The sequence below is a fragment of the Desulfosporosinus acidiphilus SJ4 genome, from assembly GCF_000255115.2.
Lineage (GTDB): Bacteria > Bacillota > Desulfitobacteriia > Desulfitobacteriales > Desulfitobacteriaceae > Desulfosporosinus > Desulfosporosinus acidiphilus.
This window is the reverse complement of record NC_018068.1, coordinates 3,859,422-3,974,764: the sequence shown is the minus strand read 5'-3', so window position 1 is coordinate 3,974,764 and position 115,343 is coordinate 3,859,422. Positions and strand designations below refer to the sequence as shown.

The 115,343-nt window shown below is 44.9% G+C and carries 111 protein-coding genes and 2 riboswitches (2 of these 113 cut by a window edge); of the genes, 104 read left to right on the top strand and 7 right to left on the bottom strand.

Going from position 1 to position 115,343, the window contains the following annotated elements; genetic code table 11:
- From flhB to DESACI_RS18120, 20 genes are all read left to right on the top strand, one after another.
- Nucleotides 1-750: the 3' portion of a flagellar biosynthesis protein FlhB gene (gene flhB / locus DESACI_RS18215; protein WP_014828681.1), read on the top strand. It extends 300 nt beyond the left edge of the window; only the last 750 of its 1,050 coding nucleotides appear in the window; the start codon falls outside the window, past its left edge; the stop codon is at nt 748-750.
- Nucleotides 751-799: 49 nt separating this feature from the next.
- Complete coding sequence (gene flhA, locus DESACI_RS18210) at nt 800-2,869, top strand: flagellar biosynthesis protein FlhA (protein WP_014828680.1); 2,070 nt, start codon at nt 800-802, stop codon at nt 2,867-2,869.
- Nucleotides 2,859-4,040: a flagellar biosynthesis GTPase FlhF gene (gene flhF, locus DESACI_RS18205; RefSeq protein ID WP_014828679.1), complete on the top strand. Its 1,182-nt coding sequence runs from the start codon at nt 2,859-2,861 to the stop codon at nt 4,038-4,040. Before flhA ends, flhF begins: the two co-directional genes overlap by 11 nt.
- A complete protein-coding gene (locus DESACI_RS18200; RefSeq protein ID WP_014828678.1) occupies nt 4,033-4,896 on the top strand; it encodes a MinD/ParA family protein in 864 nt (287 codons plus the stop codon). Before flhF ends, DESACI_RS18200 begins: the two co-directional genes overlap by 8 nt.
- A gap of 119 nt (nt 4,897-5,015) precedes the next feature.
- Nucleotides 5,016-5,660: a flagellar brake protein gene (locus tag DESACI_RS18195; RefSeq protein WP_014828677.1), complete on the top strand. Its 645-nt coding sequence runs from the start codon at nt 5,016-5,018 to the stop codon at nt 5,658-5,660.
- Nucleotides 5,661-5,664: 4 nt separating this feature from the next.
- The gene (locus tag DESACI_RS18190; RefSeq protein ID WP_014828676.1) at nt 5,665-6,261 is read left to right on the top strand and encodes a chemotaxis protein CheC; all 597 of its coding nucleotides are present in this window, start codon (nt 5,665-5,667) and stop codon (nt 6,259-6,261) included.
- Entirely contained in the window at nt 6,258-6,740 is a 483-nt protein-coding gene (locus tag DESACI_RS18185) for a chemotaxis protein CheD (protein WP_014828675.1), read from the top strand. The genes DESACI_RS18190 and DESACI_RS18185 overlap by 4 nt, the downstream gene beginning before the upstream one ends.
- Nucleotides 6,741-6,745: 5 nt before the next feature.
- Nucleotides 6,746-7,138 (top strand): hypothetical protein, encoded by a 393-nt coding sequence (locus tag DESACI_RS18180; protein ID WP_014828674.1) that lies wholly within the window; start codon nt 6,746-6,748, stop codon nt 7,136-7,138.
- The gene (locus DESACI_RS18175) at nt 7,135-7,887 is read left to right on the top strand and encodes a FliA/WhiG family RNA polymerase sigma factor (protein WP_014828673.1); all 753 of its coding nucleotides are present in this window, start codon (nt 7,135-7,137) and stop codon (nt 7,885-7,887) included. The genes DESACI_RS18180 and DESACI_RS18175 overlap by 4 nt, the downstream gene beginning before the upstream one ends.
- A gap of 71 nt (nt 7,888-7,958) precedes the next feature.
- Nucleotides 7,959-9,554, top strand: coding sequence for a flagellar hook-length control protein FliK (locus tag DESACI_RS18170; RefSeq protein ID WP_014828672.1), 1,596 nt, complete (start codon nt 7,959-7,961; stop codon nt 9,552-9,554).
- Between the two features lie 14 nt (nt 9,555-9,568).
- Nucleotides 9,569-10,027 (top strand): flagellar hook capping FlgD N-terminal domain-containing protein, encoded by a 459-nt coding sequence (locus DESACI_RS18165; protein ID WP_014828671.1) that lies wholly within the window; start codon nt 9,569-9,571, stop codon nt 10,025-10,027.
- 78 nt (nt 10,028-10,105) lie between these two features.
- Entirely contained in the window at nt 10,106-11,005 is a 900-nt protein-coding gene (locus DESACI_RS18160; protein WP_014828670.1) for a flagellar hook-basal body complex protein, read from the top strand.
- 74 nt (nt 11,006-11,079) lie between these two features.
- A complete protein-coding gene (locus DESACI_RS18155; RefSeq protein WP_014828669.1) occupies nt 11,080-11,865 on the top strand; it encodes a flagellar hook-basal body protein in 786 nt (261 codons plus the stop codon).
- A 5-nt stretch (nt 11,866-11,870) separates the two neighbouring features.
- Nucleotides 11,871-12,275, top strand: a complete 405-nt coding sequence (gene flgB, locus DESACI_RS18150) for a flagellar basal body rod protein FlgB (RefSeq protein ID WP_014828668.1) — start codon at nt 11,871-11,873, stop codon at nt 12,273-12,275.
- Nucleotides 12,276-12,345: 70 nt separating this feature from the next.
- On the top strand, nt 12,346-13,092 hold the full coding sequence (gene flgF / locus DESACI_RS18145; RefSeq protein WP_014828667.1) for a flagellar basal-body rod protein FlgF: 747 nt from the start codon (nt 12,346-12,348) through the stop codon (nt 13,090-13,092).
- 16 nt (nt 13,093-13,108) lie between these two features.
- Entirely contained in the window at nt 13,109-13,570 is a 462-nt protein-coding gene (locus tag DESACI_RS18140; RefSeq protein ID WP_014828666.1) for a chemotaxis protein CheW, read from the top strand.
- A gap of 38 nt (nt 13,571-13,608) precedes the next feature.
- Complete coding sequence (locus DESACI_RS18135; RefSeq protein ID WP_014828665.1) at nt 13,609-14,283, top strand: lytic transglycosylase domain-containing protein; 675 nt, start codon at nt 13,609-13,611, stop codon at nt 14,281-14,283.
- Nucleotides 14,284-14,307: 24 nt separating this feature from the next.
- Nucleotides 14,308-15,597, top strand: coding sequence for an Ig-like domain-containing protein (locus tag DESACI_RS18130; RefSeq protein ID WP_014828664.1), 1,290 nt, complete (start codon nt 14,308-14,310; stop codon nt 15,595-15,597).
- A gap of 390 nt (nt 15,598-15,987) precedes the next feature.
- Nucleotides 15,988-16,404, top strand: coding sequence for a hypothetical protein (locus DESACI_RS18125; RefSeq protein ID WP_242833082.1), 417 nt, complete (start codon nt 15,988-15,990; stop codon nt 16,402-16,404).
- 239 nt (nt 16,405-16,643) lie between these two features.
- Nucleotides 16,644-17,246, top strand: coding sequence for an adaptor protein MecA (locus DESACI_RS18120; RefSeq protein ID WP_014828662.1), 603 nt, complete (start codon nt 16,644-16,646; stop codon nt 17,244-17,246).
- A gap of 196 nt (nt 17,247-17,442) precedes the next feature.
- On the opposite strand, the gene DESACI_RS18115 is transcribed toward DESACI_RS18120, so the two are convergent.
- The gene (locus DESACI_RS18115; RefSeq protein WP_014828661.1) at nt 17,443-17,646 is read right to left on the bottom strand and encodes a hypothetical protein; all 204 of its coding nucleotides are present in this window, start codon (nt 17,644-17,646) and stop codon (nt 17,443-17,445) included.
- Nucleotides 17,647-17,778: 132 nt separating this feature from the next.
- Between DESACI_RS18115 and selA the strand changes: the two genes are divergently transcribed.
- From selA to mobB, 7 genes are all read left to right on the top strand, one after another.
- On the top strand, nt 17,779-19,215 hold the full coding sequence (selA, locus tag DESACI_RS18110; RefSeq protein WP_014828660.1) for an L-seryl-tRNA(Sec) selenium transferase: 1,437 nt from the start codon (nt 17,779-17,781) through the stop codon (nt 19,213-19,215).
- A gap of 213 nt (nt 19,216-19,428) precedes the next feature.
- The gene (gene selD, locus DESACI_RS18105) at nt 19,429-20,502 is read left to right on the top strand and encodes a selenide, water dikinase SelD (RefSeq protein ID WP_014828659.1); all 1,074 of its coding nucleotides are present in this window, start codon (nt 19,429-19,431) and stop codon (nt 20,500-20,502) included.
- A 44-nt stretch (nt 20,503-20,546) separates the two neighbouring features.
- The gene (gene bshC, locus DESACI_RS18100) at nt 20,547-22,124 is read left to right on the top strand and encodes a bacillithiol biosynthesis cysteine-adding enzyme BshC (RefSeq protein ID WP_014828658.1); all 1,578 of its coding nucleotides are present in this window, start codon (nt 20,547-20,549) and stop codon (nt 22,122-22,124) included.
- 126 nt (nt 22,125-22,250) lie between these two features.
- On the top strand, nt 22,251-23,387 hold the full coding sequence (locus DESACI_RS18095; RefSeq protein ID WP_014828657.1) for an LCP family protein: 1,137 nt from the start codon (nt 22,251-22,253) through the stop codon (nt 23,385-23,387).
- 153 nt (nt 23,388-23,540) lie between these two features.
- A complete protein-coding gene (locus tag DESACI_RS18090) occupies nt 23,541-25,490 on the top strand; it encodes a flagellar assembly protein A (RefSeq protein ID WP_014828656.1) in 1,950 nt (649 codons plus the stop codon).
- A gap of 192 nt (nt 25,491-25,682) precedes the next feature.
- Entirely contained in the window at nt 25,683-26,897 is a 1,215-nt protein-coding gene (locus tag DESACI_RS18085) for a molybdopterin molybdotransferase MoeA (RefSeq protein WP_014828655.1), read from the top strand.
- Nucleotide 26,898: 1 nt separating this feature from the next.
- Nucleotides 26,899-27,420 (top strand): molybdopterin-guanine dinucleotide biosynthesis protein B, encoded by a 522-nt coding sequence (mobB, locus tag DESACI_RS18080; protein WP_014828654.1) that lies wholly within the window; start codon nt 26,899-26,901, stop codon nt 27,418-27,420.
- A gap of 22 nt (nt 27,421-27,442) precedes the next feature.
- On the opposite strand, the gene DESACI_RS18075 is transcribed toward mobB, so the two are convergent.
- A complete protein-coding gene (locus tag DESACI_RS18075; RefSeq protein WP_242833081.1) occupies nt 27,443-28,402 on the bottom strand; it encodes a Na/Pi cotransporter family protein in 960 nt (319 codons plus the stop codon).
- Nucleotides 28,403-28,683: 281 nt separating this feature from the next.
- Here DESACI_RS18075 and DESACI_RS18070 point away from each other — a divergent pair, with 281 nt between their 5' ends.
- From DESACI_RS18070 to DESACI_RS25580, 34 genes are all read left to right on the top strand, one after another.
- A complete protein-coding gene (locus tag DESACI_RS18070) occupies nt 28,684-29,208 on the top strand; it encodes a GNAT family N-acetyltransferase (RefSeq protein WP_014828652.1) in 525 nt (174 codons plus the stop codon).
- Between the two features lie 278 nt (nt 29,209-29,486).
- Complete coding sequence (locus tag DESACI_RS18065; RefSeq protein ID WP_014828651.1) at nt 29,487-30,980, top strand: TldD/PmbA family protein; 1,494 nt, start codon at nt 29,487-29,489, stop codon at nt 30,978-30,980.
- Nucleotides 30,977-32,296 (top strand): metallopeptidase TldD-related protein, encoded by a 1,320-nt coding sequence (locus DESACI_RS18060; RefSeq protein ID WP_014828650.1) that lies wholly within the window; start codon nt 30,977-30,979, stop codon nt 32,294-32,296. Before DESACI_RS18065 ends, DESACI_RS18060 begins: the two co-directional genes overlap by 4 nt.
- Before the next feature lie 24 nt (nt 32,297-32,320).
- Complete coding sequence (locus DESACI_RS18055) at nt 32,321-33,082, top strand: histidinol-phosphatase (protein ID WP_014828649.1); 762 nt, start codon at nt 32,321-32,323, stop codon at nt 33,080-33,082.
- Nucleotides 33,083-33,094: 12 nt separating this feature from the next.
- Nucleotides 33,095-33,586 carry a hypothetical protein gene (locus DESACI_RS18050; protein ID WP_014828648.1) on the top strand — a complete coding sequence of 164 codons (492 nt, stop codon included), beginning with the start codon at nt 33,095-33,097 and terminating at the stop codon, nt 33,584-33,586.
- 79 nt (nt 33,587-33,665) lie between these two features.
- A complete protein-coding gene (locus DESACI_RS18045; protein WP_014828647.1) occupies nt 33,666-34,355 on the top strand; it encodes a hypothetical protein in 690 nt (229 codons plus the stop codon).
- An 88-nt stretch (nt 34,356-34,443) separates the two neighbouring features.
- Complete coding sequence (locus DESACI_RS18040) at nt 34,444-34,803, top strand: YlbF/YmcA family competence regulator (protein ID WP_014828646.1); 360 nt, start codon at nt 34,444-34,446, stop codon at nt 34,801-34,803.
- 53 nt (nt 34,804-34,856) lie between these two features.
- Entirely contained in the window at nt 34,857-35,996 is a 1,140-nt protein-coding gene (gene bshA / locus DESACI_RS18035) for an N-acetyl-alpha-D-glucosaminyl L-malate synthase BshA (protein ID WP_014828645.1), read from the top strand.
- A gap of 97 nt (nt 35,997-36,093) precedes the next feature.
- Entirely contained in the window at nt 36,094-36,996 is a 903-nt protein-coding gene (locus tag DESACI_RS18030; protein WP_014828644.1) for an AAA family ATPase, read from the top strand.
- Nucleotides 36,980-38,332 carry a vWA domain-containing protein gene (locus tag DESACI_RS18025; protein ID WP_014828643.1) on the top strand — a complete coding sequence of 451 codons (1,353 nt, stop codon included), beginning with the start codon at nt 36,980-36,982 and terminating at the stop codon, nt 38,330-38,332. The genes DESACI_RS18030 and DESACI_RS18025 overlap by 17 nt, the downstream gene beginning before the upstream one ends.
- 349 nt (nt 38,333-38,681) lie before the next feature.
- Nucleotides 38,682-38,852 (top strand): DUF362 domain-containing protein, encoded by a 171-nt coding sequence (locus tag DESACI_RS23810; RefSeq protein ID WP_014828641.1) that lies wholly within the window; start codon nt 38,682-38,684, stop codon nt 38,850-38,852.
- Nucleotides 38,853-38,980: 128 nt separating this feature from the next.
- Complete coding sequence (locus DESACI_RS18020; RefSeq protein ID WP_014828640.1) at nt 38,981-39,409, top strand: Fur family transcriptional regulator; 429 nt, start codon at nt 38,981-38,983, stop codon at nt 39,407-39,409.
- A gap of 150 nt (nt 39,410-39,559) precedes the next feature.
- A complete protein-coding gene (locus DESACI_RS18015) occupies nt 39,560-41,719 on the top strand; it encodes a glycoside hydrolase family 2 protein (protein ID WP_014828639.1) in 2,160 nt (719 codons plus the stop codon).
- A gap of 114 nt (nt 41,720-41,833) precedes the next feature.
- Nucleotides 41,834-42,895 (top strand): methionine synthase, encoded by a 1,062-nt coding sequence (locus DESACI_RS18010; protein ID WP_014828638.1) that lies wholly within the window; start codon nt 41,834-41,836, stop codon nt 42,893-42,895.
- A gap of 39 nt (nt 42,896-42,934) precedes the next feature.
- On the top strand, nt 42,935-43,129 hold the full coding sequence (locus DESACI_RS18005; protein WP_014828637.1) for a DUF1858 domain-containing protein: 195 nt from the start codon (nt 42,935-42,937) through the stop codon (nt 43,127-43,129).
- Between the two features lie 311 nt (nt 43,130-43,440).
- The gene (locus DESACI_RS18000; protein ID WP_014828636.1) at nt 43,441-43,983 is read left to right on the top strand and encodes a LysM peptidoglycan-binding domain-containing protein; all 543 of its coding nucleotides are present in this window, start codon (nt 43,441-43,443) and stop codon (nt 43,981-43,983) included.
- A 359-nt stretch (nt 43,984-44,342) separates the two neighbouring features.
- Nucleotides 44,343-45,725, top strand: a complete 1,383-nt coding sequence (lpdA, locus tag DESACI_RS17995; RefSeq protein ID WP_014828635.1) for a dihydrolipoyl dehydrogenase — start codon at nt 44,343-44,345, stop codon at nt 45,723-45,725.
- A gap of 343 nt (nt 45,726-46,068) precedes the next feature.
- Complete coding sequence (gene mraZ / locus DESACI_RS17990; protein ID WP_174270337.1) at nt 46,069-46,500, top strand: division/cell wall cluster transcriptional repressor MraZ; 432 nt, start codon at nt 46,069-46,071, stop codon at nt 46,498-46,500.
- Between the two features lie 16 nt (nt 46,501-46,516).
- Nucleotides 46,517-47,449, top strand: coding sequence for a 16S rRNA (cytosine(1402)-N(4))-methyltransferase RsmH (rsmH, locus tag DESACI_RS17985; protein WP_014828633.1), 933 nt, complete (start codon nt 46,517-46,519; stop codon nt 47,447-47,449).
- Between the two features lie 30 nt (nt 47,450-47,479).
- Nucleotides 47,480-47,986 carry a septum formation initiator gene (locus DESACI_RS17980; RefSeq protein ID WP_014828632.1) on the top strand — a complete coding sequence of 169 codons (507 nt, stop codon included), beginning with the start codon at nt 47,480-47,482 and terminating at the stop codon, nt 47,984-47,986.
- Between the two features lie 54 nt (nt 47,987-48,040).
- The gene (locus DESACI_RS17975) at nt 48,041-50,098 is read left to right on the top strand and encodes a penicillin-binding transpeptidase domain-containing protein (protein WP_014828631.1); all 2,058 of its coding nucleotides are present in this window, start codon (nt 48,041-48,043) and stop codon (nt 50,096-50,098) included.
- A gap of 70 nt (nt 50,099-50,168) precedes the next feature.
- A complete protein-coding gene (locus DESACI_RS17970; RefSeq protein WP_014828630.1) occupies nt 50,169-51,647 on the top strand; it encodes a UDP-N-acetylmuramoyl-L-alanyl-D-glutamate--2,6-diaminopimelate ligase in 1,479 nt (492 codons plus the stop codon).
- Complete coding sequence (locus DESACI_RS17965) at nt 51,640-53,073, top strand: UDP-N-acetylmuramoyl-tripeptide--D-alanyl-D-alanine ligase (protein WP_014828629.1); 1,434 nt, start codon at nt 51,640-51,642, stop codon at nt 53,071-53,073. Before DESACI_RS17970 ends, DESACI_RS17965 begins: the two co-directional genes overlap by 8 nt.
- Nucleotides 53,074-53,076: 3 nt before the next feature.
- Entirely contained in the window at nt 53,077-54,078 is a 1,002-nt protein-coding gene (gene mraY, locus DESACI_RS17960; protein WP_014828628.1) for a phospho-N-acetylmuramoyl-pentapeptide-transferase, read from the top strand.
- A 175-nt stretch (nt 54,079-54,253) separates the two neighbouring features.
- The gene (gene murD, locus DESACI_RS17955) at nt 54,254-55,615 is read left to right on the top strand and encodes a UDP-N-acetylmuramoyl-L-alanine--D-glutamate ligase (protein ID WP_014828627.1); all 1,362 of its coding nucleotides are present in this window, start codon (nt 54,254-54,256) and stop codon (nt 55,613-55,615) included.
- A 15-nt stretch (nt 55,616-55,630) separates the two neighbouring features.
- Nucleotides 55,631-56,725, top strand: coding sequence for a putative lipid II flippase FtsW (gene ftsW, locus DESACI_RS17950; protein ID WP_014828626.1), 1,095 nt, complete (start codon nt 55,631-55,633; stop codon nt 56,723-56,725).
- 16 nt (nt 56,726-56,741) lie between these two features.
- Entirely contained in the window at nt 56,742-57,851 is a 1,110-nt protein-coding gene (gene murG / locus DESACI_RS17945; protein WP_014828625.1) for an undecaprenyldiphospho-muramoylpentapeptide beta-N-acetylglucosaminyltransferase, read from the top strand.
- Between the two features lie 158 nt (nt 57,852-58,009).
- Complete coding sequence (locus DESACI_RS17940; protein ID WP_014828624.1) at nt 58,010-58,858, top strand: hypothetical protein; 849 nt, start codon at nt 58,010-58,012, stop codon at nt 58,856-58,858.
- Entirely contained in the window at nt 58,773-59,666 is an 894-nt protein-coding gene (gene murB, locus DESACI_RS17935; RefSeq protein ID WP_014828623.1) for a UDP-N-acetylmuramate dehydrogenase, read from the top strand. The genes DESACI_RS17940 and murB overlap by 86 nt, the downstream gene beginning before the upstream one ends.
- 27 nt (nt 59,667-59,693) lie before the next feature.
- Nucleotides 59,694-60,959, top strand: a complete 1,266-nt coding sequence (murA, locus tag DESACI_RS17930) for a UDP-N-acetylglucosamine 1-carboxyvinyltransferase (RefSeq protein ID WP_014828622.1) — start codon at nt 59,694-59,696, stop codon at nt 60,957-60,959.
- A 116-nt stretch (nt 60,960-61,075) separates the two neighbouring features.
- The gene (locus tag DESACI_RS17925) at nt 61,076-61,801 is read left to right on the top strand and encodes a cell division protein FtsQ/DivIB (RefSeq protein ID WP_014828621.1); all 726 of its coding nucleotides are present in this window, start codon (nt 61,076-61,078) and stop codon (nt 61,799-61,801) included.
- Between the two features lie 21 nt (nt 61,802-61,822).
- The gene (locus tag DESACI_RS17920) at nt 61,823-62,152 is read left to right on the top strand and encodes a small basic family protein (RefSeq protein WP_014828620.1); all 330 of its coding nucleotides are present in this window, start codon (nt 61,823-61,825) and stop codon (nt 62,150-62,152) included.
- A gap of 247 nt (nt 62,153-62,399) precedes the next feature.
- Entirely contained in the window at nt 62,400-63,464 is a 1,065-nt protein-coding gene (ftsZ, locus tag DESACI_RS17915; protein ID WP_014828619.1) for a cell division protein FtsZ, read from the top strand.
- A 381-nt stretch (nt 63,465-63,845) separates the two neighbouring features.
- The gene (locus DESACI_RS25580; RefSeq protein WP_041276608.1) at nt 63,846-65,219 is read left to right on the top strand and encodes a methyl-accepting chemotaxis protein; all 1,374 of its coding nucleotides are present in this window, start codon (nt 63,846-63,848) and stop codon (nt 65,217-65,219) included.
- A 160-nt stretch (nt 65,220-65,379) separates the two neighbouring features.
- Here DESACI_RS25580 and DESACI_RS24305 read toward each other — a convergent pair whose 3' ends face one another.
- The gene (locus DESACI_RS24305; protein ID WP_148271329.1) at nt 65,380-65,646 is read right to left on the bottom strand and encodes a hypothetical protein; all 267 of its coding nucleotides are present in this window, start codon (nt 65,644-65,646) and stop codon (nt 65,380-65,382) included.
- Between the two features lie 214 nt (nt 65,647-65,860).
- Here DESACI_RS24305 and DESACI_RS17905 point away from each other — a divergent pair, with 214 nt between their 5' ends.
- From DESACI_RS17905 to pduL, 22 genes are all read left to right on the top strand, one after another.
- Nucleotides 65,861-66,778, top strand: a complete 918-nt coding sequence (locus tag DESACI_RS17905; protein ID WP_014828617.1) for a sigma-E processing peptidase SpoIIGA — start codon at nt 65,861-65,863, stop codon at nt 66,776-66,778.
- Nucleotides 66,779-66,781: 3 nt separating this feature from the next.
- A complete protein-coding gene (sigE, locus tag DESACI_RS17900; RefSeq protein WP_014828616.1) occupies nt 66,782-67,504 on the top strand; it encodes an RNA polymerase sporulation sigma factor SigE in 723 nt (240 codons plus the stop codon).
- 56 nt (nt 67,505-67,560) lie between these two features.
- Entirely contained in the window at nt 67,561-68,334 is a 774-nt protein-coding gene (gene sigG, locus DESACI_RS17895) for an RNA polymerase sporulation sigma factor SigG (RefSeq protein ID WP_014828615.1), read from the top strand.
- Nucleotides 68,335-68,508: 174 nt separating this feature from the next.
- Entirely contained in the window at nt 68,509-68,787 is a 279-nt protein-coding gene (locus tag DESACI_RS17890; protein WP_014828614.1) for a YlmC/YmxH family sporulation protein, read from the top strand.
- A gap of 161 nt (nt 68,788-68,948) precedes the next feature.
- Nucleotides 68,949-69,758 (top strand): peptidoglycan editing factor PgeF, encoded by an 810-nt coding sequence (pgeF, locus tag DESACI_RS17885; protein ID WP_014828613.1) that lies wholly within the window; start codon nt 68,949-68,951, stop codon nt 69,756-69,758.
- A gap of 220 nt (nt 69,759-69,978) precedes the next feature.
- Nucleotides 69,979-70,665 (top strand): response regulator transcription factor, encoded by a 687-nt coding sequence (locus tag DESACI_RS17880; RefSeq protein ID WP_014828612.1) that lies wholly within the window; start codon nt 69,979-69,981, stop codon nt 70,663-70,665.
- A 4-nt stretch (nt 70,666-70,669) separates the two neighbouring features.
- Nucleotides 70,670-72,040, top strand: coding sequence for a HAMP domain-containing sensor histidine kinase (locus DESACI_RS17875; RefSeq protein ID WP_014828611.1), 1,371 nt, complete (start codon nt 70,670-70,672; stop codon nt 72,038-72,040).
- A gap of 234 nt (nt 72,041-72,274) precedes the next feature.
- Entirely contained in the window at nt 72,275-73,168 is an 894-nt protein-coding gene (locus DESACI_RS17870; protein ID WP_014828610.1) for an efflux RND transporter periplasmic adaptor subunit, read from the top strand.
- A gap of 78 nt (nt 73,169-73,246) precedes the next feature.
- Nucleotides 73,247-73,942 carry a YggS family pyridoxal phosphate-dependent enzyme gene (locus DESACI_RS17865; RefSeq protein WP_014828609.1) on the top strand — a complete coding sequence of 232 codons (696 nt, stop codon included), beginning with the start codon at nt 73,247-73,249 and terminating at the stop codon, nt 73,940-73,942.
- A 56-nt stretch (nt 73,943-73,998) separates the two neighbouring features.
- Nucleotides 73,999-74,436 (top strand): cell division protein SepF, encoded by a 438-nt coding sequence (locus tag DESACI_RS17860; RefSeq protein WP_014828608.1) that lies wholly within the window; start codon nt 73,999-74,001, stop codon nt 74,434-74,436.
- Between the two features lie 11 nt (nt 74,437-74,447).
- Complete coding sequence (locus DESACI_RS17855) at nt 74,448-74,711, top strand: YggT family protein (protein WP_014828607.1); 264 nt, start codon at nt 74,448-74,450, stop codon at nt 74,709-74,711.
- Nucleotides 74,712-74,736: 25 nt separating this feature from the next.
- The gene (locus DESACI_RS24015; protein WP_242833080.1) at nt 74,737-75,510 is read left to right on the top strand and encodes a YlmH/Sll1252 family protein; all 774 of its coding nucleotides are present in this window, start codon (nt 74,737-74,739) and stop codon (nt 75,508-75,510) included.
- 12 nt (nt 75,511-75,522) lie between these two features.
- On the top strand, nt 75,523-75,984 hold the full coding sequence (locus tag DESACI_RS24010) for a DivIVA domain-containing protein (RefSeq protein WP_014828605.1): 462 nt from the start codon (nt 75,523-75,525) through the stop codon (nt 75,982-75,984).
- Between the two features lie 89 nt (nt 75,985-76,073).
- The gene (locus DESACI_RS17840) at nt 76,074-76,550 is read left to right on the top strand and encodes a hypothetical protein (protein ID WP_014828604.1); all 477 of its coding nucleotides are present in this window, start codon (nt 76,074-76,076) and stop codon (nt 76,548-76,550) included.
- A 280-nt stretch (nt 76,551-76,830) separates the two neighbouring features.
- A riboswitch (glycine riboswitch) is annotated at nt 76,831-76,938 on the top strand.
- Between the two features lie 3 nt (nt 76,939-76,941).
- Nucleotides 76,942-77,018, top strand: a riboswitch (glycine riboswitch).
- A gap of 232 nt (nt 77,019-77,250) precedes the next feature.
- The gene (gene gcvT / locus DESACI_RS17835; protein ID WP_014828603.1) at nt 77,251-78,345 is read left to right on the top strand and encodes a glycine cleavage system aminomethyltransferase GcvT; all 1,095 of its coding nucleotides are present in this window, start codon (nt 77,251-77,253) and stop codon (nt 78,343-78,345) included.
- Nucleotides 78,346-78,420: 75 nt separating this feature from the next.
- A complete protein-coding gene (gene gcvH, locus DESACI_RS17830; RefSeq protein ID WP_014828602.1) occupies nt 78,421-78,807 on the top strand; it encodes a glycine cleavage system protein GcvH in 387 nt (128 codons plus the stop codon).
- Between the two features lies 1 nt (nt 78,808).
- Nucleotides 78,809-80,149, top strand: a complete 1,341-nt coding sequence (gcvPA, locus tag DESACI_RS17825; protein WP_014828601.1) for an aminomethyl-transferring glycine dehydrogenase subunit GcvPA — start codon at nt 78,809-78,811, stop codon at nt 80,147-80,149.
- Nucleotides 80,146-81,606, top strand: a complete 1,461-nt coding sequence (gene gcvPB, locus DESACI_RS17820) for an aminomethyl-transferring glycine dehydrogenase subunit GcvPB (RefSeq protein WP_014828600.1) — start codon at nt 80,146-80,148, stop codon at nt 81,604-81,606. The genes gcvPA and gcvPB overlap by 4 nt, the downstream gene beginning before the upstream one ends.
- A 535-nt stretch (nt 81,607-82,141) precedes the next feature.
- Nucleotides 82,142-83,023 (top strand): LipS1 family lipoyl synthase, encoded by an 882-nt coding sequence (gene lipS1 / locus DESACI_RS17810; protein ID WP_014828598.1) that lies wholly within the window; start codon nt 82,142-82,144, stop codon nt 83,021-83,023.
- On the top strand, nt 83,020-84,003 hold the full coding sequence (gene lipS2, locus DESACI_RS17805; RefSeq protein ID WP_014828597.1) for a LipS2 family lipoyl synthase: 984 nt from the start codon (nt 83,020-83,022) through the stop codon (nt 84,001-84,003). The genes lipS1 and lipS2 overlap by 4 nt, the downstream gene beginning before the upstream one ends.
- 42 nt (nt 84,004-84,045) lie before the next feature.
- Nucleotides 84,046-84,858 carry a lipoate--protein ligase family protein gene (locus DESACI_RS17800; protein WP_041276605.1) on the top strand — a complete coding sequence of 271 codons (813 nt, stop codon included), beginning with the start codon at nt 84,046-84,048 and terminating at the stop codon, nt 84,856-84,858.
- 168 nt (nt 84,859-85,026) lie between these two features.
- Nucleotides 85,027-85,605 (top strand): phosphate propanoyltransferase, encoded by a 579-nt coding sequence (gene pduL / locus DESACI_RS17795; RefSeq protein WP_014828595.1) that lies wholly within the window; start codon nt 85,027-85,029, stop codon nt 85,603-85,605.
- A 195-nt stretch (nt 85,606-85,800) separates the two neighbouring features.
- Here pduL and DESACI_RS17790 read toward each other — a convergent pair whose 3' ends face one another.
- Entirely contained in the window at nt 85,801-86,892 is a 1,092-nt protein-coding gene (locus tag DESACI_RS17790; protein ID WP_014828594.1) for a CgeB family protein, read from the bottom strand.
- Between the two features lie 271 nt (nt 86,893-87,163).
- Here DESACI_RS17790 and DESACI_RS17785 point away from each other — a divergent pair, with 271 nt between their 5' ends.
- Entirely contained in the window at nt 87,164-88,528 is a 1,365-nt protein-coding gene (locus DESACI_RS17785) for an ISNCY-like element ISDsac1 family transposase (RefSeq protein WP_014827402.1), read from the top strand.
- A gap of 97 nt (nt 88,529-88,625) precedes the next feature.
- On the opposite strand, the gene DESACI_RS17780 is transcribed toward DESACI_RS17785, so the two are convergent.
- Nucleotides 88,626-89,072 carry a hypothetical protein gene (locus DESACI_RS17780; RefSeq protein WP_207643901.1) on the bottom strand — a complete coding sequence of 149 codons (447 nt, stop codon included), beginning with the start codon at nt 89,070-89,072 and terminating at the stop codon, nt 88,626-88,628.
- Between the two features lie 325 nt (nt 89,073-89,397).
- Here DESACI_RS17780 and DESACI_RS17775 point away from each other — a divergent pair, with 325 nt between their 5' ends.
- The 15 genes from DESACI_RS17775 to DESACI_RS17705 all read left to right on the top strand — a co-directional run bounded on the left by DESACI_RS17775 (nt 89,398) and on the right by DESACI_RS17705 (nt 106,247).
- A complete protein-coding gene (locus DESACI_RS17775; RefSeq protein WP_041276603.1) occupies nt 89,398-90,072 on the top strand; it encodes a TraR/DksA C4-type zinc finger protein in 675 nt (224 codons plus the stop codon).
- Between the two features lie 86 nt (nt 90,073-90,158).
- Entirely contained in the window at nt 90,159-90,644 is a 486-nt protein-coding gene (gene lspA / locus DESACI_RS17770; RefSeq protein WP_014828591.1) for a signal peptidase II, read from the top strand.
- Between the two features lie 89 nt (nt 90,645-90,733).
- Complete coding sequence (locus DESACI_RS17765) at nt 90,734-91,735, top strand: RluA family pseudouridine synthase (RefSeq protein WP_427846734.1); 1,002 nt, start codon at nt 90,734-90,736, stop codon at nt 91,733-91,735.
- Nucleotides 91,736-91,917: 182 nt separating this feature from the next.
- Complete coding sequence (gene pyrR, locus DESACI_RS17760; RefSeq protein ID WP_014828589.1) at nt 91,918-92,475, top strand: bifunctional pyr operon transcriptional regulator/uracil phosphoribosyltransferase PyrR; 558 nt, start codon at nt 91,918-91,920, stop codon at nt 92,473-92,475.
- A gap of 205 nt (nt 92,476-92,680) precedes the next feature.
- Nucleotides 92,681-93,616 (top strand): aspartate carbamoyltransferase catalytic subunit, encoded by a 936-nt coding sequence (locus DESACI_RS17755; RefSeq protein ID WP_014828588.1) that lies wholly within the window; start codon nt 92,681-92,683, stop codon nt 93,614-93,616.
- Nucleotides 93,603-94,913 (top strand): dihydroorotase, encoded by a 1,311-nt coding sequence (locus tag DESACI_RS17750; protein WP_014828587.1) that lies wholly within the window; start codon nt 93,603-93,605, stop codon nt 94,911-94,913. The genes DESACI_RS17755 and DESACI_RS17750 overlap by 14 nt, the downstream gene beginning before the upstream one ends.
- 59 nt (nt 94,914-94,972) lie before the next feature.
- Nucleotides 94,973-96,118, top strand: coding sequence for a glutamine-hydrolyzing carbamoyl-phosphate synthase small subunit (gene carA / locus DESACI_RS17745; RefSeq protein WP_014828586.1), 1,146 nt, complete (start codon nt 94,973-94,975; stop codon nt 96,116-96,118).
- Nucleotides 96,119-99,292: a carbamoyl-phosphate synthase large subunit gene (carB, locus tag DESACI_RS17740; RefSeq protein WP_014828585.1), complete on the top strand. Its 3,174-nt coding sequence runs from the start codon at nt 96,119-96,121 to the stop codon at nt 99,290-99,292. It begins immediately after the preceding gene.
- A gap of 88 nt (nt 99,293-99,380) precedes the next feature.
- Nucleotides 99,381-100,229, top strand: a complete 849-nt coding sequence (locus DESACI_RS17735; RefSeq protein ID WP_014828584.1) for a dihydroorotate dehydrogenase electron transfer subunit — start codon at nt 99,381-99,383, stop codon at nt 100,227-100,229.
- A complete protein-coding gene (locus DESACI_RS17730; protein ID WP_014828583.1) occupies nt 100,216-101,136 on the top strand; it encodes a dihydroorotate dehydrogenase in 921 nt (306 codons plus the stop codon). Before DESACI_RS17735 ends, DESACI_RS17730 begins: the two co-directional genes overlap by 14 nt.
- A 122-nt stretch (nt 101,137-101,258) precedes the next feature.
- On the top strand, nt 101,259-101,942 hold the full coding sequence (pyrF, locus tag DESACI_RS17725; protein WP_085939253.1) for an orotidine-5'-phosphate decarboxylase: 684 nt from the start codon (nt 101,259-101,261) through the stop codon (nt 101,940-101,942).
- Between the two features lie 22 nt (nt 101,943-101,964).
- Entirely contained in the window at nt 101,965-102,573 is a 609-nt protein-coding gene (gene pyrE / locus DESACI_RS17720; RefSeq protein WP_014828581.1) for an orotate phosphoribosyltransferase, read from the top strand.
- Nucleotides 102,574-102,665: 92 nt separating this feature from the next.
- The gene (locus DESACI_RS17715; protein WP_014828580.1) at nt 102,666-103,523 is read left to right on the top strand and encodes a YihY/virulence factor BrkB family protein; all 858 of its coding nucleotides are present in this window, start codon (nt 102,666-102,668) and stop codon (nt 103,521-103,523) included.
- A gap of 321 nt (nt 103,524-103,844) precedes the next feature.
- Nucleotides 103,845-105,326 (top strand): alkaline phosphatase family protein, encoded by a 1,482-nt coding sequence (locus DESACI_RS17710; RefSeq protein ID WP_014828578.1) that lies wholly within the window; start codon nt 103,845-103,847, stop codon nt 105,324-105,326.
- 468 nt (nt 105,327-105,794) lie between these two features.
- Nucleotides 105,795-106,247 carry a peptidoglycan recognition protein family protein gene (locus tag DESACI_RS17705; RefSeq protein ID WP_014828577.1) on the top strand — a complete coding sequence of 151 codons (453 nt, stop codon included), beginning with the start codon at nt 105,795-105,797 and terminating at the stop codon, nt 106,245-106,247.
- An 11-nt stretch (nt 106,248-106,258) separates the two neighbouring features.
- Here the strand turns inward: DESACI_RS17705 and DESACI_RS17700 are convergent, their stop codons facing one another.
- On the bottom strand, nt 106,259-108,283 hold the full coding sequence (locus DESACI_RS17700; protein ID WP_014828576.1) for a penicillin-binding protein: 2,025 nt from the start codon (nt 108,281-108,283) through the stop codon (nt 106,259-106,261).
- Between the two features lie 611 nt (nt 108,284-108,894).
- Here DESACI_RS17700 and DESACI_RS17695 point away from each other — a divergent pair.
- The 4 genes from DESACI_RS17695 to mnmM are packed head-to-tail and all read left to right on the top strand — an operon-like array spanning nt 108,895 to nt 112,499.
- Nucleotides 108,895-109,578 (top strand): DUF2225 domain-containing protein, encoded by a 684-nt coding sequence (locus DESACI_RS17695; RefSeq protein ID WP_014828575.1) that lies wholly within the window; start codon nt 108,895-108,897, stop codon nt 109,576-109,578.
- Nucleotides 109,579-109,630: 52 nt separating this feature from the next.
- Nucleotides 109,631-110,842 carry an MDR family MFS transporter gene (locus DESACI_RS17690; protein WP_014828574.1) on the top strand — a complete coding sequence of 404 codons (1,212 nt, stop codon included), beginning with the start codon at nt 109,631-109,633 and terminating at the stop codon, nt 110,840-110,842.
- A 24-nt stretch (nt 110,843-110,866) separates the two neighbouring features.
- A complete protein-coding gene (locus DESACI_RS17685) occupies nt 110,867-111,895 on the top strand; it encodes an aldo/keto reductase (RefSeq protein WP_014828573.1) in 1,029 nt (342 codons plus the stop codon).
- A 28-nt stretch (nt 111,896-111,923) separates the two neighbouring features.
- Nucleotides 111,924-112,499, top strand: coding sequence for a tRNA 5-(aminomethyl)-2-thiouridylate-methyltransferase MnmM (gene mnmM, locus DESACI_RS17680; RefSeq protein ID WP_014828572.1), 576 nt, complete (start codon nt 111,924-111,926; stop codon nt 112,497-112,499).
- A 254-nt stretch (nt 112,500-112,753) separates the two neighbouring features.
- Here the strand turns inward: mnmM and DESACI_RS17675 are convergent, their stop codons facing one another.
- Nucleotides 112,754-114,619, bottom strand: coding sequence for an Rqc2 family fibronectin-binding protein (locus DESACI_RS17675; protein ID WP_014828571.1), 1,866 nt, complete (start codon nt 114,617-114,619; stop codon nt 112,754-112,756).
- Nucleotides 114,620-114,771: 152 nt separating this feature from the next.
- Between DESACI_RS17675 and DESACI_RS17670 the strand changes: the two genes are divergently transcribed.
- A protein-coding gene (locus DESACI_RS17670; protein WP_014828570.1) for a calcium-transporting P-type ATPase, PMR1-type crosses the window boundary here: on the top strand, nt 114,772-115,343 show its 5' end (the start). It continues 2,188 nt past the right edge of the window; only the first 572 of its 2,760 coding nucleotides appear in the window; the start codon lies at nt 114,772-114,774; its stop codon lies off the right edge, out of view.

Here is a 115,343-nt window from a genome sequence, read left to right as displayed (position 1 = left end):
AACTATATTCAAGTTGGAATTCTCTTCACCTTTGAACCATTGAAACCGCAAATTTCCCGTCTCAGTCCGTTCAGTGGTGCGAAACGGATGTTTGGTGTTAAAGCTTGGGTGGAATTGGCAAAATCCTTGACCAAAGTGATTCTTATTGGCTACTTTTTATACGCCAGTGTTCGCGACAGAATTAATATTTATCCTGCTTTACAGCAACTGGATGTGAAGCAGGGAGCGGTTTTTATCGGACAAGCTTTGATGGAACTGGGCTGGAAAATCTCAATATCGTTTTTCGGCTTGGCAATATTGGATTATTTTTACCAACGATGGGACCATGAGAAACAATTGCGGATGTCTCATGAAGAATTGAAACAAGAGTTTAAGCAGACCGAGGGTAATCCTGAAATTAAACGGGAAATAAAGAGGAAGCAACGCGCCCTTGCTTTGAGTCGCATGATGCAGGATATGAAAAAGGCAGACGTTGTCATTACCAACCCAACTCATTATGCTGTTGCTCTTTGTTACGATTTGAAAGTCAATAGTGCACCTTATGTTGTGGCTAAAGGACAAGATGAAATCGCCTTTCGTATGCGGGAAGTGGCGAAAGACTACGGTCTCGTGATTATGGAAAATAGGCCGCTGGCTCGGGCCCTTTACGCTCAAGTGGAGATTGGACAGGGTATTCCGGAGGAGTTATATAAAGCCGTCGCTGAGGTTTTGGCCTTCGTCTATCGTTTAAAGAAAAAGAAAAGAGCATGAGGACGGCAGGTGTCTGCTGACCACGTGGTCTTGAAAGGAGGAACCACTTATGGCCGTATCGATGAAACGCCGGTTGTTAAGCAATACGGATATTCTCGCCGCAATTGGGATGGTAGGCATCGTAGTCATGATGGTTATCCCCCTGCCGGCAAGTTTACTTGATATATTAATTACCTTAAATATTACGGGTTCAGTACTGACTCTGATGATCGCGTTTTTTTCCAAAGAACCCTTGGAGTTCTCGGCCTTGCCCTCCCTTTTATTGACTATGACCCTGTTTCGATTGTCCTTAAATATCTCGACAACACGGCTTGTACTTCTTGATGGTTACGCCGGGCAGGTCATTCAACAATTCGGACAATTTGTCATTCGTGGCAATCCTGTTGTTGGTTTTGTTGTTTTCTTCATTTTGGTCATCGTTCAATTCATCGTCATTACCAAAGGGGCAGAACGTGTTTCTGAAGTCGCGGCGCGTTTTACCTTAGATGCCATGCCTGGAAAACAAATGTCCATTGATGCCGACCTTAATGCCGGAATGATCAATGAACAGCAAGCCCGTGAACGGCGGAAAAATATACAGCGTGAAGCAGACTTTTATGGTGCCATGGATGGTTCCACTAAGTTTATTAAAGGGGATGCTATCGCAGCTATTATCATTTTGGTTGTTAACATTCTCGGAGGTTTCATCATTGGTGTGGCGATGCAAGGGCTGCCTTTGCTGGACGCTCTCAATAAATATACCATTCTAACCATCGGAGACGGTTTGGTTTCTCAGATACCGGCGCTGTTGATTTCTACCGCGACAGGACTGGTTGTGACTAGGGCAGCTTCTGACAATAACTTAGGTCAGGATTTAAGCAAACAATTATTTCAAAACCCAACGACACTCTTTATCACAGCCGGGGTTTTGCTTTCATTAGCCTTGCTGGGATTACCGCCTGCTCCTATGGTTACCGTGGCAGCGATTTTAATCGTTGCCGGTGTTGTGATCCGTAAGAACTCGAAGGTTTCTGTCGTCCAAAAGACTGCTGCCGCGCGAGAATCGGAGATTGCTGACAGTAAGAAGCCGGAGAATGTGTTAAACCTCTTGAATATTGACCATATGGAATTGGAGTTGGGCTACGCTCTGGTGGCCTTGGTGGATGTCCAGCGAGGCGGAGATCTGCTGGATAGAATCGTATTGATTCGTCGTCAGATCGCCAGCGAGCTAGGGTTTATAGTCCCGGTGATCAGGGTTCGCGACAACATGAACTTACAGCCTAATCAATACGTTATAAAAATCAGGGGAGCGGAAATCGCCATGGGTGAGATTTTGGCCGATCATTATATGGCGATGAGCAGCGGAATGGATGATGATGCCATTCCAGGTACACCGACTAAAGATCCTGCTTTTGGACTTGATGCTAAATGGATTAATGCGGCCTATCGAGAGCAAGCAGAACTAAAGGGCTGGATGGTTGTGGATGCCCCAACTGTTTTAGCGACACACATTACTGAGGTCATCAAGACTAATGCCTGGGAAATCCTGAACCGTCAAGACGTAAAAACTCTCATTGATCATGCTAAGGAGCAGGCCCCTGCAGTTGTTGAGGAGCTGATTCCGGACATTCTCAGTCTCGGCCAAGTTCAGAAAGTCTTGGCAAACTTATTGAGAGAAAGGGTCTCCATTCGTGATTTGATAACGATCTTGGAAACTCTGGCTGATCAAGCTCAATCAACCAAGGATATCGATCGCTTGACCGAACATGTAAGACAGGGATTAGCTCGTCAGATTACTCAACCCCTCGTTGGTAAAGATAAAACGTTGTCGGTGCTTACCCTTGATCCGCAGATTGAACAGCAGATACTTGACAGTATTCAGCCCTCGGATTATGGAACCTATTTAGCCCTTGATCCCAAAGTATTACAAGGAATTGTCCAAAATCTCTCTCGTGAGGCAGAGAAATTTATACTCAAAGGCCTTAGCCCCGTGTTGGTTTGCGCTCCTTTGGTCAGGATTAATTTAAAAAGAGTCACCGAGCGACAACTGCCGCATCTCATAGTTCTTTCGTATAATGAATTAGTCCAAGGTATACAAGTTCAAGCTATAGGAATGGTGGGGATGGATCGTGCGAGTTAAGCGATTTGTAGGTGACAACGTTACAGACACTATGGGAAAAGTAAAAAGGGAACTTGGCTCAGATGCCGTTATCCTGCAAACCCGTGAATTTCGCGAAGGAGGTTTTTTAGGTTTCTTTGGAACTATGAAGGTTGAAATAACGGCTGCTATTGAAGAGAAGCCGGTTTCCGATTGGTCTAGGTATGACAATAATATTGAGGAAGAAAGACCCGTTAGGATTGCCCCTCGGCCTGAGGTTCAAATTCGGCAGGAAACCCTTCAGCGTGACACTCAAGTCCCATCGGAAACGATTCAACCTGATCTCAAGTCAATGTATTTATTATTGGAGAAAGTCAATCAGCAAATCGAGGAACTGGGAAGTGAAAGAAAGGAATGGCCTCCAACTCTGCAAAAATGGGTAGATCGTTTGCTAGACCGAGGGGTAGAGGAAACGATAATTAAACGGATTATCAGTCACCTTCAGCAAAGGTTACCTGAAAATCAATGGAATAACGACAGCGAGGTTTACTCTCAGATCGAAACAGAAATCATGGAAATCTGCGGAACCACTGAACCCATACAGACTGACACGGATAAACCTCTGGTTATCGCTTTGATCGGTCCGACAGGTGTGGGGAAAACAACAACCATAGGTAAACTGGCGGCAGGTTTTAGTATTGTCGATAAGCGAAAAGTTGCTCTGATTACGGCGGATACGTATCGCGTTGCCGCGGTAGAGCAAATTAAAACCTTTGGCGAGATTATCGGCGTTCCTGTCGATGTGGTAATGACACCGACAGAACTTCAGATGGCCAAGAACCGTCACAAGGATAAAGATTTAATTTTTATTGATACGGCAGGGCGAAGCCCGCATCATGATTTGCATATGTCAGAATTGCGAGCTTTCTTAAAAAAGGCCAATCCGGACTATACGATGTTGGTTATGAGCGCTACGACACAACTCGCTGATCAACTTAAAATCTATCAGCGTTTCAAAGACGTATCAACCCATTTTATTTTCACAAAGCTCGATGAAACTGACAGTGCAGGGACTTTATTGAATTTCTTAGATCAGGCAGAACTCCCAACGGCCTATCTAACGAATGGACAAAATGTCCCGGATGACATAGTTGCAGCCAACCAGAATCGGATTGCTCGCTTCGTGTTTGGAGAGGAGAAGCACTGTGAATGATCAAGCCAGCGCCCTGCGCAAGTTGGTCTCAGATGAAAAAAGTGAACAAACTAAGATGAGAGTTTTAGCTGTGACCAGTGGTAAAGGGGGAGCCGGGAAAACAAACTTCACAGTTAACTTTGCTTTAGCTCTGGCTCAATCTGGGAAACGCGTCATTATCCTTGACGGAGATTTGGGACTGGCGAATGTGGATATTTCTTTCGGTCTTACAGCTCGGTATACGATTGAACATTTATTAACCGGAGAAAAAACGATTGAGCAAATCCTCCTGACAGGTCCGCAGGGAATCATGATTATTCCAGGAGGAGCAGGGGTTCAGGATCTTGCTAACCTGGAAAGAGACAAGATTGCGAATGTTTTAACCAATCTCGGGCGGTTAGAAAAAATGGCCGATATTCTGCTGATTGATACGGGTGCAGGTATTGGGCATACCGTAACTAACTTTTTGCGGGGCGCTGACGATATTGTCCTCTTAACAACACCGGAGCCTACCGCTCTGATCGATGCCTATGGCGTGCTTAAAACCTTGAAAAAAGAGAACATAAAGGTACCCATTCATGTCGTTGCCAATAGGGTGCACTCGGAAAGCGAAGCTCAGGCAACCTACAAAAAACTGGAAACAGCAGTGCACAAGTTTTTAAACGAACCGCTTGATTTATGGGGCTGGGTTTATGATGATCCTTTGATGAGCCGCGCTGTTATGCAGCAGGTCCCCCTCGGTATAGGCTCACCTGATAGTTCGGCCTATCGTTGTATACAATGGATAGCCGGAACAATTACAGGAGTCAACGATCATCCTCCTCGTCACGTTGAAGGAATCAAGGGATTTCTAAGCAAATTGCTTCGACCGTTTTAAAACTCCAAAACTAAGCACTTTTTAATAGACAAAGAGTTTTTTTGAACTAATTAATTTAGGAACTTACTTGCAGCTCGTGGCAATTAATTTTTAGCTTGATTCCTAAGGGGGGAATGATTTTGTCGTACAGTGAGAAACTCTCACATGGCCTGTCTATTGATCTTATCGTACTTGATGGAGAGTATTGCGGAAAATATCGGACGCGAATCGAGGAAGTTGGGCAAAAGATTATCACGGTGGGCGCACCTTATGATAAAGGTGAGGTTGTGCCTCTTCGGGAAGGAACTAAGGTCGTAATTACCTTTTGGGATCATTTATCAGCTTATGAGTTCGAGGGGGAGATTATGCAGCGTATTGCGGTTCCTGTGCCGATGCTAGTCTTGAAGTTCCCTGATTCGATTACCAAAGTTCAGCGTCGAAATTATGTTCGAGTACCCGCTGCCTTTGACCTTTCCTTTAAAGTTGTAAAGGAGGATGGCCTAAGTGATCTTTTAAGAGGAACGATGGTTGACTTTAGCGGCGGAGGGGTGCGTTTCATAACGGATGAACCTGTGGAGAATAAAGCCTTGCTCTATGTACAATTAGGTCTTCCTAACGGCGAAATTCAGACGCCTGCTCGTGTTTGCAGGACCGAAACGATGGAGAAAAATCAACGATATACTGTTACCGCAGAATTTTTTGACCTTTCAGAACGAGAGAGGGATCAAATTATAAAATGCGTTTTTGAAAGACAACGAGAGATGCGGAAGAAAGGGCTGATATAGGAACATGGAAGTAACACAGTGCCAACTGGATGCATTGCGTGAAATCGGGAATATTGGCTCTGGCCATGCGGCCACAGCTTTATCCACCCTCCTGCAGCGTCGAATTGATATGTCTGTGCCAGAGGTTTGGGCCGTCCCCTTTGAGCAGATTACTGCAATCGTGGGGCAATTGGACACACCTCAAGCCGTCATTTATGTCAAAGTCGAAGGGTCTGCTCCGGGGAAAGCCGTCTTCTTCTTCCCTGTTGAAAGCGCAGAAATAGTTGTTCAGGCACTTTTTGGCTCCAGTGAGGAACGGGATCTTTATAGTGATGAGATGGCACAATCAGCCTTGAAAGAGGTTGGCAACATCTTAGTGAGTTCTTTTCTTATTGCTTTAACGGAGTTTTCGGGGGTACCCCTGCAATCATCAGTCCCGGCGCTATCCGTAGATATGATTGGGGCCCTTTTAGATGCTATTTTTCTTGAGGAAGGAACTCTCGATGATACAGTCTTATTTATTGACACACAACTCTCCGGCATTCCTAAGATTGAAGGTCAATTTATCTTTTTGCCCGACGAAGGTTCGTTACAAAAATTATTAGGGGCTATGGGATTATGAGCGTAATAATTACTGTCGGTATGGCGGATTTTAAAACGGCAAAAACTCCGGATCTTTTAATGACTGCCGGGTTGGGGTCATGTATCGGAATCTGTGTCCATGACCCCGTTTTGAAGTTAGGAGGGATGGCTCATATCATGCTGCCTACCTCTTCCGGAAGCCAAGGAGGGAATCCGATGAAATATGCAGATACTGCCCTGGAGTTAATGATAAAACAGATTTTAGATTTGGGAGCAAGTCCATCCCGCCTCAAGGCCAAAATAGCAGGCGGCGCTCAGATGTTTTCCTTTCCGGGAAAAACTCCGATTCTTAAAATTGGTGATCGCAATGCTGAGGCTGTCGAACAGGAATTAAAAAAATACAGAATCCCGCTTTTGGTCGCAGATGTAGGGGGCAGCTTTGGGCGTACTATTCATTTTGATGTGGGGACCGGGGAATTACGCATTCGAACAATTAATCATGGTGAAAAGGTGGTTTAGTGACCATGGAAAATTATCCGAATTTCACGCTCTGGTCCATGCGTATTTCTATTCTGGTTGCTCTGATTGTAGCCTTACTTAGCTGGATTAACGGTTTAAAGATCTTTAATCTAATTGTGCGGGCAGGGATTTCCTTTGGAATTATTTATCTGTTACTGATGGGAACTTTTAGTTTATTTAAGAAAACGGCCCTGTCAATTCCAAAGCAGGACCAGACCTTAGAAACAGGACGAGGGGGCTTAGTTGATGTATCCCTCGGCGGGGATGATTTTTTTGATACACTCCCACAAAACTCGGGAGTACCCGGACAGGTAGATAAAGATTTAAGCCTTGGTTTAGACAGCAAGAAACAAGCAGATATAATACGTCGAATGGGTTGGGGAGGTGAGGAGACTTGATACCAAATACATATGAAACCGCTGCACGCGGAGAGTGGAAACAAGAGTCTATCGAACGATATTTGCCGTTGGTCAAGCGCATAGCGGGTCGGTTGTCTATGTCACTCCCACCGCATATTGAGGAAGATGATATTATAGGATATGGGGTTTTTGGGCTACTGGATGCTTTGGAAAGGTTTGAAGCTGCTCGGGGGTTCAAATTTGAGACGTATGCTTCTATCCGGATTCGCGGAGCTATGATCGACGGACTCCGGACGATGGATTGGGTTCCGCATTCTGCGAGACAAAAAGTAAAACGCGTTCAAGACGGGTTTGCGGAACTGGAATATCAATTAGGGCGGGCGGCAACGACTGAGGAAGTTGCTAAAATGCTGAAACTAAAGGTCGAAGAAATAGAAGGAATTCTCGCCCAAGCTCAGGTTCTAACCCTCACATCCTTTGACGAAACGACAGTAGATAATGAGGGAGAAAGCAATGGTTCGCCGCTCAATCTGCTCGTGGACACCAATGCTCAGGAAGCATACCAGGCTATTGAGAAAGAGGAACAAAAACGTATTCTGGCTCAGGCTGTGGAAAAATTGCCCGAAAAAGAAAAGTTAGTGGTTGCCCTTTATTACCAGGAAGAACTGACCCTAAAAGAAATTGCTGCCGTCCTAAAATTGTCGGAATCCAGAATATCTCAACTTCATTCTCAAGCGATTATGCGCTTAAGAGGAAGACTCAGCCGGCAGAAAAAGAATTTATTCTAAAAACTTGCCTAATGTTTTAGGTGAATTTTGTCGATACAATAAATAGAAGTATGAAGGAGGTGATAGCGGTTATGTCTAATATTAATGTCCTTTCGGAGATTCCCACAGGTGGCAGCAAGGTTGGAAAAACTTCACCCCTTAAGGGAAAAACTTCGACCGATAACTCAGGAAGCGCGGCCGGTTCTTTTACCGAAGTCCTTAATGGCCAGGTTCAGGGTAAGTCGGGCACAGATTCGAAAGGACAGAGTTCTGCAGCGAGTCATACTACACAAGGAAAGCAAACTACCGAAAATTCCGATTCGAGCTCCCAAACAACGAATGGACAGGGAACTATGATGGGATTAGATAATCTTGCTTTTCCTTTTTTTGCGCAATTAATGCTGCAGAACGAACTTCCGGCAGGCAAGGAGGCCAATTCCGGAGATGATGTAAGCCAGGGGGTTGAGAAATCATTAACAGTTAATTCTGCGTCTGCGTCCAATAGTTCTCTCTTAGGAGGGAAGACATTAGAACTGGCGCTCTTGAATTTACTTTCTCAGTCCTCAGATGAGGTTTCTTCTCAGTTAGGGAAGACGGTGGTGAAATCTCAGGGAAATAATCCCATTATTTCGGAATTGGATAAATATAAACAGGTTATCCCGGATCTTTTAGAAAAGCTCTCAGGAGAGATTACGGACACTTCGGCAATGGGTACTTCGATAAATTCAGGAAAATCCGACTCCATGAGCTTTAGTCAAACTATGGCGAAAATTATCCAAGGGTGGCTAGAAGTTCCGAATGAAGGAACTAATCAAAAGGGAATCCAAACTGTTGTTGAGGGTTCAGCTTTAGGGTCTGGTAAAAGCAGCTCTGACCAGGACTCAGCATCTATTTTGCAAGCTGCTCTTAACTCATTGATCACTGAAAAGGATGAAGAAGTGAAAGAACCAGTATTATCTGCAAAGGTCTATGATTCAATGTCAGGGGAAGATAAAAATTCCCCAGTATTGAGCGCAAAGGCCTTTTTAAAATCTGCCTTAGATTCTCTGCTGAGCAGTACTGACGAAGGTCTGAAAGACAATGCCGCAGCAGGACTAAAAGACATAGCAAAGGTCCAGGATGTTCTTAAGCAGACCCTTGTCAATGAGGAGGGTCAAAAGTCCAGTGTACCTTCTGAAGAAAAAGACGTGCAAAATCTAAATCCCAGCCTAAACATGGGGCTGGTCAACAATACCGCAGCGGCTAATATCACAGACGTTAAAACCGCCGCTACTCCGGTTTGGCAACAGATCGCAACTGTAATCAGCGGGCAGGTCATGAATAAACCTCAGGACTTAAAGCAGCTGGATATTCAGCTTCATCCGGAAGATTTAGGCAAAATTCAAATTGACTTGCGTTGGGAAAATGGACAACTTCACCTCCAGGTGCAAGCCTCGCAAGGGGCAACCGGTCAACTCCTGCAAAATCAATTGCCGGATTTGCGCCAAGCCCTCCTGAACCAAGGGATCAATTGCGGTATGCTGCAAATGGGACTGGGCGGTGAAGGGCAAAAGAATCCTCAGGGAAATGGGTCCTCCCAAACTCGCCAACAAAATACTAATGCTGCTGGGGATGAAGATCCAATACCGGCTCTAAACATTCCTTCCCTGGAAGAGGATGGGATTAGCCAAATTAATGTTACCGCTTAAGAGGAGGTATATCCTTGAGCAATACAATTAACGCAACAAATTCTACAACTAGTACAAGCAGTACTAGTAATACTCAGCAAACAAATAGCAATTCAACACTCGGAAAGGATGATTTTCTAAAGTTACTCGTGACGCAGATGGAAAATCAAGATCCTATGAATCCTATGGATAACACTCAGTCTATTGCGCAAATGGCCCAATTCAGCTCCTTGGAGCAAATGACCAACATCGCTACTGCCATGGATACATTGAATACAAACTTTTCGTCTTATAATCAGCAATCATTGCTCGCTCAGGGAGCTTCCTTGATTGGCAAAACGGTAAGCGGATTGGATACGGATGGAACCACAACAATCAGTGGAACCGTTGAAGCTGTGAAATGGCTGGACAGTAATCCCAAACTTCAGGTTCGCGAATCAGACGGCAGCCTGGTGGATTTAGAAATGAGCATGATCACGCAAGTCCAGAGTTAGATAACGGCAAGTGTGCAACCATTTTTTAGATAATGATTGATTATTTAGGCATGTAACATATAAGGAGGAAATACGGCTATGATGCGTTCCCTTTATTCAGCAATCTCGGGGTTAAAAGCCCACCAAACGAAAATGGATGTTATTGGAAATAATATTGCCAACGTTAACACCACGGGTTTTAAGAGGAGCAGTGTGACCTTTGCAACGGCTTTAAGCCAATCAATTAGAGGGGCCGGAACACCGACTCCGGCGTCAGGAACCGCACCTTCCTCTACCGGTGGTGATACTGGTGGAACAAATCCGATTCAGATCGGATTAGGGACTTCTGTGGGAGCAATTAATCAAATAATGACTCAAGGAAGCAATGAGACAACGGGTGTTCCTACAGACATGATGATCCAAGGTAATGGATTTTTTGCTTTACAAGATGGTAATCAGGTTGTATATACTCGTTCAGGTGCATTTTCTTTTGATGCCCAAGGATACTTAGTAGACCCGTCGACTGGAGCTTACGTACTTGATGCAAGCAGTACGGTGCCTCAGGGTAGTACTACAGCCAGTCCGAAATATATTCAAGTTCCAACGGGTGATACCTATAGCATTGATGCTACGGGAAAAGTGACGGCTTATAAGGACGGTGCGGTCGATTCAAGTGCCGGTGGAAATATCGGAATAGCACTTTTTGCAAATCCTGCCGGACTAACAAGTATCGGCAATAACTATTACCTACCGTCAAACAATTCAGGGGATTCAGGCGCAACGACACCTGATAATCCTACTTTATATGGAATCGGAGCTACCTCTAATTATCCCACGGGTACTTCCTTAGTTACCGGCTCTTTGGAAATGTCCAATGTTGACCTTTCTCAAGAGATGACGGATATGATTACAGCCCAAAGAGGTTTCCAAGCAAACTCACGGGTTATTACCGTATCAGATACCCTTCTCCAAGAACTCATTGATCTCAAACGTAGTTAATCTTTGCTCGATTAAAGATTAACCAACGAAAAATTCTATAGCTGCGTTATTTCAAAGAAAACGGGGGGCTAGTCATGCGCCTGCTAGGAACTGGTGCGGCGGGAATTCGTGCGCAGCAGATGGCGATTGATACAATAGGGAATAATATTGCTAATGTTAATACCTTAGGCTACAAAGAAGGTCAGGTAGATTTCGCTGAGGCTTTAGCGACCGGAACGCAAACTGCAGATCAGAAATTCACAGGGAATAAGTCTATTAACACTGGGGTTGGGGCCGGAGTCCTGACCAATGGTATCGGAACAAACTTCCAGCAGGGAACCTTGGCTCCCACAGATAGTCCTTTGGATTTAGGTATTGACGGGGCAGGTTTTTTTCAGGTGAAAACTGCAGATGGCACGACCGCTTATACCCGGGCAGGGAATTTCCAGCTTGACGGGACGGGACAGTTGGCTGATATGCAGGGAAATTTATTGCAGCCGAATATTACTGTTCCTGCCGGAGCAACCGACATAAAGGTCTCCGCCAACGGAGAAGTTACGGGAGATGTTGCAGGTGCCAGTACAACCATTGGACAAATTTCTTTGGTTGGATTTCAAAATCCTGAGGGTCTGGAAAAGAAAGCAGATAATCTCTATGCCGCAACCGTTAATTCGGGGGCGCCACAGGTTGGACGACCGGGTAGTACCCTTGGTGCTTTGACTTTAGGAACAATTCGTGGTCAGTCCTTGGAACAATCCAATGTGGATCTTGCGGCGTCTATGACAGATCTCATCCAGGCGCAAAGAGCGTATCAACTGAATGCCAGGTTAATTTCTGACGGAGACCAGATGTGGGGGATCGCAAATACCATTAGGAGGTAGAGGAAATGTCCGGTTGGCTGAATGGGCCTGTGCTGAGTGTTTTACAAAAAGGGCTTGAGGCTTCTAATTTGCGGCAGCAGGTTCTGTCTAATAATGTGGCCAATGTAGATACTCCGAACTTTAAACGTTCTGATGTGGATTTTCAATCGGTGCTGGGGGCCGCTTTGGGCGAAAACGGCGGGGCATTGCCTATGAAGGTGACACTGCCCCAGCACCTTCCCGGTGTTTCCGGAGAGAATAGCAATGGAGTTGTTACAGATCTAACAACATCCCTTCGTAATGACGGCAACAATGTGGATATTGATCAGGAAATGTCCAAGGTGGCGGAAAATGGACTTTATTATGAGTCTCTCACCCAGGCCATCTCCTCACAATTAGGGTTACTTAGAATGGTAGTCCAGAGTAAATAAAAGATTCTAGTACCCCCTCTCTTAGAGAAATCGGGGCTCATTAATTTTAATTGGTTACGGGGGGAATAGCGTGATTCGAGGATTATATACCTCAGCGTTAGGGATGCTGGCAACTCAAACCCAAAGCGAGGTCATAGGGGATAATATCGCCAATGTACGAACACCGGGTTACAAAGAAGAATTAGCCAGCGATCGAGCTTTTGACACGGTTCTGACCGATCGTATCGAGAATGGAAACATGGGTCCGGAGGCAACACCCATAGGAGCAATGGGCACAGGGGTGAGCGTTGACCGCGGTGCCGTGTCAAATGTTCAGGGCGCCCTGCAAGCGACGGATCGTAAAACCGACCTTGCTTTAACCACGCCGGGATATTTCGTTGTCCAGACTCCTCAGGGAGAAAGATATACCCGCAACGGTCATTTTGACCGCAATGCCAATGGGATGCTCCAGACTCCCGATGGGTATGCCGTGCAAGGTACTAAAGGGGCTATCGGTCCTCTTAGCGCTGACTTCAGCGTGAAAGCTGACGGGACAATCATAGACAATGGGCAGATTATTGATCGCCTGCGTATTGTGGATATCCCGGAAACAGCATTAACTCGTGAAGGACAATCCTTATACAGTTCGTCCCAACCGGCCCAGGCTTCAGCAAATCCTCAAATACTCCAAGGCTCTATAGAAGCGTCAAATGTTGATCTATCGGGACAGATGGTACAAATGATGACGGTCATGAAAGCCTATGAGGCTAATCAAAAAGTGATCCAGACCCAGGATGAAATGCTGGGGAAAGCTGTCAATGACGTAGGGAAGATTTAATGGAGGAAGTGGGTTCATGTCAGTTCAGGTTGTCATTTTCCAATTGGGTGAAGAAGAATATGCCATGCCTATAGACATTATAAGAGAAATTACTCGCTTAGGAGAGATGCGAAGGATTCCGCAGGCACCTTCGTACATTTGCGGATTGATCACCTTACGGGACGAGGCTATTCCGATTATCGACTTGCATGAGCGGTTTAGTTTTAAAAATTCGAAGGAAACTCAGAAACAAGAAACTGTGACCACAGAACGGAATACCTTTGCCTTGATTACCGAGGTGCATGGAGAGAATGTTGGTTTTGCAGTAGACGAAGTCCGAGAGGTTAGAATATTTGAAACTATTTCTCCACCTCCGCCATTGTTGAGTGCTCCATTTATCGGTGGGATCGTGAATCTGCCGGATAGGATAATCATACATCTTATTCCTGAGCAGATTCTCCTAAACGACGAAGTTCAGAAACTGAGTCAGTTAAAATAATGGAATCTTTGTCAAAAGGTGCGAGAGGAGGTTTTTGAATGAATGTTAACGTTGCTCAGATGCTTCTTCTGCTTGAATATCAACAGATGAATTCTGCATGGCAGACAACGCAGGCGAATAATGGCGGTTTGTATGACCTTGGGAACAGTGGAAACTCTAATTCCCAACTTTTTGCCGCTTTGTTTCAAGCGGCATTAGGAAACGGGACGGATACTTTGCAAGGAATTGACAGCCTTACCCAAGAATTAACCGGAGGTCCTCAATCCAATGAAGATTCGACGGTTACCTCCTCTCAGTCTTCAAAATCAATAAAGGACAGCCTTGGTTCTTTAGATACCATGATTAATTCAGCGGCTCAAAAATACGGGGTTGATTCAAATCTTATAAAACAAGTGATTAAGGCAGAGTCTGGGTTTAATTCCAAGGCAACGTCACAGGCGGGAGCAATGGGCCTAATGCAGCTCATGCCCGGTACTGCATCTTCATACGGCGTTCAGAATGCCTATGATCCGATGCAAAACCTGGATGGAGGAACGCATCTCCTGAAGAATCTGCTTGATCGTTATCAAGGAAATATTCCGCTTACCTTAGCGGCTTATAATGCCGGTGCAGGCGCGGTTGAAAAATATCAGGGCATTCCGCCCTACAAAGAAACCCAGGCCTACGTTCAGAAGATTATGGCCGGATTGAACCAACGAGATTGGAAAGCGTAGAAAAATTAAAGGAAGGATGGTAGCGTGTACAATAGAACCAGGTGGATTGCTTGTCTATTCACAATTATATTATTGCTTCTGCCCGTTTCGTCAGTTACAGCGGCCACCACACCTTCTTCCGCCAAAGGATTTAGTATCTGGCCGTCAGAGACAGTCCATGATGTCAATAAGGTCTGGACCGTCACGTTTAATATTCCGGTTTTAGATAAGACCGTTAACAACAAAACAATATATGTAACAGATACGAAACAGGCAAAAATCTCCACTTCAGTTAAATTGTCTGCAGATGGGCTTTCAGCTATAGTTACCCCTACGGGTTCATACACTAACCAGGACTATTTCTTATACATTACCAACGGAGTGATGTCTCTGGACGGTTCTGCACTTACCGAATCAATTGTTGTACCTTTTACAGTGGTCCCTTTGCCGGGCGTTTCACTTCAAGTTACAATGACAGACGATATTAAAAGTTCCAGTACCCTTTCAGGTTCATTGACACTTGTAGATTCCAATGGCAATAGTTTAGCCCCTTCATTTTCCAATGATTCAAACGGAATCTATACATTTTCAATTTATGAGAGCGGAAATTATATTCTTAACTATCGAAGCAGCGTTAATGGTCAGCTTATGACCCAAACTCTTAAAGCACCTAGCATCACAATTCCAACAAACGGAACAACTACCGTTAGGAAAATTACCATGACAATCCCGACGGAAAGTGGGGTTATACAAAAGAAATCCGGTTCAATTGGCGGCAGTATTGTCCCTGAAAACTGGATTCCGACCAATTATTCGCCCCCCATTGTACCTGTTACCGTCTCGAATTCTACGATGAGTTGGAGTACAACAACAGATACAAACGGCCGTTTTAAGATTTATGTTCCAGCAGGCAGTTATACTTTAGTCGTTAATGGGGAAAGCTCGGAGTATAAGAATAGCAGTTATAAATTGACGGTGACAGCGGGACAAATGACCACTCCGATTACTCCTGGCGGGATGATCAATGTACAGGATCCTCTCAACAAGTTAGGACTTACCCTTAACTCACCACTTACAGATAACGGATCAGGCGGATTAGGCGGAATTGATGCAGCAACACGAGAGATCTCCGGAAGCGTTAATCTTGATGCCACTGTCACTATCTGTGATACTGTACCAACAACCCCCAAAGTATTGAAGACAATAACACCTGATAAAAATGGCAACTTTTCGTATAAGTTTTCGACACCTCTAACAGGGAAGAAAATTCGAATTCAAGTGACCGATGGTTCAGGAAATACTTACACATTGGACATGGCCTCAGTTGTTTCATAGCATTGCAACCTCTTGCAGGGGTTGCTTTTTTCTTATATTCTCAGAACCCAATATGCCAGAATTTTAGTGAATTCATCCAATCGTGAGACTCCCACTTCTTGTATGTGGGAGTGGTCTCCGGTCTCTGCTTCGGTGGGGGTAGAGTCCCCATATTAAAGCAGTGGGGGTATTAGAGGATAAAAGTCTTAGATGGATTGTCTAATATGGTAAAAGATAGTGACATATTGACTTAAACGTTAATAGTCTATAGAATCTAGTCAATTAAAGGTAGATTGCAAGAGACAGAGCTTTTATCCAAAATAAAAATATTTTATCGTTAATTCAAACACAAAATCATATTAATGCAAATAGGGGTTGATTATGTCAGCTTATTATCGCTATCTTTGGAGTATGACTTGGCCCAATTTGATTGCTCTTCTTTTGATCTGGGGGTTCATTCTTTCACGCTTAGTCTGGAAGTCCATAAGAACATGGCGCTATCATCCTAGCCTCTGGAGTTTTATAGTATTGGGATTTAAAGTATTAATTTGGGCAGGAATATTAGGGGTCTATACAGAGCTTTTCTTGTTTTCTCAGCCGGATTGGTTTAAGCAGCCGGGGTATATTCAAGGGACAGTTATGGGTAAAGCCTATGATTCGAGATTGAGAGCTTATATCATAGAGGTTGGGGACAAAACAAAACAGCAGTCATTTTATATCGACCCAAACGCTTATCAGCAAATTAAACTTGAAGATCAGGTTAAACTGATGTTTTTACCTGTGCGCAGGGACGTTGTCCAATGTGAGGTCCTGGGAAATTTGCATTAATCCAAAAATTACATTAGAATTGGACATTGAAAAGCATTTTTCCAAGGCGTGACAGGAACGAAGGTATACTTTTCTTTTGACGAGAAGATTTGTTAGGAAGCAGTTATTTTAATTACTGATTTGTTAAAGTTTTATAAAGATCACCAATATCTTAGGATTTTACCGATAATTACTGGCGTAATATGATATAATGGGAATAAGATAGGATAAGAGTTTGATGCGGAAAGGAGAGTGGGGATATGCGTGTACAAAAAGTTAATGAGCATACCATCCGCATCTTTATCTCCTTGACAGAACTAACTGACAGGGATATTACGATGGCTGATTTATTTCAAAGGTCAGCAAAAACGGAACAATTGTTTTGGGAACTTATTGCTCAGGCACGAGAAGAAGTCGAATTTAATTTAGACCAACCTTTTTGGATTCAGGCTACCGTGGCAACCAATGATGAATTTGTCATAACCATCATGAAGCAGGAAGAACAACTAGAAGGGTTGATCAAAGAGAAATCAGTGCGAAAACCTGTCAAAGGACGGGTGACGGAGTTAGTTTATGTCTTTGCTGATTTCGAAGATGTGATCTCTGCCGTAGGAAGACTGCCGGAGTTCAGCCAATTGCGGTCAAGTCTCTACTTGTTTGAAGGGGAATATTTCCTTTCCTTAAGCCGTATGGGAGCGGGGAAAAAGAGACTTTTAGCTGAAGCTGTCCTAGACGAATATGGAGAGATTGTTGCTACTACCAGTGCTTTCTTGGCTGAACATGGAAAGGTTATTCTTCCCGTAAAAGCGGTGCAGGCACTTAACGATTCATTCAATAAGCTTGGCCCGAAGGAGAGCGAATAAAGCTTTGGACCCAAGACTTTAATTTCGGGTAGTGGATACTATCAAAAAAGCTGAGCCTTCCGCGATACTTTAGTGGCGGAAGGCTTTAATTATAGTATGTTTGGTATTTTTTATCCTATCGAAAGGAACTTTCGGTTGTATACTTTCTACTCCCGCAATGCGGATGGGCCGAATGTCACGGAAGTCATGTTTCTTCTCAGCCGAAGGAGAAGATTGCCGGTATCTGGTGCAGACAGCGGGTACATACATTTTTGCCTTTAAACATTTGAACTGTCATCGTCTCACCGCAGAAGATGCAGGGCTGGAATTGGTTCTTTTTGCGAGCAAATTCAGAAAAAGAAATGATAACAGCTTGTTGAGCTAGCTGGCGTGTTGGCTGAATTGAATTTAGGCTGGACATGAAATTCCTCCTCAAATTAGCTTGTGTCTATATCATATGCCAATTGGGTTGTCGAAATCCTAAAAAGTGTGCAAGGCCTAATTATATTGTAAACTGGTTAACATAGAAATGGCCTGTAAGGAGTGTCTATCGGTGGAAGAAGAAACGCAAAGACAATTAAGAGCGCTTCCTGCGGTTCACGAAGTGCTTGAGCGACTGAAAGCAGAAGCTGAATTCAGTCCCTTCTTGACGAATAAGAGGAACTCGCCTCGTTTAAAACATTGTGTTCGACAGGTTTTACAAAACGCAAGAAAAAATGTCTATCAGAATTCATGGGAGTTGGGGGGGGACTTTGAGCAGCGGCTTTGGCCGTGGCTGAAAGTTAATCTTCTTCAAGCTTTGGCAAATCCGGAGATGAATCTGCGCCGAGTGATTAATGCAACCGGAGTAGTATTGCATACTAATTGCGGCAGAGCAATTCTTGCCCCTGAGGTTGCACGTTTTGTGGCAGCACAGGCTGAAAGATACAGTAATCTGGAATTGAACATCAAGACAGGAGAACGAGGCTCAAGATATAGTCTCGTTGAGCAGATTCTCTGTGAACTCACAGGAGCGGAAGCCGCGATGGTGGTGAATAACAACGCTGCAGCAGTTCTATTAATGATGAATACCTTTGCTATGGGTAAAGAAGTTGTTGTTTCCCGCGGGGAATTAGTCGAAGTGGGAGGTTCCTTTCGAATCCCTGAAGTCTTAAAAGCCGGAGGGGCTAAGCTGGTAGAGGTAGGAAGCACTAATAAGACCTGGTATAAGGATTATGAAGGTGCCATCAGTCCGGAAACAGCTCTTTTACTTAAAGTTCATACCAGTAATTACAGGCTTGAAGGGTTTACGCACTCTGTTTCGGGAGCAGAATTAGTTGAACTTGGAGAAAAACGGGGAATTCCTGTTATGGAGGATTTAGGAAGCGGGAGCTTTTTTGATGGAGCAAGCTTGGGTTTTCCACCGGAGCCAACGGTTCAGCAAGCTGTTAAGGCAGGTCTCGATCTGGTTTCCTTCAGCGGGGATAAATTATTGGGCGGCCCCCAGGCAGGGATTATCGTGGGCAAAAAACGTTTTATTGAGCGCTTGAAGGCTAATCAGTTAACAAGGGCCTTAAGAATTGATAAGCTGACCTTAGCGGCTTTAGAAGGAACTCTCCGGATGTATGAAAATGGGGAAGGCGAGGAAATTCCTGTCTGGAGGATGCTTTCTTATTCTTTGAAGGATTTGAAATCCGTTGCTGAAGAGTTAAAATCTGCTCTGGGGTCAAATACTGCTTTATTGGTTGAAATTAAGAAAGATGTATCCCAGGTCGGAGGAGGGGCATGGCCTACAGTCGACCTTCCTACCTGGGTGTGCTCTATTCGTCCCCGACAAAGAAGTGTCGGCGAACTGGAAAAGTTTTTACGTCTGGGTCCTGTGGCCATTTTAACGCGAATTCAAAAGGATCGAGTGCTAATCGACGGCCGGACGCTGCTTGAGGGCGACATTGGGGATATAACCGAACGTTTACAGGCCTGGGAGCAGGAAAACCGTACTGTTGAGGATTGATGTCCGGCTCCGGCTCAGTGTGTGTCGAAGTATTTTGGCATAGTACCCTCTGGTGATAAACGATATTACTGGGGGTTCTGCAATGGATTAGTAGTTATTAGTACTCGCTAGGAATTGTTTACATGGGAATAAGGTTGACGTTAAACTAAATAGAGCTATAATTAAAGAGTGATACTTCGGGATTATAAATATTGAATGTTGGGGGTGAATTATATGAATCTCGGTCTAGATCAACAAGATAAAATCCGATTGACCCAGTTTTCTACGAAGGCAGGCTGAGGATGCAAGATAGGTCCAGCGGACCTGGCACAAGTTTTGTGCTTTTTACCTCCAAACCAAGAAGATGCCAATTTAATTGTAGGATTGGATACTTCCGATGATGCTGGAGTATACCGAATAAATGAGCAACAGGCCATCGTGCAGAGCGTTGATTTTTTCACTCCTGTTGTCGATGATCCCTATGCTTTTGGACAGATTGCTGCAGCCAATGCTTTAAGCGATATTTATGCCATGGGTGCCAAACCCTTGACGGCCATGAATTTGGTCTCATTTCCCGTCAGTAAATTGAAAATGGATGTGTTGGCACAAATACTGCAGGGCGGCAGCGACAAGATTCGTGAGGCAGGGGCCGTTCTCGTCGGGGGGCATTCCATTGACGATTCTGAGCCGAAGTATGGGCTTTCTGTCACCGGCATTGTTCATCCTGAACATGTTCTTTCCAATGCTAAAGCTGAAGCTGACGATTATTTAGTACTTACAAAACCTCTCGGGGTAGGAATAATAACGACTGGTATCAAGCGCGGCATAGTACCGGCACAGGCGGAACAAGAGGTTATCCAGGTTATGGCTGCTCTGAATAAAGGGGCGGCTGAAGCAGCAATCCAGATTGGTGTTCATGCTGTCACTGACGTAACAGGTTTCGGATTATTGGGACATTTGCATGAGATGCTTATGGCCAGCGGCTTTAGTGGAGAAGTATATGCCGAAGATGTCCCGGTTTTAGAAAGTGTATGGGAATGCATAGAACAAAAAGCGATTCCCGGCGGGACCATAGCGAATCAACGTCACCTGGAAGGTGAGATAGAGTTTCATGAGAATGTGCCTGAGGAACTGCGGCTTGTTCTCTGTGATGCAATAACGTCCGGCGGCCTGCTGATTGCGGTTCCTGAAGAACATCTGAGTCCTTTGCTGAGACAGTTAGCGACTGCTCAGACGCCTGCAGCGGCGGTCATTGGGCGAGTCCGCAAGGGGCAGCCCGGCAGAATTGCGATTTCCTTGCATGCGTGATAAAATACCTCGTGTACCGGATAGGTAGCGGGGGGAGGATAACAATGAGAGATCCAATGCATACTATGGCTACTTGTTTTGAACAAGTGGCTTTATTTTTTCCCGGCGGAGATCCCAAGCTTCAGGAAAGCTTCGAGCAGCGTGCTTACTATTTGGATTCAAGGAATTATGAGCGAGAACGGCTGGCAGATATCCTGAAAAAATATCACGAGGGTTTGGGAGCAAACAGAGAAACATTTCTGATGATTGAAGAGCTGAGACATAAGGAAACATTAGCAGTCCTTACCGGCCAGCAAGCGGGGGTGCTAACCGGGCCTCTATATACCTTATTTAAAGCCATAACTGTCATTCGGCTTGCTGAAGAGCAGCGAAAAAAACTGGGACGGCCCGTGGTACCTATCTTTTGGATAGCCGGCGAAGACCACGATTGGTTAGAAATACATAAGACGTTCTTTCTTAATTCTGAAGATAAGATTATTTCTTGCAGCCTTCCGGGTGATGGCGGAGGGAGATCAGTGGGACATCAGCCAGTTCCGGCCTGGGATACTATTGAGCAGCAGCTTTTCGATTTGCCGGAAGGCGAATTTAAAAAATACGTACTCCAGCATTGTCGTCAATTTCATGAACAAGCTGAGAATTTGACTCAATGGTTTGCTTTAACACTACAATGGCTGCTTAAACGATGGGGACTTATATTTTTTGATCCAATGTTGCCGGAATTCAAACAATTAGCGGCTCCAATGTATGAACAGATCATAAAAATATACGTTGATGTACGGGAAGCACTCACTCAAAGAACAAAGGCTTGGGTGGATCTTGGGTTTCAGGCCCAAATTCAGCCCCTGGGGGGAGAAGTAAACTTATTCCTGGCCAAACCTGAGCGCAGGGCGATTTTAAATCAAGGTCAAGGGTTTTATTTGAGAGGCTCGGATGAAATGTTGGATACCGATGAGCTCAACGCCTTGCTGAGGAAGAGTCCTGGAATGTTTTCTCCCAATGTTGTGACACGGCCGGTTGTTCAGGAGTTTTTATTTCCCACTTTAGCCTATGTTCCGGGGCCTGGGGAATTAAATTACTGGGCCCAATTGGGACAAGTATTCTCAACCTTTGGTTTTAATATGCCAATCTTATTTCCCCGTTTCTCGGGGGTGATCCTGACGCCTTCCTGGCAGAAAACCCTCAATCGAGAAGGCTTAACTTTAAGGGATGTATATCAGGGGCTTGAGGCTCACAAAGAACGCTGCCTTCGTGATCAGGATTCACTGGAGATAGACAACCGCTTACAGTGTTTAAGAGCAGCAATCGAAAAAGGTTATAAAGAACTGGAGCCTCTCGAGAAAATTCATTCGAATGTCCATGAGTTACTAACTCGTAATGAAGAGAAGGTAGGTTATCAAATAGAATACTTGAGAAAGAAGCTATGGCAGGCTCAACGAAAGAAATACGGCAGTGTTCTCAATCGCCTACAGAAGTTAGAAGCCGGAATCGCACCCAATAAGGAGAGACAGGAACGAGTCTTGAATCCACTCTATTTTGTAGTGTTATATGGAGAGGGTTTTATTGAGCGAATTGCGGAACTTCCTTTAACTGGCGATTTTCAAGAACAAGTAATTTTGTTATAATAGCTTTCAATTCATCTCAGGAACTTTGGTTTCTGAGATTTTTTTTTCATAGAATAGGGCGAATTTAGTTTATTATCCTAAATTTGGTTATGATATAAAAAAAGACGTTTATTGGAGTTGTTCTTAGTGCAGAAAAGGTTGGTCACATTTCTTTTAATTATCGGAATCTGTGGATTTTTGGCTCATGGATTTGGTTATAAAGGATTAAGTACTACGGGAAAAACTTTGTCAAAGGGGAATTCCCTTAATTCCTCATCCGAAGGTTTGTCCAATCCGGTGAACATCTTGCTCATCGGGACTGATCAGAGATTCGAGGAAACGAAATTCAATACAGATTCCATCATACTTGTGAGTCTTGTCCCCGAAACTCAGAGGATAAGCTTACTTTCTATTCCTCGGGATACGAGAATTTATCTTTCAGGGCATGGTTATGTAAAGATTAATGCAGTTGCCATGTTAGAAAATCTGGAGGCATTACAAAAAGTTGTGGAGGATTTAACCGGCGAAGAGGTTTCGGGTTACATTCTGACGAATTTCCAAGGATTCAAGAAAATTATAGATACCTTAGGCGGAGTTACTGTTGATGTAGAAAAAAATATGTATTATGAGACAGGGGACCAGGTAGATGGATACATTAACCTGCACAAAGGCATCCAGCGTCTTGACGGCGAGAAGGCCTTACAATATGCTCGTTTTCGGCATGATGCATTATCAGACATATCGCGGACAGCCAGACAGCAGATCGTGTTAAAGGCAGCGGCCAAAGAAATGTTCCAGCTCAGTACTTTGCCAAAATTGCCATACCTTGTTCCGGAGTTAATGCAATCAGTCCAGACAAATTTGCCTGCTAAAGACATATTTGCCTTAGCAAAGACAGCGGTCACTTTTAAAAGCTCGAATGTGATTTCTCAGACCTTACCGGGGACATTCCTAGAGGTTAACAGGATTAGTTATTGGCAAGTAGATCCTATGGAGGTTAAGAAAGTAGTCAGTAATTTGCAGAGAGGGATAACTACTGATCGAGTGATCGACAAAGAGCCGGTTGATTTGCTACGACCTACTATTCCAACTCCCGCTAAACCTATTCCTAAAGTTCCGGGCAACAGTCTGGATCCAAATGGGATTAATTCCACGGCATTTAGCGTTTTCGGTTCAGAGCAAACTCGCTCAGCTGAAGCCGGATCTGGAGGCTTGGTGGAGGAGGACACTATACCCACTGAAGAAATCGAAGGAGTAACCCCACTTAGAGAAGCGGGGTCTTAGAGGGGGATCAATATTTTGTTTACTTGGCAAGTCAATTTAGTGAAAAAATGCTAGACAATTTGGGACTTTGGGACTATTGACCTATGTGGTTTTATTGAAATTTCTGATATGGTAAAATAAAAGGCAATTTTACAAAAAGCGGGGAGAATAAAGATGCCAGAAGAAGTCGTACAGGGTAGCTCGCTCGAAGAAATTAAACAAGAGTGGGTCTCTAAGCTCAAACTTTCAGAAGAAGAAATCACTGTCGAAGTATTAGAAAAACCTCGTTTTCTCTCTAGAAAATGGAAGGTGCGATTAACCTGGAACGAAAAGATAGATCAAGCTCCCGAAGATTCTCATTTAATATCTACGCAAGTTACTCGAGTTGAGGATAAATATAAATTTATTTTTGGTGAAGGGGTTAAAAGATTTGCACCCTTTACACGGGCCGGAGAAGTCAATCTGAATGGTAAACTCCAGGACAAGCCTTTTTATGTCAACCAGGGTGATGAGGTGGAATTTTATCCTTATGAACAAAGCGGACAATTAACGTGGGAATTAGAAGTTCGTAAACAAGGATTGGTCGTTGCGGCGAAAGTAAAGCATGAACTACCGGGACGTTATCTGCTTCCGGATGAACTTCTGACCCAGGAAATTTTTGATTTAGCGCAATTTGCTCGTTGGGAGACCTTGTCCAACGGCAACAATGAATGGGACGAAGCAAAGTTGAATTCGGACTTGGATCAATTGAAGGTTGTCTATGGACGTCGACCTCAGTGCTGGACGGAGATTATGTCCGTTGAAGGAACCGGTGAGGTTATTGTGGCTGAAGCCACCCTGCCGGTTCCGCCACAGCACGCTAAGCTGGAAGACTTTGTGGGCGATCCTCAGAAAAATGTTGTTTCTGAGGATGATGATAAAATTGATTTCTTCGCTTCTAAAGTTAAATTGGTTGAAGAAGGGACTGTCCTTGCTCGCAAAATACCGGGAGAACCGGGAATACCAGGCAAAGATGTTTTTGGCAAAGAACTTGGTGCAGCTGCTGTTAAAGATTTTCAATTCCGAGTGAAGAAGAATGCTCATCTTACGGAGGATGGGCTTGAGGTGATCGCCTCATGCTCGGGACAGCCAGTACGAGTGGACGAAAAGACATATATGGTCGAAAATGTTTTTGTACAGAATCAAGATGTTGATTTGGCAACCGGGAGTATTGATTTTCCCGGAGATGTTTACGTTAATGGTAATGTTCAAGATGGGCTTCATATTTTTGCGGGAGGAAAAATTGAAATCAAGGGTTCGGTATCCCGTGCGGAAATAAGGGCTGAAAAAGGTGCTCAAATATACGGAAATATTATGGGCGGCAAGACCTTTATCGGAGAGAAATTTGTTGCTCGTTCAGAACTTCTCCGCACTTTGACCGATATGAAGGAACAACTAAGCAGCTGTTTGGCCAATACGGCTGCCTTGATAAAGGCATCAGGGGCGAGTAATCTAAAACCTGGCCAATGTCTGAAGCTGATTTTGGAAAAGCAATATACCAATCTCCCTAAACTGTGTACACGAATTGAGAAATTTATAATAGATCACAAAGATGACGATATGGTTTCTGAAGGACTCATTGTTACGATTCAAACAGCGAAACGGTTTTTAGTCGGTTTGGGACCTCTTGAACTACAATCGGTGCCGGCCTTGCAGCGAGTTGACCAAGCTTTGGGACAGTACGTAGAAAATATGTCAGTTGAGATTCCGGAAAAGATCACCCTTGAAGTTGCTTATTTGCAAGGAGCAAACGTTGAATGCGGCGGTTCATTTAAGTGTTCAAAAGGAATTTACAACTCTGAAATTCATATTGTGGAAGATGTCATCATTGAAGGCGTATGCCGGGGAGGGAAAATCTTTGCCGGAGGTAATGCTAAGATCAATGAATTAGGCGGCTCAGGAGTCAGTGCTACCTACGTTCAAATAGGCTCCGACAGTCGTCTTTCTGTGTCTTATTGCCATCAAAATGTGGTCGTGACCGTTGGTAAAGAAATTATACAAATCGAAGAAGATTGCAAACAACTGGAAATTTACCGAGAGAATGGTCGGGTTCAAGTCGAAAAACTCAAGGCGAATCCCATGTAATTTCAGATCGATGGTGACGCGGGCTGAGCGTGAAGCGGGGACGGTCCTTTTAACACAAATGTGTTAAAAGGACCGTCCCCGCTTCACGGCGCTCCCCCGCTTCACGCCTTTGACATTGATTGGGAATGCCGTTACACTAAAGAAAAATAATGAAAAGAGTGTTTAGAGAGGAAAAATTGAGATGGTATGTGTATGAAAGTTATGATTGAGTTAGAAGAAGCTAAGGAAATGGTTTTGAAGGCAACTAAGCCTGTGGAACATGAGATAATTTCCCTAGTCAATGCTTTTCAGAGAGTGTTAGCCCAGGATATAAGTGCGCCGATGGATATGCCTCCCTTTGATCGTTCTCCCTTGGATGGCTATGCTTATCAAGCTACGGGGTTAGAAGATATGCCTCTGCTATTAAGGGTAGTGAGTGAAATTCCAGCGGGGACTTTTTCAGAGCGAAGAATTATGACCGGAGAGGCTGCAAGGATCTATACGGGTGCACCAATCCCTCCCGGGGCAAATTGCGTAATACGCCAGGAAGATACGGAACGTGATGGTGATCAGATAAAAATCGCGCGTCCTCTAATGGCCGGCCAAAATGTTGTGCGCCGCGGAGAGGAGATTAAGGAAGGAGAACTTCTTCTAAAGCAAGGTTTTTATTTGACTCCCCCGGCGATTGGCCTCCTGGCAGCGGTGGGTTGGGATCAAATTACGGTATATAAACGGCCGCGCGTCGGTTTACTTTCTACCGGGTCTGAACTCATGGATGTTGGTCAGCCCCTGCTTCCTTCGAAGATCTATAACAGCAACAATTATACACTGCGCGGTATGCTTCAAAATGCCGGGTGCGAGGTTATCTCAATTCCTATTGTTTCCGATCAAATTGAAGATACATTAGCTGCTTTAGAAAAAATGGCAGATACAGATATGGTGATTTCAACCGGAGGAGCATCTGTAGGGAATTTTGATATTATGCGGCATGCTCTTGCCCAATTTGGATGCGAAATGTTTTTCTGGAAGGTCAATCTAAAACCCGGAACTGCTGCCTCTGTAGGGCTCAAAGGGCAGAAATTATTTTTTTCTCTTTCGGGAAATCCAGCTGCCGCCGCAGTAACCTATGAACTCTTAGTACGCCCGGCCTTGCGTAAGTTGGCAGGTCATTCATGTTTCGAGAATAAAGGGATTTTAGTCAAAATGGCTAATGGTTTTGCTAAGGGAGGAAGGCAACGGCGTTTTTTAAGAGCCAGGGCAGTGTTTAAAGACGGAGAAGTATGGGCGGATTTGGCGTCTGCCCAAGGATCAGGAGTTCTTCGTTCCATGATTGGCAGTCAACTGCTGGTAGACGTGCCGGCAAATCACGGTCCGGTGAATCCGGGAGAAATATTGCAGGCAAATTGGATAGAAGCTTGGGAGAATTAAAATGGACGAAACCTTAAAGAAAACTTTAACTCCTGTAATATCTATCGTCGGCGGTGGCTCTAATTCAGGAAAGACAACCCTACTGGAAAAATTAATTCGCGAGGCGAAGCAGCGGGGTTGGAGAGTAGGAACCCTGAAACATGACATCCATGGTTTTGATCTGGATCAGCCGGGCAAGGATTCCTGGCGGCATGCTCAGGCCGGGGCAGATATCGTGGCAATAAGCTCACCCCGAAAAATCGCAGTTATGGAAAGCGTCAGTGAAGATCAGCCCCTTGAAAAGGTCATTGACAGAATTCAAGGTGTCGATGTGATCTTTACAGAGGGTTATAAGTCAGGGGACAAACCAAAGATTGAAGTCTTCCGCTCATCGGTACACCAAAAGCTCTTTTGTCGGCCGGAAGAGCTGCTAGCTATTGCCAGTGATGTATCGTTTGATCTTGGAATTCCGACGTTTAGTTTAGACGATGCCTCGGGGATTTGTGATCTAATAGAGTCTCTCTATGGGATTGAAGTAAGATAGAATTATTATTCAGCGAAAGGACTTAAGGAAGAAGCCTTTTCAATAGTTGAGCTGACTTGGCTAGAAGGGGAAAGGCTAAGAGAGAAGAAAGAATATTAAACAGGGTATGAGCATTGGCCACCTGTCGAGAAAGACTTCCTCCCATTAGTTTAAGTCCTTCAGCCATGGGGCTGAGAAAAGGCAGAAACAGCAAAACACCAAAAAGGTTGAGCAAGACATGAAAGAGGGCCACTCTTTGCGCAGCTCTGGAACTGGCCAGTGCAGCAAAGACGGCGGTAAAACAGGTTCCTATATTAGCTCCGAAAATAAAGGCCAGTGCGGTGGGGAGAGTTATCCTGCCATTTTCCGTCAGTACCATGACAATCCCGGTTGTTGCGCTGGAAGAATGAAGCAAGGCTGAAAGGAGAGTTCCGGCAAGAACTCCTTTGAGATGGTTATCTCCCAGCTGCTGAAGAAACTGCCTGATGAATGGCTTGTCGGCGAGCGGTGCCATGCCCGCTTGAAGCATAGTTAGGGCAAAAAAGAGAAGGCTCAGACCGAAGACGGACAAAAAAAGATAGCGAATTCGATTGGGAATAAAGAGAAAGCCGAGGGCGCCTAGAATCAATAGGTAGGGGGTAACAGACTCTAAGGGGAAGGCAAGTAATTGCGTCGTGAGGGTCGTCCCTATATTGCTTCCTAGTATTAAGGCCAGAGCGTTTTCAAAGGGAAGCAGTTCGGCATCTACAAAGGACACTGCCATGACGGTTAAAGCTGTACTGGATTGCAGCAAAGCAGTACTTATTCCTCCGGTCCAAAAGCCCCGAAATGGAGTGGCGGTCATCCAAAGGAGGAATCTGCGAAAGTGGTGTCCCGCAAAGGACTGAAGCCCCTGCCGTAATTCCTTCATTCCCCAGAGTAAAAGGCCAAGTCCAATGGATAGGGTGATAAAGTACAAGGGATCACCTTCTTTCATAGAAAGGCACAATGCTAATTCGTTCATTGGCTTTAAGCACCGCCAATTAAAGTATATGAGAAGGAAAGACGACAAGAACTCTTTAGATAATTGGGATCAATTGGACACTTGGGTACAAGGTTTTGGAAAAGACATATTGAGAAACAACCTGCTAAAGAAAGACACATGAAATACAGTCTAAGAAAGCTGTAAGGGACCTTTATAAAAGGACGAATTCTTTCGGATGATTCGTTAACCGATTGCAGAAAAGATTGTATTAAAGTGACACTCCCTTGATGCCTGCATACCTTAACTTAAGAGGTGATGATATGCGAGTTCGTCAAGGGAGTGTTCGTGATTGGCCTTTTATGTATTCCTTGGGAAAAATAAATATACCGGATAGTGCTTCTCCGTGGCGCAAACAGCCCCTGGAGGAAACTCTTAAATACCGTGAAGCCGTTCTTAAAGGTTTTTGGACATGGATCCAACAGACCGGGTCAATTGTTTTTATTGCGGAGGCCACATCTGAGGATTATGAGGATTATATGGAAAGAAGTTCAAGTACAGAAGCTGATAGGAATCGGTCCATAGGGTATTTAGTCCTCCACCCTTCATCCCGGGAAGAGTTAACCGGTGTTTATCAAGGATGGATTATGGATTTTGGGGTATTGCCGGAATGGCGGGGTCAAGGAATTGGTAAAAAGTTGCTCAAGGCAGCTGAAGATTACTGTCGGCAGCATGATATCTCCTACCTTGGTCTGGCCTGCAGCACTCACAATGTTCCTGCTCTTCACTTGTACGAAAAATCCGGTTTCGTTGAAGAACGGAAGATTATGGTGAAATGTCTGTCATAAAAAAAAAGCTTGCGACGATTATTTCTTCGCCGCAAGTGAAGTAAAAGAGAGGAGTGGGGATTAAAAAAGAAAAACGTGAGACTAATTAAAGTGTATCCCGAGACGTTCTTGTTTATACAGGACTCGGGATATTTTTTGTACGATCAGACCCCTATGCCGCAAGGTAGCCATAGAATGGCAAGAAGAGACGTGTTTTCATAATCCCTGTGGTATAATATCCATATTGATAAGGGAAATTATAGCTCAACAAATAGGTTCAGGGAAACAGGAGGGCAATTGTGGAACAAAAGGAGCTTAGGGCATTCGTTCAAGCAGTTTTAGCTGAAACGTCAACGTTTGAAGGGTATGTGATTATGCGGGCCCAGTCTCGCCGGGAATGGAGTATGCGTTTAAGCAACGGCCGTTTGGAACGGGTTTCAACAGGCGAAGACCAAGGCTTTGGGGTCCAGGCTTTTACCAAGAGCGGAGCAACCGGCTTTGCCAGTTCAGATATCTTGGAGGAAGATGCGGGGCGTCAATTGGTGAAAAAGGCAATCCAGCTTGCACATAGAAATGAAACTCTGGGGACAAAGCCAAGTCGTCAGATTTGGGACGCTGCCCAGGTTTTAGCGGAAGAAGTCAATCCTGCGCAAACATCTTTGGGAGAAATCCCTTTGACTGATTTAGAAGAACTGGTTATGGCCTTGCACTCAAGGCTGAAGACGGCTCACCCTCAGGCGGTATGGCAGACTAGTTATCGACAGGCTGAAGAACTATGGTGTATCGGCAGAACCGACGGAACTCTTGTATCCTTCGCAGTTCCGAGAGCGGTACTGATGCATCAAGGCACAGTCCGAGCCGAAGGAAAAGCCCAAAGTACACTCATTCATCGCAGTGGCATGGATGCCATGATCCTTCATCAGGAAATGAAGGATCACAACCTGGAAGTAAAGGCTATAGACCGGGCCAAGTTTGCTCAAGCCGTGTGCACTGCTCCCCAGCTGCCAAGCGGTCATTATCCCCTCATTATAGATTATGGCTTGGCGAAAGGTTTGGCCCATGAAGCTTTTGGGCATGCAGTAGAATCGGATCATATGAACGAGTCAGTACTCGGCGAAAAGGGAAAACTACGGAAAGGCCTGCGGGTAGCGAGACCCGGTGTACATATTATTGATGGACCACTGCTTGGAGATTGGGCTTACCAACCCTACTCTGCCAATGGACTTTTGCGAGAAACGGTGACCATTGTGCGAAATGGTGTCTTGGAAGCCGGACTCGGAGATGTTTTCTCAGCTGAAGAAGCCGGCATGCCTGTGACCGGGGCTGGGCGGGCAGAAAGTTATGCCAATGTTCCATTGCCACGTATGAGTAATATTCGTTTGTTGGTGGATCGTCAACTTCCTTTACCGCCGGCGTTGTCTCTGATGGATGAAGTGAAGTCAATTCGCGAGATCCTCTTGAAAAACGATGAGTTGTCGGAAGGTGAGAAGAATCTGTTGTTATTAGGATATCGGGGCGGGCAGGTTAATCCTAAAACAGGAGACTTCGTTTTTCAATGTGATGGTATTATCGATGTCGCCGACCCTCAGCTGCCAATTTATCAACCCTCAATTTTTAGCGGGAAAATCCTCTCGGCTTTGGAGGCCATTAGGGGTGGTCTGGGTGAAGGTTGTTTCGACGCTATTGGAACTTGCGGTAAAGGCGGCCAATCGGTTCCTTCAAGCGGCGGCAGTCATCGTTATTTGCTTATGGATTCTGATCAGCAAGTCAGTTTGGGAGGAACACAGGGATGAAACTCGTTGCACAATTAGAAGAGCTATTCTACCAGTTTCAAACGGCACCTCAGGATGAGGCCCTGCGCTTATCCGCTTGGCGTATTTTAGTCAATGAATCGCAAGTAATCTCTTTGGGGATTAAGGATAATTCGCCTGGTGGGGTGTATACTCCGCCAAGTTATCGACAGAGAGAAAGCGGGGAAGTTTTCTTAGTCTGGTCCGATGGAACCTGCAGCGAAGCTTCGGTCCAGCTGCATCCTCATACGTCCTCAGAGTTTTGGATAGAGGAAATGAAACATTGGAAGCAAGCTTCTTATACTGATCCCGACGCTGCTCATATTCCGGCTCCTGAACCTTTACCCCTTGTGGCTGTTGAGGACGAAGCTCTTCGTAAAATTATCGAAGGAGATGATGAGGTCTTATTTGACCTTGCCAAACAGTGGCTTCAGGAAAAGCCGGAGAAGGCTAAAATGCAAGGCAGCATTCAAGCCGCCTGGGGATATAGGAATGTTCGAACTTCCTCAGGTCTTGCGGTAACGTATCAACAATCTCAATTTGTTTCCTGGTTTTCCTTCGACAGCTTAGTCGGAGGCGGGTTTGCCAAGCGAAGGCTTATTCGTCCGGAAGAGCAGAAAAAACTATGGAATCAAACCGTCCAACGGTATGAAGCCATGAATAAAGAGGCGGCCGATGTAACTCCTGAAACTCAGGTGATTTTTGCTCCTGCACTGACCGGGGAATTTTTGGGCCAATTTATTGTACCCAATTTTTCCGGCGAGCGGGTGATGGAGGGACAAGGAGCATTTTCTCAGGATAATTTTCAAAAGCATAAAGAAGTATTTCACCCCCAGTGCTCCCTGACGATAGATCCTCTGCGGCCTCTTGAATTGGGGTCGTATCTGGTGACCTCGGAGGGAGTGCCGGCCAAGCGGACGTCCCTGGTGCAAGAGGGAAAACTTCAAACTCCTTTTCTCCGAGTCAAAGATTCTGTTCGTTGGGGTTTAAAACCGACAGGGCTGCCCCAAGGAGCATCGGGACTATATCTTGAGTATAGCGTTGAAGATTCATGGGATAAAATCTTGTCTACCGTAGAGGATGGTGTCTTAATTTTATCGGTCCTGGGATTACATACCCAAGATGCAGTGGCGGGATCCTATTCTCTCAGCGCGCCTCATAGTCTGCGAATTTTAAAGGGACAGATTGTGGGGAAAGTTGATGTGAAATTATCAGGGAATTTTTTTAGGGATCTGGCGGCAGCGACGACTAAGGCAGCTCGGTCTGACCTGAGTTTGCATCCCTACCTTCTGTTGAAGACCGGGGTGCAAAAGCTATAAAGACGCGAGAGGGGGGAGTAAGAGATGTTAGATTTACATGTGCATCTTCTGGGGCATAATGATCGTGAAGCCAATCAGGAAAATATCCGGGCATTTTTAAAGGAAGCCTCCCGCAAAGGATTAAAAGAAATAGGATTTGCTGATCACGATTATTACTGGGACCAGATGAATTTTCCTTTGATTCGAGAAGTGGCCCGAGAATTTCCGGGGTTGGAGGTTCGAATCGGCTTGGAGGCGGAATACCGTCCGAATGAAGAAGATAGAATTAAAAACTTGCTGAGTCAATATCCCTTTGATTTTGTAATAGGGTCTGTTCATGAAATTGGGGGCTGGGCCTTTGATTATCCGGAAGAGGAACCTATGCATCGCCAAAAGGAAGCGGACAGATTGTACCGGGACTATTTTGACTTGGTAACAAGGGCTGCTCAAAGCGGCTTATTTACGACGATAGGCCATTTCGATCTTATCAAAATTTTTGGGATCAGACCCACTTCAGATATCTTAATCCTTGCCGATGAAGCCTTAACTGCGGCAGCTGAGCAGGGGCTGGCTTTAGAAGTTAATACCAATGGACGCTACAAGCCTGTTCGGGAATTCTACCCGGAAAGACGGCTTATGGAAGAAATTAAGCGAAGAGGGATTGACTTCACACTGGGGTCGGATGCTCATAGTGCAGAAATTGTTGGCCGGGACCTTGATGAAGCGATTCTTATCCTGCGTCAGATCGGAGTAAGAAACGTTACGGGGTTTAGGGGCTTCGCTAAAGTAAACTATACCTTGGAATAGGGGGGAGGTGCCTTGTCTTATTCGCTTAATGAAAAATGGCTAATTGAAGAAGGTGCCGCACAGGCCTTAGTGAAACTCTTAAACAGCCAACAAGGAAAAGAGTATAAGATTGTTCAGCATGCGGACCGGCCGGATATAGTAATCGAGAATCTACAGGACGGCAGCCGTTTAGGAGTCGAAGTTACGCATCTCTTTTACGATTCCGAAGAAGCGAGAGCGATATTTGGCAGGTCACATGCTCAGAGTCATCCTCCGGAATATATTGAAGAATATATCCGGCGGTTGAATGCCTTGCTTCAGCAAAAGAGCGAAAAGGCAAAGGGGTACTGTCACCAAGATCCTTTAGCTCTTTTGATTCGAGTAGTATCTCCAATCTTTCACATGTTGGATTTTGAACTCTATGCTTCCAGAATCATTGTCCCGCCTTCCGATTTCAAAATAATCTGGTTGCTGTTCTATGATTTTCGAGAGCGCGATTGGACGCTGCTTGAAAGGCTGCGCTGACGACCCAATTCGCTGAGCATAGACTGCGCTTTCCGGTGCAACACTACAGAGTGTAGTGCTTTGTAAAGGAGAGATGTCCATGCCTTGGATGGAAATAGAAATTAATCCTCAATCAGATTGGAATGAAGAAGGTCTAGAGGATTGGACCTTAGCCCTAGGGGCTTTTCTGACAGAAAAGGGAACTGAGTTGAAGCCTGAGATCCGAAGGCTGCCTGGATTTAACATAGTTCATATGGGCGAGGAAGGAGCCGGGGCCCTGACGCTGCACAACGCAGAACGGCTTGTGCTTATTGATGGTATAGAGCTTAAAGGGGCATCTGATTTCGATTTTGCCCGGTTTGTCATCCGATTTGCGGGGCAAATGGGTGCAGTGGGAGTTTGTGCCTCGATTAATAGTTCGGCTGAACGGCATTTTTGGGAACAAATTGGCGGAATCTTGCGGCCGGATCCGGTTTCTCTGGAGGGGAAAATAATTCGAGACAAGGTAAGCATCCAACAACTTATTAAGTTTTTCTTGCTTGTTACCTATGAGGAGGAACCGGTCTTATGTCTCGAACCCATTACGGTTAATTGTCACGCGCCGGGAATCATCAGCCTAGCCCAACGTCGCTTGGAAAAAATGTATGGCGGAAACCCTTTAGGGTTTGCCAGTTGGAGGGCGGTACACTGTCCTTGGACAATTACCCAGGATCAATGGCAGGACTTGTTAGCTTACAGCCGCTTACAGGCTTTTGATCTCTTAGAGGAACTGGTTCTTAATAGCTTGTGATTTTAGAGATAAGTATTTGTTTCGAACCGCAAATTTATATATAATATTGACAATCGTTTAGAGGTAAGGAGATAGGAGGGGTTAAGAAATGGCAGCTCATGATTTGGCCCGTGAATTGGCCCGTACACTCAAAGAATCCGCTGAATTTAAGCAGTTCTACAAATCAAAGGCGAAAGTTATGAGTGATGAAAATAATCATAAGATGGTTAAGGAATTCCAATTGAAACAATGGGAGATTCGTGAAGCACAAATGTTAGAGAATGAGGTCAGCGAGGAAAAGCAGCAAGAGCTTGAACGGTTATATAGTCTGTTAAGCATTAATCCGGCGGCGAGAGAGTATCTGGAAGCTGAGTTTGAAGTGTCCCGAATGGTTAATGATATCCAGAAGATCATTGGAGAAGCCATTCAAGATGCCATGCCCATAGGCTTTGAAGATATGACCCCCTGAAATTTGCCATTTTGGTTTGCTTAAACTTTACGGGATTCAAAGAGGGTGTCAGAATGAAAATTGGAATGGTTTGTTACCCGAGTTATGGAGGAAGCGGAGTTGTCGCTACAGAACTTGGATACGCACTGGGTGAGCGAGGTCATGAAGTCCACTTTATCTCTTCGTCTCGCCCTTTTCGCTTGCATCGCTATCACGAACAACTCTTTTTTCATGAAGTAACCGAAGTTAGTTATCCCTTGTTTAAAACGGCACCCTACACGTTGCTGCTCGCCAATAAAATCGTCGAGGTTGCCAATTACGTTGGACTGGATGTTATCCATGCTCATTATGCTATTCCCCACAGTATTAGCGGCTATTTGGCCGTCCAAATGATGACAAGGCCTTTGCCTTTGGTTACGACCTTGCATGGGACCGATGTTACCTTAGTTGGAGCCCATGAAGAGTTTTTTCAATTGACGCGCTTAGCCCTGAGAGCCAGTGACCGTCTAACTGCCGTTTCTCACGCTCTTGCCCAGGAAACGGTAGAAACCTTTGGCAAAACAGATCAGAAAATTCACGTTATTCACAACTTCATTGATCCCAAAGTATATTTTTCTCTGGGTTGTTCGGCTGGACGGTGCAGAAGGCATTTTGCCCCGCATGGAGAAAGGATTTTAGCGCATATTTCCAATTTCCGAGAGGTAAAAAGGGTGGTTGATGTCGTTAATATCTTTGCTCAGGTGGAGAAAAGGATAGAATGCCGCCTTTTGCTTGTGGGGGATGGACCTGAAATGAGCCGGGTCGAACGGGAGGTACTAAGACTAGGATTGGTAGGGAAGGTTCAATTCTTAGGCAAACAGGAGAGTGTTCAAGAGATTCTCCAGATGGTGGATGTGTTTCTTCTCCCCTCAGAGCAGGAAAGCTTCGGGTTAGTAGCCCTTGAGGCAATGGCTTGCGGTGTTCCGGTGGTAGCCAGTCGAGTCGGGGGATTGCCCGAAGTCGTGCAGCATGGAAGGACAGGCTTTCTTAAAGATGTCGGAGATATCCAAGGGATGAGTGAAGCGGTCCTAGAACTGCTCTCCGACGAATTGCTATATAGGAAATATTCCGAACAGGCTGTCCATTGGGCACGAGAAATGTTTCCGGTGGAGCGGGCAGTCCGGGAGTATGAAAAAGTATACGAAAGTGCAGTTGCAGTTCCGAGGGTGATTTGAAGTAAACGATGTAAGGATAAGAACACGGACCGGAATAGATTTTGAAAAAGGGAATTATCGCGATTCCTAATATAAAAACGGGGAGGTCCAGGTGCAGATGACTCTAGATCAGTTTGAAGATGCATTAGAAGAAGTAGGCTATATCACTGAACGAGATGACCGGATCGCACTTACTGCATACCTAGCCGCAGAGCTGGGGAAACCCCTTTTGATCTCAGGACCGGCGGGTGTGGGTAAGACGGAAATTGCCAAAGTTCTCAGTCAGGTTTTAAAGGCGCCTTTGATTCGTTTGCAGTGTTATGAAGGGTTGGATGAAACGAAAGCTCTTTACGAGTGGAACTATCAGCGGCAGCTTCTGCGGATTCAAATGAGTCGGGAAAAACTAGAAGAGGAAGATTTGTTTTCCCAAGAGTATTTACTGCCAAGACCATTGCTGCAAGCACTCTTGAGTCCGGAGAAGAGTGTTTTGTTAGTGGACGAAATCGATAAGACGGATTCAGAATTTGAGGCGTTCCTGTTTGAATTATTAGGGGAATTTCAAGTATCAATTCCTGAAATGGGTACCATTAGGGCTAAAGAGCGTCCTCTGGTTGTCTTAACCTCCAATGGCGAAAGGGAGCTTTCCGACGGGTTAAAGAGACGGTGTGTCTTTCTCAATGTCGCCCCGCCATCGGTGAACAAAGAAGTTCGTATTCTACGCAAAAAAGTTCCGGATTTACCGGAACGTTTGGCTTTGGAAGTGGCCCGTGCCGTTCATATTCTGCGTGAAAGGCTTTCTTTGAATAAGGTTCCCTCAGTTTCAGAAACTATGGACTGGGCCAAGGCGCTGCTGGTTATGGGGAAAACCGGTTTGGATCCTGCATGGGTAGAGGCTACTTTGACCTTATTGTTAAAGAGTCAGGATGATGTAGAACTATTTTACCGTGAGATGGGGGCAGAGCGTCTTCTCTTTGAATCGAGCAAACTGGGACAAGCGGAAAGGCATGCTCATGGAAAATAAGGTTGAGAGGGCAAGTGAATTAGATCGTCATCTAGTAGAATTTGCTCAATTGTTGAGATCGTTAGGATTAAAGATTAGTCCCTCGGAGATTTTCGATGCCTCCCGAGGGTTAACTTTGGTGGGGATGGCGGATAGGAACGAGGTAGAGGCCGTACTGCAGGCAACCCTTGTCAAGAATGTCCGCCATATACCTGTATTTAAAGAGGCCTTTCGAGCCTATTTTGCCAGCCTGGAACAAAAAGAGACTTGGCAGAAGGAAACCGCAGAGAAAGCTAACCAATGGAATGAACAAATGGAGAGCGCGAGGCAAGAATTGCGTTTTCAGGGAAATGAACTGGAGATAACTGAAGAACAGCGGGCTGTTTATGCAAGTCTTCCTGAAATAGATAAACAGCGTCTCAGAGATTTTTTGGAAAAATCCTCAAAGGGAACTAAAAGCGGGATTCCGGTTGATCATACGTATCAGCCTATGGTTGAACGGGTTTTGCGTGGATCCCTGGAATACTGGCGAAAAAAATTGAATGAAGAGGAACCGATTCTCGCTCCCGGTTCTACAGACGGTGTTTTTTCTGAAGTTGAACGCGCTTTACGGGAACGAGAGGCTGAAGTTTTAAGTCGGGATTTAAAAAAAATATCTGCGGAGGAATGGCCTGAAGTAACTCGCCTAATTCATCGTCTTAGCAAGCGGCTGGCCGGTAAGGTAACACGGCGTTATCGTGCGGATCGACGGCGGGGCGGCTTGGAAATGCGTTCAACGCTGCGGAGAAATTTACGGTATGGTGGAGTGCTTGTTAAGCGGAGCTACCGCAGACGCCGCCGGGGAAGACCCAAAATTGTCCTGCTCTGTGATATTTCGGGGTCCATGCTTAAATATACCGAGTTTATTTGGCAATTTGTTTATGGCCTATCCAACGTAGTGAACGGGATCAAAACCTTTGCCTTTGGCGAAGCTCTCGTTCCTTTGTCAGGGAAATTGAAAAAAGGACAAACTTTTGAAGAACTGGTTAAAGAGACTTTGAAAATTTCTGGAAAAGAATGGGGAGGAGGAACAAATTTCGCCAATGCCTTGCGAAGTCTCCACCAAACATTTCCAGAAGTTCTTTCTAAGCAAACACTCTTATTAATCGTCAGTGACGCCCAGACTTTAGAGGGAGAAAAGGCAGCGTCTTTATTAGAGCAAACCGGACGCCGTGTCCGCGAAATATTGTGGCTGAATACTCTTCCGAAGCGTCGTTGGCAGGAAACTCCTTATGTCAAAGCATTTCTTCCATTCTGTCAAATGTTTGAATGCTATACTCTGGGTCATTTGGCTCAGATTATGAACCAACAATTCTGAACACTTAGTGTTTATTATTCAGGCAAATAGAGCATACTATATATGAACTATTTGTTCTCAATTACACAAAGTGAGGGAAGAAAAATGTTAGAAAAATGTAGAGCCTGTGGTTTTGAACACGAAGATTTGGAACATGTTCTTTTTCGAAGAAATCATGTGAGTAATCGGGTTTTGCCTTATTGCTCGCATTGTATGCGTCGATTATACCAAGTACCTTACCGTCCGGATCGAGATCTATAATTTAGAAATAAATTATAGATTATGCCCTGAAATATTGTTTTTATGCTTGCCTTTTTTCTTTAGCTTTGGTATATTGACTTTGAAGTTGGAGAAAAAGGGGATGTAATTCATGGCATATGTTATTAGTACCGATTGCATTAGTTGTGGAGCTTGTGAAGGAGAATGCACAGTTTCTGCAATTAGCGAAGGCGACGATAGATACGTTATTAATGCAGATCTCTGTATTGATTGCGGTTCCTGCGCCAGTGTCTGCCCGGTCGGAGCGCCAAATCCAGCTTAATTAATCTGGAACGATTCAGGTTCTCAGAAGGAGAGTTAATGCTCTCCTTTTTCATTGACAAAAAACTTACATTAGTTTAAAATCTAATTAAAAGTTATTATAAATTACAAAGGAAGGGGGGTTTATCATTGGATGCGATAGAAATTCTCAAGCAATTAAAGGATAAAGGTGTTCGCTTTACACCCCAGAGGCAGGCGATTTTAGAATTTCTCCTTGGCACCACATCCCATCCCACGGCTGATGAGATTTACCATCATGTTAAAGCGAAGTTTCCTGGAGTGAGTCTGGGGACTATTTATAATACTTTAAACATGCTCAAAGTCCATGGACATCTTCTTGAATTGTCTTACGGGGATATGTCTAGTCGCTTTGACGGTAATCCTCAAAACCATTATCACATTGTCTGTTCCAAATGCGGTAAAGTAGTGGATTTTCATCGTCCCCTCATTGATATCGCTCAGGAGGCGCAGGAAAAGTCCGGGTTTACCATTCTTGGACACAGATTGGAGCTCTATGGGATCTGTCCTGAGTGTAATAAGAGTGAAATGCTGAACTAAACAATCGGTTTGGGAAGTGTAATTAAACCCATTGGCAAAGGTGGCTATGCTGCTAAATGTCAAGTGGGTTTATTTTTATAGAGGCAAGGGTTTTTAATGTTTTGCACGAATATAAAACGGTAAAAATCTTCTAGGTTTTAAGGAGCGATTATGTTTAATCGGCGCATTATTATTTTTTTAACTGTCTTTGTTTTGTTAATTGGTCTGCTCTGGTGGAACTGGAGTAATCCGGCAGGCATATCTCTTCAAGTGAATCATAATGTGATAAGTTCAAGCCGTTACACGCAAACTTTAAATGGAACCTGGGATCGATTTTCCTCTCTGCGCCAGGCCTGGACCACTGAATCCGAACGTGTCCAAGGGCAGAATAATCAATCCCTGTTAACCGGAGGGCGTCCCTTGACGATGCCTTCAAGTGAAATGTTTTCAATAGGGGCAAAGCGTTTTCGCGTTCCTTCAGAATGGACTTCCAGGACTATGCTCTTGACCTTGAAAGGGGTGCAAGGGCATGCGGCTATTTACTTAAATGGAAATTCCAGCCCTGAAAAAATCGGCGAATTTGAGGGGAGCGGCGGGACTGATATTGTAGAAATACCTCCTAAAGCGTTTCGCTACGGCGCAGACAATATTTTAATTGTTGCACTTTCCGCAAGCAGCCAGCAAAGAACTATGATATTTGGTTCAGCTTGGCCGGAATCCGGCCGAATTACCGGGGATGTCAGTTTGGAAGCCGTTGTTGAAACGACGTTGACTGAGCCGCAGCTAGGTGTCACTTGGAATGGAACTACTGCTCAAATTACGATTAAGACAGACCTGTGGCACCATGGTTTTACCTCAGACGGACCTTGGACGGTTTACGGAGTACTCTCTGATGGCTCGGCAGGTGTCGCCGAGCAGACGATCACGGTTCAGTCTCAGAATAATGGGGATCACCAACCCGTTTCTCTCAGCTTTACGGTACCGGATGCCCGGCGCTGGACTCCTCAATCTCCCTTTCTCTATCAGCTTCATTTAACGGTGACAAACAATATGGGAGATATTGATGATTTAGCAATCCCTATAGGTCTGCGAACTATTGCTTTTTCCTCCGGTAAATGGGTTTTAAACGACCAAGTGCTTGCCATTAAAGGAGAGGCTTTAACTCCTGATGAGGAATATAAGATTCGTCACGCCGGTCCGTTGGATTCCTGGCTGAAAGGCGAACAAAGCAAAGGAATTAATCTGATCTATTTCATTGGCCAGTATCCTGACGACCTTTGGTTGGAGGCTGCTGATCGCACAGGGATGGGTATTTGGGCTGAGCTGCCTGTTGCCGGAGTTCCTTCCGGACGTCTTCCTAAACTGGGGGATGTGTTAAAGGATCCTTCGCAAAAGATGATCCATCCTTCTCTTTGGGCTTGGACTGTGAGTAAGGGGTTGGATTCGGATTCAGCGGCTCAGGCCTTTTCCCGGCAAGCGGCTGCAGAGGTTCAACCCGATCTGGCATTTGCCATTAAGACCAAGCCAAGTTCGATGACCGGATTACCCGATGGGCAGTCGCTGGCTATACAAGGTGATAAAATCGGAGGGGCCTGGGGAGAGGTTGAGGCAAAAGCAGCGAGCCTGACCAAACCTTCTTGGCAAAAGGAATCCCTAATTTCAGGATTCTGGGCCTTGTTGATGATCTTTTTAACTTGGATGAATATCCGATCGGTCACTTGGCGTTACAAAGAGATTGGAACTGCTAGGCCGCGAAGGCGTTTGCGCACGGCCTGGCTGTGGAACGGATTGCTTGTTTTAGCCCGGGAAGGGTTAATTGGCGGGTTAATCACTTCGCTTTTGTATTACATTCCAACAAACTTTAGTCCTTGGTTCGTCCATTTGTGGCCGGGAGTTGAGTTGCTGCAAGTGCAGTCCCCTTGGCTGATATGGGGGGTGCTGAGTATGCTGGGAATGCTGCTAAGGTTGCTGCAGGTCGGTATTGCATCTCCGCGTATGCCGAATGCTCCTCATGTCTTGGGCGTCCTTTTTTGGCTCGAACGACGCTATTATTTTGCGGTGATCGTTGCTTTTGCTTGGGCAGCGCTGCCTTGGGGAATTCCAGCCTATATTCCTTTGCTTGCCTACTTTGTGTTCAGCTGCTTTCTGTTCCCGCTGCGTGTCCATGACATCCATCGGGTAGGGGGGCATTACCTGCCATTCATCTTGGTTCCAGGAATTATTGTGGGTTTTATTTTAATCTGGGGAGCAGTTCACTTCGCTGATGGGATTTATTTGTGGCATTTGCTGCAGAACTTAAATTTATTATCAATGCTAAAGTCTCTTTTTTAATGAAATTCATTTACAATCTAACTCTGTAAGACTTTAGTGAAAAGACAGTGATTGTTTCTGGGTTTGTGTTATGATTAATAACATATGGCAATTAAATGGAAAGGGGTTGAGTCATTGAAAAATGTCGAGTTTAAACCTAACTTCTTAGTCTCGGGAGTCGGCAGTGTTCCTCATATTAAGGGCGAAGAAGCTTTATCTTTAATCTGGTCGAATATTCCGCGTGCACCTCATTGGCCTCAACTTCCCGGTCTGGGGGATGAAAGTTCTTTTGTTGCCCAATATCTTAATGCTTTGTTCACAACGAGGGTTGTTGAAAATGTTAGTGTCCCGAAATTTCAAACCGAAGCGGCAGATTGGATGGAGCGAATGACTTCTTTCTATGAGCTTTATTTGAGAGCTCAGGAAGGGGACGAAGAGGCCCTGCAAAATTTTGGCTTTAACACGTCGAGCGGGGAGGGGTTCGATTTATTTTGCCGGGACTTGGAAGAGAGGGGTACTCGCAAGGCAGTGCTTCTAAAGGGTCAGCTTAGCGGTTCGTTGACTTTAGGAATGCAGATAACAGATCATAACAGAAAGCCCTGTTATTATGATGAAGTTCTGAGGGATATGCTGGTCAAGAATCTGGCAATGCATGCAGAGTGGCAGACGAGACGACTCCAAGCCTTTGGTCTGCCGGTGCTGATGACCATCGATGACCCTGGCCTTTATGCCTTTGGGGCCTCGACTCATGTCACACTCGACAGAACGCAGCTTATTGACGAATTGAATTCTATTGCCGATGGAATTCTTCGGCAAAACGGAATCCCTGGTGTTCATGTCTGTGCGGGAATGGATTGGACCTTGGTTTTTGATTCTAAGATTAACGTTGTAAATTTCGATGCTTATGGTTTCATGACGAGTATGATGGTTTTAGCGGAGTCCGTTGCAGAATTTCTGGAACGCGGGGGGGTTATCTCCTGGGGGATTGTACCTACCAGCAATAAAGCCTGGGAGGAAAATGCTGAGAGTATCAAAAGACGTTTGGACGGAAATATCAGAGAACTTGTCAAACGAGGCGTGGATGAGTCCAGGCTTCGGCAGCAGAGCATGATCACGCCGAGCTGCGGAGCAGGGACCTTAAGTAAAGAATTGGCTGAACATATCTATAAATTATTATCCGAAATCGGAACTCTTTAAAAAGGGCGAAAATACGATCTTTGAAGGGGAGTCAGGTAAATGTTGACAAAAGAGATGACCGTAGGGCAAGTATTGAGATTATATCCGCAGACTGTTCAGATTTTTCTGCAATTAGGCATGCATTGCTTAGGTTGCCCTTCATCGTCTACGGAAAGTTTGGAAGGTGCAGCTTTAACCCACGGCAAAGATCCCGATAAGTTAGTTGCTCAGCTTAACGAAGCAATTGCGGATTAACTTAAGACATTTTGGACAAATTTGATAGAATATCAGAAATAGATGACTTTTAAAAAGCATCTATTTTCTTTTATTTAAGACTTGTTTCTTTATGCTTTCAAACGGCACTAAGAATGAATAGAATAAGCTATTTTCAAGAGTTAAAATCTAAATAATTCTGGAAGGGATATACAAAAATATTTTTAAAAATAAATAACAAGCGATTTATGGTACATACACAATATAACTAATCATCCATATATTGTTATTAGTCGAAGAGAAATATCAAATGTATCGTTATTCATCTAAGTCGCTAAAAGGAGGAAATTAAAATGGAATTACGTTCCGTTGCTTATAATCCCGCGCTTGGAATGGCAGGCATGACACCGGATGCACAAGGAATGCAAGGAATGCAAGGAATGCAAGGAATGCAAGGAATGCAAGGAATGCAAGGAATGCCGGGTATGCAAGATATGCAAGGCATGCCAGGAATGATGGGTGCCCAAGCAATGCCAGGAATGATGGGTGCCCAAGCAATGCCAGGAATGATGGGTGCTCAAGCAATGCCAGGAATGATGGGTGCTCAAGCAATGCCGGGAATGATGGGTATGCATCAAGGAATGTATCATGTCGATCCTTGCTGCCCAATGCCCTGTCCGCCGCTTCACGGGGAGGCTATGATGCAACATGTTGCTATGCCGGAACCTACTCCAGCCCATGAAGTTTATGTGGTTAAAAAAGGTGACACTGTTTATAAGATTGCCAAACGTTATGGGACCACAATGCAGGCGATTATTCTGGGCAATGACTTGCGCAATCCAAACTTAATCTATCCTGGACAAATCCTGTTTATCCCTGGAGCTTCTGCTTACTAATTATTTCAGAAATTCTTGTTTAAATCTAGAACTAAGATCTAAGGACTTTGTAAAAACTAAACTCGAAAAACCCAAGTGGGTGCAAATAGCAAAAGGCGTTCTCACATCACTATCAAATTATAGTGGAGTGACAACGCCTTTCTTTAATGATTAGGCAAACAAAAGTGGGAATGAAATGAAGGGGCCAACAAGTTTTGGAAGATCCCCTTGGTATACATGAGATGTATTCAGAGAATAGTATATTGCGGATGATTTTGTTGTCGCTATTGACGGTTAATGCGATATTGTTACATATAGCAGGGAAAATGCAAGGGAAAGTCGAAATAACTATGAAAAGATCATGGAAGGAGTGTGGGCCGATGTCTTATCAGGTAGGTATTCTTGGCGGCGGGCCAGGTGGATATGTTTGTGCTTTAAAGGCCGCACAATTAGGTTTATCTGTTGTGCTGATTGAAGGCGAACGGTTGGGAGGGACTTGTTTAAACAAAGGGTGTATCCCGACGAAAGCTCTCGTTAAAAGTGCAGACCTTTGGCGCGAAGTTCAACAAGCGGAAGAATTTGGTTTAATCTTAGGAGAAAAACGAGTAGATTATGCCAAAGTAATGGCTCGCAAGGATCAAGTGGTCAATACCCTTGTTAGTGGGGTAGAAAAATTAATGAAGGCTGCCAACGTCCGTGTGATCAAAGGCTGGGGTGAGTTTAAAGAACTTGGCAAGCTTGATGTAGTGACAGACTCAGGGTCCGAAACAATCCAGGTTGATAATGTAATATTGGCAACAGGTTCAGTCCCTATGCGTATTCCAATTCCGGGTGCCAATCTTCCTGGTGTTGGAACCAGTGATGAACTTCTAAGTGAGCCTGATTTGCCGGAGCGCCTTGTTGTCATAGGCGGAGGGGTCATTGGCTTAGAATTCGCCTCTGTTTTCCAGGCCTTTGGCGTAAAAGTAACTGTGGTGGAGATGCTTCCAACCCTCTTGCCGACTATTGATGAGGAAATTCCTAAGCGCTTAAGCCCGCTGCTAAAACGCAGCGGAATGGAGCTGCTTACGAAGACGGCTGTCAAAGAGATTCGCCAAGAGGGTGGCAACCTTATTGTTCAAGTTGAAGATGTTAAAGGAATTAAGGATATTCCGGCAGACCGTGTTCTCTTATCCACGGGACGCAAACCTAATTTGCAGGGTATTGATACGGATAAACTGGGTTTAGAGCTAGAAAGAGGAGCGATTAAAGTCAATGCGCAAATGCAGACAAACCTTCCCCATGTTTATGCCATTGGGGATGTTATTGGAGGAATTATGCTGGCGCATGTGGCTTCAACCGAAGGAATTGTTGCAGCAGAACATATTGCTGGACATTCTGTTGCTATGAGTTATAAGGCTATCCCCAGCGCGATCTTTACTCATCCGGAAATTGCTGCGGTGGGGTATTCGGAGCAAGAGCTTAAGGCTTCAGGTATTGCCTATAAAGCGAGCAAATTTCCGTTTTCAGCTAATGGCAAGGCCCTAGCTCTGGGCGAAAGCGTTGGTATGGTTAAAATTCTGGCGAATGAGATGGGAATTGTTGTAGGAGCAACTATCATGGGGCCCCAGGCCAGCAGTTTAATTGCGGAATTAGGAGTTGCTGTTGAGAAAGGGCTTCACGCAGAAGATATCGCTCGGACTGTCCATGCCCATCCGACACTTCCTGAGACCATCATGGAGGCTGCACACGGGATTGCTGGAAAACCACTTCATATGGTATAAAAGACTCTTGCATTTCTGACGGAACGATCAAAGAATGAAAGTGGTGCTTTAGCGATACATGCCTTACACTGCTTGCGAATGAGGCTCGTTTTGCTGGGATCAGACAGGAGCAGACAGGAGGGACGGTTCTTCTGTCTCACATAAGAAAAAAAATACGTTTTAGACTCTAGGGGGCGGTTTTCGAGAAGTGAGTACCGTCCCCTTTGTTTTACCCTTTGTCTCAGACAGGCGGGACTTTATTCCTGTTTTTTAATTTTCTTTGGAAATCTTTCGTTTCAGAGCAGGAAAATCTTTTTGGATGGAGAATAGTGGGATGAAGTGGGGTAAAGTGGGGCGAAAAAACATGTTCATGGGGGAGTACATCCATACAATTGATGGAAAAGGTCGGTTAATTATACCGGTTAAGTTCCGCGAGGCTTTAGGAGAACAATTCATTGTTACTAAAGGCTTGGATCATTGTTTGTTTGTTTACCCCGTCGCCGAGTGGAATGTGTTGGAACAGAAACTTCGCGCTTTACCATTTACCCAACCCGATGTCCGAGCCTTTGTCCGTTTCTTTTTTTCCGGGGCGACAGAATGTGAATTGGACAAGCAGGGCAGAATTCTATTACCTGCAAATTTACGCGAATATGCGCAATTGGAAAAGGATTTAGTTCTTGTCGGGGTGTCAAGCAGGGTAGAAATTTGGAGTCAGACACTCTGGACAGACTATAGCCGGCAAGCGGAAGATGCTTATGCCAGTGCAGCCGAATCCTTGGTACAGCTGGGTATATAGAAAGGAACGGGTTATTTTGGACTTCCAGCATGTTACGGTGTTATTAAATGAGACGGTGGATGGAGTAGTGACCGATCCCTCAGGGATCTATGTCGATTGTACCCTCGGTGGAGCCGGACACAGCCAGAGAATTTTAGAAAGTCTTAACCCCCGTGGAAGGTTGATTTGTTTTGATCAGGATGAGCATGCCATTCGACACGCGCAAGAGTTATTCAGCGGGGATGAACGTGTTCTTTTGGTCAAGAAAAATTTCGAGAATTTGGAGAAGACTTTAGAGGAATTGGGCCTCCAGCCTGTCCAAGGTATTATGTTTGATCTGGGAGTTTCATCTCCTCAGCTGGATGAAGCTGAGAGGGGTTTCAGTTATATGCAGGATGCGCCTCTCGATATGCGTATGGATGCTCAAAATTCAATGACAGCGAAAGAGATCGTGAACACTTGGCGTGAAGAAGAATTGGCTCAGATTATCTGGAACTACGGTGAAGAACGGTGGGCCAAACGTATCGCACAATTTATCGTCCAAAAACGTCAGGAGAGACCTCTGGAAACCACAGGAGATTTAGTCAGCGTCATTAAAGCGGCGGTTCCTGCTGCGGCCCGGCGAGATGGTCCTCATCCTGCTAAACGGACGTTTCAAGCGCTTAGGATTGCTGTCAATGATGAACTGGGAGTCTTAGACCGTGTTTTGGATCAGGCTTTAAGGTGCTTGGACCGAGGCGGCCGAATTGCAGTGATTACCTTCCATTCCCTTGAAGACCGTATTGTCAAAGAGAGAATGAAGAGTTGGCTAGGGCGCTGTACCTGTCCCCCGGAATTACCGGTTTGCCGGTGCGGGGCGAAGGCTTTAGCCAGGGTATTAACTCGTAAACCTATTTTCCCCAGTGAAGAGGAAATTGAAAAGAATCCGCGTGCCAGAAGTGCAAAATTGCGGATTGCTGAAAAAATATAAGGGTCTAAAGCAAAAGGAGGAGGAATACCCTTGGTAGTGGCGCAGGAAAAGTTAATGTATCAGGAGCCGATTGACTTAAGATCCAACGAAAAAAGCCGACGAATTATACAAAAAAGGAAGCGGTCATCTCAGCACGGGAAAAGTATTTTGATGTTGGTGTTTATTGTTGGATTGACTGGGGCTATCGGAGCGGAAACGATTCAGCTGACAGTTGTTAAAGGTGCACAAATTAGGTCTTTGCAGAAAGATATTTCTTCACTTAAGGAGCAGAAGGATTTGCTTCAATTACAAGCTGATCAGCTGCGTTCAGTGAGTCGGATCGAAAGCGTTGCGCTGTCTATGGGCATGGAAAAGCCATCGGGAACAGTGTATATGGCGGGTACAATTCCTGCGGTCAAAAATCAAACGGGAAATCTGCCGCCCAAAGCGACCGCTTCTGCCACTACTAACCCCACACAAACTGCAGAGGCTAAACCAACACCTCTGCATCAATTTTCAAAGTTCTTTACAAGTTTCTTTGCTTCGACACAACGTTAAGAAGAAGGGCGCTTTGGGTACGCAGGAATCCCCGGAAAGGCAGGGGTGAGGACAGTGAGTCCTTTAGTTGTCATGCGTAAACGAATCGCTTTTCTTTTTTTCTGTGTCTGTGCCTTTTTGGTCGTTTTAATTATTCGTTTGGGTTTTGTACAGCTAAGTCAAGGCGCTGATTTGCGTCAGAAAGCAGATGATTCGCATTTTCGGGGGGTTCCGGTAGCTCCAAAACGGGGAAATATTGAGGATCGCAACGGAAATGTTCTAGCCATGAGTGTTAGCAGTGAGACAGTTTATGCAATACCGGCGGAGGTAAGACAATCAGGCAGGGCTAAAGAAATGGCCTTGACCTTGTCTAAAATCTTAGGGAAGACTGATGCAGAAATAGAGGCCAGAATCACGAAACGCTCAGCTTTAGAGTATATTCAAAAGCAGGTTAAACCTGAAGTTGCAGCCCAAATTAGGGCGTTAGCGCTCCCAGGAATAGGGACTACTGAGGACAGTCAACGGTATTATCCCCAAGGGACCCTAGCTTGCCATATTATCGGATTTGCTGGGATTGACAATCAAGGTCTTGAAGGAATAGAGTTAACCAGGGATTCGGAGCTGAAGGGGATTCCGGGGAGCATACTCCAGGAATTTGGGGCCAATGGTATTCCTCTTCCCCAAGCTGAACACCAGTATTTGGCGCCTAAGCAAGGGAATACGGTTCGTTTAACAATTGATGAAAGTATTCAAGCTTTCGCTGAACGGGAACTGAACAAGTTAATGGCTGGGCAGGGTACGAATATGAACGGACAAGTACCTAAAAGCGCCTCGATTTTAGTGATGGACCCCAATACAGGCGAAATGCTGGCCATAGCATCCGTTCCTGGATTTAACCCCAATCACTATCAGGATGCTGATCCCAGCGCTAGGAGGAATATTGCCGTCCAGAATGGTTACGAACCCGGATCAACCTTTAAGATTATTACGTTAGCAGCTGCCTTAGAGGAAAAGAAAATTAAGCCAACGGAACATTTCTTTGATAAAGGCTCTTATACAGTTTTAGGTAAGAACGTACGTTGCTGGAAATCAGGCGGACATGGAGATCAATCCTTTGTGCAAGTTGCAGAGAATTCCTGTAACCCAGGTTTTATAGAAATGGGACAGCGTCTGGGAATGGACACCTTTTATAAATATTTGCGGGAATTTGGATTTGGTCAAAAGACAGGAATTGAGATGTCCGGAGAGGCCCGGGGCATTTTAGCCAACAAGAAAAAAGCCACAGCTCTGGATCTGGCGACCATGTCTATAGGGCAAACCAATAACGTTACTCCTATTCAGCTTTTGACGGCAGTTTCCGCTGTAGCCAATGGCGGAACGCTTATGAAACCCCAATTAGTGAAAGAAATTGTCGGCCCTAGCGGACGAGTCATAACTCCTTTTAAGAAAGAGGAAATTCGCCGTGTTATCAGTGAAGATACCTCCAAACTCGAACGGGAGATTCTTGAGTCTGTTGTCACGAACGGTACAGGCCGAAGGTCCTTTCTGCCCGGATATCGAGTAGCCGGAAAGACTGGAACAGCCCAAAAAGTGGTGAATGGTTCCTATGCACAAGGAGACTATATTGCTTCTTTTGTGGCCTTTGCTCCGGCCGATCATCCACGGTTGGCTATCCTGGCGGTTGTCGATGGAGTGCCGTTTTTTGGCGGGGCTGTTGCCGCACCGATTGTTCAGAGCGTCATGCTTGACTCTTTGAAGTATTTGGGAATAAAACCGGACACGAAAGCGCCCTTGACACCCGGAAAACCCATGCCCGGTTTGGAATTTCCGCCGCTGAAGAAAGCTGCAACCGTTCCTTCTGTTTTGGGCTTGCCCTTAGCTGAGGCGCAAAAAGCTTTAACGGAGGCGGGATTTAAGACACTTACGGAAGGTCAGGGCGAGATGGTCCTTGACCAAATTCCCCATGGGGATGCTCAAGTTGAGGAAGGATCGAATGTTCTTCTTTATCTTGGAAAGGACGCCTCAACTCCTACCCTTGCACACTGGTGGGAAGATGATGACGAAGACATTGAAGCGATTCACAACTTAGCAGGGCGTGTGCCTATTTCAGTGAGCCCTTTGGGGCAGCCGTGAGGAAGCTAGGTCTGCCTTGGATATGAATTGTCTATACTATTAAAAAAGGAGAATGAAGGGATGATGTGGTATGCCAGCGGTGCCGAAATCACTGTCTGAAATTATACAGGAAATTGAAGTTTTAGGCTCATCAGGGGATACCGGAGTTGTAATTAAAGGGATGGCTATGGACTCCCGACGCGTTGAGGAAGGGGATCTCTATGCCTGTGTTCCGGGTTTTAAAGTGGATGGGCATGATTACGTGGCAGCAGCTGTTGCCGCCGGAGCGTCCGCTTTGGTTGTAGAACGTTTTCTGCCCCTGGACGTGCCGCAAGTGAAAGTTGTCAGCGTCCGTCAAGCAATGGGAGCCATTGCTGCCATCCTTTATGACCGCCCCAGTGAACGATTAGAACTCATTGGCGTAACCGGGACAAACGGGAAGACTACCATTACCTACTTAATAGAGAAAATTGCCGCGAAGCAGAAGCAAAAGGTGGGCATCATCGGGACCTTAGGTGCTCGTATTGATGGCCGCGATATTCCGGGCGAAAGAACAACGCCGGAAGCCATCGAGGTTCAAAAGCTTTTAGGAGCAATGGTGGCGGAAAAGGTCAGCGTTGCTGTTATGGAAGTCTCTTCTCATGCTCTGGACCTCGGAAGAGTTGCCGGCTGCGAATTTGATGTGGGTATTTTCACCAATTTAACACAAGATCACCTGGATTATCATAAAACAATGGAAGAATACCTTAATGCCAAGGCCAAATTATTTTCAAGTCTTAAGGGTAAAAAACAGCCTAAGTTGAGTATTCTTAATGGCGATGATCCAGCATTTTTGAAATTAAACAATGCCTCAAGTGCCCCGGTAGTGAGTTATGGAATTCACAATCAAGAGGTGAATTATCGGGCAGAGAAGGTTCAAGTGACTTCGGATGGTGTGCGCTTTACAATTCAATTTAAGGGTGATAGCCAAGAAATTTGGTACGCTACACCAGGCTTTTTCAGCGTCTACAATGCACTGGCTGCTTTTGTTTGGGGTGTCGAGCGCGGATATACGCCTAAGTCTGTGGCAGAGGCTTTGGCAGAAATCCCCGGTGTTCCGGGACGCTTTGAAAGTGTCCGCAGTGGGCAGCCGTTTCAAGTAATTGTTGATTATGCCCATACCCCGGATGGTTTGGAAAATGTTGTTCGTACAGCCCGTGATTTTACGCAGGGAAGACTGATTACCGTTTTCGGATGCGGGGGGGACCGAGATCGCGGGAAACGGCCTTTGATGGGCAAAGTAGCTTCAGAAGGAAGTGACTTTCTGATAGTAACGTCAGATAACCCTCGTACAGAGGATCCGGAACTGATTATTCAGGAGGTGCTTCAAGGTGTCTCAAAGGTTGACTATGTAGCATTGACTGACCGCAGAGAGGCTATTGAAAAGGCATGCGGCATGGCTAAACCTGGAGATACAATTTTAATCGCCGGTAAGGGGCATGAAACCTATCAGATTTTTGGGACCGAGGTTCATCCCTTTGACGATCGTGAAGTTGCCCGGGAATCGTTGAGGAGGCTGGGATATGTTTAAATGGACAGCCGAAAAAGCAGCTCAGATTACCAAGGGAACATTGTACGGAGATTCAAATATTGAAATCAGGGGGTGTATCCTTGACAGTCGCCAAGCCCAAGGCGGGGAAATGTTTTTTGCTCTTCCCGGTGAACGAGTGGACGGGCACGATTACATGGATGCTGCTTGGAAAAATGGGGCAGCCCTGGTAATTGCCGAAGAGGGGTATTTTCAACGAAAGGGCCAGATGCCATGCGCTCCTGAAGGCAAGGCACTTTTGCTTGTCAGTTCCGGACAACAAGCACTTCAAGAGTTGGCCCGTCATTGGCGCTTGGAACTTGGAGCCAAAGTGGTGGGGGTCACAGGAAGCAATGGGAAAACCACAACCAAAGATATGATCTCAGCGGTCTTGGCACAGCGATTTAGAGTCTATCGCAGCAAGGAAAATCATAACAATGAATTAGGTCTTCCTTTGACGATTTTGAATTCTCCCCCAGAGACGGAGATTTTAGTTTTGGAGATGGGAATGCGTGGATTGGGTGAAATTAAGGCTTTATGTGACATTGGTAAACCGGATATCGGAGTCATCACAAATATTGGCACAACCCATCTGGAATTGCTTCTGACACATGAACGGATAGCTCAGGCAAAGTGGGAACTTATTGAGGCTCTGCCTAAGGATGGTATCGCCATTTTAAATGCTGAAGACGAAAAATCCGTTCAAAAGTCTTATGCCGATCCTCATCGCAGCCTGTTTTATGGTACCAGTGAAGGGTTAGTTTCTCCAGATATTCAAGGCTCTCAACTCACGCCCAAGGGGACCTTAGGAACGGAGTTTCAGGTGAGTTACCACAGGCAAAAAGAAGCTGCTTTTCTTCCTTTACCAGGCAAGCATAATGTTTTAGATGCCTTGGCTGCCCTTGCGGTAGGAACAGTTTTTGGAATTTCTTTAGCTGATGGCTGCAAAGGCTTGCGGGAACTGGAAATGTCTAAAATGCGTTTAGAGCTGCGACCAGGAATTTTTGAATCAATGCTGATTAATGACGTTTATAATGCTAATCCTGTTTCTATGCAGGCATCGCTGAGAATTCTTAAAGAACGGGCACAGGAAAATAAAACTGTGGCAATCTTAGGGGAAATGTACGAATTAGGTTCCGCCGCGGCAGCGGGACACCGTGAGGTAGGTCAAACGGTGGCTGAGCTTGGGGTCAGTGCCTTGATCACGGTAGGAGCTCTGGCCCAGGATATAGCCTACGGTGCCAATCTGGCCGGTTACCCCCAAAGTCAAACTTACAGATCGGACACTAAAGAGGAAGCGATTAGGAAAGCCAAGGATCTCTTGGCAGTTTACGGGCCGGGAACTTGGGTTCTCATCAAGGGTTCTCGGGGAATGAAGATGGAAGAAATCACCGTACAACTCGAAAGAACAGAGAAAAGGATGGAATAGTGCATGTCTGAGCGTCTGGTCATGGCTGGAATGCTAGCCCTAATAATCACATTAGTTTTGGGCCCCTTCCTGATACCCATCTTAAGGATTCTGAAGTTCGGTCAAACGGTGCGGGATGATGGACCCAAGAGGCATTTGAAAAAGACTGGGACACCGACCATGGGAGGGATAATTTTTCTGGTTGGGATTATCTCCAGTGCGCTGTTTTGCGCGGAGCAGCCAACTTCCCTGGAAATGGTAACCCTTGTCGGCATAACCTTAGGGTTTGGACTCATTGGATTTATTGATGATTTTATTAAGGTCGTTATGCATCGTTCTTTGGGATTGCGCGCGTATCAAAAACTTATTGGTCAGTTTGGGTTGGCCTTTGTGCTTATGTGGATATCAGTTCATTGGCTGGGCCGAGGAACGGATCTTTCTATTCCCTTCACCTCAGTGCATCTCGAGCTGGGTTGGTTTTATTACGCTTTAATTTCCTTGGTCATTGTGGTTATGACGAATGCTGTCAATTTAACGGATGGTTTAGACGGTTTGGCAGCGGGAAGTACTTTAATTGCAGGTTTAGGCTATATCGTGATTGCTCTGCTGGCGGCTATTCAAGGGGTAGCCGTCTTGGCCCATGAAACGGATATGGCTGTTTTTGCTGCTGCCTTAGTAGGAGGCTGCTTAGGCTTTTTGCGATTTAATGCTCACCCTGCCCGTGTTTTTATGGGAGATACGGGGTCTTTGGCCTTGGGCGGAGCTTTGGCCAGCCTGGCAGTTCTGACAAAAAGCGAATTTGTGTTTATTATTGTGGGTGGTCTATTTGCCGTAGAAGCACTTTCCGTCATTATTCAGGTGGCCTCCTTTCAGACGACCGGGAAAAGGGTTTTTCGCATGAGCCCTCTCCATCATCACTTTGAACTTGAAGGCTGGAGCGAGTGGAAAGTGGTCCTTGTTTTCTGGACGGCAGCTCTGGTCTGTGCAATTTTGGGAATAGCCGCCTACCTGCCAACGCTGAGTTAGATCCTGTCACGCAGGAGAAGACGGTTTAGCTTGGACATCAGAATGGGATACTAATTTGGATACTTTAAACTGTCTGTGATGAATTAAAAAGAAATAGTGTGTCGCCAGGACCGTCCCCAAGACACATCGGACCGTCCCCATGACACACCCAAGACATACTAATGGGGGTACTGAAGTGAATAAACGTGTTTTAGTTATTGGTGCTGGACTTAGCGGGCAAGCGGCTGTGCGTAAGCTTCAAGGCTTGGGCGCGGAAGTTTTCCTGACTGATCGTAAGCCTTTAGAGCAACTCGAAGGGGTTGAAGAATTGAATCTTGATGAGGGCCATTTATTGGTGGGGGGTGTACCGGAGTTTAAAGAGGTTAATCCGGATCTTTTGGTGCTGTCGCCGGGGGTATCTCCCAAACTGTCCCTTGTTCAAGATGCCTTAAGCCAAAAAGTGGAGGTCTGGAGCGAGGTTGAACTGGCCATGGTTGATTGTCCTGCGCTTTGTGTTGGAGTCACAGGAACTAACGGTAAAACAACAACGACTTCCTTGATTGGAGAATTAGCAAAGCGGACTGGCCGGCCAACGGTTGTAGCTGGGAATATCGGAGTCGCTCTAAGCGGAAAAGTCGCAGGTATGGATGAAAAGGGCATTGTTGTTGCCGAGTTGTCGAGTTTTCAATTAGAGTTTATCCATAAACTTCGTGTTCATGTTGCAGCGTTGCTGAATCTCACCCCGGATCATCTGGATCGACATGGTTCGATAGAAAACTATCTGGAAGCGAAAGCTCGGATTTTCGAGAATCAAAGGGAAACTGATTTAGCGATATTAAATTGGGATGATCCTTATGTGCGCGAATTGGGACCAAAACTAAAGGGGCAAGTACTCTACTTCAGCCCTACATCATTTTTGAAAAAAGGGATTAGCTTAGATCAGGATAATATCGTCTACTCAGAAAATGGCAAAGTCATTCCCATCGTTTCCCCTAAAAAGCTTCAGCTGCGTGGAGCTCACAATTTAGAAAACGTCATGGCTGCCGCCGCGGCAGGCAAAGCTATGGGACTTTCCTGGACTGAGATTGCCGAAGGTCTTGAAGAGTTTCCGGGGGTAGAGCATAGAGAGGAGATCGTTGGGACTTTTAACGATGTTCTTTTTGTTAACGATTCTAAGGGAACCAACACGGATGCGGCAACAAAGGCTTTGTTAGCCTTTGAAGAACCCATCGTTTTAATTGCCGGAGGTAAAAATAAGGGACTCGATTTTCACGACTTTATGAAGATTGTCAGAGATAGAGTTAAAAGTCTTGTTTTATTGGGGATGGCTGCTGATGAGATGGAACAAGCAGCAAGAGATGAAGGCGTTGAAAGAATTATCCGGGCCTCAAGCTTTGCTGATGGAGTGGAGAAAGCAATAGCTGAGGCAGTTCCCGGCGACGTCGTTCTCTTATCACCTGCTTGTACAAGTTGGGATATGTTTAAAAGTTATGAGGAAAGAGGGGAATTGTTTAAGGAGTTAGTGCGTAGGCATTATAGGGAACCCATTGAACAATAAAAGGGGGAACTCTATGTGCGAAGGTATCACCGACCGGATCTGGTCTTGCTGGGGACAATTTTAGCCTTGCTGGGGATAGGTTTTATTATGGTCTATAGCTCGAGCGCTGTGAGAGGGTACATTCAGTTTGACGATCCTTATCATTTTCTGAAAGCAGAAGTCATTTGGGTATCCTTGGGTCTTTTGGCCATGTTCGCCAGCTATAGGGTTGATTTGCAAATGCTGCGCCGTTTGGCTAAACCAGCCCTTTACGTTGCCGTTGTTCTGTTAGTGGCCGTCAAAGTTCCCGGATTAGGACGGAGAGTGAATGGCGCCGATCGTTGGATTGGTCTGGGTCCTTTGTCCATACAGCCTTCCGAAGTGATCAAACTCTCGATGGTTTTAGTGATGGCCCATATTATGGCCTTAAATCCTCATAAGATCCAATCCTTTCGCAAAGGGGTTTTACCTATATTGGGTCTGATGGGATTGATTGCAGGCTTGATTATGCTTCAACCCGATCTCGGGACAACGTTGGTGATTGCCGCGACAACATTTTTTATGCTGATTGCCGCAGGCGCAAAAACTTCACATATCTTAGGACTTGGTGGAAGCGGACTGGGACTGGTTGTAGCGGCCATTGCTGCTGCGCCGTACAGAATGCGGAGGATATTTGCCTTTCTAGATCCCTGGGCAGACCCTTTGGGGAATGGATACCAAACGATTCAAGCTCTGTTAGCCTTGGGGCCGGGGGGGCTTTTTGGCTTAGGCCTAGGGCAAAGCCGTCAAAAATTCCTATATTTGCCGGAGAACCATACGGATTTTATTTTTGCCATGATTGGCGAGGAACTGGGGTTCGTAGGAGCAACCTTGGTTGTGATGTTGTTTTTTCTGTTTGCCTGGAGAGGATTTCGAGTTGCCATGAGATCTCAGGACGCTTTTTCAGGCTTGTTGGCCGTTGGCTTAACTGCTATGATATCAATTCAAGCGATGATCAATATGGGTGTTGTGAGCGGGGTATTGCCTGTAACAGGAATTACCTTGCCGTTTATCAGCTATGGGGGAACATCGTTGGTTTTTACAATGCTGGGTGTAGGAGTCTTACTTCGAGTATCGCGGGAAATTAGGTAAGGAAGGGGAAAAACCAGTGCGGGTAATGCTGACAGGTGGAGGAACAGGCGGACATATATATCCCGCTTTAGCTATCGCTAAGGGGTTGTTGGCCAAGGATTCCGAAACTAAAATCCTTTACGTGGGAACTCGCGACGGAATGGAAGCGCGCTTAGTCCCGGAGGCGGGCATCGAGTTTGCCGGAATTTCCGGCAAGGGCCTGCCGCGCAAACTAAGTTTGGATACTATAAAAGTTATGGGGGAAAGCACCAAAGCTCTTTGGCAGACTAAAGAAATATTGCGCAAGTTTCACCCGGATTTGGTCGTTGGTACCGGAGGTTATGTCTCAGGACCTGTTGTATTGACGGCAGCTCTTTTTCATATTCCAACGCTGCTCCATGAGCAAAATGCTTTGCCGGGTATTACAAATAAGCTTTTGGCTCGGGTGGTACGGCGTGTAATGGTTACCTTCCCGGAAAGCACGAATCATTTTGGGGTAAAACAGAAGCTGGAACTCGTTGGGTTGCCCGTTCGTCCGGACATTGGCCGGGTCACTCGCAGTGCCGGTGCTAAACATTTCGGATTGCAGCCGGATCATTTAACGATTCTCGTCACGGGCGGCAGCCGGGGGGCGAGAACTTTGAATCAGGCCATGGCCGCCGCCTTGGAACATCTCGCCAAGCGTCCGGAGATACAAGTGATTTGGGCTACAGGGAAGGTGACCTATGAGGAAACGATTAAGGAATTGGAAGAGAGAGGCATTGCCTGGCAAAGTCCTCAGTGGCGCATTGTAGAGTATTTAAAAGAAATACCTGAAGCCCTGGCTTGTTCGGATCTCTTTATTGGCCGAGCAGGTGCAGCGACTTTAGCGGAGATACAGGTTGCCGGTGTTCCCGGAATTTTAGTGCCTTATCCGTTTGCTGCCGAAAATCATCAGGAGCATAACGCTCAGGCTATGGTAAATTCCGGAGCGGCTCGAATGATCCTAGATCGGGAACTGAATGGAGAAAAGTTATGGAACTATGTTGAGGAATTGATTTCCTCGCCTTCATTGTTGGATAAAATGGGAATTGCTTCTCGTGGTTTGGCTAAACCACAGGCTTTGAATAAAATTGTTGCTCTTTGTTGGGAGACGGCTTGGCACTAGTTTGTCTCGAACACGCCCGATATTACCATTTGCCATTCTGAAAAGTGTGTCAAAAGGACCGTCCCTTAGTCCACTTAGTCCACCTTAGTCCACGTTTCTCACACCTTCTTGCCTCTATGCATAGGATATGGCAGTAACAAAGAAGAGGAGTGAGTTGTGTGTGGCCGAGGAGGAAATTGCTCTTAGTTGCTGCTTCTGATGCTTCGGGAATTGATGGAGTTCGCGCTCTCTTGAAGGAACTGGATCTTGAATATTCCGAGGTTGATCCTGAGATAACGGGAATAGGTTCTGTCACGACTCGGGATTGGTGGGAAAAGTCATTTGCTGATGGAGATAAAGAACCAGGCCCGTTCACTGAAAGCGTTGTCTGGCCGGAATTTACCGATGGTTATCGGGCGGAACAGATTTTGGGGTGCAATATGCCCCTACAGTCCATTAATTCGTATTTACATAATATCTTGAAGGATAGTATCGTTATACCATTTTCCGATGAGAACACGTCTTTCGTTGAAGATTACCCCTTGCTTGGGCATATCTTGAAGGAAGCAGGGTTTGAACCGTCCATCCTTTGGAAGACTAAAAGTGGAACCTGGAAATGTGAGGGGAGACCCGGTTACATCTGGCTTCTGCCGGAGTCCTGGCTGTTAATGCTGGCAGAAGGAGAGGCCATGGGAAGGGCGGAGGATTTTGGTTCGAAAGTCCTATGGAAACGGAACGAAATGGGGATTGACTTTTATCGGGGAGAGTACGAGACTTATGTAGGGTATCTGCCAAGGTGGCCGGAACCTTCAGAGGAACTCTCGGTTGTAGCTTCAATAGCAACCTGCTTGAGTCTGGGAGTATCCTGGCTGGACATAAAATCAGCGCTTAAGCCGATTGGGACTGACAACATAATGACGGAAAATTTGAGGTGGAACAGTCATGGTTTTGAATGGATTGCCGGGGCGAGTGGAGAAGAATTACCCGCTGAAGCAGTTGACGACATGGAAGATCGGCGGACCGGCTGAGTTTGCCTATTGGCCAAATTCTGCGGAAGATTTTGTCTTGGTCATAGAACGTGCGAAGGCAGCGAAAGTTCCCGTTTGGTTAATCGGCCGAGGTTCCAATCTTTTAATTTCTGATGAGGGGCTTCCCGGGATTACTCTGGTAACAACATCGTTGCGTGCTATTCGTTGGGGAGATTACTCAGTTCAAGTGCAAGCGGGATATCCATTAGCCCGTTTAGCTCAAGAAGCCGGAGAACGAGGTTGGCATGGTTTGGAATTCGCTCGCGGCATCCCCGGTTCTGTGGGAGGGGCGGTCATTATGAATGCCGGTGCTCATGGCGGGGAAATGGCTCCCCAAGTTGAAAGCTTATCGGTACTTACAACTGAGGGGTGTAGGCGAACTCTTGAAAGAAGGGACCTAGAGTTTGGTTATCGATATTGTTCTTTAAACGGAGAGGCCTGGATTTTAGAAGCTACGCTAACGTTTTCTCCGGGAGATAGAGATGAAATTCTTCATATCATGGGAGAAAACCTGAAACGCAGGGCGATAAATCAACCCTTGGAAGTACCTAATGCCGGGAGCGTTTTTCGAAACCCCACCGGTGATTCTGCAGGGCGCTTAATTGAAGCCGCCGGGTGGAAGGGAAGAGGCATCGGAGGTGCTGTCGTCTCAGATAAACATGCCAATTTTATTGTCAACATAGGCGAGGCGAAGGCTTCCGAAGTACTTGCTTTAATCGAGGAGATACAGAAGGATATTCAATCTAAATATGGGGTCGATTTGCAGACGGAAGTGAAATATTTAGGAAAATTGAGGGATTGCCCTTAAAGTAGTGATACCAAGGAGGAGAAAAATATGACTATGGATCGCTATGTCATTACGGGAAAACAAAGATTAGAGGGGACGATTCATGTAAGTGGGGCGAAAAACTCTTCCCTTCCATTACTTGCGGCAACTCTGCTTGCCGAAGGGACCTCAACTTTGTTGGAAATTCCGACGTTGGCAGATATTACACATATGATTGAGGTTTTGAAACACCTTGGTTGTAAAGTACAACGTCAAAACGAAGGATTGAACATAGATGCCGCTGCCCTTGAATTCTGTGATGTTGATGAAGAACTAATGCGGAAAATGCGAGCTTCAAATTTGATTTTAGGTCCCCTTTTAGCTCGTTATGGGCGGGTCAAAATTTCCCGGCCAGGTGGCTGCGCTATTGGAACCCGGCCGATGGATCAGCATATCAAAGGATTACAGCAGCTTGGAGTGAAGACCAAAGAGAGACATGGGTATATTGAAGCCTGGGCAGACCAGTTAGAAGGTGCAGAAATTTATCTGGATGTACCGAGTGTGGGGGCAACTGAAAATATAATGATGGCTGCGGTTTTGGCCAAAGGAACCACTGTGATTCGGAACGCCGCGCGTGAGCCGGAAATTGTTGATTTGCAAAACTTTCTCAATAAGATGGGCGCTAAAGTACGTGGGGCAGGGATGGATATCCTGAGAATTGACGGGGTTGAATTTCTCCGGCCTGCGGAGCACATAGTGATCCCGGATCGCATTGAAGCCGGTACCCATATGATAGCTGCCGTCATGACTGGGGGGGACATAACCATTGAGAATGTTGTACCGGAACATTTGGAGCCGGTCATTGCTAAACTGCGCCAGGCAGGTGCTAAGATCACCCTCTTAGATGATGCTGTTCGTGTCCAGCAGAAAGGCAGAATTCGCAGCATAGATCTTAAAACAATGCCTTATCCGGGTTTCCCGACAGATATGCAGCCACAGTTTATGGCTATGCTATCATGTGCAGAAGGAACCAGTGTCATTACGGAAACAATTTTCGAAAACCGCTTCCAACATGTGGATGAGCTGTGCAGAATGGGGGCTCAAATAAAAGTTGAAGGCCGAACAGCCATTGTCCGTGGTACTGAAACGTTTGAAGGAGCTTTTGTTGAGGCTACTGATCTAAGAGCAGGGGCTGCCCTCTTTCTGGCGGCATTAGCGGCTGACGAAGCAACTGTTTTGGAAAGAGTCGATTATATTGATCGCGGCTATGAAAACTTAGAAGAAAAGTACCGGCATTTAGGCGCTAAACTTCTGAGGGTCACTCCAAAAGTTTAACCTGTATATAAAAGATATTTGTGCCGATATACTTTATAAAGATAAAGAAAATTTTTCAAAGGACATGACAGAATGGGTTTGTATTAGTTATACTTGGAACAAGGAGGAACTGCGTCATGACTTCCAAGAAAACGAATACATCCTTCTTTTATCTGACCGTATTGGCCGTATTACTCGCACTGGGTTTAGCCTTGTTCTTTCGCTCCAGTGCGTTTGTTGTTCAAAATATTACGGTGCAAGGTCTTTCAGCAATTCCGAAAAATGAGATCTTGAAATTAGCCAGCGGTGCCAAGGGACAGAATCTTTTACTCTTTGATCAAGAAGACCTGAAGAATAAGATTTTTATGCATCCTCTCGTTCAAGACGTTAAATTCAAGAGAATACTGCCGCATACATTAGTTATTCAAATTACTGAGCGGACGCCAGTAGCTTTAGTTGTGATTTCTAAAGGGGTTTTGGAAGTTGATTCTCAGGGCATCTTTTTGCGGCGTTTAGAGAGTTGGCCTAAAACAGATTATCCTGTTATCACCGGAGTTGCCGTTGCGGATACCATTGGCCCCGGCCAGAGCCTGAATAATCCTTCTCTGACTGCGGCTCTCCGCCTCTTGGGACAAGCTCCCAAAGAACTCTTAAGCCAGATTGGGGAACTTCATGTGAATACTATCCAGCAAATGACCTTGTACCTGACAAGCGGGGTAGAGGTTCGTTTGGGACAAGCACAGGAATGGAAAGATAAATTGAATGCCCTTTGGCAATTGATTAATGATAAAGAGTATAAATCATTTCAACAAGGGGTACGCTATATTGATTTTACTGCGGCAAAGCCGGTAATTGGCCGTTAAATCGAGGGAGGATCTGAGATTATGTGGTTACCGATATTAGGCTTAGTGCTCGGATTAGCTATTGGGTATGTAAGTCCGTTTTCAGTCCCGATAGAATATGCTAAATATTTTTCAGTAGGGATCTTAGCTGCTTTGGATTCAGTTCTGGGCGGCATTCGATCTGCACAGGAAGATCATTTCGACAGCACAGTATTTCTGAGCGGCTTTTTCAGTAATATGCTTTTAGCAGCCGCCCTAGCGTATATCGGAGACCGGATTGGAGTTGACCTTTATTTAGCTGCAATCGTAGCCTTTGGTGTGCGTCTGTTCAATAACCTTGGAAGTATTCGGCGACACCTGTTAAAAAAGTAGCAAAGTTGTACACTTTGCTGAAAGTTTTTATTTTAAAAAAAAGGGATAACGCCTTGACATATAGAATTTGTAATGAATTTAAAGGGTTTTATGTATTCAGATGTTATTAGTACGCATACATTAAGTCTTCGCACTTCGTGGCAGTCTATGGGTTATTGCCTCAGGTGCTTTAGAGGGAGCCGTTGTCAAAAAACGAGGCTGAACTTTTTTGTATTCCGGTCATAATAAGCGAGGAGGTTAAACCTAGATGCTAGAATTTGAAACTGAATTAAACCAAATTGCCGAGATCAGGGTAATTGGTGTGGGTGGTGGCGGAAATAATGCGGTGAATCGTATGATTACCGCTGGTTTACAAGGAGTAAATTTTGTAACTGTTAATACCGATTCACAGGCTTTACATCTTTCTCACGCGACTCAAAAGGTCCAGATCGGTATTAAGTTGACTAAAGGTCTTGGGGCAGGTGCTAACCCAGAAATAGGGGCTAAAGCAGCGGAAGAAAGCCGTGAAGAATTGGCTAAGGTTCTTAAGGGTGCAGATATGGTTTTTGTCACTGCCGGTATGGGCGGCGGTACAGGTACAGGCGCTGCTCCCATTGTTGCAGAAGTTGCCAAGGAGATGGGAGCGCTAACGGTAGGTGTTGTTACCAGGCCCTTCACGTTCGAGGGACGAAAAAGAGCCATGCAAGCCGAAAAGGGAATTGCTGAACTTAAAAGTAAGGTCGACACTTTAATAACAATACCTAACGACCGCTTGTTACAGGTCGTGGACAAGCATACTACCATCCATGAAGCATTTAGGATAGCCGACGACGTCTTGCGTCAAGGGGTACAAGGAATTTCAGACCTGATTGCTGTACCGGGCTTAATCAATTTAGACTTTGCCGATGTAAAAACGATTATGTCTAATACCGGTTCAGCTTTAATGGGAATTGGACAAGCCACCGGAGAAAACCGGGCAGTTGACGCGGCTCGGAAGGCTATTTCCAGTCCCTTGTTGGAAACTTCAATTGAAGGAGCAAAGGGAGTGCTGCTTAATATCACCGGCGGAGTAAATCTAACTCTCTTTGAAGTGAATGAAGCCGCAGGGATTATCTCTGAAGCGGCTGATCCTGAGGCGAACATCATTTTTGGTGCGGTGATTGATGAGAACCTTAAAGAAGAATTAAGGGTTACTGTAATTGCTACAGGATTTGATCAGCAATACGCCAGTGTGTCAGGCGCCCAGGGAAAGGCTCAGGAAACAACGATTATTAAACCGGTAGCCAAAGAAGTGGATATTGATATTCCTGAATTTCTCCGACGCAGAAGATAATCATTGTTGATGTAAAATTCAAATTTCAATAAGAGAAGTACCCATTGTTTTAGGAAAAAGGTTCCTTATAACTCCGATAATGATTAAATATTGGATCAATGCCCCCCTAGGATAGAACGATAAAGCTCTATCTAGGGGGTTTTTACATGGATACTAAACGAGGGATAGACTTTTAGTAAGCTGGAGAAAAGTAAGAGATGCCGTTGCTATAACCACATAAAATCCGAGTTATAATTTTTAGAAATATAGAATTGCTTAACATAGAACTACTTGAAGGAATTAAGGTTATTTTGTAGAATAATGCATAACTAGATTGAAATTTATAAAATCGGTGTCTAACTCTTTATTTAAAATTTAAGAAGGACGAGGATGATGTTTAGCATGGGATTATTTAAACGTGAGAATGAGCAAATAATTCAAGACCACAACTTAGATTGTGAAAAGATGTATAAGGCGTTAACACAAAGTAATTTTATAGAGCCCTTAGAAGTTGATATCGCGCCTTCAAGCTCACTTTATCCGGTGGTTGAGATTCTTAATCAGGTCATAGCCGAACGGCAAGCATCATCCTCTGCTTCTCTAAGTGATATCGATAATTCTGTGCAGCGCTTGATGGGTATGACATCTATACGTCAAATGTTGCATAAAGTAGAGGAACAAACGGATCATCTGACAAATCTTGCGGCTCAGTCTGAAGAATTAGAGGCTTCCTCCAATCAAGTCGCCCAATCTGCCACGAACTCCGCCGGTTTCGTAGAGCAAGCTACGAATGCCGCAGTCTCTGGAGGCGATAAGATACAGGAAGCTATTTTATTTGTTGAACGATCCTTTGACGAATTTTCTATAGTTAGCCGGCAAGTTCAAGAAGTACTAAATTCAATGAATGATATTAAAAAAATTGTCGGGGTTATTGCCGGGGTCGCTGATCAAACAAACCTCCTGGCTCTGAACGCAGCGATTGAAGCAGCGCGAGCTGGGGAACAGGGCAGGGGGTTTGCTGTCGTGGCGGATGAAGTGCGTAAGCTTGCTGAACATACAACAACATCAGTGACGGATATACGTCAAAAAATAACCGTGTTAAGTCAAAATTCCCTCGAAACAAACCAAAAAATTGTGGCTTTATCCCAAACTATGAATAACGGCAAAATGATTATGCAGGAAGCGGCCTCATCTTTAGATGGAATTATAGAAAACTTTAGTTCAATCACTGAAGACATCCAGAATATTGCTGCCAGCAGTGAAGAGCAGAGTGCAGCGGTTCAAGAATCTGCTGTCAGTGTTTCCACATTGACCCAGGCCGCAGAGGAAATTGAAAAAATTGCCCAAGAAACAGGTCAGGCGATTTATGATCTCAGTCGGGATCTGGAAGCGATCAGGACAGAACAAGTTAAAAGGGTCCCTGATTTATCAAATCACCAAGCTTTGGAGTTGTGTAAGACAGATCACCTCTTATGGACATGGCGTATTTACAATTTGCTCTTGGGTTATGAACATTTGACAGCCAAGGAGGTAGGAAACCATCATGTATGTCGCTTAGGAAAATGGATAGAAAGCCATAATGAGACGAATTTCCGCTCTGCTGAAGTCTTTGAAAAGTTGGAGATTCCGCATAAGCAAGTGCATGATTTAGCCCGGGAGGCCGCTTTGGCCATTGAGCAGAATGATAAGGAGAAGGCCGGACAACTGCTTCATGTTATGGCACAAGCATCCCATGAGGTGATAGCAATATTGGAAGAACTCCAACGGGAATGTTAAATATGCACCCTCGTTTAATTGATTATATTAACTGCCAGGAGCCAAGCGGCTTTCTGGCAGTTTTTTTATACTATCAGACTCCCGTGCCACTGCGTATCACCAGCGGATGATGAAAAGAGGTCATTTCTTTGGGTCGGGTGCCTTCGCCCACATCGTTCACTCAGCAATCCGAGGCTCGCTCATTTGCCAGCGCAGGTGCTGTCTTCAGCGTACAAGTTTCTTTGAAGATAGCCGCTTCAAGCAAAAATGCCCACCGGATATTTTTGTGCCGAACCTCAGAGCAGTACCCGATGTGAACCGATGGCCAAGGACGGCCGAGTGTCCCCGAAGCCAAGGATGGCGAAAGGGGACCGCTGGCCTGACGATAAGCGGACGGGCTTATCGCCACACGGCAGCCGATTAGACTCCTGCTCTGTGGATTGGCCAAGTGTCTCTGAAAAGGAAGCACCAATTAGGACCGAGTAAAGAGAGCATATAAGTGTGGGGTTATCGTTGGCTTGAAGAAGTTGAAAGACCGATTAAAAACTACACCACTCGCATTAATTCTCCTAAAAAATCCCAAGGCATATCACTGAAAGCGACAGCTTTTTCCTCCTTTGCTGGGCTATAATTTTTAGTATAGATCAGGAAAGGATGCGTAAATGAGCGGAGCTGTGACTTATCTTGATTTAGATATGCTTGTGAACGGGGCCGTTGATGCTCTGCTGCTTATTTTAATCGGCCGCCTGATCCACCTGCCGATTAGGGCGAAGAGACTATTTTTTGGGGCATTGATTGGAGAAATCCCGGTAATCTTAGTGTGCTATTCCGGTCCGCCATGGACAACTCTGAGCAAGTTTTTCATACCTTTCTTCATGATTTTGGCGGCTTACCCAACTCGGAGCTTAAAAGCGTTTCTCAAAGTTTTCGTGGGGTTTTGGCTTCTTTCAGCTGGGCTTGGGGGGTTTGTCTATGCCATATGGGGATGGATGCAATTTGACAAGGGCTTTGGTTACAGTTTGCTGACTTTGGCAAAAGGAACCTTTTGGATTTTGCCATTGTGCGGTTTTATATGGTGGATTCTGCAACATCTTTGGCAGAGATGGCAGGTTGGGCGTGCTCGCTTAGAACAGACTATTTTTGATTTGCAAATTGATTTTGACGGTCAAGGAAAAAATGTTTTGAATTTTAGAGCATTATTAGATACCGGAAATCAACTGAGGGACCCGTTGAACGGAAACCCTGTATTGCTGGTAGAGAAAGAAGTTGCAGCGAGCTCAATACCTGATGAATTGCAGTCTTACCTTAATATGTCCTTGGAGGAGTGCAACGATCCTTGGCCCTGCCTATGGAGAGACAATCCTAATCTAATGAGACGTCTTGTTTTTATTCCTTTTCAAACCATTGATCGCCAGAGTTGGCTTCTGGGGATCAGGCCTGAGCGGGTCACCTGCTTTGACAAGAATGGATCTCATCAAATCCAGGCAACCGTAGCTCTTGTCAGGCAAATGTTAAGTTCGGAGGGTGAATATCAAGCGTTACTGCACCCGGAACTATTGCAGAAAGGTGGAGATGAATAATTGATGTGGTGGAGTAATGTGCTCGATAAAGTGAGCCGTTTTTGGGTCGTATTTCGTCAGAAATTTTATACAGTTCGCGGTATTTATTATGTTGGCAGCAGTGAAGCCTTACCACCGCCGCTAAATTCGGATGAGGAAGGAATTCTTTTAGAACGTTTAGAGATGGGGGATCATTCGATTAGGGATATCTTAATCGAACGAAATTTACGACTTGTCGTGTATATTGCCAGGAAATTTGAAAATACCGGGATAGGAATCGAAGACTTGGTTTCAATTGGTACTATCGGCTTAATTAAAGCCGTTAATACCTTTGATCCTCAAAAAAAGATAAAATTGGCAACTTATGCTTCTCGTTGTATTGAAAATGAGATTTTGATGTATCTTAGACGTAATAATAAAACTCGTTCTGAAGTATCCTTTGATGAGCCCTTGAACATTGATTGGGATGGGAATGAATTACTGCTTTCTGACGTTTTGGGTACGGAAAATGATGTGATCTCGAAGCCTATTGAGGAACAGGTAGACCGACAATTATTACATTTGGCCATGGAAAGATTGACGAATCGTGAAAAAGTCATCATGGAATTAAGGTTTGGTTTAGATAATGGGGTAGAGAAAACTCAAAAGGAGGTTGCAGACCGGCTCGGAATTTCACAATCCTATATTTCGAGATTGGAAAAGAGGATAATTCGCAGATTGCGTAAAGAATTTTGTCGTTTAGAATAAGTAAAACTTTCATCGGGCATACTTTCCAACAGAATTGTCTGGGGAGGTGCTCTTAAGTGGCATTAAATAAAGTTGAAATCTGTGGCGTGAACACCTCGAAGCTACCTGTTTTGTCCAGTGCGAAAATGAAAGAGTTGTTTGTGATTTATCAAGCCGGGGACCGAAGTGCCCGGGACAAATTAATTCATGGAAATCTTCGACTTGTACTCAGCGTCATCCAGAGATTTACGAACCGAGGAGAGTATGTGGATGATTTATTCCAGGTTGGGTGCATTGGATTGATGAAGGCCATCGACAACTTTGATCTTAGTCAAAACGTTAAGTTTTCAACCTATGCTGTGCCGATGATTATTGGTGAAATACGCCGCTACTTGAGAGACAATAATCCCATTAGGGTGAGTCGGTCCCTGAGAGATATTGCTTATAAAGCCTTACAGGTGAGGGATCAGTTGGTTTGTGAGTGTTCGCGTGAACCAACAGTCTCAGAGATTGCTAATAAGCTGTCCCTGCCGCGTGAAGACGTTATTTTTGCTTTGGATGCTATCCAAGAACCTATCTCTTTATTCGAGCCGATTTATCATGATGGAGGAGATCCGATATTTGTTATGGATCAAATCGGTGACGATAAACAAACGGATACAGGATGGGTAGAGGGACTTGCTGTTCGCGAGGCTCTAAGACGTCTCAGCGAACGGGAAAAGCTGATTTTATCGTTGAGGTTTTTCAATGGTAAAACTCAGATGGAAGTTGCCGACGAGATTGGAATTTCACAGGCCCAAGTTTCCCGCCTGGAAAAGGCAGCGATGCAGCATATGCGCAAATATGTGTAAGGGAGAATGATAATCAGAAACTCGCATAAGAATATCCTTGAAATTGTCTTGAATTTTAGGTTATTTATTAACCTTCCCTCATATGATGATATATGAAGCACGGAACGATGCAGCTGAACATGGATTTCGTGCCTCATACTTCGGATTTTGGGCCTCGATCAAGGGGGGGGATTTATGCGAATTTCGGATATGCGCTTATTGGATGTCGTCAATATAAAAGATGGTCGAAGGTTAGGGCCTATCAAAGATCTTGATTTAGATCTTGAAAAAGGTGTGGTTAAGGGAATGGTAGTTTCCGGACCGGCAAGAAGCAGCTGGGGTCTTTTTGGCGGCGGAAAACCGGAGGATTTCATGATTCCTTGGGAACGAGTCAAAAAGATTGGAGTAGATGTTATTTTAGTTGATGCTCATGATCTTCCGGAATACCATTCAGAGAATGATGACCGCCGTTGAATTTAGTACTTAATTGAATCCATAGGCATAAGTTCATGGTCAGTGAAGATCATGTGCTTATGCTTTATTTATAAGTCCTAAAAGAAAATAGGACTAATAGCAGGTTTGTCCTTGTGCTAATTTAATGATATATTTAAAAAGAAATTGAAGGAGTCAGAGGGATGGACTGGACTTGGCAAACGAGAGGGGAACTAAGTTTTCTAACAATCTCTGATTGGCTTGAAGAAGGAATTGATATAGGTTTCTCCACAAGAAATGGAGGCGTCAGTATCCCTCCCTACGATGGTCTCAATTTAGGACTTCATGTGGGAGATGAGGCCGCGGCTGTTTTGGAAAATCGGTCTCGTTGGCTTAGCCTATGGGGTGTCCCATGGGCAGAGGCTGTGGTAGGAGAACAGGTCCATGGAGACAAGGTCGCTTGGATTCATAACCATGATGGAGGCCGGGGGGTTCTTGGCTTGGAAAATGTTATTCCGGGCGTCGACGGGTTTATTACAAGGAGTTCCGTTGGCCTCATGACATTTTATGCAGATTGTGTCCCTCTTTTTTTCTACTACCCCGATTTAAAGGCAATTGGTATTGCTCATGCCGGTTGGAAAGGAACCGTCCAAAAAATTGGCCGGAAAGCCATAGAGTGTTTCGAAGAAGCCGGAGGTCGTACGGAGAACGCTTGGGTGGCAATTGGCCCCAGTATTGGTCCTTGTTGTTATGTGGTTGATGAACGCGTCGCAGCTCAGTTTCATGCCAACTTTAAGGAGACTCCATTTTTGCGCCTGATTTCAGAAGGTCAGTATCAACTAGATCTCTGGGAGGCTAATAGAATTGTGATGATGGAAAAAGGAGTAAGGCCTGAAAATTTGACTATGGCTGCCCTCTGTACAAAAGATAACCCTGAGTGTTTTTTTTCACATCGCCGTGATGGCTCGCGAACCGGACGGATGGCAGGGTGGATTCGAATAAGAAATGACTAGAAAATAAGTAAATTCGTTCGGCTAAGGTTGAGCCTAAGCCTGACCTGAGCCTCGGGGCTTCGGTGGAGGGTTACTTTCACTGAAGAAATCGAAGGAGTAAACCCCACTCATAGAAGCGTGGGGAGCTTAAATGGGGATAAGAGATAAGGATGAAGCTCTTGAGGTGTGATATATTCGAAGACGATTCTCGAACTTCGTGCCTCGAGTGGGGGGGATTTAAGTGGCAACAATTTTAGTAGTGGATGATGAGGAACCTATTCAAGAATTGCTCAGGTTTAACCTTGAAAAAGAGGGATATCAGGTTCGGGTAGCTAAAGATGGCCCGGAAGCCTTGGCAAATCTTGAGAAGGAACAGCCCGATTTGCTTGTCCTCGATGTCATGCTGCCTGGTATGGATGGCTTAGAGGTATGTCGCAGACTTAGATTAAATCCTAAGTATCAGCAATTACCAATTATCATGTTAACCGCAAAAGGTGAAGAGATTGATAAAGTTTTAGGTTTGGAGCTCGGTGCCGATGATTATATGACTAAGCCTTTCAGTCCGCGAGAATTGTTGGCAAGAATTAAAGCCCGTTTACGCCGCTTAACTATACCGGAAGATTCTGAGACCATGATTGTACGAGGCGAGCTTCGTATCGACATCAGTGGTTTTCGTGTTCTTATTCGTGGTGAAGAAGTTGAGTTGACGCCAAAAGAATTTGAGCTTTTACGTGTCTTTGCTGCTCATCCCGGAAAAGTCTATTCCAGGGACGAACTTTTGGAGCGAATCTGGGGATATGAATATCATGGAGATACCAGAACGGTTGATGTTCATGTGCGTCATTTACGGCTGAAAATAGAACTTGATCCCTCAAATCCAGAGTACATAGAAACTCTGCGCGGAATTGGCTACCGCTTTAAAGGATAATATAATGAGCATTAAATGGCGCTTGACTGGACTTTTTCTAGTCATGACTGGATTGTCCCTGCTTTTGTTTTGGGTAGGGGAGTGTGTAAAATTGAATCCCGTCGGACAACAGGTGGATTTTGAAGTCGCGCTGCTGGCACTTTGTTTTCCCGCCGGTGCCGTCTATGCCTATTCCAGCTATTTGTCACGCAGGTTGGAAAAACTCCATCTGGCTACTCAACGTATTGCGAAAGGCAACTTTGAACGGATTGATTTTGCGGATTCAACGGATGAAATTGGTGAATTCACCGCTGAGCTGAATAGCCTTTCCAGGCATGTAGAGATGATCGTGCAAAACGGAACTCAAGAAGCTCACAAAATGGAGGCAATACTGGCGGGGATGCAAGAGGGGGTTGTCTCCGTAGATCATGTAGGTCGAGTTGTCTTAGTGAATGCTGCGGCTAATAAAATTTTTGAACGCAGGGATACGGCTCGCAAAGTGAAATATTTGCTTGAACTTACTTACGATTCCGAACTGGAACATTTAATTCGCAGGGTGCTTGCTGGGGAACCTGGTGCGACCAGAGAGACCCGTTTTGAGCAAAAGACGATCCAAAGTCAAGTTAACCCGATCCTAAATGAGCAAGGCCAGCCGCGAGGCGCTGTTATAGTTATGCATGATGTTACCGAACTGCGTCGGTTGGAACAAATGCGCACTGAGTTCGTCGCCAATGTTTCCCACGAATTACGAACTCCCTTAACCTCCATAAAAGGTTTTGTGGAAACTTTGCTGGATGGTGCGGCCGATGTCCCCTCTTTGCGTGAGCGTTTCTTAAAAATTATTCAGGCAGAGACGTTGCGTTTACAGCGTTTAATTGAAGATCTCTTAACGTTAGCTCATTTTGAAGGACGCGAGAATCGGGGAGAACTTGGTTCAGGCAAAATAAGTTATCTCCAACAAGCCTATAAGAAGATTCAACCTGTTATTCTGAGCTTTGCCCAAGTTAAGGGAATTGAGGTTGAAATCGATCTGCCGGACGATCTTCCGCCGCTGTCAATAGGGGAAGACTTGCTCAGCCAACTTCTTTTGAATCTTCTGGAGAATGCCGTTAAATATACTACTGAAGGAAGGGTTTGGCTAAAGGCACAAGCCTATGAAGGGGCAGTGCGTTTGGAGTTTGGTGATACTGGCTGTGGCATTCCGGAAGAAATGCTGCCAAGAATTTTTGAGCGCTTTTATCGTGTGGACAAAGCTCGCTCACGAGAACAAGGAGGGACAGGTTTAGGCCTGAGTATCGTAAAACATATGGTTGAGGGAGTGGGAGGGACCATTAATGTGACATCCGAACTTGGTGTAGGAACTGTTTTTATTTGTGATTTGCCTCGCGCAAAATAACATGGTTTCCCTGATAAGGTAGAGAACTTGGCTGACCGGCTGCGCTTAGGCAAGAGGACGAAGACACTGTCTCAGCGCGTATTAGCTCTTCATACAGTCTACAGCCAAGAGTTGTACATGCTGATAGTATAGAAAACTGAGCTGGCGCTAAGCCTCTGGCGAAAGCGGCAGGTTAGTTGCACTTATGATAGTATAAAAAAATCTAAGATTAGAGGGAATTGCTGGGAGGAGGCTATGGCGAGAAAGAAGAAGAGAAAATTCTCTTGGTTTTGGTGGGTGCTGTTCTTAATTTTGCTCGGAGGAGCTATTTGGTTTAATCGAGCATACTTCATGACTCGTGATATAAACTATACAGCAGCTCAGTCCGGAACTATCACCCATGAAAGAAAGATCCCTGCAATTTTTGCCAATCAGGAACAACCTGTTGCCGCTCCCATCTCGGGGACAATTCAATTTGTTGGCAATGATGGTCAGCGTTTCAGACGAGGAGAAACTGTGGCTACGGTGCAGCAAAATGGCACTAAACAGGGTTTGGCAGCTGCTATGGGAGGACTATTCTTTCATCAGACGGATGGACTGGAAACTATCATTACCAGTGATAGTATTATGTCTATGGATTTGGAGAAATTAGTTACTCAAACTTCCAAGGTTAAAATTCCGGGCCAAACAGTTCAAGCGGGAGAGATTGTGGGCAAAATGGTAAATAATCTTTTGCCTACCATGGCCTTCCTGCAACTGCAAAGTATTGATAATCTTACTGTTGGAAAAACGCTTCGTTTAATAACGGGAAACCAGACCATGGATGCTGTGATTATGCGGAAATCCGAAAAACCTATGGGTGTCATTGTACAGTTCCCCCATTATGTCGATGGTTCGGCCTCTGAGAGAAAGCAGGAAATCACCTGGAGTTATGCGCCACAGACCAGCGGAGTATTGGTACCTAAAAGCGCACTTTGGAAACAGGGAGAGGAAATTGGTCTTTTCGTTGTGAATGATGGAGTAGTTCATTTCAAGAAAGTTAAAGTACTGGACGAAAATGATCAACAAGCTTGCGTCGACAGTTTACCTGTCGGGATTCCTGTTGTAACGAATCCGCGGGATGGACTTGAAGGGTTGATAGCTAAGTAAAAAATGTCCGGTTTAAGATTTTCGCAGCAGGAAACGAAGGAAAGGCGTAGAATTCTTTGCGAAGGGGATATTTAGGACATGGGAGATTTGGGCATTCAAGAGCGTTTATTGGAAGTTCGCCAGCGAATTCTTCGGGCAATTGAGCGGAGCAACAGGGATAACGGCGCTGTTAAACTGCTGGCCGTTTCTAAGACCCAGCCCCCAGCCAGCCTTCAGGAAGCTTATCAGGTTGGACAGCGGGCTTTTGCGGAGAACCGGATTCAAGAGTGGGTAGAAAAGGTTCCGTTTTTGCCTGCCGATTGTGAATGGCATATTGTGGGGAGACTTCAAACGAATAAGGTAAAATATTTGACTGACAAGATTGCCCTGATTCATTCTTTAGATCGATTTTCACTCTTAGAAATGTTAAACGAACAGGGGGGACGGCAAGGCTTAACTTGGGCAACTTTAGTCCAGGTAAACATTGCTCAGGATCCTTCGAAGGCCGGCTTAGCTCCTGAAGAAGTTCCGGATTTTTTGGATTCAATCGCGGACTATCCCTATGTTCAGGTACGAGGTTTTATGACGATTGGAGCTCTTGAGGCCAATCTGCAAGAAACCAGAGCCTTTTTTCGCCAACTGCGGAATCTCCGAGATTCCCTGCAATCTCGAACATGGCCTGGCGTGAATTTGCAAGAGCTTTCGATGGGCATGAGCAGAGACTTTGAAGCAGCCATCGAAGAAGGAGCAACCCTTGTCCGGGTAGGACGTCAGATTTTTGGTGAACGCGGTTAGTATTAAGGTTTATAGATAAAGTAAAAGAGCTCGACTTAAGAAAGGGAGGATCGGCTATGGCTAAACTACTGGATAAGATGATTGGAATTATGGGATTTGCTGATGATGAACAGGAAGAGGATCTTTTCGAAGAACAGGAAAAAGAAACGATGGACCAAGAAGAAGTTCGCACCAGTCGAAAAAATGCTCCCGTGGTAAGTATTCATACCCAAAAACAAATGCGAGTGGTTGTTTTGGAACCCAATACCTTCGAAGATGCCCAAAACATAGCGGACCAGCTTAAATCACGTCGTCCGGTAATTGTTAACCTAGAGAACGCGGAGAAAGTATTAGCGAAACGTATCGTCGATTTTATTAGTGGGACAACGTATGCTTTAAACGGCAATATGCAAAAAGTCGGAAACGGAATTTTTCTTTTTGTCCCCAACAACGTGGATATTTCTGGGGAGATGAGAGATGAACTTAAAGTTAAAGGTTTGTTCTGGCAAAAATAGGGGGGGTCACATTGATTTATCTAATCGTACAAATTATTGATAAAGTCATTACTATCCTGATTTTTGCGATAATCGTACGGGTTATGCTTTCTTTTTTTCCTCGCGTAAAACCAAACCCGCTTATAACTATAATTTACGATATAACAGACCCTTTATTGAAGCCTTTTCAACGTTTTCAGATTACTTCAGGGGCTATGGGCTTGGATTTCTCCCCCCTGATTGCTATTATCGTTCTGAACTTAATTCAATCATTGATTGTGAGGCTTCTCTATTAGGATGAGACGTTCCGTAGATCGCACTATGTTAAAATTTTGGAGTGAAAAAGAAGCATATTTGTCAGCCGCTCATCTATTGGATCAAATGGATGCAGTGCTCCATAGAAACTCCATGCAAGTCACTACTTTTTTAAGCTTCGCGATGAGGGAGTGGGCTGAGGGAATTCTTAACAAGGAGCAGTTAGCTTATTTGCTTGAAGGCGGTTTCCCCGACGCAGAACGCGTTCGTATCGTTATTGGCTCAAGAGAGGAAACTTTGGATTCCGCCGATGCAAATCTATCCATCCTTGAGGTTCTTCCGGCAAATCCTCATACTCAGCTTGAACATCGCCAAATTTTAGGCTCTCTGATTGGTTTAGGTATAGGACGGGAAGTTTTAGGAGATATTCGGGCAGGACTTAGCGGGTATTATCTTGCGGCTTCAACTGAGATCGCTCCGTTTTTGCTAGATCAGTGGAAAGCTGCAGGACGTGAAAAGATTAAAGTCTCTCTTTGTCATGAAAAACCTAACATTTTGTCCGATGTAGGAGAACAGAAACGGGTTACGGTTAGTTCAACTCGCTTAGATGCCCTCCTTGCCCATTCCTTTGGCGTATCCCGGGCCTCAGCTCAGGAGTGGATTAAACAAGGAAGGGTACGGCGTGAGGGCCTTGTAGTAAGCAAAGCAGAACTTAAATTGCAACCCGGAGAAACGATTTCTTGCCGGGGGCAAGGGCGAATTAGGCTTTTAGAGTGTACTCAGACTCGCAAGGAACGTACGGCTTGGCAACTCGTACTTTATAAGTCTCAACGCCAATAGGAGGTAAAGAAGATGCAAATGACTCCTCTTGATATACGCAATAAGCAATTCAACAAAGGACTTCGAGGGTATCAATGCGGAGACGTGGAAAAATTTTTGGAAGCCGTGAGTCAGGAATTTGAGTCTGCTTACGCGGAAAACTTTGAGTTGCGCGAAAAGGTTAAAGCTTTGGAAAATGAAATTAGTCATTTTCGTCAACTCGAGACTACATTGCAGCAAACGTTGGTCTTAGCTCAACAGACTGCCGAAGAAGTAAAACAAGCTGCGCGCCATGAGGCTGAGCTGTTGCTGAAGGAAGCAGAACAGAAAAAGTTAGCCCAGGTGTCTCAAGCTCAAGAAAAGTGGGAAGAAATGCAAAGAGAAATTCAGGAGTTGGGCAGGAAGCGCGATTTGATTCGAACTCAACTCAAATCATTTTTGCTCTCCCATCTTGATTTGGAAACGATGCAAGAGAAAACAGAAGGTATCGCCTAGAATTTCAGGTCTTCTCGATTGTTGCGAAGCAAACTGGTTTCGTGGTAAGATATTCTAAAAGAGAACTTGGAAAGAGAAGGAAGACACCGATGAATAGATTGATTAGTGAAATATCTTCTGACGTTCTCATTCAAGGATTTGGTCTGCATGAGGATGAGCGGAAGGTTTTTATAGGGAAAGTTGGAGGTCAGGAGATCCAACTTTTGCCTGATTTCCATAATTTAGACTTAGATGCCAAAGAATTGAAAATTTTATTTCTTGGCCTTGCGGAAGCCAGTCATCAATTTCGACCTGGGGACGTGCTGATGACCGGAAGTGATGATTTACTGGATCGTGCATTTCAAGTTATGGATGACATTGAGCAGCGTTGTATTGTGGTTACATTGTCACCTGATCAGGATTCAACCCATTTATATTTTTCTAACGAAACACTGGAACCGTTAGTTCAAGAATGGAAACAGCGTAAAGTATCGTTTTTGTGTCTTTGGATGGTTGCTCCCCAAGAATTAGAGGGACAAGCTAAATTAGTGACGATTTTACGTAAAATCATTTTAAAAGACTCGTAACGTAATTATTCCTTATTTTATTAAAGTTTTCGGTCCTGTGAACTATGAGCGGCGATCGGCATTCTCAACAGCAGAAGGACGGGGCGGACCCGGAGGAATGGCGGAGGGAAAAAGCGATAATGATGGTTATGAGTGATCTCGTCTCTTAATGGAGAGGCGAGATTTAGTTTTGTCGAACTTTGTAATTAAATATTGGAAAAAATCAGTCAAAATCTTGAAAAGGGTCTAGACTAAATGAAAAAAAAAGCATAGTATATTGTATAACGGTAATAGCTACCGAATGATACTAGCAGGAGAGATCTGGGTGGTCCAGACGCCGAAGGAGAAAATCTCTTGAAGTCGCTTTTCAAGAGGGGAAACTCTCAGGCAAAGGTACGGCTAGTAGACGGTACTCTGGAGAGTTTCTCTAAGCAGAGAACACCAAAGGGGAAGTCGGAGACGGCGAATCTCTCAGGTTAAAGGACAGAGAAGATGCGAAAGGCATCTTTCTCTGTCCTTTTTATACTATCAAGGCCCCTATGCCGCTTGCGGTATCGCTGATGAATGGGAAAGTTAATGAATGGGAAATTTAATTTTCGGGGCAGAAGTATAAGCTTTAGTTAAACTCAGAGTAGTATCTTCGGGACTAACCAAATATTTAAAGGATGTTAAGTTTCAGTTTTCAGTAAAAAAACATTACAGAATTAAGGAGGTGCCCAAGATGGCGGAACTGAAGCGAACTCCACTTTATGAAGAACATAAAGAGGCTAAGGCAAAAATAATTGACTTTGGCGGATGGGAAATGCCGGTTCAGTATGTTGGAGTGATTGAAGAACACAGGGCAGTGCGAAACAAGGCGGGACTTTTTGATGTATCACATATGGGCGAAATTGATGTTCGAGGAAAAGATGCTTTGGCTTTTGTTCAAAAGATCATTACAAATGACGCAGGTAAGCTGGAAAACGGAAAGATCCTCTATTCACCTATGTGCTATCCGGATGGCGGAATTGTAGATGATTTATTGGTCTATCGGCATAACCCTGAGCATTTTTTTCTCGTAGTCAATGCTTCGAATACCGAAAAGGATTTTGTCTGGATGCTTGATCAAGTTCAAGATTTTCAAGTCAGTGTGAAGAATGTCTCAGACCAATATGCCCAACTTGCTTTGCAAGGACCTCAAGCGGAAAAAATTCTACAGCAATTGGCCAATTTAAGTTTATCGACTTTAAAATATTATACGTTTAGTTATGGTGAAATTGACGGTGTTACGTGTCTCATTTCCCGGACAGGGTATACGGGTGAAGATGGTTTCGAAATATATTTTTCCCCGGAGTATGGTCGGCAGTTGTGGCGCAGGATTTTAGAAGTCGGTTCTCGGGAAGGGGTCCAACCCATTGGCTTGGGGGCGCGTGATACGTTAAGGTTTGAAGCTCGTTTGCCCTTATACGGCAACGAATTAGGAGCGGAAATAACTCCCTTAGAGGCCGGTTTGGGGATCTTTGTTAAATTAGACAAAGCTGATTTTATTGGCAGGGATGCTCTGCTTAAGCAAAAGGAAAATGGTATACCACGAAAGCTTGTCGGTCTGGAAATGATCGGACGGGGCATCGCCCGCTCACATTATCCTTTGCAAAAGGATGAACAAGAGATAGGGTTTGTCACCTCAGGTTCATATTCTCCGACATTGGATAAAAACATTGCTCTGGGTCTTGTTCGAGCAGATTCTGCTGTTGTAGGCAATTCATTGGATGTTATGATTAGAGGAAAGGCTGTCGAAGCAAAGATTATTCCAAGTTTGTTTTATAAACGGAGTTAATTGATGCGGTATTCCATGATGGATGCTCATTTAGATCTTAGGGTAAAATAATAAAAATTTGAGGAGGACGATAACATGAATCCAGTTGAATTAAAGTATAACAAAGAACACGAGTACTCGAGGACAGCAGGAAACATAGTAACCTTTGGTATAACCGATCATGCCCAGGAAAGCCTTGGCGACGTTGTTTTTGTTGAACTTCCACAAGTTGGAGATACGGTGACTGCAGGTGAATCTTATGGAACGGTGGAATCAGTTAAAGCAGTTTCAGATATTACCGCAGCTGTAAGCGGCAAGGTTGTAGAAGTCAATAGTTTGGTGATGGATTCACCGGATTTGTTGAACAGTGATCCTTATGGAGAAGGTTGGCTGATTAAAGTTGAGGCAGATGATTTGTCTCCTCTGGATTCTCTAATGAGCGCTGCCCAATATGAGGAGTTTCTGGCTGAGGAGGAACATTAGAATGAACTTCGTACCAAATACGGACAGCCAAAAAGAGCGACTTTTAGCCCGTATTGGGGTTAAGTCCGTCGAAGACCTTTTTGCCGATGTACCTCAAGAAGTTCGCTTAAAACGATCACTGGATATTCCAGGGGGAATGTCTGAACAAGAATTAGTAAAGCATGTTAAAGGGTTGGCGGGGAAAAATAAGACTGTGGAAGAATACAGTTCCTTTTTAGGCGCAGGAGCTTACGAACATTATATTCCCAGTTTTGTTGATCAATTGTTACTGCGCTCTGAGTTCTATACGGCGTATACCCCTTATCAGCCGGAGATCTCTCAGGGGACTCTGCAAGCAATTTATGAATACCAGACTTTGGTCTGTGAATTGACGGGAATGGATGTTGCCAATGCCTCCATGTATGATGGAGCTTCGGCCTTAGCTGAAGCAGCCCTTATGACTTGCGATGCCACCAGGAGAAACAAAGTCTTAGTCACGCAGACAGTACATCCGGAATATCGCGAAGTTCTCAGAACATATTTGCCGCCCCGGGGGGTGGAGTTGATCGAAATTCCGTCTAAAGATGGAATCACTGATCTTGAGGCCTTGGGAGCTCAGCTTCAAGAAGGTGTTGCAGGTGTCCTTATTCAAAATCCGAATTTCTTTGGCAATATTGAAGAGGCTGAGGAAATCACCAACCTTGTCCATGAACATGGGGCCCTCGAGGTAATGACTGTTAATCCGGTGTCGTTGGGTCTGCTGAAGAATCCGGGAGAATGCGGAGCGGATATTGTTGTCGGGGAAGGTCAAGCTTTTGGAAATCCTCTTAATTTCGGCGGCCCATATTTAGGTTTCTTGGCTTGTCGGGACAAGTATGTACGAAGAATGCCGGGACGGATAGTGGGAGCAACGACTGACAAAAGCGGGCGGAAAGGTTATGTTTTAACTCTGCAAGCCCGAGAACAGCATATTCGAAGGGAAAAGGCTACTTCCAATATTTGTTCCAATGAGGCGCTCTGCGCACTGGCGTTTACTATGCATTTAAGTGCTCTCGGCAAAAATGGCGTTACAGAGTTGGCCTATATTAATTTACAGAATGCTCATTATGCAGCCCGGGAGATTGTCAAAATTCCCGGAATGAGTTTAGCATTCCAACGTCCTTTCTTCCATGAGTTTGTAGTAAAAACGACACTTGAACCTTCTAAGATCAACGATGCACTTTTAAAGGATCGAATTATCGGCGGATTGGATCTGGCGCGCTTCTATCCTGAACTAGACCATCACCTTCTCTTCTGTGTTACGGAGACTAAGTGTAAAGCTGAGATTGACCGGCTTGTGGCCAGATTGGGGGAAATCCAATGAAATCGCTAGAACCTTTAATTTTTGAACTTAGTGCCAGCGGCCGGAATGCAGTCAGCTTGCCTAAATGTGGAGTTCCGGAGATTCCTGTAGAAATGTTGATTCCCGAGCATATGCTTACTCAGCAGGAACCCCAACTCCCGGAAGTGTCAGAGGTTGATGTTGTCCGTCACTTTACGCGTCTTTCAACCTTCAACCATGGTGTGGATACCGGATTTTACCCATTGGGGTCGTGCACTATGAAGTATAACCCTAAGGTTAATGAAACTCTGGCTCGTTTGCCCGGGTTTACCTCCCTTCATCCATACCAACCGGAGGCCCTGACTCAGGGAGCCTTACAGCTCATGGCCGAACTCCAGCAAGATCTTTGTGAGCTGGCAGGGATGGATGGATTTACGCTCCAGCCTGCTGCAGGCGCTCATGGCGAAATGACCGGGATGCTGATCATTAAAGCCTATCATGAGCACCGAAAGGATAAGAAACGAACCAAGGTCATCGTTCCGGACTCGGCGCATGGGACCAATCCAGCCACTGCGGCGATGGCTGGTTACGATATCATTCAAGTACCATCCACTGAACGCGGTGGAGTTGATCTAGAGGCCTTAAAAAAGGTTGTCAACGATGAAGTAGCTGCGTTAATGTTGACGAATCCCAATACAGTTGGCCTTTTTGATGAAAATATTTTGGAAATCACGAAACTTGTTCATGATGTCGGAGGGTTATTGTACTATGACGGCGCTAATACAAATGCGATCATGGGAATTGCTCGTCCTGGGGATATGGGTTTTGACGTCGTTCATCTTAATTTGCATAAGACATTTTCTACACCACACGGTGGAGGGGGACCCGGTGCTGGGCCTGTAGGTGTTAAAGAATTTTTATTGCCCTTCCTGCCGAAGCCTATCGTGGTTCAGAGCGATGATGGGACCTTTAAACTAGAAGATAATTTACCTCTTTCCATTGGAAGGGTTCGCTCCTTTTATGCTAATTTTGCAGTGTTGGTCAGGGCTTATGCTTATATTAGAGGATTGGGAGGAGAAGGGCTTAAGACAGCGTCTGAAAACGCAGTGCTTAATGCCAATTATTTAATGCAAATCCTCAAAGAGCATTATTACCTTCCTTTTGACCGTACTTGCAAGCATGAATTTGTGATTACTCCAAAGAACTTGAAGTCCACAGGAGTCCATACCTTAGATATAGCAAAACGCTTACTGGACTATGGTTATCATCCGCCAACAATATATTTCCCGATGATTGTTGAAGAGGCAATGATGATCGAACCTACAGAATCAGAAAGTGCGGAAACCCTGGATGAATTTGCCCGAGTTCTTATTAAAATCGCCGAAGAAGCACGTGAAGATGCTGACTTGGTCAAGAATGCTCCGCATACAACAAGGGTTACTCGTCTGGATGAAGTGGCAGCGGTGAGAAAACCGGATTTGCGTTATCGGAATAAGTAAACACTGTGTGAATTGTTCTTAGACAAGGCCAACTATAAATGCCGCTCATTCGGGCGGCTTTTTTCCCACTGTCAGATCCATGCCGCTAGGCGGGCCATCGGATGATGTCGGGTCAGGCAGCCTCGCCCACACCGTTCACCCAACATTCCGAGGCTGGCCCACTCGATTGCGCGGGAGCTACGCCGAACCATAGGGTAGTACCTGATGTGAACCACGGCTTCGCTTACCCCACGCAACCTTCGTGGGCTTTACCGCCTCTCCATGAAATGGGTTCACTCTTGTGGGCGAAGCTGCCTTTCTTTCGGGTCTATAGTGTTTGGGGCAGTTTTTCTGAGAGTATAGTTTTTGGTTGCAAGGTATGAACAGTGAGAAGAGACCGCCTGCGGAGACTCATAGAAGCCTAATTCGTGCGAAGACAGTGTCTTCGAGCGCCGGTTATGTTTTCTTTAAATGCTCATTAAGCTTGCCAAAGCTGCAAACTGAATTGAGTCCTTAGTGTTCGCCAAGTTATAGAAAATTAAGTGAGGATGAAGAGATGGAGCAAGAAGATCGTGTGAGTCTGATACAGCAGGCCTGGGAGGTAAGACGGGGGAATTTTGAAAACGAAATCTATTTTGATTATCCGACTCAGACGGAGAGTATCACTCTTACCGGCCGCTCCTGTGCTCTCAATTGCGCCCATTGCGGCGGGCATTATCTGAAAGCGATGCGAAGTGTGGAAGAGATCCAAGTTTATGAGGCCCTGAATCACAATTATCCATTTCGCAGTGCGCTCATCAGCGGCGGTTGTACGCCGGAGGGTAAGGTACCTTTCCCTGATCAGTTAGAATTTCTGCGCAAGCTCAAACATGATGTGCGCTTAAATTTTCACGTTGGGTTATTAAACAAGCAAGAAATTTCTTTACTCAAAGGTTTAGCGGATGTTATTTCTTTTGACTTCGTAGCAGATCGGGAAACGATTCGTGAAGTTTATGGCTTGGATTATGGACTGGAAGACTATCGGCGTGTTTTTCTAGCCCTTCAGCAAGTATTGCCGGTGATGCCCCATGTGACTCTGGGATTAAAAGGAGGAGAGTGGTGCGGAGAAGAAGCGGCTCTGGAAGCACTATCTGAATTAAACATTGATGGTCTGATTTTTAATGTATTTATCCCAACTCCCGGAACCCGGTATGCTGACAAACAGCCGCTGCCGGTTGAGGAAGTTATTCATTTCCTGGCTAAAGCGAGAATTAGGTTTCCTAAGCTCCCTTTAGTTTTGGGCTGCATGCGTCCCAAGGGAAGATACCGGCAAAGGCTGGATGAAGCTGCGGTGGAAATAGGTTTAAATCGCTTGGTTATGCCAACTCCGGGTGCCCGGCGAAAAGCAGAGGAGTTACAACTTAAGGTTATACGCGGTGAGGAGTGTTGTGCCTTATGATACGATGTTCTTTGGGGACAGCTAAAGTCTTGGGCTTAAAAAAGGTTAAGGTAGATGTCCTGCCGACAACCGCCTATCTGATGGTGGGAGAACGATGCCGGTTTAATTGTGCCTTCTGTGCGCAAGCACGGGAGAGCGGTGCTCGGGCAGACCTGCTTTCGCGAGTGAGCTGGCCGGACTACTCGAAAGAGGTGCTTCTTAAAGGGCTGCATACTTCAAATACAAATAATGCTCTGCAGCGAATTTGTTTTCAAGTGGTTCAAGACAAGGAGGCGTTAGCCGAGACGAAAAGTCTGGTTAAAACAGTACAGTCGGTAACTCAATTGCCCATCTGTGTGTCGGCGGGACCGCGAAGCATTGAAGAGGTGAAGGAGCTTTTGAATCTTGGGGTTGACCATGTAAGTATTGCCCTTGATGCAGCAACTCCTGAGATTTATGCCCGCAGTAAAGATGGGTCCTGGGAGGAGCGATTGAATCTCCTCAGTGAGTCTGCAGAAATGTTTCCCGGGCGTATGGCAACTCATCTTATCGTTGGTTTAGGGGAACGTGAAGAAGATATGATTCATTGTCTCCAGACCCTCTATGATCGAGGTGTGACGGTGGCCTTATTCGCTTTTACTCCAGTGAGAGGAACGAGAATGGAAGGAATTTCTCAGCCTGAGATAAGTCATTATCGACGAATACAGGTCGCTCACGATTTGATCCGGAATCAATTAGGGCGGTGTGAGGAGTTTACGTTTAAACAAGGCCGTTTAATGAGTTATGGGACCTCTGTTCTTGAACTGGAAGGGAAAAGGGGAGGTATACCTTTTCAAACGTCTGGCTGCACTGGCTGCAATCGCCCTTATTATAACGAAATACCCGGAGAGGAGCTTTACAACTATCCGAGATCGCTGACTCAGGGTGAAATTGAACGGGCTTGGACACAAGTTCGTGAAGGTTTAATGGATATAGTAGAGAACGGGGACCACTCCCACTAATAGTAGTGGGAGTCCTACGATTGAATGAAAGTGGGTGATCTTATGAATTTATGGCGCTATCTGCCCTATGCGGTGGCCTCAGGTGCTGAGAATATGGCCATTGATGAGGCGTTATTAAAGACCATGGTTGAGACTCCAAATCCTCAGCCGCTTCTGCGTTTTTATGGCTGGAATCCGGCGGCCTTATCTCTAGGCTATGCTCAATATTACGAACGGGAAGTTGATGAAAGGGCATGCAGGAAAGAGGGAATTGACATTGTTCGGCGACCCACGGGGGGGAGGGCAGTCTTGCATCAATATGAACTGACCTATAGTGTCATCTCCCCGGAAAACAACCCTAATGTCTCCGGCACAATTACAGAATCCTATTTGAAGATCAGTAAGGCCTTGTTAGAGGGATTTCAGGCCCTGGGGATACCGGCTGAGATGTCCCTTGGCGGGGCAGCCAAAGAAGCAACCTCTGCGGCATGTTTTGATGCTCCTTCTTGGTATGAACTTGTTGTGAACGGGAGGAAATTGGTGGGGAGCGCTCAGATGCGGAAAGAGGGGATGCTTTTGCAGCATGGGTCCATTCTGCTCCATTTTGATGCCGATCTTCTCTTTCGGCTTCTGAAATTCCCAAGTCAAGAGGTCCGAGAACGTTTGCTAAAGCGATTTAAAGCCAAAGCTTGTGCTTTGGATGAAGTTTGGCAACGGCCAATAGAACGAGAAGAGTTGGAAAAGGAGATTTGTTCAGGATTTCGCAGAGTCATGGGGATTGATTTCCTGCAAAGTGAATTAACAGAATCTGAGAGGCGTTTGATGCAAGAAATTCGTTCTAAATATCTTTCCGGTGATTGGACTAAAAAACGCTAGCTTTGGACCTGGATTAAATTCGCAAAATTTAAACTTAAATTTTGGCCCCTGGAATTGTGTCGTTTTTCAGCGAAAAGGAGTATACTATTAGACAGTGGATTTTACACATGAAAATTTTTTCGCATCGATGGATAGTTTCATTCGCGGTAATGGAGGGTGATAAATTCAATGGCTAGTTTTATGGTTCCGGTAGGTATTTCGAACCGGCACATTCATTTGTCTCAAGAACATATTGAGGAGCTTTTTGGTGCCGGTCATACTCTGACAAAAACAAAAGATCTGAGTCAGCCCGGTCAGTTTGCTTGTGAGGAAACGGTGACGATCATTGGTCCTAAAGGCTCTATGCCGGGAGTTCGTGTTTTGGGTCCGGCCAGAAAAGCGTCCCAAGTTGAATTGGCGGCTACCGACACTTTTAAATTAGGGGTTAAACCCCCGGTTCGCGATTCCGGAAAACTTGACAGCACTCCGGGGGTCGATGTTGAAGGTCCAAAAGGGAAAGTCCATCTCGATCAAGGGGTTATTATTGCTGCCCGTCATATTCATATGACGCCTGAAGATGCTCAGAAATATTCATTAAAGGATGGAGACCATGTTCGGGTAGTTGTTCCAGGCGTAAGGGGCGGAATCCTTGAACATGTTCTTATAAGAGTCAGTCCTAATTATGCTTTGGATATGCATATTGATACGGATGAAGGGAATGCTTTTAGTCTCTCGAATGGCATGCACTTAGAGGTTCTTTTGGATTAGGGGTATATCCCTGCTATTTGAACAAGTTTTATTGCTATTATTTCTGTATTGAATGAATCAAGTGAAGTATAATGAAAATGTTATTTTACTCAATGGATTTTTACGAACTTCGATGTTTAGTGTCGAAGTTCGTTATTTTTTTATCCATTCAAATTTTTAATCTCCTGGTGAGTGCAAATTCGAAAAGTAGGCTCGTTACTCTCCTAATTCAGTTGCTTTTACAATATTCATTATTTCTCTCAATCTTAAGTCATAGGTATGATATCTTTTAACAGTTTCAAAGCCGTTATTAGAAATTTCCTTTCGTTCTTTATCATGTAGCAAGTAGTATTTTATAATTTCTATCAAGTCTTGCAAATCTCTATAAATTATAAAATCAGTTCCTACTTTAAAATTATATTCTAAGCCTTTTTTATAATTTGTCAGTAAGAAACCACCTGCTCCTAAAACATCAAAGATTCTCAAAGGGAGCCCGCTTTCAACAAATGTTCGCGTTATATTCAAGTTGATTTTGGTTGATTTCATGATCTTTGGCATCGACTGATAATAGTCCGCATGTCCGAAGTAACTACTGGTATAATCCTTCCATAACTCATTTCCATATACTTTTACATTTTTATCCTTAAAGACTTCATTAATTATGGTTAAATAGATTATTCTTTCTTGAAATGATTGTTCTCTTCCTAATAAAAAGGATAGCTTTTCCTTTTCTCTTAGAAGTACAGCGCCTTGAATACGATAAGATGTTATTTCATTATTTATTTTATTTACAAGTTCTTGGGTGCAATCATCTTTTAGGTGAAAAAAGCTGATATCTTCATGTTGCTTTTGAATCAATCCGTCTATGTAATCGGATGTCTGATTCGTTAATGAGCCTTTAATATATTGGGAATATTCGCTCATGGTGAGATTTCCTATAAAACTAATATCACATTCATAAGCCTCCTTCTCATCATCACTGAGTCTGAGACTTGCAAGTCTATTAACATTTACCGCGATAGGCATGTAAAATATTTTTTTTAAACCCTTTGTTTTTAACCCTTCGACAATTTCTTCATCATACATAAAGATGTAATTCACATCATTTAGGGCTTCTTTTTGATATACAGTATATTGGGGAGTATCGACACACCACGAAATATATTTTTTCCTAATTTCAGTACATATTTCGGAGATTAGCGGATCAAAGTTAATCGTCATTACATAGTCGGGAAAGCTTTCTAGTATTGTCATTTTGAGACGTTCTTTATCAGCATTATTTGAAATAACTTTAACTTTATATCCCATATGGTTTAACGCTTCTTTACAGTCATCCCAGATATTATATCTGTCAAATAAAACAATGGTTTCTCTATTACTTACATTTGGGAGGTATTTCTTACTTAGATTCCCCTGAAAAACTAACCGATATTTTCAAAATGGCCAAAATAAAAGGAATTCCCAAGGATTTGGTAGAAATTTAGAAGTGACAAGCAACCAAATTCTACTACCCTTTTGGAGAATTCCTAGTTTTTAGATTCTCCAAGAGGGTGAAAAAATCCTTTCAGGGGGTCAAAAAATGTTACGTCTTCACAATGAGCAACTTACTATTTGGGATTTTGCTTTACCTGAGCAAGTTCTAGAACTAAGCAAGGAATTAAAGACTATCGATGAACTTCTGGATGATGAGAAATTTATGCGGCCTTTCCTTTCTCGTTGGAATATACGTATTGGCCGACCGACAGTTCCTGTCGAAACCTTTCTTCGTCTCATGTACCTTAAGTTCCGTTATGAGTTTGGTTATGAAACTCTCGTTGCAGAGGTTAGTGACAGCATTAAATGGCGTCGCTTTTGTCGAATTAACTTAGATGCGACAGTTCCTCATAGTACGACCTTGATTAAACTGACTCAAAAGTATGGAGAAGACATCGTTGAACAGCTTAATGAAGCTCTCGTTGTTAAGGCTTCTCAAGACAAGATTACTCGGAGCCGGAGACTTCGCACGGACACAACGGTGACGGAATCCAATATTCATTACCCTACGGATGCTCAGCTCTTGGCCGATGCTATTAAATCGATAACACGCCAAGCTCAAAGCCTTCGAGAAACTGCGGGTTCGACGATGCCCAAGATGATTGAACGCTGTCGTTCAGCGAAGAAGCGAATTTTGGAAATCGGTAAAACACTTAAGCGGCGTAATCATCAGGCTGTTGAAGAAGTTCGTAAGATTACCGATAAATTAGTTGATAAAGCCATTGAAACTATGACTAACGCCCATCAGATTATGGATAAAGCCGAAGAAGCTCTAGGCGAGCAGATGAGCAACACTACAAAACGCAAGATTGAGAAACTCGATAAGGTCATAGTCACCGCCGACAAAATTGTGAATCAAACACTAAAAGTCAACGGCGGAAACACCCACATTTCGAATCGAGTGATTAGTCTTCATGATCCAGATGCACGGCCGATTCAAAAAGGGAAATTAAAGAGTCCGACAGAGTTTGGCTATAAAACAGAGATCACAGAAAATGAAGACCGCATTATAACCGATTATAAAGTTCATGTTGGAAATCCTAGTGATGACAGTCTTTTGGTAGAAACTGTTAAACGTCATATTTCTAAAACAGGAAAAGTGCCATATTCAATCGCTACCGACAGAGGTTACAGCAGCGGTAAGAACCAAAAAGAACTGACTGACCTAGGAATCAAACGAATATCGATGCCTAAAAAGGGCAAGAAGAGTAAAGCACAGGCATCTCACGAAAAGCAGAGATGGTTCCGACGATTGCAAGCTTGGAGAGCTGGCGGAGAAGGTACCATAAGCATTTTGAAACGGAAATATGGTCTAGGGAGAAGTCTGTCCCGAGGCCACCAAGGTGTAAGTACCTGGGTGGGATTTGGGATATTAACCTACAATTTGAGACGAATAGCGGCCCTGATTTAGAGGAAACCGAGAAATGGCAAGGGGTATTTGAGTATAAAGCTTAAAAACTATGTTGTTTCCAGACGAGTTTAAAACGAGTATTTTTTAACCGACTTTTTCAGGGGAATCTACTTAGATAATTAAGTACTTCAATATAGAAATGACTATTATAGCAAGTAATATTTTTGTTATTGACGATTTCATAGTCCGAAAGCGTTAGTTTTTTATACTCATCTCCAAACAAAAATTTGATATTTTTGATTTTCAAAACAGAATTTAATTCATTTGAACTCAAAATTATATTATAAAATTCTTTATCTGGCTCAATAACGTAGATGTAATTATTTGTATTTTTTGCCAAGTATTCTAGCTCATATCCCAATCCTAACCCTAATAAGATTAAGTTTTCATTACTGTTAAAATTAAGATTTGATAAACTAATTTTATCCTTAGGTTTATACTTGGAATATGCATATATAAATTCACTATTACTATTTTCTATTTTGCAAGTTAAATTATTATCTTTAGCTTTTTCAATAATTATATTCATTTTTTGTTGTGCCACCTCTATTATTTGCATGGAATTTATTAGATTATCCGAATTGTTCTCATACTCATAATTATAGTTCATTTAACTTTACCCAGCTAGTACTTCTAATTAACAAAATTTATACTAATTTTCAGCAAGAAACGCTTAAATCAAAGAAGAAATTGAAGAGGATATTGAAAAAGTTTCTCGTGTAAAGAGTCATTCACCAGGGAACACTATTGTCACCTCAATAATTATAAACTCAGTTTATTTGCCAATAATAAACTGGTCATTTGGAGGATCATTTTTGCGAGGAGGTAAATTTACACAAGAATTAAAATTATTAGGAAGGGGAAGCGAGATGGATAATAAATCTCATTATATAAAATTGATTGAAACCTTACGAGCCGAAAAGCAAAGTTTAGCAGAGTCTGCGACGGAATTCCTTAACGGAGATATGAGAGAGTCTTTAGGTGAGCTGTCAGTGGCCGATAATCATCCGGCAGATATTGCTACTGAAGTATATCAGCGTTCACAGGATGTGGCCTACCATGACCGTTCTGTGCACAGGATGGAAGCCATTGATGCAGCTTTAGCGCGTTTTGAAGAAGGTAAGTACGGGATTTGTGAATCCTGCGGCCAAGAGATTCCCTATGAACGTCTTGAGCTAATGCCCTATACTACTGTCTGTACACGATGCAGTCGTGAAGAAGAGAAAGAGGAGCAGCATTCCCTGCATCGTCAGCCTGTTGAAGATGAAATTCTAAACCGACCCTTTTCGCGAACGTTTAATGATGGCACAGACCGGGTAGAGTTCGATGGTGAAGATGCCTGGCAGGCTGTGGCACGCTACGGGACGTCAGATTCGCTTCAGGATCTTGGGACCAATCGAGATATTTCAGATCCCAATCAGTTGTATGAGGATTCAGATGAAACCATAGGTGCCGTGGAATTTATAGAAACGTTTGAGACCGGACGGGAACGGTTAGACCGAAATAATACAATTCATTACAGCGAAGATCATGGACGCACTTAAAAGGCAACAAAGCAAGAGCTAAGGAATTACATTTGCTCTCCCTTGAGCCCTGTGTTAAGATGAGAAAAAACAGGGAGGTTAAACGCTTGTTAGTCTGGCTTGCCATGATTGGCGTATGGATCGTTGATCGCTTGTTAAAAGTGTTAATTCAGAAGAACTTTGTACCGGGTGAATCACTGAAGGTCATCCCTAAGATATTCCATATCACCTATGTTCTCAACCCAGGAGCGGCCTTTGGCTTAATGGCTGGTCGGACCTGGGTTTTTGTTGTTACCGCCCTGGTTGTCGTAGGCGGGGTGATTTATGGACAATTTCGCATTCCAAAAAAAGAAGTGCTTCTGCGCTTAGCGATTGGGATGATTGGGGGAGGAGCCCTGGGAAATTTATATGATCGTTTGTTTATTGGCCGAGTTGTGGATTATATTGACTTTCAAATTTGGCCCTATGTTTTTAACTTTGCCGACAGTATGATCGTTGTTGGAGTTGGCCTGCTTATGCTTAAGTTATATTGGGAAGAAAAAGATCACAAAGATGTGGAAAAGGAGCTTAACGCCAGCAGTACTCAGGAATAATCGCTCTAAGGAGTTCTAGGTCATTAACGAAGGTCCTGACTTATTGCGGAATAACGCTGTTTTGCAAGATAGAATTTGGAATTTGGAATTTGGAATTTGGAATTTGGGGAGTAGACGTGGAAAAAGTTTTCGAATCAGAACAAGTGAATGATGAAATTGATGAAGAAATCAATGAAGCCATAAATGAAGCGGAAACCTTAGAATTTGAATTATCCGAAGGACTCAGGCTGGATGTCGGGGTTACTAATGTTCTGGGAAAGAGCAGGTCTTTTGTGCAAGACCTCATTGCCAAAGAATGTATCAAAGTAAATGGGCTGAGCAAAAAGGGAAATTATAAAATTCGCAAGGGTGACAGAATCGAAGCGACAATTCCCATTCCTCGACCGGCAGCAGCTGAACCTGAAAATATTCCTCTGGATATTCTCTACGAGGATGACGATGTCTTAGTTGTCAACAAACCGCAAGGTATGGTAGTGCATCCCGCTCCCGGTGCTTGGACAGGAACTCTCGTCAATGCGTTATTATTCCACTGCCGTAATCTCTCAGGTATTAATGGGGTCTTGCGTCCGGGAATTGTTCATCGCATTGACAAGGATACATCGGGGATTTTGGTCGTGGCTAAGAATGATGAAGCTCATCAGAGCTTAGCTGCTCAACTAAAAGAACATAGTATGGAACGGTTTTATTTAGCTGTGGCCCACGGTGTGATTCATGAACCTTCAGGTACGGTAAATGCCCCAATTGGGCGTGATCCCTCGGACCGCAAGCGGATGGCTGTTGTCATGCATCATTCTAAAACAGCTGTAACTCATTACAAAGTCCTGGAACGTTATAAAGATGCAACTTATCTGGAAGTCCATCTCGAGACAGGGAGAACCCACCAAATTCGAGTTCATATGAATTATCTTAAGCATCCCATCGTGGGGGACCCGGTCTACGGCCCCTCGAAAAATAGATTTGGACTAAAAGGCCAACTGCTTCATGCGGCCCATTTAGGGTTTAAGCATCCACGAAGCGGGGAATGGATGAGGTTTGACACTGCTGTCCCCGAAGTCTTTGCGGATTTTCTTAAGAAATTAAGGAAGGATTGACATTTGGGCTAAGCTAAAGTAAACTTAAGGAAAGTTAAATGGCCTTTAAATGAAGTCCTGTGAGGCTTGGGAAGGCAGACGGAAGTAGGAAAGGGCTGTCTGCTATGAGGGACAGTCTTATTTATTTGTCAGTCTGATCTGTGTTCTATGAGCTATACTCCAGAAGAAAGGAGATGATTGCTTTGGAAGGAACGATTAAAAGCAAGATATTAGATGCGGATGGGATCCGCCGGGCGCTTACACGGATTGCCCATGAGATCGTAGAGAAAAATAAAGGTACAGATAAACTTGTTCTGGTTGGAATTAGACGTCGTGGTGTACCCCTGGCTGAACGTATCCGCCAATATATTTTGGAATTTGAAGGCGTTCAATTACCGATGGGAATTTTGGACATAACTCTTTATCGAGATGACTTGAGTACCATTGATGTTCATCCGGTAGTTCATGAAACTGATGTTCCGGTGAGTATTGAAGGAAAAACGGTCATACTGATTGATGATGTTCTTTATACAGGACGCACAGCTCGAGCTGCTTTAGATGCCACCATGGATTTAGGCAGACCTGAGAGAATTCAGCTGGCTGTCTTAGTTGATCGTGGACACCGGGAGCTTCCCATTCGCGCAGACTTTGTCGGCAAAAACTTACCGACCTCGCGTCGTGAAATTGTCGCTGTGCGTTTGCAGGAAGTTGATGCTGAAGAAGACGTGCTTTTGTTGGAACGGGAAGGTTTCAGCGAATAGTAATTCATAGTGACGTATCCCTTTAAATGCCATCCAGAGAGATGGTCAAGGGGCGAGCGGGGTTTTTTGGCTATGCCTAATTTTAATCCTCTCCCTTCTTGGGAGAGGATTTTTTATTACAATCAGAGAGTATAAACTTCACTCTGAATAGAAGTTGCAGTGCAGGGTATACAAATGAAGGGACAGAATGATTAGGAGGGTTACGATGAAATTGCAGCGTAAAGACGTTCTTGGATTAGAAGAGATGGACGTGGAAGAAATTCGCCAAATCTTACAGACGGCGAAAGTAATGAAAGGAATTTTAATGCGTCCTATCAAGAAGCTACCAACCCTTAAAGGCAAATCTGTCGTCAATCTATTTTATGAGGCCAGCACGAGGACCAGAACATCCTTCGAAATGGCGGCCAAAGTCTTAGGAGCGGATACAACGAGTATTGCCGTGGCTCAAAGCAGTGTGAGCAAAGGGGAAAGTTTATATGATACCGCCAAAACGATTCAAGCGATGCGGGCGGATTTAGTCATTATCAGACATTCCAGTTCCGGTTCGGCCGGTTTTCTGGCGGATATTTTAGAGGCGGGAGTTATTAATGCCGGAGACGGTCAGCATGAACATCCAACTCAAGCCTTGTTGGATATTTTCACGATGGAAGAAAAACTGGGAGATTTAAAGGGAAAAAATGTGGTCATCGTGGGGGATGTTTTGCATTCCCGCGTGGCCAGGAGCAATGCCTGGGGTCTTCAAAAGCTGGGAGTCAATGTAACATTGGTGGGTCCCCCCACGTTGGCGCCTGAGGAGATGAGGGGACTGGGAGTAAAGGTGACCCATGATCTCGACAGTGTTTTGCCGGGTGCCGATGTGGTCATGGCCCTGCGTTTACAATTGGAACGTCAAAAAAGCGGACTGTTTCCCAGTCTGAGGGAATACAGTCATCTTTATGGCTTGACAACCGAGCGTTTGAAGAAAACAGGGAAGGAAAGTGTCATTATGCATCCGGGACCCATGAACCGGGGCGTGGAAATTTCCGATGAGGTGGCAGACAGCGCTCAGGCTTTAATTGAACGCCAAGTTACCAACGGTGTAGCCATTCGCATGGCTTTAATTTACCTACTGATTGGAGGGTCTGCAAATGTTGTTGCTTAAAGATGTCTGGGTTGTTGATCCCGGTCAGAAACTATCGAGTCCTCAAAGTGTACTTGTTAAAGAGGGTAAAATCTTAGCGATGGCTTCCACCATGAGCGAAGAAGAGGTTCACTCTCAAGCTCAGGAAGAAACCATTGAGACGATTAACGGGGAAGGCAAGTTCCTTTTTCCGGGATTAATTGACGTTCATACCCATTTGCGTGAACCTGGGCAGGAGGACAAAGAGGATATTTTAAGCGGTTCCCGCGCGGCTGTTCGGGGAGGATTCACAACAATCTTAGCTATGGCTAACACCCAACCGGTAATTGATAAACGGGCTTTGGCGGAATTTGTACGGCTGCAAGGTGTACGAGCAGGTTATGCCCAAGTTCTGCCCATCGGAACGGTTACCAAAGGTATGCAAGGTGAAGAACTTGTGGAAATGGCGGATATGAAAGAGGGCGGAGTTGCGGCCTTCTCAGATGATGGGAAAAATATACAAAACGGGGAAGTTATGAGGCTGGCCTTAGAATATGCGAAATTGACAGGACTGCCTATCATCAGCCATTGCGAAGATAAATATTTGGCGGGAGACGGTTTCATGCGCCGGGGAATAGCTGCGGGCCGAATGGGGCTCAAAGGAATCCCAGCCAGTGCCGAAAGCGTTATCGTTTCTCGGGATTTGATCTTGGCTGAGGAAACGGGCGGGAAACTTCATCTGGCTCACATTTCAACTGCCGAGAGTGTGGATCTGATTCGCAGGGCCAAAGCACGGGGCGTCAATGTCAGTGCTGAAGTTAATCCCCATCACTTAATTTTCTGTGATGAAGACATTCATCTTACGGATACTTCACTTAAAGTAAATCCGCCCTTGTCCTCAAAAGAAGACCGCGCTGCCCTGATTGACGGGCTTCGTGACGGGACGATTGATATGATTGCCACAGACCATGCACCGCATACTCAGGCAGAAAAGGCCCGGCCCTTTGCCGAGGCACCCTTTGGCATTGCAAGTCTGGAAACTGCGCTGAGTGCTGTGTACCAGCACCTGGTGCTGACAGGAAAACTTACCTGGGAGCGGGTCATCGAGGCTTGGAGTTATTTGCCCGCCCAGCGCTTTGGGTTAAAGGGAGGAACGCTTACGCCTGGCTCAGCTGCGGATATGGTGCTCTTCGATCCTGCCTATCAAGAAGTGATCGAACCTGGCAATTTGGTTTCCAAAGCACGCAATACTCCGTTTTTAGGTCAGACTCTTCAAGGTTTTCCAGTGATGGTTTGGGTCGGCGGACGATTAGTACAAGAAAATCGAAGGGTTCTATAGGAAAGTAAAGAGAGTGTTTGAAGAAAAGTAAAGAGAGTATTTGAGAGGAAGTGTTGAAGGTGGCTTATCTCGTTTTTATGGATGGGACGACCTTTGCAGGGGAAGCGTTTGGCGAGTGGGAGAACTATTCTTCCTCACCGACAGCACGGGAAGTAGTTTTTAATACATCCATGAGCGGTTATCAGGAGATGATTACGGATTTATCCTATGCCGGGCAAATCTTAGTTCTAACTCAGCCGCAAATTGGAAATTACGGCTGGCATCATGAAGAAAATGAAGCAGACAAAACTCGTCTCCAAGGCCTGATTGTTCGCGAGCTTTCTCAAGGAGAGGGAAGCCTGCATGCTGAGGGGGCATTGGAAGAATATTGCCAGCAGCATGGTGTACAAGGACTAAAAGGTGTTGATACAAGGGCATTGACCCGCTATCTAAGGGACTTCGGCACTTTGTCGGGAGTTTTAGTTAAGTCTTGGGAAGAGGGAAAAGATTATTGGCAGGTGCGGAAAGAAAGCTCTGAGAATCTGAGTAACTGTCAATTAAATCATACTAGCACTTTATGTAAAGATGAACATTGGGTTTATCGCTCAACCGTTAAAGAAGTCTATGAAATACCGGGCTCAGGCCCTTTAATAGCCGTCTTTGATTTTGGGGTTAAACGAAATATTCTGCGCTCTCTTCAACAGAGAGGCTATCGAATTATGGTGTTTCCAGCCGGATCAACGGCAGAGGAAATCTTATGGCAGCAGCCAAGGGGTATGGTTTTAAGCAATGGTCCCGGGGATCCCAGTGAATTGCCGGAAATAGTTGATACAGTCCGCCAATTGTATAGTAAACTGCCTGTTTTAGGTATCTGTCTGGGACACCAACTTCTCGCTCTGGCAGCGGGCGGGGAGACTTACAAACTTCCCTATGGGCATCGCGGAGGAAATCACCCTGTTCTTGATCTCCGAACAGGTAAGGCTACGATGACATCACAAAATCACGGTTATGCCGTTATCGATGATTCTTTAAAAGGAACCGGTTTTGAAGTCACGATGAGGAATCTTAACGACGGAACGGTAGAGGGAATGGAGCATGAAACGTATCCTGTTCTGTCAGTTCAGTTTCATCCGGAAGGAGCTCCCGGCCCGGAAGAAAATGAGGAGATTTTCCAGCGTTTCACAGAATTGGTGGCAAGAAATTGCCCAAGAAAGGGGAGAATGTAAATGCCCAAGAAAGAATGGAAAAAGGTTCTGGTCATTGGCTCAGGCCCCATTATTATTGGGCAGGCGGCAGAGTTTGATTATGCCGGGACCCAGGCCTGCCGGGCAATACGGGAAGAGGGAATTGAGGTTATCCTGGTAAATTCCAATCCGGCAACGATTATGACGGATCGGGAAACGGCCGATCGAATTTACATCGAACCTTTAACTGTAGAATCTGTAGAGCGTATTATTGAACGTGAGAGACCTGACGGTTTAATTCCGACCATGGGCGGGCAAACGGGCCTTAACTTGGCTTACCAACTGGCTAAACGCGGAGTTTTGGAACGCTGCGGTACCACGTTGATGGGAACCTCCTTGCAGAGCATCGATCAGGCTGAAGACCGGGAAAGTTTCCGAGGCTTGATGCAGCGTTTGGGTGAACCCATCCCGGAGAGCAAAATTGTCGATAACATCGAGGATGCTCTGGAGTTTGCCGGGCAAACGGGTTATCCTTTGATCGTGCGGCCCGCTTTCACACTGGGGGGAACCGGAGGCGGAATTGTCGAAAGTAATGAGGAGCTGGAACAAGTTGCTCAAAGCGGACTGCAGGCAAGTCTTATAGGCCAGATTTTAGTCGAGCGAAGCGTCGCCGGCTGGAAAGAAGTCGAATTTGAGGTCTTGCGGGACGGGTTAGGCAACTGTATTACCATTTGTCATATGGAAAATATGGATCCCGTTGGAGTACATACGGGAGACAGCATTGTTGTTGCCCCTTGTCAAACGTTAACTGATCGGGAAGTTCAGATGCTGCGCAGCGCTTCGCGACGGATCGTCAATGGGCTGGGAATTGAAGGCGGGTGCAATGTTCAGTTTGCTCTTCATCCTTCGAGGATGGAATATGTAGTGATTGAAGTCAATCCCCGGCTTAGCCGCTCCAGTGCCCTGGCGTCCAAGGCTACCGGGTATCCTATTGCTAAGGTCGCAGCGAAAATCGCTTTAGGGTATGCGCTGACTGAACTAAAAAATGCCGTAACGGGTAAGACCTCCGCTTGTTTTGAACCTGCTTTGGACTATGTCGTGGTCAAGATACCCCGCTGGCCTTTTGATAAATTCACTGATGCGGATCGCAAACTGGGAACTCAAATGAAAGCCACCGGAGAAGTAATGGGTATCGGCAGAAATTTAGAAACTGCTTTGCTGAAAGCCATTCGTTCGCTGGATATAAAAGTATCTGGGGTCCTCATGAAGGAATTAGAGAACCTAAGCGACCAAGACCTAAAGACTGCTTGTCAGCAGCCGGATGATCGCGAATTGTTTGTTCTGGCCGAGGGAATACGCAGGGGATGGCCTCTTGAGGAATTAGCGGAACTTACAGGCTGGAACTCCTATTTCCTGATGATATTGCAACGGTTAGTCGACTTCGGCGGAAATTTAAAAATCTCTTCTTGGGATGCCGAAACCTTAAGCAAAGGTAAACGATTAGGCTTTTCCGATACGGAAATAGCAGATTTTTGGAATACTACAGAAGATGAAATTTATCTGTTTCGCCGCAAGAACAAAATATTACCTGTCTTCAAAATGGTCGATACCTGCGCCGGAGAGTTTGAAGCGACGACTCCTTACTTTTACTCCAGTTATGATGTTGAAGACGAAGGGGAGGTCCATAAGCGGCCTAAGGTTGTGGTCCTGGGTTCTGGGCCGATTCGGATCGGACAGGGGATTGAATTTGACTATTGTTCGGTGCATGCTGTCCTGGCATTGAGACGGAGGGGATATGAGAGTATTATTGTTAATAATAATCCCGAAACTGTCTCTACGGATTTTGATACTGCCGACCGGCTGTATTTTGAACCTTTGACCTTGGAAGATGTTTCGGCGATTTTAGATAAAGAACAACCGGAGGGTGTTATCGTTCAGTTTGGGGGACAGACGGCTATCAGTTTAGCTGGCAGCTTAGAGCGGCGAGGCTACCGGATTTTAGGTACCAGTGTGGAAAATATAGATCGCGCGGAAGAGAGAGGAACCTTTGATCGTGTTTTGCAGGAATTAGGGGCTAAGCGCCCGCGGGGGGGCGGAGCCAGGACGATGGCAGAGGTCCGGCAAGTGGCGGAAAGGATCGGCTTTCCTTTAGTGGTTCGTCCTTCCTATGTCCTCGGGGGACGGGCCATGGAAATTGTCTATGCGGAAAAGGAGCTGGAACTGGTCGTAAAGCGCGCTTTCAGTGCTTCTTCCGACCAAGAAATCTGGATGGACCAATATCTTCTGGGCAAGGAAGTGGAGGTTGATGCAATCTCTGATGGGGAGAACGTTTTTATCCCGGGTATTATGGAACACCTGGAACGGGCCGGAGTTCACTCGGGAGATTCCATTGCCGTATATCCTCCCCAATCCCTGGAAGAGGAGATGCAAAAGAGAATAATCGCTTTGACAGAATCCTTGGCCCGGTCGCTGCAAATAAAAGGCTTAATCAATATTCAATACGTCATCTATCGAAAGGAACTCTTTGTCTTGGAAGTTAATCCCCGATCCAGCAGAACTGTACCTTTTTTAAGTAAAGTGACTGGGGTGCCCATTGTAGATTGGGGAACTCAGGTTATCTTAGGCAGGCGGTGGGAAGAAATCGGGATTCCCCATGGTATCTGGCCTTTGGAAAATCGAGTGGCAGTTAAGGCTCCTGTTTTTTCTTTTTCGAAGCTGCAAAAGGTTGAACCTTCTTTAGGGCCGGAGATGAAATCTACCGGAGAAGTTATGGGGATGGACAAGACTTATGAGAAAGCTCTGTATAAAGCTCTCTTAAGCATGGGACTTTCCTTTACAACCTACGGAACCGTGTTAGTTACTTTGGCAGATCGGGATAAAGAAGAAGGGGTCGATCTTGTTCGACGGTTTGAAGAACTAGGGTTTCGGATTCTGGCGACGGCCGGGACGGCACGATATTTAACAAATAAAGGAATAAGAGTTGAACCCATTGCCAAGCTTCATGATGGTTCCAATGAAATTATCGACGGGATTCGAAAACATAAAATTCGGTATGTGATCAACTCCACCACTCACGGGCGAGTTCAGGAGAGCGACGGTTTTGCCATCCGCAGGGCTGCGGTGGAGTACGGAATTCCTTGCTTTACCAGTTTGGACACGGCGGCGGCACTTCTCCATGTGTTGGAAAGTATTTCCCCAAGCCTTCTGCCGCTGTAAGTATAGAAATTTTGATCCAATCATATGACTTCCCACTTCTGAATTATCAAAGTTTGAGGTGTTTAATGCTGTGCAAGGAGAGGATGCTATGCTTTCCCAGGGACTTATTGTAAGACATGAAGACATGGGTGACTATGATCAAAAGCTTAGGCGATTGGTTCTCAAAGGGCCCTTCGCCAAGATTGCCAAGGCAGGACAATTCGTTTCGCTGCAGGTTCAGGACTCTGCACGAGCATCCTTAGACCCTTTATTACGGCGTCCCATTAGCATTGCCGAGATTTGTCAGGAGCGGGAGGAGATCACGCTCCTTTACCGAATCAAGGGCAGAGGAACAAAGATTCTTGCCCAAGCTCGCTGCGGGGAGAGTTTAAGTATCCTAGGTCCGTTAGGAAATGGCTTTTCTTTGCCCCAAGAGGGAGAACTCTGGTTAGTTGCCGGGGGAATTGGTATTTTCCCCTTGTTCGCCTTAGCTCAAAAGGCTATTGCCCAAGGGTTGAACCTGCGGTTATTCTGGGGAGGAGAAAACAAGGCCTTCTTGGAGAGCGCGGGATTGACTCAGTGGAGAGAATTGGCAATAGAAATGAGCCTCAGTACCTTGGATGGGAGTCTCGGCTCCCAGGGCTTGGTAACGGAACCGGTTCGAGAAGCCCTCAATAAGCTGGAACCTGGAAACAAAAATGGTGAAGCCCAAGAAAACCGAGTGCATATAGCGGTATGTGGCCCTAAGGGCATGATGCAGAGCGTTGCAGAACTCTGTAAAACCTTTAAAATTCCTGCAGAAGTATCGTTGGAAGAACGAATGGGCTGTGCTGTAGGGGCTTGTCTGGGATGTGTATGTGCGTTAAAGGATAGCGAGGGCCGCTTGATTCACAAAAAAGTTTGTTTAGACGGACCGGTTTTTCCTGGTGAGGAGGTTGTTTGGGATGAAACCTGTTGATATGACGACCCGGCTTGGTGAAATTACTCTCCGAAATCCCATAATCACCGCGTCCGGAACCTATGGATTTGGTGAGGAGTATCTCGCCTATTGTCCTCTTGAAGCTTTGGGCGGGATTACCTTAAAGGGGATTACTCCTCTGCCCCGCCTTGGCAATCCGGTTCCCAGACTTGCTGAGACACCGGCAGGACTCTTAAATGCTGTTGGTCTGGAAAACCCGGGATTAGAGGAATTCCTAAAATCTTATCTGCCGAAACTTGGCCAAGCTCCCACAGCAATAATAGCTAATATATCTGGGTTTTCTCTGGAGGATTATGCCTCCATGGCCCGGGCCTTGCAGCAGGATTCAGGAATAACGGCCTTAGAAGTTAACATTTCCTGCCCCAATGTTAAACATGGCGGGATGCATTTCGGAACAGACCCTCAGAGCGCCCAGGAAGTGATGGCTGCTGTCAAGGCTGAGACAAACCTGCCGGTTATTGCTAAGCTTTCTCCTAATGTCACAGATATCGTCGGGATGGCTCGAGCGGTCCAACGCGGTGGTGCGGATGCCCTCTCTCTCATTAATACGCTTTTAGGAATGAGCATTGACATCGATGCCCAGCGTCCCGTCTTAGCGAACACCTTTGGGGGGCTATCCGGGCCTGCCATTCGTCCCGTGGCGGTACGGATGGTTTGGCAAGTGGCTGAAGCAGTAGATTTACCCATCATTGGTATGGGGGGAATTACTTCTTGGGAGGATGCGGTGGAATTCCTCTTAGCCGGCGCAACAGCCGTCAGTATTGGCACAGGCAATTTTTACAACCCCCAGGCCCCCCTGGAAATTCTGGAGGGTATCCGTACTTACTGTGAACAAAGAGGGTACTCTAAAGTGAAGGAATTAGTGGGTTTAGCCCATAGGGGTTAACATAAGCCGGAACGATCTTCGTACTTTGCTTAGGCGGGAAGTTTAGGCTAAACGAGATCACCGGACATGACTGTTAGAAATCAGGAGGGATCGTGGTGGGTAGAAACTTAAATAAAAGAATCATGGTTGCCCTGGATGTTAAAGGGCGAGAAGACGCCCTTGTTTTGGCAAATGCCCTTCAGGGAAGCGGCTGCTGGCTTAAAGTCGGAATGGAATTGTACGCCTATGCTGGGCCGGCCATGATTCGGGAACTAAGGGCACTGGGATTCCCCATTTTTTTGGATCTAAAATTACATGATATTCCGACGACCGTAGAACGAGCCATTCGTGGGTTTGTACAAGCCGGAGTGGATATGATCAACGTACACTGCAGCGGTGGCTATGAAATGATGGCTCGAGCGGCTTCTGCCGTCCGTGAAGAAGGAGATAAACTGCAAGTTGTTCCGAAAGTTATAGGAGTGACGGTTTTGACAAGCATGTCGGAGCACCAATTTAAAGAGGAAATGGGAGTGCAGCGCAAGTTGCAGGAACATGTTGTGGCCTTGGCCAGACTCGCTGAAAAGGCGGGTTTAGATGGAGTTGTAGCATCAGCTCAAGAAGCCAGCGAGATTCGCAGGAATACGGCCCAGGATTTTTTGATTGTTACTCCGGGAATTCGGCCTGCTTGGAGCGAAGCAGATGATCAAATGCGGGTTTTAACTCCTCATGAAGCCTTGGCGGCGGGCAGTTCTTATCTCGTGGTGGGCAGACCGATTACTCGTGCTGAAAATCCTCGAGAAGCTTTAGAGAGACTATGGCTGACCTAAGAAAAGAAAAGGAGAGAACACTATGCCGGAAAATCAGACCATCAATAAAAACCAGACCCTTACTGAAGAGGATTATCTCGATTTATTCAGAAAAAGCAACGCCCTTTTAGACGGCCACTTTCTCTTGACCTCCGGAAAACACAGCGCCCAATACATGCAATGTGCCCAAGTGCTGCAGTATCCTCAGCGGGCGGCAGTTTTGGCGGAGGGGTTAGCTTCGGCTTTTCGTGACAAGGAGATTGAAACTGTCATAGGACCCGCCATGGGAGGCATTCTGGTGGCTCATGAAGTTGCTAAGGCTTTAGGCGTTCGTGCTTTATTCACTGAACGAGAAAATGGAATCATGAGACTGCGCAGAGGGTTTAGCCTTTCGCCCGGCGAAAAGGTACTGGTGGTAGAAGATGTCATTACAACCGGGGGATCTGTGCGTGAAGTCCTTACAGTAGTTCAAGAGATGGAAGCCATACCGGTTGGGGTTGGGGTTTTAGTTGATCGCAGCGGCGGGTCGGTGGATTTTGGCTTACCTAAGCGTTCCATTCTGCAATTAAAGATTGAAGCCTATGATGCCCAGGAATGTCCCCTTTGTGCCCAAGGAATCCCGGCCATAAAGCCGGGAAGCAGAAAAATCTAGCAGCTTTTAAAAACTCATGGGGGTTAAAGGGCAGCTTCTTGGGAATGCTAGGTCAGAGTTGTTGTTTCCAAGAGGCGGGTGGATTTTAGCAGATGATTCTTTGGCGAAGGATTCTTGCGTTTATACGGAGTCTCTTAAAGTCGATCATGGAGCATAATATAGCCGCCTTAGCGGCGGCTATCGCATTTTTTGGCTTCTCTTCCATGATCCCTTTGCTGCTCTTATTGATTTATGGTGCTTCGATTTTTATTCCTCAGGAGACAGTACAGAACTTTATATCTGCCGTTTTTCAGTCTTATGTTCCGGCTTTGCCGGATGCCAAGATCTATCTTTCCCAAAATGTGTCCAGATTGGTCTTATTAGGCTCAAATAAAGTGGGCCTTTTTGGGATTCTTGGGCTGCTTTGGACCACTGTAGGCGGTTTTGTTTCCTTTCAGAGAATTTTAGATACCATTTGGAACGTTCACGAGAGAAGGTCTTTTCTTAAACAGTACCTGGTTGGGTTTGGCATGCTCATGGTTCTAGTCAGCCTAACGGTTGTTTCTTCTTTGGCAACGATTGTCTCTGTAGCTCTTGTTAAGAATTTTCTTACTCCTCAGCAAAGCATTCCCTTATGGCTGGCGTTTTTTCACGGCATATCCCATTTGTCTTTTCCTTTGCTGCTGTTTTTGACCTGTCTTTTTTGTTATAGGTTTTTGCCCTCCCAAACGATTAGCTATTTTTATCTTTTCTTAGGTGCTCTGATCTCAACGTTAGGTATATACCTCTCACGAGTTGCCTTCGTTTGGTATACGGCAAACTTAGGTCAATATGAGATGATCTATGGTAGTCTGACATTTATCATGCTATTTACCTTTTGGGCTTACATTTCCTGTATTATTGTTTTGTTTGGAGCTGAAGTGGCAGTGACTTTGAACAAGCTAAAAGATGCTGATAAGGAATTTAGATAATTATAGTCATTTGTATCTAATCATTTTTCTGCCGGTCAAGTTGTTGTTTTGTTTTTTTGATATGGTACCAGGCGGTAACGAATAGTACTACTGTAAAGAAGGCTGCACTTGTCTCTTGGTTTGAGATGATTTTCATGTCCAACTCTCCTTGCCGGTAATGTTTATAAATACCTTAGCAAGATTATCTTAAAATTAGCTTAAGAAGTCTGGGAAAATATCAGGAACAAATCTCAGGAAGTGTTTAAAATCGGTTATCCGTGACAAGAAGGAGATAATTTTGCTATAATGAATTCTACTAGGTTTATTTGAAGGGGGTCGATCATGAAAAAGGCCATCCTCTTTGTGATAGACTCTTTACACCCGACGGTATTAGGAAGAATTCTGGCAGAAGGGAATGCTCCCGCTCTCAGTTTTTTGGCGGAACATGGAACTTATATTGAACGGGTTATTTCGACGTTCCCTACCATGACACCTGTGGCCACCAGCTCGATGATAACCGGGTCAGGCCCTCACCGGCATGGTGTTCCCGGATTTATTTGGTACAATGAAAGTATACGAAGAATTGTCGATTACGGTGCAACTTGGCAAAATCTTTTGAAGATCGGCCCCGAAAAGGTTATTCGTAATTTGTTATTAAACCTCAACGGAGAGCATCTTGCTTCAGATACTCCTACTCTCTATGAGACATTAGAGGCTGCGGGATTCAGCACCGGGAATATCAACCTTTTTATGCATAGGGCTGCTCATACATATACGGCAAAACTTCCGTTCTTCATTGCATTAGCTACTGGCTTTAAGGTTCGATCTGAAGAGGTTTTCGGCCCTTCTCATTTAACCTTAGGACAACTGGTTCACCCGCCTTTTTCTCAGCGGTCATCGGCTTATCCCAGGGGTCCTTTTCACCGTTTTGGGTTTAATGATGTTTATTCAGGCGAAATAGCCCGGCAGCTTGTTCATGATGGTAGTTTGCCTGATTTCACGGTGGTTTACTTTCCGGATAATGATAAGAATTCTCATCATTACGGTCCTTTGCGCACAGGTCCTTCCTTGGAACTGGCTGATCAACAAATCGCGTCAATCCTTGATGAATTTGGTTCCTGGGATATGGCCTTAGAGAAAACGGCCATGATTGTCACTGGAGATCATGCCCAATCAACCGTAGGATTAGGTCCCGAATACCTAATTGATCTGGATCAACAGCTTAAAATGTTTAAGCGCTTGAGACCCATGGAAACGGCTGAAGAGGGATACCACGAAATTGCTGTCTGCCCGAATGAACGTATGGCCTTTATTTATCTTTTACATAGATCACAGGATCTTTTACCGTCAATTGTGGATATTCTGGGCAAGGATGCAAGGAATGCCCAGATTTCCTGGAAAGCTGGGGAAAATAAATATTCTGTTCTTCAAGGCGGGACGGAAAGGCAGCTTTATTTTTCCGGTGAGGGTTCCTTTACGGATGTTTATGGTCAAAGCTGGTCTTTTGAAGGGGATTTAAGCGTGGTTGATGCTCAAGTGACAGGTGAGCATACCATCGAATTTGGAAAATTCCCTGATGCCTTTATGCGTCTCATGTCCGCTTTGGAAGCACGCAAGGGAGATCGAGTGGTTGTTTCCGCCATATCCGGATGTGAGTATTATGCAGAAGGGGCACCGATTCACCCCGGAGGAGGCAGCCATGGCTCCTTAGAAGAAGAGGATTCCACCGTGCCTATGATTGTGACCGGTATGCCTCTCCCCGTTCGGGAACCGCGAATTATTGATTTATATACTATGATATTAGAGCATTTTGGCGTTAGTTGAGCCAATAATTAGGTCATGCCTTCGGGTCGGGTAGCTTCGCCCACATCGTTCACTCAGCAATCCGAGGCTCGCTCACTTGCTTCCGCGGGAGCTATCTTCAGCGGATAAGTATTCTTTGGAGATAGCCGCTTCGAGCAAAAATGTCCACCGGACATTTTCGTGCCGAACCTCAGGGTAGTACCTGATGTGAACCACGGCTCCGCTTTCCCCATGCCGCTAAAGCAGGGTCATCAGATGATGAAAAAGTATCGATTATAGCAATCGATACTTTTCTTTATTTCTGGCTTAAAGGTTTATCTAAATATGATTTTGATGTAAAGAATCCTCATAGCAAGGCTTGAAGCGATTTTTCTCCATTCACGCGAATAAGGGCTGCTGCATAAATCATTAATTAAACGCAATTGCAACAGCATATTAAAAACTTTAGGCAGTTATTGCGGAAGGTGTGCAAGAAAGGGGGAAGTGGAAATGGATTGGCAAAAGATCGTAATTCACCACACGGCAAGTCCCACGGAGGTGAAGCGTTTTGGTAAAAGTGTCCCAGTTGATGCCAAAATGATACGGGGGTGGCATAAGACTAAGGGGTGGAGTGATATCGGATATAACTTTGTAATTATGCCCGACGGAAGTTGTCAAGACGGAAGACCCTTGTCCCAGCAAGGAGCTCATTGTAAAGCCGGCAAACGAAATTCTATGGGAATAGGAGTCTGCCTGGTGGGAAATTTCAGTGAGACAACGGTACCGGAGGCTCAGCTTGACGGACTGGTAAATAAGATTGTTCAGCTTCTGCTGGACTTTAACTTAGGTATCGAAGACGTTGAGCTTCACCGGGAAGTACCGGGAGCAGTTACTGAATGTCCGGGACGAAACTTTCCGGTGAATACGCTTAAAAAGAAACTAGAAGCAGCAAAGGGCTGTTAATGGCTTTAGAATTATGGGGAGGACAAAGAGGAGAACGTCACATTAATGGTTGTACCTTTAGTAACCACTTTTCCTGCCGGCAGAGATTGTTGATTGGCCAGACCGCTTCCTGTAAAACTAAAGTGCAGTTCAGACTTTTCTAATATGACTCCGGCTTGGCGCATGGTAAGTCCCGTTAAATCAGGTACTACAACTTCTTCGGCGCTTGGTGCGCGCTCAGGTGTTACAGGTTTCGGAGTGGGACGAACTGAGGTTTCATTTGGAGAAATCGAAACGTTGCTTTGAGTATCGCCGGCTACAGGAATACCATAATATTGCAGAGTCCCTTCAAGGATTGCTTTTGCCGGGGTAGCGCAAATAGGACCACCGTCATGTTCACCATCGGCCATTTTTGGTGTGTCGACAATGACTAAAAGAGCAATTTTGGGATTTTCGGCAGGTGCATAAGCCGCAAAGGATGCTATATAATCGGTGGCCGAATAATCACCGGTTTTAGGATCAATCTTCTGAGCGGTTCCTGTTTTGCCGGCTACGTTAATTCCCGGGATTTTTGCCAGATACCCCGTCCCATTGTTAACAACTTGTTCCAATACTCCTGTCATTTGAGCTGCTGTTTCTTTTGAGATAACTTGCCGAACTGGAGTCGGCTTATTTTGTTGGACTAGCTGCCCATCAGGAGTTGTGATTTTATCAACAATATAGGGTTTATACAAAGTTCCTCCGTTAGCAATGGCAGAGATAGCCGTTAATAATTGAATAGGTGTCACTGAATTTGCTTGACCAAAGGACATTGTGGCAAGGTCTAGTTCTCTGGCTTTGTTCTGAGGAACAATTATGCCGCTTTCCTCGCCGGAGATATCAATACCGGTTTTAGAACCAAATCCAAAGGCTCTTAAGTATGTGTAAAATTTATCCATTCCCAGTTTCATGCCGACTTGGGCAAGGACAACGTTGGAGGATGACTGCATTCCCTGGGTAAAGGTGGTGTTTCCACGAGCTTGCACGTTAGAATCCCAGTTGGTAATCACTTTCGGACCGACTTGAAGGTAGCCGGGGTCGTAAAATACAGAATCCGGGGTTATTACTCCTTCTTCTATTGCGGCGGAGCCGGTAACTGTCTTAAACGTAGATCCTGGTTCATAGGTCATGCTGATGGCCAGGTTGCGGCGGACTTCAGGATTTGAGTTCTGGTAATTAGAAGGATCAAAGGTTGGCCGAGAGCCCATTCCCAAAACTCGTCCTGTTTTTGGATCCATCGCTAAAATAGTGACGCTTTTTGCTTGGGTCGATTGTGCCAAACTATCTAATTGCTGTTCAATTAAATACTGAATGGTTGAATCTAGGGTTAAGGTGAGGTTATCCCCTGGAACCGGAGGTTCATCTTGAGAAGGAGCGCCTAAGATGGAGCGGGCGCGCGTATCTTGCTCCTGGGAAATAAAGCCTTGTCTACCGAATAAATCTTTGTCGTAATAAGATTCGATCCCTTCAACTCCATGACCGGCTTGATTTACAATGCCAAGTGCGGAGGCAGCCAGACTTCCCATGGGGTTGACGCGTTTTTCTTCATCATTTAAGCCGACTCCAGGAATTTTCAGGGCCATTATTTGATCGGCCTTTTGAATGTCAACTTGATGTGCTAAGCTAATCCACGATAAGTTTATTTTGTTAAGACTAGACAGTATATTCTGGGGATCAATTCCGAGAATATTTCCCAGTTCCTTGGCGACATCTTCTTTGCTGCTTTTGAATTGTTTTTTAGAAATCAGATCATTTAATGTTTTAGGATCCGCATAGACCTCTTTAACAGGAATGCTTTGGGCCAAAACATTCCCTTGGGCATCATAAATGGTGCCTCTTGGCGGCCGAACCTTTTCATCATTTGTTCGCCGTTCAATACCCTTTTGCTTAAGGTCTGATGCTTGAACAACTTGAAGATCGATCAGTCTGCCGAATACCACGAGTACTAAAGCAGCCAAGAATATTTGGACCCAACGATCGCGAGAAAAATAGGCTACTTGTTTTTTTCTTAGTTTCAAAGTTGTTTTCTACCTGCCCTTCATATCCAAGCGCTTAACGAGGAACTGTTCTGGCTTATAAAAAGTCCCCTCAAAGGAGAGGGGAAGCGGAATCTATTTAGAAAGTTGAAGATTGTCTTCTCCATTATTATAGCGTAGATTTTGTGATCAGACATACATGTTCTATTAAAAAATTGTTAAACCTTATAATGGGATTTATCTAATTCTTAATCATATACACGATTCAATTTGGAAATTATGAAGGAATTTAGTGAAGAGAGTCGAATCAATAGTCGAGATACGTTTTAATTTTTTTATACTATCGGAACGTATAGCCTTCGGTTGTGTACTGAAAGAAGGGCTAATATGTACGAAGACAGTGTCTTCGTCCTCTAGCATCAGTGCAACTTAGCCGTCGCTTTCGCCAGAGGCTCAGCGACAGTTAAGTTTTCTTTATACTATGAAAAGTATAACCTTCGGTTGTGTACTGAAAGAAGGGCTATTTCGTGCGAAGACAGTGTCTTCGGCGCCCGCCAAGTTTTCTTTAGCCGGGAACTAAATCACTTAAACAAACTGCGCCTTGTTGACTTGATTTTAATTAGAGACGCAAATTATGGAAAGGAGTGCGAGAGATGGAAGCTTTTTACGAAAAGGAAGTTGACTGTCCATGCTGTGGGCATAAGTTTCATACCCTTAGAGTTCGTTCAAGGTTTGCCGCACCCTATAAAATCGATAGTGACTTCTGCCCCCATTTCAAAGATGGAACTCCTAATCCACATTTTTACTATGTAAGAGTCTGTCCGGAATGTGGTTTCGCTTTTACCGATGAATTCTCCAAGAGTTTCCCTTCAGGTACCAAAGAAATTATCAACGCAAAGATATCCTACGAGTGGAAAAAACAAGATTTTGGACAGCTCCGGGATGCCCATAAAGCTATTGAGTCCTTAAAGCTGGCAATCTATTCTGCTACCTTGAAAAAGGAAAAACATGCTGTTTTGGCGGGCTTGTGCCTGCGTTTAGCATGGATTTACAGGACGGAAGATAAACTGGAAGAGGAAAGTCGTTTTCTGAAGCTAGCTCTTCAAGAATATGAAGCTTCTTATACCTATTCTGATTTTAACGGGACTTCGATGTCTGAACTCAGAGTTTTATTTCTTATTGGCGAGTTATATCGTCGTCTTGGGCAATATACCAAAGCTATTAGCTATTTTTCGAAGATAGTGGAACATCCGATGCGCGACGAAGAGCCCAAGATCTTAAATATGGCTCGAACTCAATGGCAGATCACTGTGGAAGAAAACCGTAACTCTCATTAATTTTTTATTTTTTATAGAGAGATTTTTTAGGTAAGGTGTTATCAGATAAACAATGTTAAATGCTTATAAAGGGTTACCAAAAAGTATCTATATTTTTTTCGTTGTGCAGGTTATCAATAGGTTCGGGGATTTTGTAGTTCCTTTCCTAACCTTGTATCTGACAAAAAAACTGGGCCTATCGTTTGAAACTGCGGGGGCCATCGTTATGGTCACATCGCTGCTAAGCATTCCAGGATCGCTTTTGGGAGGTAAACTGGCAGACCAATTGGGCAGAAAAAAAGTATACATTGCTGCCCAAACTGCAGCGGGAATTTTCTTGATTCCTTGTGCCATACTCAAGAGCCCTTCTGTTATTGTTCTGTGTATTTTAGCAGCTACTTTTTTCAATGGGGCTGTTAGGCCCGCTGTTAATTCTCTGATCGCCGATATCTTACCGCCTTATCAAAGACAGTTGGGGTATTCGCTGAATTATTTGGGGATTAATGTTGGGGTTGCCTTGGGGCCGATTGTTGCAGGATTCTTGTTTAATCATGCTCTGCCCCTGCTCTTCGTGGGTGATGCCATAACGTCATTCATTGCGGTAAGTCTTGTCGTTATCCATGTTACGGAAGTGAATCCCTTTGCCCTGGAGATTGCTGTTACAAAAGAGGAAAAAGAAGAATCCGGGAATCTTTTAGAGGTTCTTCTGCGAAGACCTATGATTATGTTACTTTTATTGATCTATAGTATTTATTGCGGCGTTTATATTCAACATAGATTTTCTTTGCCGATTATGCTTGATCATAAATTCTTAGCTCAAGGTCCGGAACAATTCGGTTGGCTTATGAGTGTGAATGCCTTTACGGTTATTCTCTTAACCATGGGAGTTACTCATTTCACCAAACGATTTAAGCCTCTGACCAATATGGCTGTCGCAGGCTTTTTGTATGCGATCGGCTTTGGCATGATTGGTAGAATTAATTCTTTTTTTATGTTCATAATCTCCACCATTTTATGGACATTGGGAGAAATTCTAATGGCTACTAATTTTGGCGTCTTTATTGCCAATCACAGTCCAAGAAACTTCAGAGCTCGATTCAGCGCTTTATCCAATCTGAATAAAGCCGCAGGAGGAGCCATAGGGACGTCGCTTATGGGCCTTTACATTGGCTCGAGAGGTATCAATGAGGTATGGAATTTGGTCTTTTGGGTAGCCTGTACCTCCGCCGTTCTAATGTTATTGCTGTCCATTTATTCTAACAGAAAACGTTTGGCAGATAACTAAATTATCTGAAAGGAATTAACCGTTATGAAGTATCGCAAACTAGGTAGAACAGGATTAAACATTTCTGAAGTTGGTTTTGGCTGTATCCCTATTATCCGGCTCAGTACGAAGGAGGCAGTTCATTTATTGCAGTATGCCTTTGAGCGGGGGATTAATTTCTTTGATACGGCAAACGCTTATCGAGACAGTGAGGAGAAAATTGGTTTGGCCCTGAAAGAGAAGCGGGACAAGATTGTGCTGGCGACTAAAACAGGGAAAAGGGATGCAGCGGGGGCCATGGAACATATCGAAAATAGTCTGCGCCTGCTCCAAACGGACTATATTGATTTATTCCAATTTCATCAGGTCAGTAAAGTAGAAGACTGGAAAGCAATTCTTGCTCCCGGCGGGGCTTTTGAGGCTGTTGTCAAAGCGAAGGAACAGGGGAAGATTCGCCATATAGGGATTACATCTCATAGTTACGAGATGTCGCTTAAATTGATTAAGACCAAACTTTTTGTCTCGATCATGTTTCCTTTTAGTTTCCTTGAAGATCAAGCGAAAGAAGAAATGCTTCCTTTGACTCAACAATACGAAATGGCCTTTCTTTCCATGAAGCCTTTTGGCGGGGGTGTCATAGACAGTGCGGCTTTAGCCTTTAAATTTTTAAGACAGTATCCTGAGGCTATCACGATCCCCGGCTTTGATTCGGTTGCTTATCTCGACGAAGTTTTGTCCTTCTATGAGCAGCCTAATGTCGTAACCGAGGAAGATATAGCTGCCATGGAAAACTATCGGAAGGATTTAGGGTCTCAATTTTGTCGTCGTTGTGAATATTGTCAGCCTTGTCCCAATGGCGTCATGATTACACCGGCGATGGGCTACCCGATCGTAGCCAAACGAATGTCACCGGATGTTTCGGTAGAATTCTCCAAAAAGGCTATGGAAAGTGTTGCTCAATGCATTAGTTGCGGAATTTGTATCGAACGTTGTCCATATGACCTTCCAATCCCGGATATTTTGCAAAGAAATCAGAACTTATATGCGGAGCATATTAAATCTATCAGTAAATAAGATTGTTCGGGCAGTCAGGGGCTTAGAGGTGAAGGATATTTTTTCAAATGTAATAGAATTAGCAAAGAAAATCTGTAAAGCGAAATTGACTGAGGGGGACCGGGCAGTTGACTGCACTATGGGCAATGGAAATGACACTGCCTTTTTGAGCAGTTTAGTGGGGAAAGATGGGAGAGTTTATGCTTTCGATATTCAAGAACAAGCCCTTGTTAATACAAGTAAGAAGCTGCAGGAGTTAAATTTCCTGGACAGAGCTGTCTTAATTTGTGACGGGCATGAGACTATTGAGAAATACATTAAAGAACCCGTTAGAGTATTCCTGTTCAATCTTGGATATCTTCCTAAAGGAGATCATTCGATTACAACCCAAAAAGAAACCACTCTTCAAGCTGTTCAGAAATGTTTAAACCTCCTTGAGCCGGATGGAATTATTTTGCTGGTTATTTATCCAGGACATGATAATGGAAAAGCGGAGCAAGAGGCTTTAGTTCGCTATAGCTCGACTTTAGATCAAAAAAACTATAATGTTGCCCGCATCTGTTTGACGAATCAGGTCAATAATCCTCCTGAACTTCTTTGTGTAGAAAAAGTACTTCCCAGATAAAAAGTCAGCCCAGAAATTTAAAATTTCTGCGCTGACTTTTCTCCATCTAAGCAGGCCCGTGAGAAACTAAAGTTTGTTTCTCACGGGCCTTTTTCTTTACGAAAATGTATTACCAGGTTACTCCGCAAACCGAAAGGTTCTTGAATATTTATACGTTCACTCAGCAATCAGAGGCTCGCTCACTTCCTGGTCAGGAGCAAGCGCAACTTGGCTGCCGAGTGTTTCTGGAGACAGAGATGGCGGAAGATACGAATTTACTGGGCATTCTCTTCGCTGGCCAATAGTCGTTCTAGGATTTCCTGCTTGGGGGTAAGGTAGAGGGTCCAGTTCTGTTCGTAGACTACCATGCCCGGTTTGGCTGAGTTGGGTTTCTTAAGTTGTTTGACATGAGTGTAATCTACCGGAACCTGAGAAGACCCTCTTGACTGGCTGTAGTAGATAGCTAAAGCGGCTGCTTCTTCTAACGTTGCATCGTCAGGGAATTCTTCGCCGTCCTCAAGTGGTACGAGAACATGAGAACCGGGGATTTGCTTGACATGGAGCCATAAATCGTTGGGGTTACCCTTCCTTAGGGAAAGCCAATCGTTTTGAGCGTTATTTTTGCCAACGTAGATAATTCGGTCCTGACTTGACCTGTAGATCCGAGGAGAAAGCATTTCCTTGGAGGATTTAGCTTTTGGTTTTACTTTAGTTTTTGACTTTGCGTTAGCTTTAGCCTTTGAACTCCCTTTGCCAGATTTGGAAGAGTCCTTGAGCATATGTTTTCCCGCTACATATCCCTGATCAGCAAGTTCAGCATAAATTTCCTCAAGATCTGAAAGGGTGGAAGCTTGATCTAAACTAACTCGTAAGGAATTTAAATAGTTGATTTCTTCGTTGGCGTCTTCTTGAAGCTGCTGGGTTTTAAGCAATGTAGCTTTGGCTTTGTTGTAAAGTTTATAGTAGCGTTGAGCATTGTCAATGGCCGTAAGATTGGGATCAAGAGGAATCGTTACTTGGGCCAGAGAGGGGTCATGGTAATCTTCAACGGTGACTTCCTTCGCTCCGGAGGAAATTCGGTGAAGATTGGCGGTGAGGAGTTCACCCCATCGTTGATAGGACAGATTGAAATTAGCCTCAGTGATTGTTTCTTCATAGACTGCCAGCTTTTTTTGGTAGTGAGTTTGTTGTTCTTGAACGACTTTGCGGAGTGAACCGCGTTTGGCTTCGAGGTTATTAGCGGTGGCTTTGGCTCGGAAGAAGCGTTCAATCGTTTCATTTAAAGAAAGGAACGTTGATTTTCTTAACTCATAATATTGCTGAAAGGGGACAAAGGAAAAGGCAAGGGGAGGAGATTGGGGCTGAAGAGAGTAATAAAGACTGGGCTCAATTGTCATACCATCCTTGGGATTACAAAGCCGTTGATATGCTTGGAAAATTCTCGAAAAATCAATGTCGCCGCACTGATGGAGGTAAGTATCCTCTGTTAAGCCGGCTTGAATTACCACTTCAAGGGCCAATTCCGGACTAATCCCGGCAAAATGGGAAACGAGAAGTTTCGTGATTTTAGCTTCGAGATCAGCCGGAGAAAAGCATTGCCGCCAAGCTTCTTCATCTTCTAGCGGAGGCTGTTTCCCTTGAGAAGGAGGAGCAAGATAAGTTCGTCCGGGGAGAACTTCACGGTAACGACTTAGGGCATGGGAGTAACGTTTCAGTCCGTCGAGGATTATCCCGGCGGCTGGGTCCACAAGAATTAGATTGCTGTGTTTGCCCATAATTTCTAAATGGAGAAACAGAGTGACAAGATCACCCCGGTCGTTATAGTTTTGAATTTCAAAGGTGATCACTCGTTCCAGTTCACGTTGATGTATGCCGGTTAATTTTCCTCCCTCCAGGTGTTTACGCAGGATCATACAAAACATGGGCGGAGCAGAAGGATTTTTTTTAGTTTCGTCAGTCAGGTGAAAGCGCGGGGAGGTGGCCCCAGCGTTAAGCAAGAGTCGCTTGTTGCCTTGGTTCAGTCTCAATTGGAAATGGACTTCATCTTTTTCAGGTTGAAAAATTTTATCGATACGTGCTCCTTCCAGTTGAGGAGCAAGTTCTTTGACTAAATAGGCGAGGGTCACACCATCTAAGGCCATGAGAGGTCTCCTTTCGTTGTCCCGAATCGTTTTTAGTATAACACACTTGTACAACTGAGGCATTTTTCAGCATTTTTCAGAATAAGCATGTACTACGAGATGGACAAAGAGCAAGGAACAAGTTTCAGTGGGCAAGAGGAGGAGATTAAGACATGCGGCAGCAGGCATGGCATGTACTGCCTTGGGTTGATGTGGCCGAGGTATTGAAAGTGCATCCGGGTAAAGGGTTAAATGTCAAAGAAGTCCAGAGACGATTAAATGAAGTGGGCAAAAATGTCCTGGCAGCTAAAAAAGGAGTTCATCCTGTTTTTCTCTTTCTGGGACAGTTCAAAGATTTTATGGTCCTGGTTTTGTTGGCTGCTACGGTAGTTTCAGGACTTTTGGGGGAAATAGCAGATGCTATCACAATTTTAACAATCCTAATTATCAATGCGATTTTGGGGTTTATTCAAGAATTTCGTGCCGAACGCTCTATGGAGTCTTTGCGTTCTCTCACTGCTCCTGAGGCACGGGTGCTGCGGGAAGGCGTTGAACAACGAATTCCGGCTTCCGAGCTGGTGCCGGGGGACATAGTACTTCTGGAAGCAGGAGATCGGATACCTGCCGATGTGCGCTGGATTCAGGCTATTAACATTCAAGTAGAAGAATCTGCTTTGACGGGAGAATCTCATCCCGTGGGCAAAAGTATCTCACCTCTAATTGATGAATTGACCCCCATGGCCGA

Coding starts and splice junctions, on each gene's coding strand:
- DESACI_RS17890 (WP_014828614.1), top strand. CDS start 68,509: ATGCGAATTTCGGATATGCGCTTATTGGATGTCGTCAATATAAAAGAT.
- DESACI_RS17865 (WP_014828609.1), top strand. CDS start 73,247: ATGGGAGATTTGGGCATTCAAGAGCGTTTATTGGAAGTTCGCCAGCGA.
- pyrF (WP_085939253.1), top strand. CDS start 101,259: ATGGTTGCCCTGGATGTTAAAGGGCGAGAAGACGCCCTTGTTTTGGCA.
- flgB (WP_014828668.1), top strand. CDS start 11,871: ATGTCCGGTTGGCTGAATGGGCCTGTGCTGAGTGTTTTACAAAAAGGG.
- mraY (WP_014828628.1), top strand. CDS start 53,077: ATGTCTGAGCGTCTGGTCATGGCTGGAATGCTAGCCCTAATAATCACA.
- DESACI_RS17970 (WP_014828630.1), top strand. CDS start 50,169: ATGCCAGCGGTGCCGAAATCACTGTCTGAAATTATACAGGAAATTGAA.
- DESACI_RS17750 (WP_014828587.1), top strand. CDS start 93,603: ATGTTGTTGCTTAAAGATGTCTGGGTTGTTGATCCCGGTCAGAAACTA.
- flhA (WP_014828680.1), top strand. CDS start 800: ATGGCCGTATCGATGAAACGCCGGTTGTTAAGCAATACGGATATTCTC.
- gcvT (WP_014828603.1), top strand. CDS start 77,251: ATGGCGGAACTGAAGCGAACTCCACTTTATGAAGAACATAAAGAGGCT.
- DESACI_RS18075 (WP_242833081.1), bottom strand. CDS start 28,402: ATGAACGAATTAGCATTGTGCCTTTCTATGAAAGAAGGTGATCCCTTG.
- DESACI_RS18185 (WP_014828675.1), top strand. CDS start 6,258: ATGAGCGTAATAATTACTGTCGGTATGGCGGATTTTAAAACGGCAAAA.
- DESACI_RS18190 (WP_014828676.1), top strand. CDS start 5,665: ATGGAAGTAACACAGTGCCAACTGGATGCATTGCGTGAAATCGGGAAT.
- DESACI_RS17675 (WP_014828571.1), bottom strand. CDS start 114,619: ATGGCCTTAGATGGTGTGACCCTCGCCTATTTAGTCAAAGAACTTGCT.
- DESACI_RS18155 (WP_014828669.1), top strand. CDS start 11,080: ATGCGCCTGCTAGGAACTGGTGCGGCGGGAATTCGTGCGCAGCAGATG.
- ftsZ (WP_014828619.1), top strand. CDS start 62,400: ATGCTAGAATTTGAAACTGAATTAAACCAAATTGCCGAGATCAGGGTA.
- DESACI_RS17695 (WP_014828575.1), top strand. CDS start 108,895: ATGGAAGCTTTTTACGAAAAGGAAGTTGACTGTCCATGCTGTGGGCAT.
- DESACI_RS18070 (WP_014828652.1), top strand. CDS start 28,684: ATGCGAGTTCGTCAAGGGAGTGTTCGTGATTGGCCTTTTATGTATTCC.
- DESACI_RS18115 (WP_014828661.1), bottom strand. CDS start 17,646: ATGTCCAGCCTAAATTCAATTCAGCCAACACGCCAGCTAGCTCAACAA.
- DESACI_RS17925 (WP_014828621.1), top strand. CDS start 61,076: ATGACTTCCAAGAAAACGAATACATCCTTCTTTTATCTGACCGTATTG.
- DESACI_RS18135 (WP_014828665.1), top strand. CDS start 13,609: ATGAATGTTAACGTTGCTCAGATGCTTCTTCTGCTTGAATATCAACAG.
- DESACI_RS17860 (WP_014828608.1), top strand. CDS start 73,999: ATGGCTAAACTACTGGATAAGATGATTGGAATTATGGGATTTGCTGAT.
- DESACI_RS18055 (WP_014828649.1), top strand. CDS start 32,321: ATGTTAGATTTACATGTGCATCTTCTGGGGCATAATGATCGTGAAGCC.
- DESACI_RS18030 (WP_014828644.1), top strand. CDS start 36,094: ATGACTCTAGATCAGTTTGAAGATGCATTAGAAGAAGTAGGCTATATC.
- DESACI_RS18125 (WP_242833082.1), top strand. CDS start 15,988: ATGACTTGGCCCAATTTGATTGCTCTTCTTTTGATCTGGGGGTTCATT.
- bshC (WP_014828658.1), top strand. CDS start 20,547: ATGAGAGATCCAATGCATACTATGGCTACTTGTTTTGAACAAGTGGCT.
- DESACI_RS17705 (WP_014828577.1), top strand. CDS start 105,795: ATGGATTGGCAAAAGATCGTAATTCACCACACGGCAAGTCCCACGGAG.
- DESACI_RS18180 (WP_014828674.1), top strand. CDS start 6,746: ATGGAAAATTATCCGAATTTCACGCTCTGGTCCATGCGTATTTCTATT.
- DESACI_RS17690 (WP_014828574.1), top strand. CDS start 109,631: ATGTTAAATGCTTATAAAGGGTTACCAAAAAGTATCTATATTTTTTTC.
- DESACI_RS23810 (WP_014828641.1), top strand. CDS start 38,682: ATGGCATATGTTATTAGTACCGATTGCATTAGTTGTGGAGCTTGTGAA.
- gcvH (WP_014828602.1), top strand. CDS start 78,421: ATGAATCCAGTTGAATTAAAGTATAACAAAGAACACGAGTACTCGAGG.
- DESACI_RS18000 (WP_014828636.1), top strand. CDS start 43,441: ATGGAATTACGTTCCGTTGCTTATAATCCCGCGCTTGGAATGGCAGGC.
- DESACI_RS18170 (WP_014828672.1), top strand. CDS start 7,959: ATGTCTAATATTAATGTCCTTTCGGAGATTCCCACAGGTGGCAGCAAG.
- lipS2 (WP_014828597.1), top strand. CDS start 83,020: ATGATACGATGTTCTTTGGGGACAGCTAAAGTCTTGGGCTTAAAAAAG.
- DESACI_RS17905 (WP_014828617.1), top strand. CDS start 65,861: ATGAGCGGAGCTGTGACTTATCTTGATTTAGATATGCTTGTGAACGGG.
- DESACI_RS18045 (WP_014828647.1), top strand. CDS start 33,666: ATGCCTTGGATGGAAATAGAAATTAATCCTCAATCAGATTGGAATGAA.
- mraZ (WP_174270337.1), top strand. CDS start 46,069: ATGTTCATGGGGGAGTACATCCATACAATTGATGGAAAAGGTCGGTTA.
- pduL (WP_014828595.1), top strand. CDS start 85,027: ATGGCTAGTTTTATGGTTCCGGTAGGTATTTCGAACCGGCACATTCAT.
- DESACI_RS18160 (WP_014828670.1), top strand. CDS start 10,106: ATGATGCGTTCCCTTTATTCAGCAATCTCGGGGTTAAAAGCCCACCAA.
- DESACI_RS24015 (WP_242833080.1), top strand. CDS start 74,737: ATGTTAAAATTTTGGAGTGAAAAAGAAGCATATTTGTCAGCCGCTCAT.
- mobB (WP_014828654.1), top strand. CDS start 26,899: ATGGACGAAACCTTAAAGAAAACTTTAACTCCTGTAATATCTATCGTC.
- DESACI_RS17875 (WP_014828611.1), top strand. CDS start 70,670: ATGAGCATTAAATGGCGCTTGACTGGACTTTTTCTAGTCATGACTGGA.
- lipS1 (WP_014828598.1), top strand. CDS start 82,142: ATGGAGCAAGAAGATCGTGTGAGTCTGATACAGCAGGCCTGGGAGGTA.
- DESACI_RS17785 (WP_014827402.1), top strand. CDS start 87,164: ATGTTACGTCTTCACAATGAGCAACTTACTATTTGGGATTTTGCTTTA.
- DESACI_RS18060 (WP_014828650.1), top strand. CDS start 30,977: ATGAAACTCGTTGCACAATTAGAAGAGCTATTCTACCAGTTTCAAACG.
- murB (WP_014828623.1), top strand. CDS start 58,773: ATGGTTTTGAATGGATTGCCGGGGCGAGTGGAGAAGAATTACCCGCTG.
- pgeF (WP_014828613.1), top strand. CDS start 68,949: ATGGACTGGACTTGGCAAACGAGAGGGGAACTAAGTTTTCTAACAATC.
- DESACI_RS24010 (WP_014828605.1), top strand. CDS start 75,523: ATGCAAATGACTCCTCTTGATATACGCAATAAGCAATTCAACAAAGGA.
- murA (WP_014828622.1), top strand. CDS start 59,694: ATGACTATGGATCGCTATGTCATTACGGGAAAACAAAGATTAGAGGGG.
- DESACI_RS18040 (WP_014828646.1), top strand. CDS start 34,444: ATGGCAGCTCATGATTTGGCCCGTGAATTGGCCCGTACACTCAAAGAA.
- bshA (WP_014828645.1), top strand. CDS start 34,857: ATGAAAATTGGAATGGTTTGTTACCCGAGTTATGGAGGAAGCGGAGTT.
- sigE (WP_014828616.1), top strand. CDS start 66,782: ATGTGGTGGAGTAATGTGCTCGATAAAGTGAGCCGTTTTTGGGTCGTA.
- DESACI_RS17800 (WP_041276605.1), top strand. CDS start 84,046: ATGAATTTATGGCGCTATCTGCCCTATGCGGTGGCCTCAGGTGCTGAG.
- pyrE (WP_014828581.1), top strand. CDS start 101,965: ATGCCGGAAAATCAGACCATCAATAAAAACCAGACCCTTACTGAAGAG.
- DESACI_RS17730 (WP_014828583.1), top strand. CDS start 100,216: ATGAAACCTGTTGATATGACGACCCGGCTTGGTGAAATTACTCTCCGA.
- DESACI_RS17710 (WP_014828578.1), top strand. CDS start 103,845: ATGAAAAAGGCCATCCTCTTTGTGATAGACTCTTTACACCCGACGGTA.
- DESACI_RS18015 (WP_014828639.1), top strand. CDS start 39,560: ATGTTTAATCGGCGCATTATTATTTTTTTAACTGTCTTTGTTTTGTTA.
- DESACI_RS18090 (WP_014828656.1), top strand. CDS start 23,541: ATGCCAGAAGAAGTCGTACAGGGTAGCTCGCTCGAAGAAATTAAACAA.
- DESACI_RS25580 (WP_041276608.1), top strand. CDS start 63,846: ATGGGATTATTTAAACGTGAGAATGAGCAAATAATTCAAGACCACAAC.
- carB (WP_014828585.1), top strand. CDS start 96,119: ATGCCCAAGAAAGAATGGAAAAAGGTTCTGGTCATTGGCTCAGGCCCC.
- DESACI_RS17965 (WP_014828629.1), top strand. CDS start 51,640: ATGTTTAAATGGACAGCCGAAAAAGCAGCTCAGATTACCAAGGGAACA.
- DESACI_RS17920 (WP_014828620.1), top strand. CDS start 61,823: ATGTGGTTACCGATATTAGGCTTAGTGCTCGGATTAGCTATTGGGTAT.
- DESACI_RS17685 (WP_014828573.1), top strand. CDS start 110,867: ATGAAGTATCGCAAACTAGGTAGAACAGGATTAAACATTTCTGAAGTT.
- DESACI_RS18120 (WP_014828662.1), top strand. CDS start 16,644: ATGCGTGTACAAAAAGTTAATGAGCATACCATCCGCATCTTTATCTCC.
- DESACI_RS18140 (WP_014828666.1), top strand. CDS start 13,109: ATGTCAGTTCAGGTTGTCATTTTCCAATTGGGTGAAGAAGAATATGCC.
- DESACI_RS17840 (WP_014828604.1), top strand. CDS start 76,074: ATGAATAGATTGATTAGTGAAATATCTTCTGACGTTCTCATTCAAGGA.
- DESACI_RS17735 (WP_014828584.1), top strand. CDS start 99,381: ATGCTTTCCCAGGGACTTATTGTAAGACATGAAGACATGGGTGACTAT.
- DESACI_RS18085 (WP_014828655.1), top strand. CDS start 25,683: ATGAAAGTTATGATTGAGTTAGAAGAAGCTAAGGAAATGGTTTTGAAG.
- DESACI_RS17715 (WP_014828580.1), top strand. CDS start 102,666: ATGATTCTTTGGCGAAGGATTCTTGCGTTTATACGGAGTCTCTTAAAG.
- DESACI_RS17755 (WP_014828588.1), top strand. CDS start 92,681: ATGAAATTGCAGCGTAAAGACGTTCTTGGATTAGAAGAGATGGACGTG.
- gcvPB (WP_014828600.1), top strand. CDS start 80,146: ATGAAATCGCTAGAACCTTTAATTTTTGAACTTAGTGCCAGCGGCCGG.
- DESACI_RS17790 (WP_014828594.1), bottom strand. CDS start 86,892: ATGGGATATAAAGTTAAAGTTATTTCAAATAATGCTGATAAAGAACGT.
- gcvPA (WP_014828601.1), top strand. CDS start 78,809: ATGAACTTCGTACCAAATACGGACAGCCAAAAAGAGCGACTTTTAGCC.
- DESACI_RS18005 (WP_014828637.1), top strand. CDS start 42,935: ATGTTGACAAAAGAGATGACCGTAGGGCAAGTATTGAGATTATATCCG.
- lpdA (WP_014828635.1), top strand. CDS start 44,343: ATGTCTTATCAGGTAGGTATTCTTGGCGGCGGGCCAGGTGGATATGTT.
- DESACI_RS17775 (WP_041276603.1), top strand. CDS start 89,398: ATGGATAATAAATCTCATTATATAAAATTGATTGAAACCTTACGAGCC.
- DESACI_RS18025 (WP_014828643.1), top strand. CDS start 36,980: ATGCTCATGGAAAATAAGGTTGAGAGGGCAAGTGAATTAGATCGTCAT.
- DESACI_RS17870 (WP_014828610.1), top strand. CDS start 72,275: ATGGCGAGAAAGAAGAAGAGAAAATTCTCTTGGTTTTGGTGGGTGCTG.